Origin of the sequence: Nocardia sp. NPDC050630 (assembly GCF_044457245.1) — a bacterium.
In the GTDB taxonomy this organism is placed as follows: domain Bacteria; phylum Actinomycetota; class Actinomycetes; order Mycobacteriales; family Mycobacteriaceae; genus Nocardia.
On the sequence record NZ_JBITGN010000002.1, the window covers coordinates 433865 to 515229 of the forward strand.

The window sequence follows — 81365 nt, forward strand, 5'->3', positions numbered from 1 at the left end:
ACGGCACAGTTATCGGGCACGCACCACCGCGGATCGCGTGATACGGCACGACGCAGATCAACACTCAGCACCAACGCAAGTCAGCGCTGCGGCACCAGCCAGGTCGGCGTCAGCGGTGCAGCACCAACCGGGTCGTTTGTGCGGCACCAGCGCAGGTCAGCGCTGCGGCACCAGAACGGCACAGTTATCGGGCACGCACCACCGCGGATCGCGTGATACGGCACGACGCAGATCAACACTCAGCACCAACGCAAGTCAGCGCTGCGGCACCAGCTAGGTCGGCGTCAGCGGTGCAGCACTAACCGGATCGTCGGTGCGGCACCAGCGCAAGTCAACGCTGCGGCGCCAGCCGGGTCGGTGTCAGCGCGGCACCAGCAGGGGGCGTCAGCGTCGGCACTAACCGGATCGTCGGTACGGCACCAGCACAGGTCAGCGCTGCGGCACCAGCCAGGTCGTCGTCAGCGCTGCGGCACCAACGCAAGTCAGCGCTACGGCACCAGCAGGGGGGCATCAGCGGTGCGGCACTAACCGGATCGTCGGTACGGCACCAGCGCAGGTCAGCGGTGCGTCACCAGGCAGGGCGTCGTCAGCGGTGCGGCACCAACCGGATCGTTTGTGCGCACCAGCGCAAGTCAGCGTCTCAGCACCAACGCAGATCAGCGCTGCACACAACGTAAGTCGGCGCTACAGCACCAGCACGTGGCTACGCTACGGGCTGATCGACCGGCCCCAACGCTCGGGTGACCTCCGCACAATCACTTCGCTGATCGGGCACGTACGTAGTCGGGGTTGAGCCTGACCCCGAGTTCTTCCAAGTCGATCTCGCGCCCCTTTGCACTGCGGACCTGAACTCGAACCGGCGCACCACTCGACTCCTCGACCAGCAGCAGCGGCGCGGGCCCCGACTGCAGGTAAGTATCGCCCCACTGCATGAGCGCGAGCACCGCGGGCAGCAGACCACGGCCCATATCCGTCAGTACGTACTCGTGACGGGTCCGCTTGCCCTCATCCTGATACGGCCGTTTGACGAGCAGCCCCGCCGCGGTGAGCTTGCGGAGCTGGCCGGATGCCGCGGCGTCGGTGATGCCGACCCGGGCGGCGAAACCGTCGAAGCGCGTGGTGCCGTAGTAGGCCTCACGCAGGATCAGGATCGCCGAGCGGGTACCGATGAGGTCCATCGCCTTCGCAATCGAGCATTCCGTGGGTTTCCACGCGCTCAGATCTGCCAACGGTCCTTCCATTACGGCTGCCATGACGAACATCATAGCGATATCTGGCTTGAGCTAGCTATACCCAGGCGTTACTCTGACTATAAGCCAATAGAGTCAGGCACAGGAGCTCGGCTCACGGTTCGAAAGGGACCACCATGAGAGACGCGGTCATTGTCGAAGCGGTACGCACGCCGATCGGCAAGGGAAAGCCGAACGGGGCACTGCACAACGTCAACGCGGTAGACCTGCTGGCCCACAGCCTGCGCGCGGTAGTCGACCGCAGCGGCATCGACCCGGCGCTCATCGACGATGTGATCGGCGGCATCGTCACCCAGATCGGCGAGCAAGGCGCCAATATGACCCGGCGTGCCGCGCTGGCCGCGGGCTATCCGGAATCGGTACCGGCGACCACGGTCGATCGCCAGTGCGGCAGCAGCCAGCAGGCCATTCATTTCGCCGCACAGGGCGTAATCGCCGGTGCGTACGACATCGTGGTCGCGGCGGGTGTCGAGTCGATGGGACGAATTCCCATGGGCGCGAACATGATCGGATCCGAAGACTTCTCCGGTGTCGGCTTCACCGAGCGTTATCCGGAGGGTCTGGTGTCCCAGGGCATCAGCGCCGAACTGATCGCCGCCCGCTGGGGACTCACCCGAAACCAGCTCGACGAATTCGCCCTCGGCAGCCACGAAAAGGCCGCGCTGGCAACGAAGAACGGCGCGTTCGCCGGTCAACTCGCACCCATAGCCGGACTGGAAACCGATGAGGGCATCCGGGTCGGCGGTTCCCTGGAAACCCTCGGCAAACTGCGTCCCGCCTACTACGACGAGGCCATGGCCGCGCGCTTCCCGGAAATCGGCTGGCAGATCACCGCCGCGACCGCGAGCCAGGTCAGCGACGGCAGTGCCGCGGTACTGATCATGACCAGCGAACGCGCCGAGCAACTCGGACTGAAGCCGCTGGCCCGGTTGCACAGCTTCGCGGTGGCCGGCGACGATCCGCTGCTCATGCTGACCGCCGTCATCCCGGCGACGCGAAAGGTGCTGCAGCGCGCTGGACTTCAGCTGTCCGATATCGATCTGGTCGAGATCAACGAGGCATTTTCGCCGGTGGTGCTTGCCTGGGCACACGACACCGGTGCGGATATGTCGAAGGTGAATGTCAACGGCGGCGCCATCGCCATCGGTCATCCGCTCGGCGCTTCCGGCGCACGTCTGATGACCACGCTGGTGCATGCCATGCAGGAGCGCGGCGCGCGCTACGGTCTGCAGACCATGTGTGAGGCAGGCGGTTTGGCCAACGCGACCATTATCGAACGGCTCTGAGCCAGCGATGTCGCGGCACCGGTCCCGGATCGGTGCCGCGATGTCGCAGGTCGACAGATCATTCGATCGGACGGCTCAGGCGGGCTCAGATCGAAACCAGCACTACCGCAGTCAAAAAGCCGACCAACCACGACTCGGCGATCAATGGCACCGCCACCAATGGCGTCCAAGCGATACGCCGTCGATGGCGAATCTTCTCCACCAACCTGATACCCACCGCAACCACGGAAAGCGCAATCCCCACCCACGCAACGCAATACGCGACCGGCAGATAGCGCACACCACCATCGGGATCGGCATCGCGCCCGAGAAATTCATACAGCGGCACGGCAGCGGCCGCCACCGAGCCGAAACCGACCGCGAGCACAGATCCGAGCACCGCCCGAACCGCACTCGCCAGCCGCAGCTCCCATCGACCCGACCCCATACCCCCAGCATGACGGGTATCTCCTGGCTCCGCGCCGCACGTGCCAGCCCGCCAGATCGCATTTGTGGCGGACCTTCTCGATATTCACCCGCGCCTGTACATGGCGATCTTCTCTCCAGCATCAAGGCACCGTGCCCGGGAGACGGCTGGCCACACGGTCGACCTCGGGCCGACGCCGAAAGCGGTCGACACGAAGTTGGCCGTGGGGGCGGCCCAACTCCGTGTGCCGACGATCCCGCTGACGCACATCTAGTGAGTGCCGCGCAGAGGGCACAGCCTTTGCGCAATGGTGAATGAGTATGCGGGAGTGCGCCGTTTCGCCGCCGAGGGGGTTTGTTGCCCTGCCAGGTGCCGGGGGTGCCTGACCAGCGATGGCGGCGCGGCAGCCGATCGCCTCGGCCTTGTGGCGGCGCGCAGCACGGGCGTGGGCACCGGCCTCGCTAGGCTGCATGTGATGACCGAAACCTTCGTCTACGCCATTCCGATGCGGACCCGGTTCCGTGGCATAACGGTGCGCGAGGGGATGTTGATCAGTGGACCGCTCGGCTGGGGGGAGTTCTGCCCGTTTCCCGAGTACGACGATCGCGAGGCCGCCGGATGGTTGGCGACCGCGGTGGAGCAGGTGACGGTGGGCTGGCCGGAGCCGGTGCGGGACAGGATTCCGATCAATTGCACGGTGCCCGCGGTGGGTCCGGAGCGGGCGCATGCGATCGTCGCCGGATCCGGATGCCGTACCGCGAAGGTGAAGATCGCCGATCACCCCGATTCGCTGGCCGAGGATCTGGCACGGGTCGAGGCGGTCCGGGATGCGCTGGGGCCGAACGGATCGGTGCGCGTCGATGCCAATGCGGTCTGGGATGTCGAGACCGCGGTCACGCATATCAAGCAGATCGACCGTGCCGCAGGCGGTTTGGAATACGTCGAGCAACCGTGCCGCACCATTGAGGAACTGGCCGCGGTGCGCCGCCGTGTCGATGTCCGAATCGCCGCCGACGAATCCATTCGCCGCGCCGAGGATCCCCTGCGCGTCGCGGTAGCGGGAGCCGCGGATATCGTGGTACTCAAATGCACCCCATTGGGTGGTGTCCGCCGCGCACTACAGGTCGCCGAGGCCGCCGGCCTACCGTGCGTGGTCTCCTCCGCCCTGGAAACCAGCGTCGGCCTGGCCGCCCAACTCGCCCTCGCAGGTGCCCTCCCTGATCTCGAATTCGCCTGCGGCCTGGGCACTTTGTCACTCCTCGACGGCGACCTGGTATCCGAATCACTGCGCCCGGTCGACGGCTTCATGCCGGTCCCGAAGACCCCGCCCACACCCGACCCTGCACTACTGAAGCAGTACCGCCACCCCGACCCTGCACGAACCCGCTGGTGGGAAGGCCGCCTGACCCGGGTCCGCGCACTGCCCCCGCCCCGGTGACCGAGTCGCGAAAGTAGTACGCAACCAGTACGAACTCCGCATGTCGGCCCGACGGGTCGGCGTAGCGCAGCCGCGGACACGACGCACGAACTCGGCCAGACACCAGACATCAGCCGGACACCGCGGGCTGCCCAACGGTCAACTACCCGCAAACACGACGCGGTCGAGCGAAGCAGCGGCCTCAGCTCGAGCGGACACCACAGCCGAACACGCGCGACCACAGGACAAGGTGCCGTCAGACAGATACCGCGAGCTCGCTGCCCAACGATCAACTACCAGCGGGCACAACCGCAAACACGACGAGCGAAGCAGCGGCCTCAGCTCGAGCGGACACAGCAGCCGAACACGCGCGACCACAGGACGAGGCGTGCCGTCAGACAGATACCGCGAGCTCGCTGCCCAACGATCAACTACCAGCGGGCACAACCGCAAACACGACGAGCGACGCAGTGGCCTCAGCTCAAGCGGACACCACAGCCGAGCATGCTCGACCGCAGGACCAGCCCGGCTTCCGGCCCGACAATGCCGTCGACGAGTTCCACGTAGCGACTACAGAATTCGGGACCGTGTGGAGCCACGGATGCGGCGGCGGGCTCGAGGTGGTGTGCTAGTTCGTGCAGGATCACCAATTCGCGCAGGGCCCATGCGGTCGCGCCGGTGTGCAAGGGGACGGCCAGCACCGCGTCCGCGGACTCGTAGTGGGCGGCGGCGGTTCCGGCGCGGGAGCGGACCCGGACGGGTGTCGCGGCGCGGTCCCCTAGCGCCCGGACCCAATTGAGGCTCAGCACCTTATCGGTGTAGGTCTGCACCGATTCGACCGAGGCGAAGCGGCGCTCGATCGGCAGCGTGAGGTGCGAACCGTAGAGCTCTACGGTCCGATTACCACTTTCGTCAGCTCGATCGAATACCCTCCGCACCAGTTGCTCGGCGTCATATACCTTGGCGCGCTGGCTATCTCGCGCACTCACCGGACCGAGCTCTCGCTCGTATCCGCGGGCTCGGATGATCCGATACCACCCGAGAGCACCGAAACTTCGATCGACTCAGCTCGCGAATACACGCGCGACGAAACCCCCGCCAACTCACCCGACTCGCTCACGTCGCTCCGCCTCCGGGCAATTGCCCACGCGCGGCGCCGAGTTCGGGCGAGGCACCCAACCGCGCGGCTCGCCCTGCCCGATCACCCGCGCGCCGGGCGGCTGCGGAATGTCCGGCAGACGCCTGTGGACCGCGCCAGGTACCGCGAGCATCGGAGGTCTTCTTATAGAAGTCGGTGAGCTCGATTTCCTTATTGCGCAGGGCCAATGCCGTACTCGTCGCGACGGTTTCGGGCACCACCTCGGCCTCGACCTCCGCCTTCACCTCAGCCAGGCGGCGGCCGATCCGCGCGGCGAATGCCATCTGAAAGTTCAGCCGCGCGGTAACCGCCGCCACCGGCGCTTGCACACGCCGCTGCACCTTTCGGCCCCAACGTTGCTCCGTGACGATCTTCTCGATGGTGGCCGAGCGATACTGCCCCGATTTGATGTACTGATCCGACGCACGCACCATCTGCACCAGCAGACTGGTGTAAAGGGCTTCACAGGTATCGATATCGGAGTCGAAGCCATACGCGTAGACCTGCGTGGACGTGCGCGCAACATCGCAGCGCACATCATTGGCCGCGGCGATCGCCACGAACAGCTGCACGTAGGTGCGCAACCCCTTCTTGCCCGGTTCGCCGATCGGAATCATTCGCTGCACCGGCGTCGGCCTGCGCTCACGTCCGGCGATATGTGCGCGGGCGACCGCCAGGTCGATCGAGGACCTGGTCGCCAACCGTTGAGCCGCGGCCAGAAACGCCTCGGCCTCGTGCTCGTTATCGGTCGATTCGGCTTGGCGCAGCAACCCACCGATCCGGGTGAGCATCCGGTCCGGGACCGCATTCGGCGAAGTCATCGAAAACAGCCTAACGAGCGACAGCATTCGCGGAACTGTGACACCTGACCCGACCCACACGGAGCGAGTCTTACCAGCGAGGAGTTCGCGGCCCGTCTCGCGTCCGAGACATCGAAGCGCAGACGACGCAGTCGCAAGTCTCGACGGCACCGCTATCGACTGCTTGCAGGTCGCTCGAAAGGGGCGGCCGCGAGACAGAAGGGGGCCGCGAACACGCAACGCCGCGGGCGCTGCCAGGCAACTGCTGCGTCACATATAACAACCATGTATCTTGCCTTGTGCACCTGCAGGGTGTGCTGCTGCTCACGTCTCGACCTTGGAGTGTTCGCGATGGCTTTGAAAAAGGTGACGTCCCTACGTTCGTCGCTCGTACCGCGAGCGGCGTTGGCAGCCGCCTCTGTTGCGCTGCTGACGGCGACGTTCACCAGTGCCTGCTCCAGCGATAACGGCGGCAATCCATCCAGCCAGAACCTCACCGGTCGCGGCCCGATCACCTATGTCGAGGGCAAGGACACCACCGAGACCGGCGCGGTCAAGCAGCTGATCGAGCGCTGGAACGCCTCGCACCCGGATGAGCAGGTCACCTTCAAAGAGCAATCGAACGACGCCTCGCAGCAGTACGACGATCTGGTCGAGCACATGCGCTCCAAGCAGTCCAGCTACGACGTGGTCGCCCTGGACGTGCCGTGGACCGCGGAATTCGCCGCGAAGGGCTGGATCCAGCCGCTGAAGGACACCTTCTCCATCGACACCTCGGCACTGCTGTCCCCGACGGTCGCCAGCGCCACCTACAACAACACCCTCTACGCCGCGCCGCGAAACACCAACGGCGGCTTGCTGTTCTATCGCAAGGATCTGGTGCCGAATCCGCCCAAAACCTGGAGCGAGATGTTGGCGCAGTGCCCGATCGCCAAGCAGAACAATATGGGTTGCTACGCGGGTCAGCTGGCACCGTACGAGGGCCTGACGGTGAACGCGGCCGAGGCCATCAACGCCTACGGCGGCACCTTCGTCGGCGCGGACGGCAAGACCCCGACCGTGAATACGCCGCAGGCGCGCGCCGGACTCAAGGAACTCGTCGACGCCTACCGCAACGGTGATATCCCGAAGGAAGCCATCACCTTCAAGGAGCCGGAGAGCGCCAACGCGTTCAACACCGGCAAACTGCTGTTCATGCGCAACTGGCCGTCCACCTTCGGTGACGCGGGTGCGGAATCCTCCGCGGTCAAGGACAAGTTCGCCGTCGCGCCGCTGCCCGGTGAGAACGGCGTCGGCGCCTCGACCCTCGGTGGCTACAACGCGGCAATCAGCGCGTTCTCCAAGAACAAGGCCACCGCGCTCGACTTCCTGCGCTACCTGATCAGCGAGGATGCCCAGCACATCGTCGCGGCCGGTGCGCTGCCCTCGGTGCGCGCGTCGATGTACGACGATCCGGCGCTGATCGCGAAGATGCCGTACCTGCCCGCGCTGAAGGATTCGATCGCCAACGCGGTACCGCGTCCGGTTACCCCGTTCTACCCGGCGGTGTCGAAGGCCATCCAGGACAACGCTTATGCTGCGCTGAACGGAACCAAGTCCGTCGACGACGCGATCAACGGTATGCAAAAGGGCATCGAGACAGCCGGATCGTAGCGAGTACAAGAGCGGACCCGACCACCCCGTAGGAGAGAGAAACGGTGTCGGATCCTTCGGGAACGGCCACTCGCGTGTCGAGCGACGGCGATTTGCCGACCAAGCGCGGATTCGGTGGCACCTTGGCGTTGGAGTTGCGGCGTTCCGGTAAGGCGTGGTTATTCGTCACGCCGGTGCTGATCACCCTGGCGGTTGTCGTCGGCTATCCGGTCTTCCGTGCGTTGTACATGTCGTTCCAGAAGGATCCTGGACTCGACCCGTCGACCGGCATGTTCGTCGAGGGCGGTAGCGCGGGCTTCTCGAACTACACGCACTGGCTGCTGCAGCAGTGTCAGACGGCGGGCGAGACGGTGGCCTGCCCGACCGGAAACCTCGGCTCGCAGTTCTGGCTGGCCGTCGGCGTGACGCTGTTCTTCACGGTGATCACGGTGACCCTGGAGGCCAGCCTCGGGCTCGGCATGGCCATGGTCATGGGCAAGACCTTCAAGGGCCGGGCCTTGCTGCGCGCGGCGGTGCTGGTGCCGTGGGCGATTCCGACCGCCGTGACCGCCCGGCTGTGGGAGTTCATGTTCCAGTACGACGGCGTGGTGAATCGGGTCTTCGACACTCACATCCTGTGGACCTCGCAAGCTTGGCCCGCGCGGTTCGCGGTCATCGCCGCCGATGTCTGGAAGACCACGCCGTTCATGGCATTGCTGCTGCTGGCCGGTCTGCAGGTGATTCCGGCCGATGTGTACGAGGCCGCGAAGGTCGACGGCGCCTCGGCCTGGCAACGCTTCACCCAGATCACGTTGCCGCTGCTCAAGCCCGCGCTGCTGGTCGCGGTGCTGTTCCGCACCATGGACGGGCTGCGCCTCTACGACCTGCCCGCGATCATGACGCTCGGCAACCCATCCACACGCCCGATTTCGGCACTGGTGGTCGAACAGGTCCGCCAAGGTCCCAATAGCGCGGCGGCACTGTCGACGATCACCTTCCTGCTGATCTTCGCGGTGGCTTTCCTGCTGGTAAAGGTTCTCGGCGCCAATGCCGTTCGGACCCAGGAAGAACAGCGGGAGGCGCACTGATGACCACCGTGACCACCAAAAAGTCTGCGGCACAGGCTCCTTGGACTAAGCGGCTGGGTTCGGTTCGGCTGTATCTGGGTGCGCTGATCGTGCTGGTGTGGGGTCTGGCTCCGTTCTACTGGATGGCCGTCACCGCATTCCGCGATCCGGTCTACACCTTCGACAACACGCCGTGGCCCACCCACGTCACCCTGGAGAACTTCCGCAACGCCTTCGACACCAGCCGTGGCAACGACTTCGGCAAGGCGCTGCTCAACAGCGTCATCATCGGCGCGGTGACCACGGCCGTCGCGCTGGTGCTCGGCGTGCTCGCCGCCTACGCGCTGGCACGGCTTACGTTCAAGGGCAAGTATCTGGTCTCGGGGCTGATCCTGTCCGCATCGATGTTCCCGGTGGTCGTGCTGGTCACCCCGCTGTTCCAGCTGTTCACCAACCTCGGCTGGATCGGCGAATACCAGGCGATGATCATTCCGAACATCTCGTTCGTGCTGCCGATGACCGTCTACATCCTGGCCTCGTTCTTCGCCGAACTGCCATGGGAACTCGAAGAAGCCGCCCGCATCGACGGCGCGACCAAGACGCAGGCCTTCCGGCTGGTCATGCTGCCGCTGGCCGCCCCCGCGGTATTCACCACCGCGATCCTGGCGTTCATCGCATCGGTCAACGAATATCTGCTGGCCCGGCTGCTCTCCAGCGATAAGACCGAACCGGTGACCGTCGCGATCGCGCGCTTCTCCGGCAACAATCCGCTGGTGCAGCCCTACGCCGCGATCATGGCCGCGGGCACGATGGTGACGATTCCGCTGGTCATCATGGTGTTGCTGTTCCAGCGCCGCATCATCTCCGGCCTCACCGCGGGTGGCGTGAAGAGCTAATACGGCTGTCGCATGGCTCGAAACCCGTTGCGGCGGTAATACTCGGTGTACGATCTCGGGTCATTTCCGATCGTGTCCGTGCAGGTGAGTTTTACCGACGCTCCGGGAGGAGATGATCGTGAGCTCGTTCGGCAAGCGGCGACGCGGGGGCGTTCGTCGGGGCAAACCGATCCCGGCACCCTATGCCTCCGTGGCAGGGTTCAGCGAGCACAACGGGGCGTCACGACGCAAGGACAAGCCGAGGCTGCCCGGCACTACGAAATCGCCTCGGCCGCAACCGACACCCTCCAGTCGACCGCAACGCACACGAGGCGAACGCTTCCGCCGGTTATTGCTCGCCCTGTTCATCATCTTCGTCGCGGTGCCGTCGCTGCTGTTCGTGCTGGTCTACTGGAGCGCCGAAATCCCGGATCCCGATTCGGTGCAGACCAATCAGATCGCCACCATCCTCGCCTCCGACGAAACTTCGGTGATCGCGAAGGTCGTTCCGCCGGATGGCAATCGGATTCCGGTACCGCTGTCGGATGTGCCGAAGCCGGTGCGCGATGCGGTGCTTTCGGCCGAGGACCGCAACTTCTATACCAATCCCGGCTACTCGATCAGCGGATTCCTGCGCGCCGCGCGCAACAATGTCCTCGGCAAAGAGGATGCGGGCGGCGGCTCCACCATCACTCAGCAGTATGTCAAGAACGCCTTCCTCGGCTCCGAACGCACCCTGACGAGGAAGATGCGCGAGCTGATCATCGCATCCAAAATGGCGCGGCAGTGGAGTAAGGAAGACATCCTTGCCGCCTACCTCAACACCATCTATTACGGGCGCGGCGCGTACGGGATCTCGGCGGCCGCGAAAGCCTATTTCAACAAACCGGTGCCGGAACTGACGCTAGCCGAAGGCACGGTCCTGGCCTCGGTCATCCGCATGCCGTCGATCCTGGATCCGGAGACCCATCTCCCCGAGCTGACGACGCGCTGGAAATACGTGCTCGACGGCATGGTCGAAATGGGTGCGCTCGCGCCCGGCACGCGCGATGCGACGGTATTCCCGCAGATCGTCCCGATCACCGAAATCCCGGACGTCAATGCGGCACGCGGTCCGGAGGGCCTGATCCGCAGCCAGGTGCTGCGAGAACTACGCGATTCCGGTATCAGCGAGCACGAACTCAATACCGGGGCATTGCGGATCACCACCACCATCGACGCCAAGGCCCAGCAGGCCGCTCTCGATGCGATCCACGATCGACTCGACCCCCAGCCGCCGGAACTGCGTGGTGCGGTCGTTTCGATCGATCCGCGTTCCGGCGCGGTGCGCGCCTACTACGGCGGCGCCGACGGTATCGGCTTCGATTTCGCGCAGGCGCCATTGCAGACCGGCTCGGCTTTCAAGGTCTTCGCGGTGATCGCGGCACTGCAGCAGAGCATTCCGCTCAACCGCATGCTCGACAGTTCACCGGTGACCGATCACGGCACCAAGATCACCAATGTGGAGGGCGAATCGTGCGGTAAATGCACTATGGCCGAGGCGCTGAAGCGCTCACTGAACACCAGCTTCTATCGACTGACGATGTCGATGTCCAACGGCCCCGAGGCAATTGCCGAAGCCGCCCATCAGGCTGGAATCCCCGAAGAGATTCCGGGTGTGGCCGGTAAAACGCTCACCGAGGACGGTGGGCGGCCGCTCAACGGAATCGTGTTGGGCCAGTATCTGGTTCGCCCCATCGATATGGCATCGGCCTATGCGACGATCGCCAATTCCGGTGTCTACCACCAGCCGTACTTCGTGCAGCGAGTGGTTGCCGGCGATGGCCGCGTCCTGCTGGATCGCGGCGAACCCGGCCACCAGGTCGGTAAGCAACCCCCGCGCGGACAGCAGCGCATCCCGCGCGGCATCGCCGACAGCACCGCTGCGGCGATGATCCCGATCGCCGCATATTCCAACGGGCACAGCCTGTCCGGCGGTCGGCCCTCGGCCGCCAAGACCGGAACCACCCAACTCGGTGAGTCCGAAGAGAATAAAGACGCATGGATGATCGGCTTCACCCCCTCGCTGTCCACGGCGGTGTGGGTCGGTACCGAACAGTCGCAGCCGATCGAGACCGCCCGCGGCAGCGACATCTACGGCTCCGGCCTGCCCGCCGATATCTGGAAGCAGGTGATGGACGGCGCACTCGACGGCACGCCGATCGAGCAGTTTCCGGCGGAAGCGGCACAAGGCAGCCAGCCGAGTACGAGCAAACCCTCCGGTGGCGGCTACGACATCCTGAACCCGCCGTCCAGCACCTCCACGGCACCGGTGATCATCATCCCGCCCGCCCCGGAGCCCACAAAGGAAGTCGAAATCTTCCCAGGATTCAGCATTCCGGTGCCCTGAGTCTTTGGCCGCGCCTTCGGCGCGGCGTGTTCGCGGCCCCCTGGTGTCTCGCGTCCGAGCCGTCGAGACTCGCGACTTCGTCGCATGCGCTTCGACGGCTCGGACGCGAGACGGGCCGCGAACTCCTCGCTCGTAAGACTCGCTCCGTTGGGGTCAGTAGTGGCGGGACGTTCGGCACCCGATGCACGCATGTGGCGACGGCGAGCCCCACGCCCGCAGCACACCCACGTCAACGACTCGAACACCAGACGCGCCACGAACTCCTCGCTCGTAAAACTCGCTCCGTCGAGGCTGGGTCGAGCTGACAACATGCTGTGCTCGGTTCGCTACGAATGTGTGCCGACCGGGGCCATGGGAACGGATGACGTGGCAGCATCGTTTGCCAGAGTGAAGTGAGCACGGCGCGCCGGAACCAAACCAGGCCGACGCCGACGTCGTGAGATGGATGAGGAAGGATATGCGCTCGAGCGACGACACGCGGCGCGAGCGTCAGGCCCGGAAGTAGCTTCCGCGGCCACGGGGGCCCGGGAGCGCCGCCAATTGGAGACAGACTAGACATATAGGGGCACGCCGGTGGATTTCAATGTCGTTGACCGTCCCGAGACGCTCGTGGCGGGCACAGTGCTGCGCAGCCCGGCGCTCGCGGTCGAGGGACCGCGCCGCGCCAAGGTCGAGGAGGCGTGGAAACGCAATCTGGCCCGCAAGCTGCCCGGCCCGCCGACGACCGCGTACGTGGACCACGCGCCGGAGATCAACTCCTACCTCACCCATATCGTCGGATACCGCTGCCACACCATCGGGGATCTGCTGCCTGGCGATGTTTTGGCGCGAGTACCCGCGGGACGGTTCGCCCGATTCACGCTCAGCGGCGACAATCTCGGCGACACCATCGTGACCATCTGGCGCGCGGTATGGGATGCCGAGGCCGCCGGAAGATTGCTGCGCGCCTATACCGGTGACGTGGAACATTATCCGGACGCACGCACGGCCGAGGTATTCGTGGCGCTGGCAGACGAACCGGTCGACGGTTAGGAACAGCTGTGGACTTCGAAATTGTCACATTGGACTCGAGCCTGGTCGCCGGACTCACCGTCCCGCTGGCCGGACGCGAGGTAACCGCCCGGGACCTGGACCTGGTGAACTTCACCTGGGACCGGTATTTGGCGCGGGAGAAGAATGTGCCCCGGGTCGCGGCCTATATCGGCCAGAACGATCACGCCGTCGCGATTCTGGGCTACGAGATCGCCGACATGGACGATATGGATGCCGGTGATGTGCTGACCCGTGTCCCGTCCGGGCGCTACGCGAAATTCGTCGTCTCCGACAAGCCCTACGACCTGCTGCGCACCGCATGGGCGCAGGTCCGCAAGGCCGAAAGCGCAGGCACCATCACCCGCTCACACACCGCGGAAATCGAGCGCTACACAGGACCAACCTCGGTCGAGGTCTACGTCTCGCTGGACTGAGTTTCAAGGTGTAGTGGACGACGTGACGGTCCAGCTCCACGAAGCGGCTCTCGAAGGCAAACAAGCTATCGTCCACCCAAGATGGGCGTAGACCTTTCGGGCTGCTGGGTCGTCACGTCCGGACCGCCTCGGATCCTGCTCGATCGAGGCGGCGGTATCGGTTAGAGGAATGCGGGTACAAAACGGTCGGCGGTGCGTATCGCGAAGGCGAGAGGCCGGGCGAGGGTCGCTGCGAGCGTGCCCTTCAGGCGTCCGCGGCGCCTCGCCGACACCCGCGGCGGGAGCGCCGCGAAGAGCGTCGCCAGTGCTGGCAGCGGACGGACGAAGACCGTGTAATCAACGATCTGTCCATGCTCGTTGCACCGCACCAGATTCATGGCTTCGAGTTCCACCCCGCGAACGCGTGCGTGAAACGAGAACGATCCCGTATCGCCGAGCGCGAGCGGTTCGGTGGTAGTGAGGCCATCGAGGACGGCGAAGATGTCCCGGTGCAGTGCCGTGACCTCCTGCTTGCCCTCGAACCGCAGTCGGGATGTGAGCGGGGAGTGAAAGACGACGTCGGGCGCCAACAGTTCGGCGACCGCATCGCCGTCGCCGGTTTCCCCGGCGGCGCGCAGAGCGGCGAGGGCCGCTGAAACCAGCGAGGTAGCAGGGGCCGGCGGACCGGAGGCAGCCATGGGAACCTCTCTGGGAGAGAATACGGGGCATTGGCTTGATAAAATCAAGTGTTATGGAGAAAGTCAAGCAGACGCCATCTCGTTCCTACGGGCAGTACTGCGGTCTAGCGCGGACGCTCGATGTAGTGGGTGATCGCTGGAGTCTGCTGATCGTCCGCGAGCTGCTACTCGGCCCGATGCGCTACGGCGAACTCGTGGCCGCGCTGGGCGGGATAGCCACCAATCTGCTCGCCGACCGTCTGCGGAGCTTGGAATCCTGCGGAGTGGTCGAGCGGCGACCGGGCCAGACCAGCGGCGTCGTATATGCCCTGACGTCCTGGGGTAGCGATCTCCGCGAAACGATCGAGTCGCTCATCCGCTGGAGCTTCCCGTTGATGGTGAGCGGCCGCGGCGGCGACGCCTTTCAACCTCGCTGGCTGGCGGTAGCACTCCCAGCGCTGCTCCGCGGCAGGACGGCAGCGCCTCCGACCGAGCTGGGCATCGACGTCGCCGACTTATTCATGACCCTGCGAATCGACGAACACGGTCCCCACGTGACCATCCAACCCGACCGGCGCCCCGACACGATCCTCGAAGCAGAGCCGGAGGTGATCCTGGGGCTCGCCGCTGATGCGATCAGCATCGACGAAGCACTAGGCCAGGCGAACGTCCACGGCGATCCGCGCGTCGTCAGCGCGGTACTGACCGGGCACCGAAGTGAGTGAGCTGCTCGATGAGGTCCTCACCGCCCATGGCGGCCTCGAGCGATGGCGGCTGCGACCGCGCTGACCGCCCACGGGAGATTCGGCGGCCTCCTGCGCTCGCGCTTTCCCGGAAACCGGATGGTCAACCTGACCGTGCGGATGCAGTTGGCGCAACAGCACGCCGTCTTTCACGACTTTCCACAGCAGGACCAGCAAGCAGTGTTCGATCGAGGCGACGTACGGATCGAGACCGCGATGGCGAACCGATCAGCGCCCGACGTAAAGCCCGCGCCGCCTTCGCCGGGCTCAACGGACTCCCACGCAACCTTCGCGATCTTCCTGGCGACCTCGATACTCCACCGCGCCCGGATACCGCAAAGCCGGGCCGAAGAGTTCTCCGGCCCGGCTTACCTCGGATGAGGCGGGTGACTACTCAGCGCCGATGATGAACGCTTCCAGCTGCTGACGTGCGATGTCGTCGGCCAGCTGCTTCGGCGGGGACTTCATCAGGTAGGCCGAGGCGGGGAGGACGGGGCCGCCGATGCCGCGGTCCTTGGCGATTTTCGCCGCGCGCACCGCGTCGATGATGATGCCCGCCGAGTTCGGCGAATCCCACACTTCGAGCTTGTACTCCAGGTTCAGTGGCACATCACCGAAGGCGCGACCCTCGAGGCGCACGTAGGCCCACTTGCGATCGTCGAGCCAGCCGACGTGATCGGACGGGCCGATGTGCACATCGTTGGCGCCCAGCTCCTTCTTCAGGTTACTGGTGACGGCCTGGGTCTTGGAGATCTTCTTCGACTCCAGGCGCTCGCGCTCGAGCATGTTCTTGAAGTCCATATTGCCGCCGACGTTCAGCTGCATGGTGCGGTCGAGCTGCACGCCGCGGTCCTCGAACAGCTTGGCCATCACGCGGTGGGTGATGGTCGCGCCGACCTGGCTCTTGATGTCGTCACCGACGATGGGAACGCCTGCCTTGGTGAACTTTTCGGCCCACACCGGATCGGAGGCGATGAACACCGGCAGCGCGTTGACGAAGGCGACATCGGCATCGATAGCGCACTGGGCGTAGAACTTGTCCGCCTCTTCCGAGCCGACGGGCAGGTAGGAAACCAGGACGTCGACCTTGTTGTCCTTCAGCACCTTCACCACGTCGACCGGCTCGGCCTCGGACAGCTCGATGGTCTCGGCGTAGTACTTGCCGATACCGTCCAGTGTCGGACCGCGCTGCACGACAACGTCGCTCGGCGGCACATCGGAGATCTTGATGGTGTTGTTCTCGCTGGCGAAGATCGCCTCTGCCAGGTCGAAGCCGACCTTCTTGGCGTCGACGTCGAACGCGGCGACGAATTTGACATCGCGCACGTGGTAGCGGCCGAACTTGACGTGCATAAGGCCGGGGACGGTGGCCGTCTCGTCCGCGTCCTTGTAGTACTGCACGCCCTGGACCAGCGAGGAAGCGCAGTTACCGACGCCTACGATGGCGACGCGGACTTCGGTGGCGTTTTCCGCCTTGTTGACTTCACTCATGGCCGATATTTCCCTCTTTCTGTGGTGCCGCCTTCGTCGATTGCTCCGCCGCAATCAACTCGTTGAGCCAGCGCACTTCGCGCTCGCTTGATTCCAGACCGAGCTGGTGGAGCTGGCGGGTGTAGCGATCCAGCGAGCCACTGGCCTTCTTGATCGCCTCCCGCAGTCCCTCTCGGCGCTCCTCGACCTGCCGTCGCCTGCCCTCCAGAATCCGCATCCGCGCTTCCGCGGGGGTGCGGCTGAAAAACGCCAGGTGGACGCCGAAGCCGTCGTCGGTGTAGTTCTGCGGTCCGGTATCGGCGAGCAGTTCGGTGAACCGCTCCCGCCCGGCCGAAGTCAGTTGATAGACCCGTCGCGCACGACGGGTGACGCCCGCGAAGTTCTCCTCGGCGATCAGCCCATCGGCCTGCATGCGACGCAGCGTCGGATAGAGCGATCCGTAGGAGAAGGCCCGAAACGGCCCGAGCAATCCGGTCAGCCGCTTGCGCAGCTCGTATCCGTGCATGGGCGCTTCGAGGAGCAGCCCGAGGATTGCCAGCTCGAGCATCGGGCTTCACCCCCTGACTGTGTGTTCAGACCTAACCGATGGATGCGACTCCCCACTATATCGGACCGATATAAACGTGCATAGTCATCGACGATACATAGATCTATCTACGCAGCTAGAGAGCGATTTCCCCACCGCCGCCAGCCATAACAGAAGCCCCGTCACCTCGGTACACGAACGAGGTGACAGGCCTTCGCCGCGACCGTTCGCACCACGCCCGACAACGTTGCGTCACCAACCACCGCTGGACCACCCGCCCACCAACGGCGCTCACCTCGGGATGGTCCCAGCGCACCGATTTGCGCGCCACGCATGGTTTCGCCGGCGATTTCGTGCGCGGCGCAACAAACGATGCGCGGGACCGCATTCCGTTGGCGAGGCGCCCAGTGTGCGAGCGCGCCGATGGTGCGGTCTGCGAAATCGATACCCACGGCTGGCCCACCGAGCACGACGCCCCCCGAGCCACCGCGCCTATGAAAAAGGACCGCCACTACCAGTGGCTCGCACACCTTTGTCCCACCTCGCACACCGACTCACCGCGCGAAACACCGTGCGCCGAACACGAAAGTATGCGAGATCGGATCACGGGCTGGGTGGGGAGACTCTCAGGGGTTCGCCGGTGAAGGTCGCCGTCATGTTGCCTGAGGCTCCCGCTGGGTTTTTCGCGTAGATCTCGACGGCGGGGCCCGAGTCGGCGGGGCCGTTGGTGGCGTGGTGGAATGCGCAGTGGGTCACTGTGCCGTTGGGCACTTTGATCGACTGCGGTGCGCCCGCAAGCAGTCCGGCGATTGCGCGCAGGTCTATGGCGGCGAGATCGACGGTCGGCGCAGCGGGCTTTCGGCCGGTGCGAATATCGGGCTCTCGGAAGGTTCCGTTGTAGTAGTAGCGCGCAGTCGCAGCCGGATTGCCGACCGCCGCGCGTTCGAAGAGCACATACCCCGGATACAACGTGACCTCATCGGCCTTGGTGTCGCCGAATTCGGCACGGTACTCGGCGAGGAAATATGCGAGCCCGGCACCCGTGGTGAGCGTCGGCACTTGTTCGGACGGGCCGAAGGATCCGCCCGCGCAGCTCGCTATACCGCCCACCGCGGCGCCGAGCACGGCGGCCGCGCCGATGATCGCCACCGGTGCGAGCCAGCGGCGTGGCCGCCTGCGATCCACCCGTACCACCGGCGCGTCCACCAGGTTGTCCGGGATCTGCAAATCGCCGACGACGGCATCGAGTTCGCCGAAGGATTTGGCGGACATGGCCTTTGCGGTGCGCGCGGCGTGTTCGTCCCCGGTGAGCTGACCATCGGTCAGTGCCGCGTCGAGCAGGCCGCACACGTCGGCACGGTCGGTGTCGCGGGCCCGGATACCGCCATAGCGCGTCGTCGCCATCAACGCCTCACTTCTCGAAAGGCACCGCGCGCGCGACCGCGCCCGCTGGAGTCAGCAGTAGATATCCGGACTCGTTGAACTTGTTGCCCGCGTAAATGGTTACGTACGGGCCGTTCTTCGGTATGCCGAAAGTGCTGTACGCACCGGCGTCGTTGATCTCGACCTCCATATGCGTGACAACGCCGTTGGCCACGCGCAGAGCGCTCGGCGCGCTCGCGAGCGCATCACTGATCGCGGCGACATCCAGCTGCGCGAGATCAACGGCGGTTTTATCGGCCTTGCGACTGGTCACGCTGCTCGACTGCTGGAAGCCGCCGCGGTAGTCGTAGCCGATCAACCGATTCGGCTCGCCCGGCACCGCACGCGACACGGTGGCGTATTCCGGATACAACGTCAGGTCATCGATCTGTAGATCGCCGAATTTGTCGCGGTATTTGCCCAGGAACAGCGTGAGCCCTTCTCGGGTAAGCAGATTCGGCGTCGCGATCACGATCGGTTGCACCGATCCCAGATCCACGACAACCGGTGCTGCGGCAGGGGCGGGTTCGGTATCCGATACACCGCTGGTCAGTACGAAGGCGGCGACCGCGGCGCAGACAGCGCCGGCCCCGACCGCAATCCGATACCAGCGCCGACGATTCGAGCGCGGCGGCTGCGGTGGCAGCGCGGCACCGCTCGGCCGTTGCAGATCGTCGACCAATTGCGCCAGTTCGCCAAGGGTTTTAGCCTCGCCGGCCAGTTCGGTGAGGGTCTGATGCTCATCCTCGCTCAGCTGACCGTCGCCGCGCGCATTGTCGATCAGTTGGCGCGTGGTGTCGCGATCGACATCGCGTGCCCGGGTGTGATCGGAATAACGTCCACCGGTTCCGGCTCGACGCAACGGGTTTCGGGGCGGCGTCGATTCGCTCGACACCAGATCAGCTACGGCGGACGGTACTTGCAGATCACCGACGAGGCGTTCGAGCTCACCGACCGTCCTCGCGGTCTCGGCCTGGGCCGTACGGTCGCGATACTCATCGGCGCCGAGCTGCCCTTCCGCATAGGCCGCATCCAGCACATTGGACGCATTGGCACGGTCGAGGTCGCGCGCGCATACGCCCGGATGCTGCCGTCGACCGCCCGGATGTAGCGGGGGACACGGGAGAATCGTAATCCGTCGACGTCGGTAACACCCCAGTTCAACAATGAATACCGGTCGGTCGATCCCGCACAGCCCAGCGCGGCCCGCGCCCGGCCCCGCTACTCTGGTTCTCGTGCGAATTCAGCGACAGGTGGTCGACTACGCTCTCAAGCGTCGGTCGCTGCTCGCTGACGTCTATGCGGGCCGTGTCGATGTCGCCGAGGTTTGTGATGCCAATCCCTACCTTTTACGTGCGGCGAAGTTCCACGGTCGGGGGAGCGAGGTCACATGCCCTATCTGCCGGAAAGAGCAGTTGACGCTCGTATCCTGGGTCTACGGCGACGGCCTCGGCCCGATGGCGGGATCGGCTCGCACACCAGAGGAATTGATACGCCTGGCCGAGACTCGCGAGGAGTTCTCGGTCCATGTCGTCGAGGTATGCCGGAGCTGCAGCTGGAATCATCTGGTGCAGTCCTATGTGCTCGGTACCGCTCCGTCGCCGACGCGGCGGCGCACGGGCGCCAGGGCCAACCGGCGCACCGCAGCCGAATGATGTGCCAGGTCATCTGCCCGTCGGGTGACATGCGGAGCCTCGACGCGTCCGCCGCGGCGATAATCGCCGCACCGCACCCCGCAGACCGTTACGAGTTATGGAGATCTTGTCAGTGAATTCGCCCTACGAGACTTCCCCCTACGGCGATGAACCGCACGGCGGCCGGACTCAGCGAAGTTCACCACAGCCTCCGAACCCGTATCCCGGGCAGCGACCGGCTGCTCCCCCACCCGGTCGGCCCGGTCCCGGTGGTCCGCGGCCGCCGCAAGGGGGCTATCCCGGTGAGCCACGCGGTCCGCAGCCACCACCGCGTCGACCGGTTCCCCCGCCGCAGGGACGTCCGCCGCAAGGCAGGCCACTACCCGATAACGCCCCGCCCGGCGCGCAGTCCACGCAGAAGATCGAACGTCCGAATCGGCAGCCCGGATCGCCGACCGACGCCGAACGCAACCGCCGCACGGCCCCGCCCACCGGTCCCCGTCCGGCCAGTCCGCGGCCCAGCCAGGATCGTCCCGGCCAAGATCGGCCCGGGGCCCGTCGCCCCAATGGCACCGGCCCCACCACCGGAGAGCGCCGGGCGACCGCGGGCGCGCCGCCCTCGGGACCGCCGCCGCGCCGCAACGGCAGTAATGGTGGTCCGGGCGGGCCGGGCGGTCGTCGTCCCAGTGCGAAGAAGAAGTCGCCGTGGCGGATCGTGCGCCGGGTTATCTACGTCCTGCTAGCCCTTTCCATCGTGTTGCCGAGCGTGATCTTCCTGGTCGCCTACACCACGGTTTCGGTACCCCAGCCGGGCGACCTCAAAACCAACCAGGTCGCGAATATTCTCGCCAGCGACGGCACCACGGTGATCAGCAAGGTCGTGCCGCCGGAAGGCAACCGCACCGATGTCACCATCGACCAGATTCCGCCGCATGTGCGCAATGCCGTGATCGCCGCCGAGGACCGGGACTTCTACACCAACCCGGGCTTCTCGGTTTCCGGCTTCATGCGCGCCGCCCGGGATCAAGCCCTCAACAAGGAGAGCGCGGGCGGTGGCTCGACCATTACCCAGCAGTACGTGAAGAACGCGCTCGTCGGTGACGAACACTCGTTGTCGCGCAAGCTGCACGAGCTGGTCATCTCGGCGAAGATGGCACGCCAGTGGAGCAAGGAGGAAATCCTCGCCGCCTATCTCAACACCATCTACTTCGGTCGCGGTGCGTACGGTATCGACGCCGCCGCCAAGGCCTACTTCGCCAAGCCGGTCTCGGAGCTCACCGTGGCCGAGGGCGCGGTGCTCGCCGCCACCATTCAGCAGCCTTCCGGCCTGGATCCGGAGAAGAACCCCGAGGGTGCGAAGTTCCGTTGGAACTACGTGCTCGACGGCATGGTCGACGGCGGCAATCTGAAGCCCGACGAGCGCAAGGCCCAGCAGTACCCGCAGGTGGTCCCGGTGTCCACCACCAAGGACAAGGGCCTGGACAGCGGACCCGAGGGGCTGATCAAGACCCAGGTGCTCAAGGAGTTGGCGGCCGCGGGCATCAGCGAACAGCAGCTCAATACCGATGGACTGTCGATCACCACCACGATCGATCCGAAGGCGCAGCAGGCAGCCGTCGACGCCGCGCAGAAGAAGATGCAGGGCGAACCGGAAAAGCTGCGTGCCGCGGTCGTTTCGGTGGATCCGAAGACCGGTGCGGTGCGCGCCTACTACGGCGGTGACGACGGTCAGGGCTACGACTTCGCCAATGCCGGTCTGCAGCCAGGATCCTCGTTCAAGGTCTTCGGTCTCGCGGAGAACCTGGAATTGGGCAAACCGCTGTCGGAGATGTACGACAGTTCGCCGATCACCGTGAACGGTATCAAGATCACGAACGTCGAAGGCGAACAGTGCGGCACCTGCACCATCGCCGAGGCGCTCAAGCGCTCGCTGAACACCAGCTTCTACCGCATGGAGCTGGATATGCAGAACGGTCCGCAGAAGATCGCCGATATGGCGCACAAGCTCGGCATTCCGGAGACCATCCCGGGCGTCGGCAAGAGCCTGGTCGAGCCGGACGGTTCCCCGCCGAACAACGGCATCGTGCTCGGTCAGTACCAGGCCCGGGTGCTGGATATGGCCTCGGCCTACGCGACGCTGGCCGCCTCCGGCGTCTACCACGCACCGCACTTCGTCACCAAGGTGACGACCGCCGAAGGACAGGTGCTGCTCGACCGCGGTGATGTGGCCGGTGAGCAGCGGGTCTCGGCGGCGGTCGCCGACAATGTCACCGACGCGATGAAGCCGATCGCCGCATGGTCGCGCAATCACAACCTCGCCAACGGCCGCGAGTCGGCGACCAAGACCGGTACCGCTCAGCTCGGCGACACCGGCGAGAACAAGGACGCCTGGATGGTCGGCTACACCCCGTCGCTGTCCACCGCGGTGTGGGTCGGCTCCATCGATAACTCAGCGCTGCGCAACTACAGCGGCGGCATGGTCTACGGCTCAGGTCTGCCCTCCGATATCTGGAAGGCCACCATGGACGGCGCCCTCGACGGCACCCCCAAGGAAACCTTCCCGAAGCCGGCGCCGATCAAGGGCCAGGCCGGTGTGCCCGCGTGGTCCGCGCCGTTCACCCCGCCCTCGACCACAGAGTCGCCGCTGATTCCGCCGATCCAGATCGTCCCGAATACCATCGACACCCCCTTCGGACCGATCCAGATCCCCGGCGTGCAACCGCAGACCCAGCAGCGCCAGCCGCAACAACAACAGCAACAGCCGGAATCGACACCGCTACCGGGGCAGCCGACAGCCAACCCCGACGGATCGATGCCATCGGCCACTGGATCACCGCAATCCGGTGGTACCGCGAACGGCAACGGCAGCCAGCCGACACGCACCCGGTAGCCTCGGGTGCCGTGACCGAACCGCAACTCGTGGACAAGCGGACGAACGCAAGCGCGCCGCAGGCCGACGGGATGCCGTCCGGTGCAACGCAGTCCGGCGCCGCGCCGCACTATGTCGCGCCCGCGCCGCTGGCACCGGATCTGCGCTCGGCCGACGGCCGGGATCGGCCCAGCCGCAATGATTCGCTGACCGCGCAGCTGAGCACGGTCGTCGGCGGCCCGGTCGGTGACCACGCGCTCATCGGCCGGGTCCGGTTCTGGACACCGATGCGGGTGCTGCTCGCGTTCGCGTTGGTGTTCCTCGCGCTCGGCTGGACCAGTAAGGCACCCTGCATCCAGCAGACGAAGGCGTCCGATGGTTCGCTCACCCTCGACTGGAACAACGGCCGCCAGTACATCGCCATGTGCTACTCCGACACCGTGCCGCTCTACGGCGCGGAACGTCTGAACGAGGGCGCCTTCCCGTACAAGAAGGAATGGACCGAGCAGACACCGGACGGCGGCCGGGAGACCAGGTACATGGAGTACCCGGTGCTGTCCGGGCTCTATCAGTACGCGGCGATGCAGGTCGCCAAGACCTGGGATGCCGCACCGCTGCCCGGTGCGCTGCAGGTGGTCATTTATTTCAATGTGGTCGTGGTGGGTCTGGCCCTCGCCTGGCTGGTCACGGTGTGGGCCTCGGCGCAACTGGCGGGGCGGCGGGTCTGGGATGCCGCACTGGTCGCCTGTTCACCACTGGTGATCGTGCACGCGTTCACCAATTTCGACGCGCTCGCAACGGCTTTCGCCGCCACCGGCCTGCTCGCCTGGGCTCGTCGACGACCGTTGCTCGCGGGTCTGCTGCTCGGACTCGGCGGTGCGGCCAAGCTCTATCCGCTGCTGCTGCTGGGGCCGATCGTGGTGTTGGGCCTGCGCGCCGACCCATTACAGCGGGTGCCGAGCGCACGGCTCGGACTCCGGTTGAGCGATATCGACAGCTGGCGCACCGGACTGACCTGGCTGCGCGAAACCCCGTATCGCACCCAGTTTCTCAGCGCCCGACCGCTCGGTGCGGCCGCGTTGACCGTCGCGGCCGCGGCGGGCACCTGGCTGGTGGTGAATCTGCCGATCGCACTGCTCTATCCCAATGGCTGGCGGGAGTTCTTCCGGCTCAACACCACTCGGCACGCCGATCCGGATTCCATCTACAACGTCATCACGTCATTCACCGGCTGGGCCGGATTCGACGGCGAGATCGGGCATGCCGAACAGCCGACCATCCTGAACCTGGTGTCGCTGCTGGTATTCGTCGCCGCCTGTGCGACGATCGCCTATATCGCGCTCACCGCCCCACGCCGGCCGCGCCTGGCCCAGCTGTGCTTCCTGGTCGTCGCCGCCTTCCTGATCACCAATAAGGTGTGGAGTCCGCAATATTCGCTGTGGCTGGTGCCGCTGGCCGTGCTCGCGCTGCCGCATCGCCGAATTCTGTTGGCCTGGATGACCATCGATGCGCTGGTCTGGGTGCCGCGGATGTTCTACTACCTCGGCCTGGACCGCAAGGGTCTGCCAGAGCAGTGGTTCACCGGCACGGTGGCGCTGCGCGATATCGCCGTGCTCGTGCTGTGCGCCTTGATCATTCGACAGATCTATCGACCGGAGGAGGATCTGGTTCGGCGCGATTTCGTCGACGATCCGGCCGGCGGCGTCCTCGACCGCGCACCGGACCCGCTACTGCCGTGGCTGCCGGAGGCGCTGCGGCCGAGGGCTGCGCTCGGCCGCTAGCGTCTCTCGAAAGGGTCAGCTGGTGCGCAGAAAGCGCGCCTGCCTTGCCGGTTCCCGCGGCAGCAGATCCAGATCCAGCTGCCACGCGCTGCCGGTCCACGGATCGAACAGCGGAGTGCCGTCCACCGTCGGCAGATGACGGCAGGACTGGGACAGCATCGCGACCGTGCCGTCGCTGGACTCGGATTCGTCGGTGCCGACGATCACTGTGGACAGCCCGATCAGATCGCCGCGCACCAATAGCGTCGCGATGCGGTGGGCGTCCGCGCTCTGGTATCCGTGCGGGAAGTCCGCGGCGAGCAATACCCTATGCTCGGTCGGTGGAGTGAAATTCCCACTGGAATAGGCCAATTCGGCCAGATCAGCAGCCTCGACCAGGGTCTGCAGCCGCGCCGAGATATCGGCGAAATCGGTGATCGGCGGACCGTTGAGCACCGGGGTCAGCGGACCGACGAGTTGGCTGAACGCGCCGGTCAGATCGATCATGTCGACCAGGGTGCGCCGACCGGGATCGGCCGCGAGCAGCCGCGCGAGCACCGCACCGACGACCGGGGTCGCCGCGGCCGAAGATTCGGTATCGATCCACAGCGGGCGGGTCAGCGGCACCGGCACGCAGTATGGAATGCGCAGCGGTCCACGCTCATCCGCGTAGAGCTCACCGAGTCGGATGCCGTCGCTCGGCGTCGGCGCTGCGTCCCAGGCCGGCGAATCCCAGGACGCGAGTGACGGCGGCAGTTGCCGATCGGCGTCGGCGAGTTCGCGCATGAGTGCCTCGCTATCGCGAAGGTGGTTCCCCTCCGCGGTGGCGATCAGGTCATCGCAGCGACGCTGTGCGGCCTGCCTGGCCTCCTCGGCGGCCGGGGTGTTCCTGGTCGCCGGATCCGAAACCGCCGCGGACAGTTCCTGATCCAGCCGCTGCATGGCGTAGTCGCGCGCGGAGATGAGCGCGGCGGCCGAGCGCGCGGCATCCTCGAAGATCATCCACAGGCGTTCGAGTCCGTGCGCGACCTCGAGCGGTGCCGGCCCGACGGCCCGGGACTCACCGGGACCGCTGATGGTGTCCTGGCCGCTGGCCCGGCCCGGATTTCCGACCGGTTCGGCGCCCCGCAGATCGGCGGGGCTGTGTTGCCCGGACTGCGGTGTCGCCGGTTCGTCGATCTCGACGCCGTGCGCGGTGAGCAGCACGGCGAGCCCGCCGGCATAGCCCTGTCCAACCGCACGCAACTTCCACTCCGAGCCGCGCCGATATACCTCGAGGCAGATCAGCGCGGTCTCGCCCGCGGACGGATTGATCGCGAATTCGGCTGTGGCGATATCGTTTACGGCGAGTTCCGCGGTGACCTCGCCGAGTCCACCGGGTTGTCCGGGCGCGGCCGGATCCACGCTGACCACCAGCAGTACCGCTTTGGCATCGGAACGCACCTCGGCGAGCCGGATGGTGACGCCGTCCTCGGCCAGCGTCACCCCCGCGGTCTCGGTCTGGTTGTAGAACACGAAATCGCCGGTCTCGAAGACCCTTAAATTCTCCGCCACCACCAGCGCCGAAACATCCAGGGCAGCCCTGGCCTTCGCGCTGAATCGAACGACATCGCCGGTCAGCACCATATTCTGACCGGCCTTCAGCTGAATCACGTTGTCCGCCCCGTTATTTCGTGCAGTTATCGCTCAATTACCCAGGAATCGGCCCAGCTGTGGCACCGCCTCACCGGGATGCTTGGCCTGGAAGCCCTCGCCGAGCGCCTGCAACTTCCAATCGTTGCCGACCCGGAACAGCTTCGCCATCGCCATCGCGGTGAACGGCATACCGCCTGCCATGGTGTACCTGGCCAGCTCGCCGTTGTTTGCGCCATCGACCAAGCGGCAGAACGCATTCTGGACTTGTTCGAAGGTGTGACCCTTATAGGAGGTCACGATGAACACCAGGGTGCTGACATGCGCCGGGATGCGGGTCAGGTCGACCAGGATCACCTCGTCGTCACCCTCGCCCTCACCGGTGAGGTTGTCCCCCTGGTGCCGAACCGAGCCGTCCTTGGAGGTCAGCTGGCCGTAGTAGGCGACATCCACCACGTTCATATCGGCGAACATCACCACCGACGCGTCGAGATCGATATCGACGGTCCGGTTACCGAACATGCCGCGGCTGCGCACCGGATCCCAGCCCAGACCCATCTTCACGAAGGTCAGTGCGGTGCCGCCCTCCTTGCGCAGGGTGACCCGCTGGCCCTTGACCAGGCTGACCGGACGATCCTTGCTCAGGCTGACCTCGCTGGGCGGCTGCTGCTGCGCGGCGGGCTGGGCAGGCGGCGGATAGCCCTGGCCCGGTCCGGGCTGAGCTGGCGGCGGGTAACCACCGGGTCCGGGCGGCGGCGGATAACCTTGACCGGGCGGCGGATAGCCGGGCCCGCCCTGCGGATAGCCCTGCTGTGTCGGCGGGTACTGCGGTTGCTGCTGCGTCGGATACGCGGGCTGGGGCGGGTAGCCCGGTCCCGGCTGGGCGGGCTGGTAGGACGGAGGCGGCGGGACCTGCGTCGCGGCCGGAGACTCGTCGACGGTGACACCGTGATCTGTGACCAGCGCCGCGAAACCACCCGCGTAGCCCTGGCCGACCGCGCGCACTTTCCACTCACTCTGCCGCCGGTACAGCTCGAGCGCGATCACGATCGACTCGGTGTTCAAACCGTCGATGCGGTACTCGTACAGCTGATTACCCGCCGAATCCGACACGATCGCGGTCGGCGCGGGAAACCGGCCGAAATTGCTGGTCGCATCGTCCAGGGTGATCACCGCGCGGATCTGCGCGATATCCGCGGGCACCGCATTCAGCGAGACCGCCAGTGACGCAGGCTGCCCGGCCGGCGCGGGCTGTAGGTTCACCCCGGGGCCATTGGGCTGATTGAAGAAGACGAAGTCCGCATCGGAGCGGACCTTCCCCGACTCGGTGACCAATAGCGCGGAAAGATCCGCGGGTGCGGTCAGCTGGACGGAGATCACCACGTCATTGGTGGCCAGCGGGCCATTCTGACCCTTGGCGAGTGTTGCGGACAAGTTCGACCCTTCGCTTGTCGGTGCGTACGGTGCCACTCTACGAGAAACGTGCCGCACACGATCCGAAGTAACTCCTCGCCGTGGCCCGTACGGGTACTCCAAGATCGGTTAGGGTGGCGAAACGCGGTCGGAATGGCGGGCGATATACCCGTGTTCCCCTACCAGACAGCAGGCAAACTCCCTATGGCGCAACTGTTCGAGCAATCGAAAAAGGTGATCGAGGCACACCTCGCCGGATCGAGTATCCGGGCGATTTCCGGTTCGATGGTCGCCTACGAAGGAAATGTGCAGTTCAAATCGGCCGGTTTCGGCGGCGGCGACGGCGTACTCGCCGGGCTCAAGCGCCGCGCCACCGGCGAGAAACTGTCACTGATGGAATGCAGCGGCAACGGCCGGGTCTTCTTCGCGGTCAACGGTCAGCACGTGACCGTGGTGAATCTGAATAACGAGACCCTGCAGGTCGAATCGCAGCAGTTGCTGTGCTTCGCCGGAAACCTGCGCACCGACGTGCGTTTCGCCGGTCTGCGCGGTGCGTCCTCGGGTGCTGGTCTGTTCACCACCACGGTGACCGGACAGGGACAGGTGGCACTGCTCTCGGCGGGCGGTCCGCTGATCCATCTGGAGGTTTCGCCGCAGTATCCGCTGATCGTGGATCCGGATGCCTTCGTGGCCTGCCGCGGCAATCTCAATCAGTCGTTCGTGACCGATGTTTCGTGGCGCACCTTCGTCGGCCAGGACGCGGGTGAGGCGTTCTCGCTGCGCTTCGACGGTCAGGGCCTGGTGTTGATCCAACCGGCGGAACGGTAAGGGGCCAGCGATGTTCGAGAAGGTCAACGGCAAGGTCGTCAAGGTCAACGTCGGGATGGCGGGCGGTGTGGTCGCGCGCAACGGCGCGATGCTGTTCTACACCGGCGATATTTCCTTTGCGCCGCATCAGATTCCAGGAGCCGCACCCGGCATGGGCGGTGGCGGCATTATGCGGATGGCGGGTCGGATGATGGCCGGTGAGCACGAGCGCACCATGTTGGCCACCGGTAATGGCGAGGTGCACTACGGGTTCGCCGGGCTGGAAGTACATGTGGTGCAGATGCAGCCGGGCGCGGTGCTGCGCGTGGAGGCCTCGCGGCTGCTGGCCAATACCGCCGCGCTGCAGAGTTCGATTGTGTCGGTGATGAGTTCGGGCGGCGGTGGTGGCGGCGGCGGGCTGATGGGTGCGTTGCGCGGCGCGGCCAGTGGTGCGCTGACCGGTCAGGGCATGTTCACCACGCAGCTGTCCGGACAGGGCGCGGCGGTGCTGCTGGCACATGGCGGATTCCTGGAGTTGCCGGTGGGCGGGCCGAATCCGATCGTGGTGGACCCGCAGGCCTTCGTAGCCGCTTACGGCAATGTGCAGACCGAGTTGAAGACGGCGTTGAGCTGGCGCGATGCGGTGGGTCGCGGTTCCGGTGAGGCGATGCAATTGCATTGCGTCGGACAGGGTGTCGTTTACGTGCAGGCCTCGGAAGAGAAGTTGTGAACCATGACCGATATCTTGAATCCGCTGAATCTCGGTGAGAGCGACAATCTTCCGGGCAACAGCTACGCCTACTGCATCGACCTCAACAAGCCGTGGTTCATGCGCAAGGGCGCGATGATCGCCTACTACGGCGATATGCGGTTCCAGATGCTCACCCACGGATTGCAGGGCGGGCTGCTCCAGATGGTCTCGCAGCAGTTCTCCGCACCGCTGTTCACCGGCGACTATGTGATCGCGGAGGGCCACGGCAAGCTGATCATCGGCGACCGCGGTTACGACATCAATTCCTATGACCTCGAAGACAACGGCAACCTGACCATCCGCGCCGCGAATCTGCTCGCCTTCGAGCCCGGACTGTCACTTAATCAGTCCATCGTCCCGGGATTTCTGACCCTCATCGGCACCGGCAAATTCCTTGCCTCCTCCAATGGCCCGGTCATGTTCGCCGAACCGCCGCTGCGCGTCGATCCGGAGGCCCTTGTCGGCTGGGCGGATTGCCCTTCCCCCAGCCACCACTACGACCAGCGCTGGGTCTCCAGCTTCCTGGCCGCCGGTGCGGCGCGGTTCGGGGTGAACTCCGGTGAGGAGCGCCAGTTCGACTTCACCGGTGCCGGAACGGTTCTCATCCAGTCCAGTGAGAAGATCCTCAGCGATTCCGCGCTGGTCCGCACCATCGAGGGGCAATTGCAGAGCGGTGTGACCGTCGGCGGCCTACAGCGATTGCAGGGTATCATCGCCCAGCAATTGAGTGCTCAACAGCAAACTTACTGATCCCATGGAATCTGATAATCTGATTCTATGAAGGTGATGACCGCGACCGAGGTTGCACGCAACTTGTCTGCGGTGCTGGATCAAGCCGAACATGGCGAGACCATCTCGATTACCCGGGGCGGCCGCCGTATCGCCATGCTCGCGCCCGCGTCACGGACCAACGGCGCCGACCTGATCGCGTTCTTCGCTGAACACGAGCCCCTCGAAGGCTTTGGCGATGATGTAGAGAGCGCCCGTGGCACCCTTACCGATGGAGTGAGCGCCGAGTGGGACGACGACTGATCCTCGACACGGGCGTGGTAATCGCGGCTGAACGGAAGAGACTCGATCTGTCACAAGTGCTACAAGCCGACGATGACGTCGCGATCGCCATGATCACGGCTTCAGAGCTATACCTGGGAGTCGAGCTGGCGAACGCCCCGCGTCAAGGCGCCCGCAAGTCGTTCGTCGATGCTTTCCTCGCCGCCACGCCGATCGAGGACCACACCCTAGATGTGGCTCGGGAGCACGCCCGGCTGATGGCGCACGTACGGCGCACAGGCAGGCCACGGGGAGCTCACGATCTCATAATCGCCGCCACGGCGGCAACGACGACCCGCACCGTCGTCACCACAGACGCGAAGGCAGACCTCGGCACCCTGCCAGGCGTGAACTGCCTTGTGTACATGCCGACACGCTGACGACCGCCGACCGCGAGCGACAACCGGCCGATAATCCATGCTTCGACCGCCCCGTGCTGGTTTCACCATCAGGAGGTCGCGGCCAGCCCGAAACGCTCCGCGAACGCCGACATTTCGTCGAACTGCACGGCCTGGTCAGTGGCGGTAGCGCCGACAATGATCCGGGTCACGCCTTGCGCGGCGAATCCGTCGACCCGATCCTGCGGCATATCGATCGATCCCCATCGGGTGTATTCCAGTGTGGCCGGATCTCGGCCCGCCGCAACGGCGGTGGACTTCGCCAGATCCCACTGGTGCGCACGTTCGGCGGGCATCAGCATCCCGCCCGGGAAGTAGCCATCGCCGCGTCGTCCCACCCGCCGCGCCGCCGCCCGACTCGATCCGCCGATATGGATCGGCAATTGGTCCCCACCATGGGGTTTCGGGTATACGCACAGCTTGTCGAACGAAAAGAATTCGCCGTGGAAGTCGACACCATCCGCACCGCCGCCCCACAGCAGGCGCAGCACATCGATCGCCTCTTCGGTTCGACGACCACGGGATGCGAAGTCCACCCCCACCGCAGCGGCCTCCCCCGGCAAGGTGCCGAGTCCGACTGTCAGCAAACGCATTCGTCCCTTGGACAGCACATCGATGGTCGCCAGCCGCTTGGCGAGTACCACCGGATGCCGATAGGGCAGCAGCAGCACACCGGTGCCCAACAGGATCCGGTCCGTTGCCGCGGCGACGAAACTCAGACAATCGAGCGGATCGGGAAACGGCAGTGTCGGTGGCATTTCGTACTCGCCGACCACCGCACCTGGATACAGCGCGATATGATCCGGCAGGTAGATCGACTCGAACCCGCATGCCTCGGCGTGTTGCGCGAACGCCGTCAGCCGGTCCGGATCGCTACCGTAATACGGTGTGCTGTAATTGATTCCGAATTTCATCGGGACACCGCCGCCGCGTCGAGCTGGTCGCGCAGTTGCGCTCGCACCGCATGCAACCGATCGATGGCGGCCTCGACTTCGTCGAGTTTGCGCCGCAATGTCGCCACCGAATCCGGGCAGACATCCCCTGAGGTATTTCCGGCACGAATGCACGCGACGAACGGGCGGATATCGTCGAGATCGAAGCCCACGTCGAGCAGTCTCCGGATCTTGTGGACGACCTGCAGTTCCGACTCGTCATAGACGCGATACCCATTGGTGCAGCGCCGCGCCCGCACCAAGCCGTGCTCCTCGTAGTAGCGCAGCGTCCTGGTACTCGTCCCGACCCGCTCGGCCAGCTCACCGATCAGCATTCGACCTCCTTCACAACCCGTCGGGACAACGCTAAACCTTGTCGCCGGTGTCAAGGCAAGGATCGGCTAGGCGGCTTCCGGTGCGGCCTTGATGAACCAGTTGATGATTTCCTCGCCCGCGAGAATTCCGGAGGCGCGGGTGATGGTCAGGTTGGGGTGGGTCCAGTTGAGTTGTTCGAGTTCGCCGTGGCGCGGACGGATGGCCGAATCCGCGGTGCGCAGCATTTCGGCGTCCAGGGCGCCGTCACCTGCGGCGAGAGTCATGGCCGCATCGGTGAGTTCACCGTTTTCGACCAGGCGACGGCGGACTTCCCGCACCGCATGACTCTTACAGACGGCCAGGGGCATCGTGTAGATCTTGCGTCCCTGCTGGGAAACGGACCAGCCGCGCGGACGGCACCACGCATCCCATTCGGCGAGGAAGCCATTGGGTACTTCCTTGGGCTTCACCACCAGGTAGGTGAACAGATGATCGGCGACCCGGAATTTGGTGACCCAGGAATCGTCGATCCGCGCACGCAGTTCGGTATTCACCTCCGACAATGTCGCGCCACTCGCCCGCACCTGCGCGTCGATATCGATGCGCCAGCGCATATCCGGCACACCGTCGACCAAGATGTTCCCGCCATTGCTCGTGATCGCATATCGCCAGGGTGCGCCGGGCAATTGGATACGTTCGAACTGCTTGATGGTCCGAGTGGTGGTGGGTATGACGGCGGCGGGTTCGGTCAGGGTCTGCATACGCAGGGCGGCAGTGGTGGTCATGAACGACAGCGGCGCGCCCTCGAGGTGTTCCACACACACCATCGGCACGTCGGACGTGGCGTGGAAAGCGTTGCGCGAGTAGATCATCGTTCGGTCCAGATCGGTGGCGATCAGAGCGCGTCTTCGTAGTTTTCGCAAATGCATTATTGCTGTACGTCCTTGATCAATCCCATGCACGAATAGGCCAAGTCCGCTACGACCTCGACCGGAACACCGCGGGCCGCGGCGAGCAGACGGATATGCGCGTGCTCCGGTGCGTCCGCCGCACGAACCAGCACCCGCCACGGCAGCCGCCGCAGCAACACCCGAGTCGTCTCGCCGACACCGGGTTTCACGAAATTCACGCTGGCTACGCCGTATTCCTCCCGCACCTTGTCGACCGAGGCCCAGCCGACCCAGGTCGGTGTCCGGTCCTCGGCGAGCACGGCGGCCAGTTCGGCGGGCACGCGATCCCGGATCGTGTCGAAGGCGGCGCTCACGGTGTCGAGCAGGCGACCGGAAACATCGTCGGCCGCCAGTTCGCGGTAGAACTTCGCACCGTGGAAATCGCCGGGACCGATCAGCGTGTCATTGAGCACCGTGCGCGAAATCAGCCCCGACACTGTCGAATTCAGGCAGGCAGAGGCAATCAGGAAATCGTCTCTAGTGCCGTAGGTGCGCACGCAATGTCCCGGGTCGGCGAGCACGGCGAGCTCGTCATTGAAGCGGGCGCCGCCCATGGCGTGGTAGGCGTCCAGCGCTTCGGTGAGTTCCCGAGTAATGGCACCTTTACCGGTCCAGCCGTCGACGAACACCACCGAGGCCGGATCATGGTGGCGGGCAAGATAGTCCAGTGCGACCGCGTCGATACCGCGATCGCGCACGATGGACACCGCATAGTGCGGCACCTCGAGACTGCGAGACCGCAGCCAGCGGCGCATGAGAATTCCGATCGGCGTACCCGCTCGCGCCAGTGAAACCAGCACGATATCGGTACCGCGTTCGGCGACAACGAGTTCAGATACCGTCGCAACGGCGAGCGCGAGCCGCTCGGCACTTTCGGCCAATACCTCGTCGAACAGCGAACGATATGTGGCATCGGGCTGATATTCGATCGGCAGCGATTCCGCATAATGCGCGGCACCGGACTGGATCCGACGTTCCCGCTCGGCCACATCGGCCTCGAGGTCGACCTCGGACAGATCCTTCAGCAGCCAGGAAACCTCCTCGGCCGCATACGATCCGAAGGCCGGTCCGTGCAATGGAACGGGCAGGTCCAAGGCGGATTGCGGTGAGACATTCGGTTCCGGCACAGCGTTCGACCTCATAACACCCTCTGTTCGGGATCGGTTCGTTCCGCGCGCAAAACCCGCGGATCCGCACCTGGAAGCACCGCAAGTACGACATCGTCACCGGATGCCGTCAGCACATCGATCAGCCCGCCTTCGGCACGCAGTTCATCGGTGTCGGCAGGTGCATCTATGACGACAACCAGCACCGGCTCGACGCGGACCGACCGCACACCAACGGCCCCGGCCAGCCCGGGACTATCCACAGCGCCCTCACTCAGCGCAGAGCCCGTACCCAGCGCAACACCCTCACCCAGCGCAACACCCTCACCTAGCGCCACCCCATAGCCCAGCTCCACCCCATCGCCCAGCTCCACGCCATCGTTCAGCCCCACGCCCTGATCCAGCGCAATGCCCTCACCTAGCGCCACCCCATCGCCCAGCTCAACGCCATCGTTCAGCCCCACGCCCTGATCCAGCGCAACGCCGTCGCCCAGCACAGCGCCGCCACCCAGCGCAACGCCCTCACCCAGCGCCACCCCATCGCCCAGCTCCACGCCATCGTTCAGCCCCACGCCCTGATCCAGCGCAACGCCGCCACCCAGTGCCACGCCCTCACTCCGCGCAACGCCCTCACTCCGCGCAACGCCCTCACTCCGCGCCACGGTCTCGCCCAGCGCCGCAAGTTCGGAAAGCGCATCCTCGATCCAGTGCGCGTTGTACAGATAACGCGGTTCCGCCTCACCGGCTTCGGGCGCGGTGAACCGAAACCCGCGCCGCAGCGGATACCCGGGCTCATCCAGCACATACGCGGGCGAGCGAGTCGTCGTCTGAAACCGCGTCGGAATGCCGGAATCGGCAAGTTCGGCCGCCAACCGCAACGGCAGATACATCAGCTCTTCGTGCCCGAGCACAATCGCGGGGCGACCGGCGAAATCATCGGCGAGCCGAACCCGCAACGCCTCGGCGGCACGCAGCAGCGCCGCCTCGAACGCATCGGTATCGGAACGCAAAATGCCGTGCCGACCACCTTCGGGAACCGAAGCAGGCCAAGGTAACTCGATACGGTCGAATGAACCGCGTTGCGCTGCGGTGGGATTCAACGCCGGATCCGGCATGGATGACACCGTCTCGACCAGATCCTGCGGCAGCAACGTACGTCCGGAAGCCAGACACACCGTGTCGATCCGCGCACCCAACTTCTCGGCCGCCGCCTCGAACCGCGCCCGGTCGCCCTCGGTCCGCATATCCACCAGCGACGCAAGCACATAGTGCGCGCGCGGGGAAAACGCGTGCAATGCCCGAACCGCATCGATCGCCGTATCACCGGTGGAGATCTCGTCGTCGACGAGTACCAGCGGCAGATCGTTGACGAAGATATCGGCGGGTGCGGGCTGCAGCAGATGCGAGGTGGCGTGCGAATGGCCCTCCTCGAAGCCGGTCAGAGTGGTCGCATCGGGCACCTCGCGACGGGTCGAATGCAAATAGCATCCGGCGCCGATCCGCGCGGCCACACAATGTCCCAAACCCGTTGCGGTCTCGGCGAAACCGAGCACCACCGCCTCGCGATCAGCCAGCACGTCACGCACCAGATCGCCCAGTCGATTGCCCGCACCGAGCACAACCCGCGGATCCGTCGGCAGATGTTTCCCCAGAACCGTCGAAACCAGCAGGTGCGCGCGCCGTGGATTACGCCGCAACCCCGGCTGAATCAAGGTGGCGATGGGCAATTCGGCGGGCAGCACGTCAACCGAGCCGCCCCCATGCGAGCGCTCGTGCCGCAACTCGATACCCAAATTCGTTGTCGCCCAGGGGTCGATATTCATTCAGTTACCAACGCTGTCAATAAATCCACGAACGAAACACCCTTATTCGCGACACCGAAAACCCGCGCCCGCAGCAGCGTCTGACGTGCCCAACTGCGATGCGGCCGCATCTCGTTCATCTTGTTCCGATATCCGGACGCCGCCACCCCGCCGACATCGACCTGCAGAATGTCGAGCGCATCCGAATACTCCTCATGGGTCACCACCGATAGCGCGTGCACGGCCGCGACATGCGACGGATGAATGACCGTCTTGCCCTGGATCCCATTGGCCCGGTCGAGCGTGATCTCCCGTAGTAGCCCGTCCAGATCGCGACTGACCAGATAGCGCCGGAACGGCACCGCATCGGACTCCTCGAACGGCGCGGTACGCAGCAGCGGCCGGAACATCCGCTCGTGGTCGGCGAAGTATTCCCAGACCGGCCCGGTGATCACGAAACCCGTACCGTCGGAACGCCCCAGGTAATTCACGATATCGGCGATGACATCCGCGACCACCCGCACGTCGTAGATGGTCAGATCCCGGTCACGCCGAATACCGAAGGTCGAGCACATATCCGTCGCACCGATGCGTACCGCGAGTATCCGCTCCCGATACTCGCCCAACAGCGCCGCGATCTGGGTCAGCTCCTGATCCCGGGTCTGGCGATGCACCAGCGCGGGCGATTCGAGCACGGGCATGCCGTACACCGGCCTGTTCAACCGTTCGGCGGCCGCCTCGAGCGCGGCGAGATACTTCGGACCGCTCGCACTGTCGAATTTCGGAAAGACGAAGCCAGTCAGTGCCATCGCACCGGTACCGAGCTGTTCGACGATTTCGGTCACGGTGTCGGCATCGCGGACCCGGACGAACAGCAGCGGATTCGGATCCTGGCTGTCGGCAAGTAGATTCAGCGTCTCGACGGTCTGTCGTTTGGCGAATTCCACCTCGTGGTCGGCGACGGCGTCCTCTAGGTCGATGACCATCGAGCACACACCGCGGGCGGCTCGCTTGCTTATCGTCGGCGCGAGGTCGGCGCGGGTCGCCGGCGCATACAGCGTGGCGCCGAGCGCGAACGCCAGAATTTCCCGATCGGCATCTTCGCCGAACGGTTCCGGTTGTCTATGGAACAGGCGCCGCGCCTCCGGGCCGTGCAGCTGGCGAAAATGGCGCAGCGGCAATTGCTTTCGCAGGGAAACCCGTTGCTGGACGACGATGCTCGCGGTCATCGCTTCGCTGTCCTCATCCCTGATGGCGGTGGCCGCATAAACTCTGGCCTCATTCTCGTCGTGGTCCTGCTTGCTTTCTCATTCGATCCACTACCCCGGCTACGAACTCCGCGACGGTATCCAATTCGGCCACATAGGCCCAGTAGTCGGGATGACGCCCCGACAGGTTTTCGGTGATTCGATCGATCCGCTCCACCTGTGCGTCGAGCACAGATCCCCATTCGCCGACGAGCCCGCGGCTCACCGCGAGCATTTGTGCGTCCCGCAGCCGAAATCGTACGGCCTTGGCCTTCTCTTGCGGATTCTCACGGACCTCGCGCAGCAATGTCAGCCGTTTGATGACGGCGTCGATCAGATGTTCGGCCTCGGTGAGGTATCCCCGTGCGGATGTGGTCAGATCAAGTGCAGACTCCGGATTGTTTTCGGCCGCCGCCGCACGCGCCCGCACCAGGGCGGCATCCGCGGCATCGATGGCCTTCATGCTTTCCGGCCCATTGTTAGCCAGATCCGCCGAACTCGCAGCATTGAATTCGCGCAGCATCTCCGAGTAGGCCGGAGCCACCCGCTCGCCGCGGGTGCGCACCGCGGACAATCTGGTGGCCACCGAGGTAATCGCATTGGCCGCCGCCGCGGCCCGAGATGGCGCCTGCGCCAATGCTTCTGCCAGCACTTTCGTCTCCGATTCCAGGCGGCTGGCGGCTTCCCGGATACGCACGGCGGGCACCTCGGAACCGAGCGCCTCTAGTGTGAGCAGCGCCTCATCAACCGCCGCCGCATGCTGGCGCACCGAGGGGTAGCCAGCGTATTCGGATTCGGCGGCCTGCCTGCGCACACCCGCCGCCGCGATCTTCACCTGCCGCGCGAATTGCGGCACCGTGCCGAGCACCGCGACGGCATTTTCGAGCTGAGGCTGATTACCGCGATAGAACTCGTCGACCGCCCGGGCCGCGTCGGTCAACTGCCGCACCAGGGTGTCCACCCGCGGCTGGCCCTGCGGCATCGGCGTGTCGTCGCGCTCTGCGTTATCCAGTTCCTCGGTGAACGTCAGATATGCGTCCGCGGCGTCATAGCATCTGCTGCGCACGGATTCCCATTTCGCGCTCATCCGTCGCTCCGGGAAGACCTGTTCGCAGGCGTACACCGCAGTCTCGGCCGCACTCTGGCGCTGATCCATATCCAGGAACGCGGCCGCCAGTGCGGACCGCGCCTGTGCAATCCATTCATTGTTCCCGGACGAACGGAACCATCCGCGCCTACGGCCTGCCACGCCCCGATGTTAGGCGGTGGACCGGTTCGCCGGGGATGCAGCAGTTCCTACGCAAGATTGCCGAAACCTACTACTGTCGTAAGGCGTACCCGGCGATTCGGACAATGCTGGGAACCACAGACGTCTATTGAAAGGGAACCCCGCATGGGTGTCAGTTTGTCCAAGGGCGGCAATGTCTCGTTGACGAAGGCGGCGCCGAACCTTACCGCTGTCTCCGTCGGGCTCGGGTGGGATATTCGTACGACCACCGGCACCGACTTCGATCTGGATGCCAGTGCGATCGCGACCGGTGGGGACAAGAAGGTCGTGTCCGACAAGCACTTCATCTTCTTCAACAACCTCAAGTCGCCCGAGGGCTCCATCGAGCACCTCGGCGACAACCTGACCGGTGAGGGCGAAGGCGATGACGAGGTGATCAAGGTCGACCTGGCCAACACTCCGCCGAACATCGAGAGCATCTTCTTCCCGGTCTCGATCTACGACGCGGACACCCGTCAGCAGTCCTTCGGCCAGGTGCGCAACGCCTACATCCGCGTTGTCGACCAGGCCAACGGCACCGAGCTGGCCCGCTACGACCTGTCCGAGGACGCCTCGACCGAGACGGCCATGGTCTTCGGCGAGCTGTACCGCAACGGCGCCGAGTGGAAGTTCCGCGCCATCGGCCAGGGCTACGCCTCGGGCCTGGCGGGTATCGCCCGTGACTACGGCGTGAACGTCTAAGACGTACTTATCTGTACAGGGGGCTCGGCGACGGGCCCCCTGTACGCATGTCCGCGGAACGATTCGCCTCGCCGCTCCGTTGGACAATCGACGGTTCCGCGGCCACGCTGGAACCATCATCGCGACCGCGGGTTGGTTCGGCCCTCGGGTTACATCGGCAAAGGCGCGCTCGGACAGACATTCGACCGCCGCACGGAAAGGGTCTCCGCGTGGTCTTGCGCATATTCGGCATGTCCATCGTTGTCACGGTGATATCACTGCTCGTGGCATTCCTCTATGGCGGGCCGACCGCGCTGGCCTTGGCCGCCATCCTCGGCGTCCTCGAGGTCTCGCTGTCGTTCGACAATGCGGTTATCAACGCCACCGTGCTCGAGCGGATGAACGAGTTCTGGCAGCGGATCTTCCTCACCGTCGGCGTGATCATCGCCGTATTCGGCATGCGGCTGGTCTTCCCGTTGGCGATCGTCTGGATCACCGCGGGCCTGAACCCGGTGAAGGCGTTCGACCTGGCACTGAACCCGCCCGCTGATGACGCGCTGGTCTTCGCGGACGGCAGCCCCAGCTACGAGAAGCTGCTCACCGACGCACATCCGCAGATCGCCGCATTCGGCGGCATGTTCCTGCTGCTGCTGTTCCTGAACTTCATCTTCGAGGAACGCGAGACCACCTGGCTGTCCTGGTTGGAGAAGCCGCTGGCCCAGCTCGGCAAGCTGGACATGCTCTCGGTCGTCGTCGCGAGCGTCGGCCTGGTGCTCACCGCGGAATTGATCGCTGGTGACGAAGAGCGCGCCACCGTCCTGGTCGCCGGTCTGCTCGGCATGATCACTTACATCGTGGTCGACGGTCTCGGTTCGCTGTTCCACACCGAGGAGTTCGAGGAATCCGCGGACGGCGGACCGTCGCAGCTGGTCAAGGCCGCGGGCAAGGCGGCGTTCTTCCTGTTCCTGTACCTCGAGGTGCTCGACGCGTCGTTCTCCTTCGACGGTGTCATCGGCGCCTTCGCCATCACCTCCGACCCGATCATCATCGCGCTCGGCCTCGGTCTGATCGGCGCCATGTTCGTCCGTTCGATCACCGTGTACCTGGTGCGCAAGGGCACGCTGTCGGAGTACGTGTACCTGGAGCACGGCGCGCACTGGGCGATCGGCGCGCTGGCGGTCATCCTGTTCTTCTCGATCGGCGTGCACATCAATGAGATCGTCACCGGCCTCGTCGGCGTGGCGTTCATCGGCGCGGCGTTCATTACCAGCATCATCCGGAATCGGCGCGAGGACACCGACGAAGTGGAAAGTGCGCGAGAGGCCACCCCGGTGGCCTGACTTCCGGCGGAGAACTCGAGCGGCAGCGGCATCCGGCCGCTGCCGCTTCTCTTTTTTGACAACTGGGGCGACTCAACGTACGAGCACGGGCTGTCGCTGCTCGATAAGCGTCGGGCGACGCGCGGCAAACACCATACCGATCAGTCCGACACCGAGTCCGGCGGCGGCCAGCGGCCGCAGCGGCTGATCGATGAACAGCCAGGCCAGCACGGCCGTGACCGCGGGCGTTGCGAAGAATAAACGCCCGACTCGGGTTGCCGCCCAACGCTTCAGCATCGCATTCAACAATAGGAATGCGACCATCGAATTGACCAGCACCATCCAGGTGAGCGATTGCGCGAACCGCGCCGCATCCCAGATATGCAATTGGCCGGTGCCCCAAGCCAATATGCCAGCGACGGGTGCGCTCACGGCCATGTGAATGGCGGTGCTGGCGCGCGAATCGACCTGCGGCACAAACCGTTTCTGATAAATTGTGCCGACACTGAGGCCGAGCAAGCCGACCACGCACAGCAGCAGACCGACCAGTGACATGCTCGACTGGTCGAGTACGGCCAAGCCGACGCCGACACCACCGATGCCGAAACCGAACCACTGTCGCGCGGTGACGGTTTCGCCGATGAACCCGGCCAGCAAAGCGATGACGACCGGATTGAGTCCCTGCACCAGTGCAATGATGGCGGCCGAGACGTGCAGGCTCATCGCGGTGTAGAACGCACCGAACTGCACGATCTGCATCAGCAGACCCGCGATAATGACATGCTTGAGTTGGGCCGCGCTCGGCCAACTCGCGCCAATCACGCTGGCGTACACCGCGAGCAGTACCGCGGCGATGCCGAAGCGCGCGAACAGCACCATCATCGGCGGTGCCGCGCCGACGCCGATGACTCCGGCGATGAAGGCACTGCTCCACAGTACGACGAACAGTGGTTGCATGCCCGCCGCCAGGGATGGTTTGCCGGTCGCTCGAAACAGCGGGTCCAAGTTCACGTGCTCTCCTCGATCACCGAATAACCACTCAAGGCGGTTACTACCGTCGCATTGAATTAAGTAACCTGTCAAGGCGGTTACTATGAAAGGGTGTTCACCTTCGTGAGCGGCAACCTCGCCCTGGACTTCGCAGGCACGGTCAAGGCCCGTGCCACGACATTCGACGACTTGCTCACCACCGCGGCGGATCTGGACGAGTGGCTACTCGCCGCCGACCTCCTCGACACCGCCCCGCACTGCGATGCCGCGACACTCGACCTCGCCGTGCGCCTGCGCGAGGCCGCCTACCGACTGGCCTCGGCGACGGTCCACCGCGAACCGTTCGCGGATGTGGACCGCGAGATCGTCAACGAGCTGGCGAGCCGAGACTTGCCCCGGCTGACATTGCGATCCGACGCTACGATCACGCGCCACGGCGGTCCGGATGCGGCACTGGCCGCGATCGCCCGGTCCGCGATCGAAATGCTCGGCGGGCCGGAGCGGGGGTTGATCAAGGAATGCGGGCGCGACGAGTGCACTCGGCTGTATCTCGATACCTCACGTGGGAAGTCGCGACGCTGGTGCGATATGACCATCTGCGGCAACCGCGCCAAGAGCGCGGCATTCCGTGCCAGACGTACCGATTGATCCGGCTGATCGCCGATCGTCACTTCGACCGCGACCATCGACTCTGCATCCGCACAGGCGGTCAGCACCAGTGCAGCGGTGATGTACTAGGCGACCGGGACGAGGCTGCCGGGGGCGAACCGCGGTATCGGCGGGGGCACGAGTCGGGTTCCGCGCGGTCGCGCACGCACGAACAGGAAGAAGAACACCAGCAACAGCGCGGCTCGTCCCCATACGCCGAATTGCACGACGTTCTCCATCGAATCCACCGAGTTGCCGGATCCGATCGAATAGAAATACCGGAATACGCCGATCCCGATCGCCGCATCAGCGATCAGATAGGCACCGATCGCCGCCCATGGCACCTCGAGTAAGACCATGAACGGCACCAACCACAGCGTGTATTGCGGCGAATGCACCTTGTGGAACAGCAGGAATCCGCACAGCATCGCGCCGCTGACCCCGATCCACGGAAAGGTGCCGGTCATCGTGAATCGCTTCCAGCCCAACCACATCGCCAGTACGAAGGAGGTCAGCACCAACGTCGGCGACGCGATGGACACCGCGTGCTGAAATGCGCTCTCGCCATCGGCGTCCTGACCGAACAGCTGCCGAAGCCCCCAGTACCAAATGGAATTGGTGGTGATATCGGCCTGGCGCAATTGCTGAAAGGTGATCGATGCGCGCCAGCCGTCGTAACCGGCGAGCGCGAACGGCAGATTCACCACAACCACTGTGCCGACGGCCGCGGTCGCGGTCAGCAGCGCACCACGCACATCGAACCGGGTCGGCGTCGGATCATCCATCTCGCGTTGACCACCGGTGAGCACATAAGCGAGCAGCGGCAGCACGAAAATGCCCGGGTACAGCTTGAGACAGAACCCGATACCGAGCAGCACAGCGGCCAGAATTCCCCTGGTACGCAATGAATATCGGGTCAGGGCGGTCACCACGTACACCGCGGCGACCGCCATGCAGACCACCGGTAGCTCCCAGTTGTGGAATGCGTAGAGCACCAGCGGCGGCCCGGCCGCCCACAGCAGCGCCGCCCGCCCCGCCAGCCGGACCAGCAGCCAGGCGGTCAACAAAGCGAACGGCGCCAACAGCAATGCCGAATGCAGCAGGAATTCCGCGTCGTTATCGGCGCCGACCGCGCCGAGCCACATCAGCACACCGCTGAGCACCGGATATTCGACCGCGCCACCGGTCAGCGTGCCGTCATCGGTAATGCCGCCATCGAGATACGGAAATACGTGCTGATCGATATCGCGACCTAGCCAGAGGAATTGGATATCGGAATAACAGACATCCGAATCCTTGATCACATCGAAGATCGCACTGCGACCGTTCTCGGCGAACGGCGCACCCGCGCACCGCGCCTTGTTCGCATAGGCGAGCGCCAGCGTGAGCCCGCACAGCAACACCACCGCCGCGGCCAGCGCTGTGCTGCGCTGCACGCGGCCCGCGATCGAGTCGCTGGCGGCCAGTCCGGTCGGCATGACGACCAGCCTAGGTGGCCGACGCAGACAACGCCCGCGCTCCCCCGCCTCCGGTAATCGAGGGGGAGATTTCGCTGCTCAGCAGGCGTTCATGTAGCCTTGTCGGGTTGCTGACGCAACGACCCTCCTGCCACGGACCGTCCGTGGCCGTTTCCTAGTCCACAGGAGGTGATTGGTCCGTGCGTCATTACGAAGTGATGGTTATCCTCGATCCGAGCCTGGACGAGCGCACTGTTGGTCCATCGCTGGACAACATGCTGAGCGTCGTCAAGACCGATGGCGGCAAGGTCGACAAGGTCGACATCTGGGGCCGCCGCCGGCTCGCCTACGAGATCGCCAAGCAGGCCGAAGGCATTTACGCCGTGGTCGATCTGACCGCCGAGCCCGCCACGGTGAGCGAGCTCGACCGCCAGCTGGGTCTCAACGAGTCGGTGCTGCGCACCAAGGTTCTGCGCCACGGCAAGTGACTCTCGATTGCGTCGGTGCCTGTCTCTAGGCTCTAGCGCAAAAGCGAGTGCACTGCGGACTGCATACCGAGCAGGAGGAACCACATGGCAGGCGACACGGTCATCACCGTCATCGGAAACTTGACGGCCGATCCCGAACTTCGATTCACGCCCGCGGGCGCTGCGGTGGCGAATTTCACCGTCGCATCGACTCCCCGCGTGTTCGACCGTAATTCGAACGAATGGAAAGACGGCGAAGCGCTTTTCCTGCGCTGCAACATCTGGCGTGAAGCTGCGGAGAATGTCGCCGAAAGCCTGACCCGAGGCGCCCGTGTGATCGTGAGCGGACGACTGAAGCAGCGCTCCTACGAAACCCGCGAGGGTGAGAAGCGCACAGTCGTGGAGCTCGAGGTCGACGAGGTCGGTCCCTCGCTGCGCTACGCCACCGCGAAGGTCGCCAAGGCCAGCCGCGGCGGCGGGGGCGGCGGCGGCTTCGGATCCGGTTCCAGTGGTGGCGGGGGCAACTTCGCTCCGGCCGGTGGTGGTGGCGGCAGCCGTTCCGGCGCCGACGACGACCCGTGGGGCAGCGCACCCGCGGCAGGCTCCTTCGGGGGCGGCCGCGTAGACGACGAACCGCCGTTCTGAGAACGGCTCACATCGGCCTGAATGTTGCCGTAGCGACTGCTTGCATGTCGCTCGAAACAATCAGCCCATCATTGATTACGGAGTAACCATGCCTAAAGCGCCCGCGCGCGAAAAGGTGCTGAAGAAGAAGGCTTGCACCTTCTGCAAGGAAGCCAAGTCCGGCACCGTCAATATCGATTACAAGGACACCGCCCTGCTGCGGAAGTACGTCAGTGATCGCGGCAAGATCCGCGCTCGCCGGGTCACCGGCAACTGCGTGCAGCACCAGCGCGACGTCGCCGTTGCCGTGAAGAACTCGCGCGAGGTGGCCCTGCTGCCCTACGTGTCGACGGCTCGCTGAGAAGGGAGACATCGCAATGAAGTTGATTCTTACTGCTGATGTGGACAACCTCGGTGCCCCCGGTGACACCGTGGAGGTCAAGGACGGCTACGGCCGCAACTACCTGCTGCCGCGCGGTATGGCGATCGTTGCCACCCGGGGCGCACAGAAGCAGGTCGAGGGCATCCGTCGGGCTCAGGACGCGCGCAAGGTGCGCGACCTGGATCACGCCAACGAGCTGAAGCAGGCCATCGAGGGCTTGGCGGCGGTTTCGCTGTCGGTCAAGACCGCTGGCACCGGCAAACTCTTCGGTTCGGTCACCCAGTCCGACGTCGCCGCCGCGATCAAGTCGGCCGGTGGTCCGATCGTCGACAAGCGCAGCATCGAGCTGCCGAAGTCGCACATCAAGACGGTCGGCAAGCACAACGTCGTGGTGCACCTGCACCCCGATGTGGTCGCGAAGTTCGACCTGCAGGTCGCCGCGAACTGAGTTCATTCGAAGGCCACTCTTGTGCTTCGGCATAAGGGTGGCCTTCGGCTGCGCGGCATCGATCCGATGTGCGGGTGAGCAGCGCCGTTCGGGAAATAGCCAAATATTTGCGAGATACCCGAGCGGTGATCTGGACCATTCTCGGCAACCGACTGCTATCGGCTCTACCACCGGTTATTCGACTTGTGGATCGCCGAGAAAACCAACCGGACTCGATGTGATCTACGCCATATCTATCGCACGTGCTGTTTACCCCCAACACGCCCGGCTGTTCATCTAGACCGACACGCCGACACTTCATTCATCCACACGTGGAAAGCTTGAGAAATCGATATCTATCAGCGTGTTTGAACGAGGTGACCTGGGTTTTCCCCAAGTTGTACACAGGGGGTGCACAACACCAGGTAAACAGTCCCCAACTTATCCACAGGTGTGTGCACATTGCGGTTTGGTGACTGCCCATCGCGTCGCCTAGGTTCGTCGCAACATCATGCGCGCACCACCCGGAACGGCATGATTCGGCACCTGCCGCGGCGGTTTGCTGGAACCGCAGGTGAGGCACCTGTAGTGAGGTCGCTAAACCGCGGTGCGCTGCCGAATGTGTCGTAGCCCGGGAGTACAACGAGTGATCAATAGGGTCGGCGGATAGGCGTTTTCGAGCGGCCTGCGAGTGGCGAGAGAGGACGGTCGAGTCTGGTGACCACCACCGATGACCGCGGGCATACGGACTATCCGCCCGAACCGCCCGGTGAGGACTTCGGCAGACAGCCCCCGCACGATATGGCGGCCGAACAGTCCGTGCTCGGCGGCATGCTCCTGAGCAAGGATGCGATCGCCGACGTCGTCGAAGTGCTGCGCCCCGGCGATTTCTACCGCCCGGCCCACCAAGCGGTCTACGACACCATCCTCGATCTCTACGGCCGCGGCGAACCCGCCGACCCGGTCACCGTCGCCGCGGGTCTGGACCGACGTGGCGAACTCAAGCGCATCGGCGGCCCGCCTTATCTGGTCACCCTCACCCAGACCGTCCCCACCGCCGCCAATGCGGGCTACTACGCCGAAATCGTTGCCGAGAAGGCGATTCTGCGCCGCCTTGTCGAAGCGGGCACCCGCATCGTCCAATACGGCTACGCGGGTGCCGACGGCCAGGACATCGCCGAGGTCGTCGACCGCGCCCAGGCCGAGGTCTACGAGGTCACCGAACGCCGCACCACCGAAGACTTCCTTCCGCTCGAGGAACTCCTGCAGCCGACGATGGACGAAATCGACTCCATCGCATCGCGCGGCGGCATCTCCCTCGGCGTCCCCACCGGCTTCACCGAACTCGACGAACTCACCAACGGCCTGCACCCCGGCCAAATGATCATCGTCGCCGCCCGCCCCGGCGTCGGCAAGGCTCTGGCCCTCGACACCCCCCTGCCCACGCCATCTGGGTGGACCACCATGGGCGAGGTCCGCGCAGGCGACTATCTCCTCGACGCCCAAGGCCGCCCCACTTGCGTCCTGGCCGCCACCGAAGTCATGACCGACCGGCCCTGCTACGAGGTCGAATTCTCCGACGGGACCGTGATCGTCGCGGACGAACAACACCAATGGCTCACCGAATCCGACCTACACGAGGGCAATCGCGTGGCCGTCCGCACGACCGGCGAGATCGTCCATACCCTGTACGGTCTCGACGGCAGCCTGAACCATGCGGTGCCGGGCACCGCCCGATCGGGCCCCCGACACATCGTGGACGCGCGCAAGATCGATAGCGTGGCGGTGCGCTGCGTCGAGGTCGACAACGCGGAACACCTGTACTTGGCTGGCCCGACCATGCTGCCGACACACAATTCGACGCTCGGCATGGACTTCATGCGCAGCTGCTCGATCAAGCACGGCCTCGCGAGCGTTATCTTCTCGCTGGAGATGAGCCGCACGGAGATCGTGATGCGCCTGCTCTCCGCCGAGGCGAAGATCAAGCTCGGCGATATGCGATCCGGTCGGATGAGTGATGACGACTGGACAAAGCTGGCGCGGCGAATGAGTGAGATCAGCGAAGCGCCACTGTTCGTCGACGACTCACCGAACCTCACCATGATGGAGATTCGCGCCAAGGCGCGGCGGTTGAAGCAACGCCATGATCTGAAACTCGTTGTGGTGGACTACCTCCAGCTGATGACCTCGGGTAAAAAAGTCGAATCACGACAGCAGGAAGTCTCGGATTTCTCGCGAAACCTGAAACTCCTCGCCAAGGAACTCGAGGTCCCGGTAATCGCGATCAGTCAGCTCAACCGTGGTCCCGAACAGCGAACCGATAAGCGCCCCATGGTCTCCGACCTGCGTGAATCTGGTTCGCTTGAACAAGATGCGGACATGGTGATTCTTTTGCACCGCCCCGACGCATTCGAGCGCGATGATCCGCGCGGTGGTGAGGCCGATTTGATAGTCGGTAAGCATCGTAATGGTCCGACTGCCACGATTACCGTTGCGCACCAACTGCATTTGAGTCGGTTCGTGGATATGGCCCGCGGCTAGGTGGGACAGCTTTCTCGGTTGGGTGAGCTTGATTAGGCGCTGATGTGGCGGATCGGTGACCGGCCGATCCCTCAATACGCCGACATCTCCCGGGCCCGCAGGTTGCGCTTCTTGGCGCGATTGCCGCAGGTATCCATCGAGCACCAACGTCGGCTACCTGGGCGGGACAGGTCGACGAAATAGGCGTGGCAGCTTTCGCCTTCGCATCGGCGTATTCGGGCGGCGGTCGGTGAGGTGACCAGTTCGAGCGCGTCTCGGGCCACTGTCGCCAGGACTGCCGCGATCGGGTCGGGGGCGGTCCACTGTACTTCGCCGCGCTTGTCGAGACTCGGGATCGGCACTTCCCTGCCCGCGGCCTTGTTGATGACGATGCGGTCCCGGTCGGACGGGTGCACCGGCCCCTTGGTCGTGCGGGCCAGGTCGACCACCCGAAAGATGGCCTCCCGCAACGTTCGCGCGGACTCGACGGCGCGTACATCAGATGTGGCGGTAACCCGGTCCCAGGGGCCGAATTGGGTAACCCACGCCGCCAGCGCCACTGGATCGGCCAACTCCTCGACCTCGGCGGGAGAGTCGCGGTGGCGCAACGTCCGGATGTAGTCGAGGCAGATTCGACCGGATCCTTCACGAAATCGACGCACGACACCATTCTATGGAACTACTTCGACCGGTTCGCAATGAACTGGTTAAAGTGGTTCACATGATCGATCTCGTCACGGATGCGCAACTGGCACAGTCACTCTCGGGCGACTTTCGCAGCCACTACGCCCACGTCAACGGCATTCGCTTGCACTATGTCGCGGGAGGGGCTGGCTCGCCGGTGGTACTCCTGCCGGGATGGCCGCAAACCTGGTGGCAGGCCCGCAAGATCATGCCGTTGCTCGCACGCCAGCACCGGGTCATCGCCGTCGACCTGCGCGGTATGGGCTCCTCGGACACTCCCACCGACGGTTACGACAAGAAGACGATGGCCGAGGACATCCACCAACTGGTACGACATCTCGGCTACTCGACGGTCGACGTGGCCGGACACGATATCGGCTCGATGGTGGCCTTCAGCCTGGCGGCCAACCATCCGGAGACCGTGCGCAGGCTGGCACTGCTGGAGGAGCCGCATCCGGATGATCGACTCTACGATTTCCGCTTGCTGCCCGGTCCCGACGAACGGGCCCGGCAACGGTGGTGGTTCGCATTCAATCAGGTCGCCGAACTACCCGAACAGCTCCTGGCCGGTCGCGGCAGGCACCTCGTCGACTACCTGTGCAAACGAAATCTACGTAATCCCGATGCCATCGACGAACAATCCCGCGCGGTGTACGCACGCGCCTATTCCCGCCTCGAGTCGATCCGCGCCGCCAACGGCTGGTATCAGAGCTTCGCCCAGGACATCGAGGACGGCCGAAAGTATGCCGGACTGACGATACCCATTGCCGCACTGTACTTTTCGGGCCATACCGACATACTCGACGGCCTCGCCGAGCGCGCAACCGACGTGCTCGCCATCGAGATCCCCGACAGCGGCCACTATCTCGCCGAGGAACAGCCCGAGCTCGTCGCTGCTCACCTGCGCGACTTCTTCGGATAGGGCGCCCAGTCCGGGGTCCACATGTCGTCGCTGGATATCGCGTTATATCTGGTGTGCAGGTACTCGAGGAAGTTCGCGAGGACGGGATGTGGATTGTCTGCTCGCCAGATCACGGAGAGCGGGTAGACCGGGGTCGGGTCGACGACGGGGATTCGGCGCAGCTCGTAGCTTTCCGGCCAGAGGTATCGGGAGCCCGCACCGACGAAGGTGGCGAGTCGGGTGGAATCCGCGAGTTCGGCGAGGAGCGCTTCGATGCCGAAGCTCGGGCCGATCGTGTCGATGGTGAGTCCGAACGCCGTCGCCAGATCGTTGTAGTAGCCGATCGGTTCAGCGTCGGACATGCCCGGCATCCAGATGGGGTGATCGGTGAGTTCGGCTGGCGTCACCGACTTGGCGTTCGCCAGTGGATGCCGCGGGCCGATGAGCAGTTCGTGTCGGTCATCGATGACGCGCGATGCCCGCAGTCCGCTCGGGACCTCGCGGTGTCGTAGGGATCTGAAGGTGGCGTCGATGGTGCCCGCACTGATCTCGGCCAGCGCCGACTCCGCGTCGAAGTTGGTCAGGGTGACGACATCGAGCTCGATCTCTGGATTTTGCTGGTAGAAGGCATGAAGGATGGTGGAGGGCGCAATCCTGCGGGCCACCACGTCGATCCGAAGGGCCCGACGCCCCGGTGTCACGGCCGCGGTGGCGCGTTCGGCGGCACGGATGAGTTCACGTGCATGCGGTAGTAGCGCTTGCCCGTCGACGGTCAGCCGAACCCCTCTGGCGATCCGCGCGAACAGCTGAACTCCGAGTTCTCGCTCGAGCGTGGCTACTCGTTTCGACGCGGCCTGCTGGGTAATGCGCAGATCGTCGGCAGCGGCTTGGAATTGGCCGGTCTCGGCAACCGCGACGAAGGTACGAACCGCATCCAAATCCACGAGCAAAAGCTACTCTCACAACGAAAAGTTGTGACACTCCGCTCGATTCGTTGTTGGTGTCAGCATCCGTCGACCGGCTTCAATCTCCCTGACAACAGAGGGAGTGCCGAATATGTGGCGGAGAGCGAAACTGGGTCGAGCGTTCGGGTGGTTGTGGGCCGCCTACGCGGTCAGCGCCTATGGGACCGGGCTCGGGTTCGGGGCCTTTTCGGTTGTCGCGATCACCGTTCTGAACGCTAGTTCGGCGCAAGTGGCGACCTTATCGGCATCCGGGCTCGCGATCGGGGCACTGCTTGCGATTCCGCTCGGGCCGTGGATGGAGTTTCGCGCCAAGCGGCCGGTCATGATCGCCACGGACCTGATCCGCTTCGTGGCGCTGGCATCCATACCGCTCGCCTACTGCCTCAGGGGGTTGTCCTTCGCGCAACTCTTGGCGGTCTGCGTAGTCACCGCCGCGGCGAAAATCGCGTTCACCGCTGCCAGTGGCGCCTACTTGAAGACCATCGTCCCCGCCAACGGGCTGTTGGCGGCAACCAGTCGTTTCGAGTCCACCACCTGGTCGGCCACGGTTATCGGACCGCCCCTCGGTGGCGCCGCGATCGGGCTATTGGGGCCGGTGGCCACCGTTGTTGTCGATGCGGTGAGCTACCTGCTCTCCGCGCTCGGCATCCTCGCGATCAGGGAACCCGAACAGCCCGCACCCCTGCGGAAGGCCCGAGCCCGCCGTTGGAGCGACATCGTCGAGGGGTGGCGCTACATCCTCGCCCACCCCACGCTGCGTTGGTTCTTCGCCAACACCATGCTGGTCAACGGGCTGATCATGGCCGGGGAGCCGCTGTTGTCGGTGCTGATGCTCGCCCATTTGCGGTTCCCGGTCTGGGAGTACGGGCTGGCATTCGCTGTTCCGTGTATCGGCGGTCTGATCGGGTCACGACTTGCCCGCCGCGTCGTTTCCCGTTTCGGCGAACAGTCGGTGTTGCGGGTGTTCGGCACATTGCGTGCGTGCTGGCCCCTCGGACTGGCATTTATTCGCCCGGGCCTGGCCGGGCTTGCGATCGTGATGGTCACCGAGTTCGGGCTGATCATCTGCATAAGCATCTTCAACGCCGTCTTCGCCGCTTATCGGTTGAACAACACCGATGCCGATCGCCACGCCCGGGTCCTCGCGGCGTGGTCGATCACCAGCAGCATCAGCATCGCCGCAATTACCGTCACATGGGGGTTGCTGGCACAACTCACCAGCCCGCGTGTGGCTATCGGCTTGGCCGGGGTTCTCCTGCTCGCCACGCCATTGCTGCTGCCGCGACAATCCGAGCGGGAGCAGGTCCGGTCGGATGAAGAGCCGGTTCTCTCCAACGACAGCGCGCGAGCGTGACCCGACGGCGTCTACGTCCGAGGTAGCTAGTTCGGCCGCCGCGGCTGGAGTGACTTGTGCACGGTTGCAAAATCTATAGACCGGTCTATTCTGAGGCCATGGTTACATCCAAGGGCGCTCAAACGAGTGGGCAGTTGGTGGAGTCGATGCTGGAGTTGATCCAGGCGCGGGGATACGCCGGTACCGGGTTGAACACGGTCGTTGAGCACGCGGGTGCACCGAAAGGGTCGCTGTACTTTCACTTTCCGGAAGGGAAGGAACAGCTCGGGGAGAAGGCGATCGAGTTGGCGGCCGAGCGGTTTCGGACCTTGCTGGCTGAGATGGCGGGGTCCGGGGCGTCACCCGGGGAGGTGATTCGGCGGATTGTGGAGGTGCTGGCCGGGTTGGTCGCGGACAGCGATTTTCAGCTCGGGTGCCCGGTTTCGGTGGTCACGTTGGAGATGGGTGCGCACAGCGAACGCCTGCGTGGCGCGTGTGCGGCGGCGTTCGAGTCGTGGATCGAGCCGGTGCGTGAATATCTGGTCGCGGCAGGACATTCGGAGTCGGCGGCGCGCACACTGGCGACGGCGACGGTCAGTGCGGTCGAAGGAGCGGTGATCGTGGCACGCGCCAAACGTGACGTGGAACCGTTGCGCAGTACGGCCCAGATGCTGGCGGGTCTGCTCGACCAGCCCGGGACGGTGGTCTGATGACTTCGCGGCATGCGCTCGTCTTCGGAGCGACCGGTTTTATCGGCCGCAATCTGATCCTCACCTTGGACCAAGCCGGAATCCGCGTCACCGCCGCGGTCCGCAGCCGCGAATCATTCGCGCGGCTGGCCGCATGGTTGACGGATCACGGGTGCCGGACGGCTCCGGCGGAGTTGATTGTCGATTTCGACGCCGATCCCCTTGCTCAGGGCGAAGATGCGGCGTGGACCGATGTCACCGAGGTGTACAACTGCGCCGGGGCGTACCGATTCGGTATGACGAAGGACCAGGCACGGCACGGCAATGTCGACAGCGTCCGCTCGGTGGTTTCCTTTGCCGCGCAGCTGCCTCAGCTGTCCCGGCTTGTCTACGTCTCCGGCTACCGGGTCGGCGGTCAGGACCCGAGCACAGTTCCGTGGAGCCAGGAACGGGTGGAACGAACTCATCGCCGTCTGGGCGCTTATGAGGCGTCGAAGGTGGAGAGCGATGCGGTATTCCAGGCCGTCGCCGATGAACTCGGCGTGCCGTGGTCGATCGTCAACCCGCCCACCGTCATCGGGCTCAGCAGTACCGGTGAATCCGATCAGCAACTGGGCCTCGCGGCGAGCTTGAAAGAGATCTGGCAAGGTACGGTGGCGGCGTTGCCGGGCGACTCCCGCACCTTCGTGCCCGTGATCGCGGTCGACTATCTGACCCGCTTCATGACTCTGCTTCCGATGGATCCCAGCACAGCCGGTGCGGCGTACTGGGTGCTCGACGACGCAACGCCCGCACTGCCGACTCTGCTTTCGCAGGTCGGTCGGCATTATCGAGTGCCGGTGCCACGCACACTGATCCCGGTCGCACTGGTTCAGCGGCTACCGCAGTGGCTGACGAAGGCCGATCCGGAGACCATGACCTTCCTGTCCACCGACCGCTATCCCACCGAGTCCGCACACCAATTCGCCCGCAAGCATGGCCTCGACCTGCCCGACACCACACGCACGATCCTGCGATGGGCCGATTACCTCGCCGCGCACCGCTTCGGAAATGCGCAAACTAGCAGTGTCGCAAGGGCTTTCGACGACCACGCCGGTGTCCGAACATTCCGGATCGGCGAGCCCGACGCGTCCACTGTGATATTGCCCGGCCTGCCGGTCAATGCCGACACCTGGGCTCCGGTCGCGGCAGCCATCGGTCACGCCCAGATTGTGGACCTGCCCGGCCTCGGGATGTCCCCGGGCGGTCGAGGTGACTGGCAGGCCTGGCTCGAGGCGCTGCTCGAACGAATACCAGGCGCGCACTTGGTGGGTCACTCCATCGGCGCCGCCGCAGTGGTCGAGGCCGCGGCCGCGCGGCCGGACAAGATCGGATCGATCACTCTGGTCGCGCCGTTCTTTCTCCAGCCGAGCGCCGGGCTTTCGGCACGTGCCATACCCCTGATGCGGTGGTATCTGCGTCGACTGAGCCCGAATGCCTTGTCCGACAAGCTAACCGGCTCCCCCGAGTACGCACTGGCGCTGGAATCGAGCGTGCAGGATCTGCGTCGCGCGAATGTCGCGGGCAATATCGCCACGCTGTTCGCCGCGACGACGAACGCAAGTTGGCGCCGTGAACTCACTGCCGAGCTCGCGCAATATCCCGGCCCGGTCCACGTGATCACCGGAAGCGAAGACCCGCTCAGCCCAACGTTGCTCGAATCACTATCGCCCCGAACAGAATTCAGCACAATCAGCGGAGCTGCTCATCATCCGCAACTGACACATCCCGACGAATTGGCGCGTGCAATTGCCGGAATGGTCACGCCATGGGCAAGGAGCACTGGTGCGCCACCGCGGTTCCCGAAAAGCGCGGATCCATGGCCGGAGTCAGCTCGTCGATTCAAGGGCAGTCGATGTCCAGCGCGCAAATAGCGGAACCACACCGACCGGATGCCTTGCTGTCCAGCCCAGCCGTGCAGGGCCTGCACGCCGGGCCGAGACGGCCCGGGCGGCGGCGCCCGGCCCGGCGGACACGCAGGTGTAGCCGGGCAGTACGAAGAGCAGGCAGGGTACGGAAAGCGGAACCCAGCCGCGGCTCGAACGCCGGGATTTCACCGCGCAGTACAGCGCCGATGTCGTAGCGGGCAAAGAATAGGCGCCCCACATCGGCCAGGCTTCGGGCTTGCAGCCGTCAGCGGCGTCCATTCCGGCGGACGATTCTCGGGCACCTGTGTCCTACGCGCATCGCTCACTGCAGCTTCCCGATGAGTGAACCGATCGGCGCTGACACCTGCGGGGCCAACACATCGATCATGCCGTTAGCTAGCGGAACTATATCTAGTGCGCCGTTGCACAACGATAACTCCACTCGAGCGTAACCATTTCTCGGCCCGCGGTAACGATTCAGCCGTCGAACCCGACGTCCTTCAAGACACACGGCCTGTCGGGGGGCCTGTCCGTCCACTTGTCGGTTATGAAATTGGGGAACGGGACATGGCTCTTCGGGAGTTCTTCGCGCGCCATCGAATGGCTTCGGCAATCGTGGCGCCCGCGTCGCTGGGAGTGGCGGCGATCGTCGCCGCTTCGGTGGCGCTGACATCAACGCACGAAACCGTCGATACCCGCCTGCGGGCATCGGTTACGGAGTGCCACGACATGGTGACGATTTCGGTTGCCGGGCGTCGGGACACACCGGATACCGCCACCACGAAGTTGCTGGTCGGGGCCAATGGCGAAGAGTTGCCCGCCGCGCTGTCCGGTGATTACAACAGCCAATGGGTGGATCCGGTGGTCAACGCACCGGCCGATGATGTCGATCCCGGCTCGTATGCCGCTGTTTACATCGCCTACCCGGCGAATATGGACAGCTACGAGGATGCCGTCAACGCGGGTGTCGCGAATACCGAACAGGTGATGCGAGAAATCGCACAGGCCTGCCCCGACACCAAGTTCTCGATCGTGGGCTACAGCGAGGGCGCCGATGTGGTGCGCCGCGTCGCCATGACCATCGGACATCAGAGCGCCGATCAAGATGGCGGCTACGGCATTGTCGATCCGGCCGATGTCGTCGGAGTCGTGATCCTCGCCGATGCCGGACGCTCGGCAGGCGACGGCCCGTTCCCCGGTGCGAAGGATCCGTACAGCAATCCAGATGGCTTCGACCAGAAGTATCAGAACGGCACGAAAACCGCGTCCGGCCAGGGCGCACTACCCGGTACCAGCGGTGACTTCGGTGCGCTGAACGGCAAGATCGCGTCGTTCTGCTCCGATGGCGACCTCACGTGCTCGGCGCCGCAGAACATTTCACTGCTGCAACTGGCGGTGAATGTGGGGCGGCAGTTGAATGTCGACGCGCTCGAACGCGACGGGCTGACCCCCGCGACCGGACAGGACGTCGCCGTTGTCCTCGGCCGGATCGCATTGGCGGCATTCGCGGACATCCAGTCGCAGCCGAACTGGATGCAGAGCGATGAGACCTTTCTCCAGGTACTGCTGAGGGTTTCGGATCCGGAATACAAGCCGGGGCAGACGCCGAAGACTCCGGCCAAGGCCGAGTCGATCTCGGCCAATGAGATGTCACCATTGGCCTACCTGCCGCAGAAGGTGTTCAACGAGATCATCGGTCTCATCGTGACCAATCAGAACACCATCCCGGTGATTCTGAGCGACCCCTACCAGCAGACGCTCGGCCCCAATGCGAGTGGTCATCACTTCGACTACTGGCGCGATGCCGACCCGAACAACGGCAAGCCGCTGACATCGGCCGAGTACGCGGCCGCCTGGCTCACCCATCTGGCGAAGCAGGCACAGGCGGGTCAGCCGGTCGATACGACCGCCAAGCCGGAGTCGGCCGATCTCGCCGCCGCCTACCAGGCAGCGACCTCGACGACCAAGGCGCCCGAACCGACCAAGACCACGACCGCGGCACCGACGACCACCGCCGCCGCCCCGGCGAAGACGGAAGTCAGCGGCCAGCCGACGACCAGTGCGGCGCCCACGACCACCGCGCCGCCGATGAGCACACCGGCGATCACGACACCACCGGCTTCGACCACCACGACCACTCAGCCCCCGAAGCCGACCACCACCGAACCAACGACCACGACAACGCAACCCGCGACACCGACCACCACCAAGTCGACTCAGCCCTGACCCGGCGCCATCGCGGCTAGCGCACGCAGGCCCGCACGGCTGGCGCCGTCGCGGGCCTGCGGCCATCCATCCCGTGATGGGATGTATTCGTATAGGCTCCGATTCGATCGGAAGCGAGCAGGGCGAGATGGTGAAGCGATGACGCAGCGCGGGTGGGTGCTCTTCTTGGCGATGGGTGTCATCTGGGGTGTGCCCTACGCGATGATCCGGATAGCGGTCGAGGATTTCGACCCGATCGTGGTGGCATTCGGCCGAACCTTCCTCGGCGCACTGATCCTGCTGCCGATCGCGCTCTACACCAAAGCCCTCGCACCGGTGTTCCGGCGTTGGCGTCCGCTGCTGCTGTACACCTTGGTCGAGATCACCGGACCATGGTTTCTGATCGGCTACGCGGAGACCACCCTGAACAGTTCGACGGTCGGGCTGCTGATCGCCGCCGTTCCGCTGATCGCCGTGGTCATCGTGACCAAACTCGGCCACGATCGCTTCGACGCCCGCCGGACCATCGGCCTGATCATCGGATTCGCGGGTGTGGCGGCACTGGTCGGCTTCGATATCGACCTGACCGAGCCCGCCGCGATCGGTGCCATCGGGCTGACCACAATCGGCTACGCCGTCGGCCCGATCATCATCAATCGCGCGCTCGCCGATCTGCCACCACTCGGCGTGGTCACCGGATCGTTGATTCTCGCGGCGGTGATCTACATACCGTTCGCCGCATTCCGTCGGCCAACCCATTTCACCGCCGACGCGTCGTGGTCGGTGCTGGGACTGGCGGTAATCTGCACGGCCGCGGCATTCCTAGTGTTCTTCGCGCTGATCAGCGAGGTCGGCCCGGCCCGTGCCACGGTCATCACCTACATCAATCCAGCGGTGGCCATCCTGCTCGGCGTCACCATGCTGGACGAGCCGCTGACTATCGGGATGGGCATCGGCTTCCCGCTGGTCATTCTCGGTTCGATTCTCGGCACCGCCCGTGCCCGCGCCGCCGAGGAACCCGCGGCGGCACCCGTCACCCAGTCCTGAGCGCCCTCAGTCGGCCGCACTGAAGGTCAGACCGGCGCCGCTGATGATCTTCAGCAACATCGCACGCAGCCGATCCACCTCGGCCGCACCGATGATCGCGTCGAGATGTGCATCGAATCGCTCGACCACTTCGAGCCCCGCCTCGACGACGGACCAGCCTTGCGGTGTGAGGCGAACCAGCCGCGCCCGTCGATCGCTCGGATCGGGCGTCACCTCGACATAGCCGCGCGCATCCAGATGTCGCACGAGCTCACCCATCGCTTGTTTGGTCATGCCCGCGCGCGCGGCGAGATCGATCAGCCGCGTGCCTTCTGGATCGATCACCTGGAATACCGGCGCATGCGCGGCCCGCAGATCGGTGAATCCGGCGGCCGCCAGACCCGCATCCAGTTCGGCCGCAAGCGTTCGAGCCGCGGCGCCGAGCAGATTCCCGAGCGGCGGCGGCCGATCGGCCAACGGATTAGTCAGGCTCTTGACCATTTCGGAACTCCTTCGTAACTTTAGTCAGGAACCTTACTACTTTTGGATGGTGCACATGATTGCCGTAGGCCTCGCACTGCTGGCCCTGCTGATCGAACTCGGCTGGCTGGCCTTCGCCGACGGATCGGTCGGGTCGATCACCGCGGTGGTGCTCGCGAGCATCGGAGTGCTCGCGGTGACCGCTGGCCGATTCGTGGTCGTCGATACGACAGTTCGAATCCTGTTGGGCGCATTGTTCGCCGGTTCGGTCGCGGACCGGTTCGGACTGCTCGGCGCGCCGGGTGCGGACGATGTCTCCTGGGGCGACTACTCCGCGTTCACCGAATACACCCGCACACTCACACCACAGATCTTGGATTGGTCGGTGCCTGCCCTCGCCGCCATCGCGACCGGAACGGAAACCCTGCTGGCCATCGGCTTGATCTTCGGCGTCGCCGCGAAACTCACCGCACGCGCCGCCACCGCGGTGTTGATCGTCTTCGCGGCGGCCATGTGGACCTCGGTGGGATTCGATGAAATGTGTTCGTACGGTGTCCTTGTCGTGGCAAGCGGTGCTGCGATTCTCAGCACCCGCGATACCGCCCTGCACCTCGACACTCTGTTGCGCCGCATCCCTGTCGCCGGGCTCGGCAAGGAAACTCGACGTCGCGGCGCCACTAGATGAGGGGCGCGGGAGGGCATGATGTCCGGGTGACAGCGAACAGTCGAACCGATCCAGCGGATGTGGCGCACACTCGTGCCGCCTACGACGATGTCGCCCTCCGCTATGCCGAATTAGTCAAGGATCACCTCGCGACCCAGCCATACGATCGCGCCATGCTCGCCACATTCGCGGAACTGGTGCGGGCCGGCGGTCGGGTGGCCGATCTCGGTTGCGGTGAGGGCCGACTGACCGCACACCTGGCCGGGCTCGGACTCGATACCTTCGGGATCGACCTGTCACCCCAATTGCTCGGATTGGCCCGAGCACAGTATCCGACACTCGAATTCGACGAGGGCTCCCTCGAACACCTCGATATCGATGACGCCACTCTCGCGGGAATTCTCGTGTGGTACTCGTTCATCCATCTGCCGCCCGAACGAATGCCCGCTGTGTTGGCGGAGTTTCATCGGGTACTCGAGTCAGGAGGGCGCGCACTGCTCGCGTTCTTCCAGGCACCCGATGTCCAGGATGTAGAACCATTCGACCACAAGGTGATAACCGCCTATCGATGGTCAGCGGATCGGCTCGCCACACTGGCCGAAGAGGCCGGATTCACGCCGACCGCCCGGTTGATCCGCGAACCGGATCCCGGCGAGCGAGGCCGCCAGGCCTATCTGCTCCTGGTCAAGGATCGCTGATTCGGCGAACGCGAATCCGTACTCTTCAGTAAGGTTGGGGACAGCACAGGGGAGATGGCTGTGCGAACCCTTATCGACATCGTGGTCGTTTCCTATCACCAAGACCTCAGCACCACACCGTCGTCAGGGGGCGACAGACCATGGAGCTCATTTCTCCGATCGATGCCGTATTCCTGCTCGCCGAATCACGCGAGCATCCGATGCATGTCGGTTCACTACAACTGTTCGAGGCACCGGAGGATGCCGGGCCTGATTTCGCTCGGCTGACTCATGAGAAGTTGTTGGCCGACAACGCATTCCACCCCACCTTCCGCAAGCGCCCGGCGACCTGGCTCGGCGCGCCGCAGCTGGCGTGGACCCAGGCCGAGGAGGTAGAACTCGCCTATCACCTGCGCCGATCGGCGCTGCCGAGTCCGGGTAGCTTCGATCAACTGCTAGCACTGGCCTCCCACCTGCACGGCGCTCTACTCGATCGACACCGCCCGCTGTGGGAGATCCACGTGGTGGAGGGGCTGAACGACGGCCGCTTCGCGTTGTACTCCAAGATGCATCACGCGCTGATCGATGGCGTCACCGCGCAGCGAGTGCTGCAGCGAACGCTCACCAACGATCCAACCGCGACCGAAACGCGCGTGCCGTGGAACCTGCCCCGTTCGCCTCGCAAGAGCGAACCATCTGGCTCGCTGCTCGGCGGGCTCGCGCGAAATCTCCGGTCGGCGGTCAATTCCGGGCCCGCCGCGCTGCGGGTGGCACGGGCGGCACTGGTGCAGCAGCAGTTGACGATGCCGTTCGAGGCGCCGCGCTCGATGTTCAATGTGCCGATCGGCGGCGCTCGGAGGTGCGCGGTCCGGTCCTGGCCGCTGGAGCGCGTCAAACAGGTCAAGAAGGCCACCGGCACGACCGTCAACGACGTGGTGCTGGCGATGTCGGCCGGTGCGTTGCGCGCATATCTGATCGAACAGCATGCCCTGCCCGACAAGCCGTTGATCGCCATGGTTCCGGTGTCGCTGCGGGGCGATGAGGACGAGGTCGGTGGCGTCAAGGTCGGCGCGATCCTGTGCAATCTCGGCACCGATATCGCCGATCCGATCGAACGGTTGCGTGTGGTGAGCGAATCGATGCGCCGCAGCAAAGAGGTCTACAACTCGCTTTCCCCCATCCAGACCATGGCGCTATCCGGGTTGATGCTCAGCCCGCTCGCCCTGACTCTGCTGCCCGGCATGCTGTCGTTCACGAATCCGCCGTTCAATATCGTCATCTCGAATGTCCCGGGCCCGAAGGAACCGCAGTACTGGAACGGGGCCCGTCTGGACGCCTCGTACCCGATGTCGATTCCGTTCGACGGCCAAGCCGTCAACATCACCCTCACCACCAATGTGGACAGTCTGGACTTCGGGCTCGTCGGCTGCCGCCGCAGTGTGCCGCGACTGCACAGCCTGCTCGACCACCTGGAGAATTCGCTGGCCGAACTCGAGCAAGCTGCCTCCTGAACCGGCGAATCGTCTACGTCGCCAGTAGCCAAGGCTGAAGCTGACGACCATGACTCTTTACGACCACACCGGACGGACGTATACGCGGACCCGGCAACCGGATCCGCGTTTCGCCGCAGTTGTCGATGACGCGGTGCGCGGCATGGCATCGATCGCCGATGTCGGCGCCGGCAGCGGATCCTACGAACCGACGGGCACCGTGATCGCGGTCGAGCCGAGCCAGGTAATGATCGCCCAACGCCCACCGACTGCCGCACCGGCGGTCAAGGCGGTCGCCGAGCAGTTGCCGATCCGCACAGACGCGGTCGATGCCGCCTTGGCCGTCCTGACCGTGCACCACTGGACCGAGCTCGATCGCGGCATCGCCGAACTGAAGCGGATCGCCCGCCGCCGGATCATCATCCTCACCTGGGACCACACCGTCTTCCGCGAATTCTGGCTGGTCCGTGGCTATCTGCCCGCCGCGGCCGAAACCGATGCGCGCCTGGCCGTCGCACTCCCGCGCCTCACCGCTCTCCTCGGCGACGTATCAATCATCCCGATCCCGGTCCCGCACGATTGCGTAGACGGGTTCCGCGGCGCGTACTGGCGGCGACCCGAGGCGTACCTGGACGAAACCGTGCGCGCGGGCATGTCGATGCTGGCGATGACCCCGGCCGCGCTACTGGAGGACGGACTGAACCGACTCCGCGACGATCTCGCCACCGATGCGTGGGCTGCCCGGCATGCGGAGCTACTCGATAAATCCGACCTCGACCTGGGCTACCGGCTCCTCACCGCGGAACTGTGATTTCAGTCGACAGGAACGGCTACCGCGGGAAAACTAGAACGTGTTACATTCGAGGTCAGGCGTCCGCGCCTGTCGACGAAGCTACCGCCGCGTCATGGCGATATCTGCGGCAGTCGGCCGAATCGGCAGCGCGGGCCGGTGACCAAATATGCAACCCGTTCCAGCACTCGTCAGCCGCTGTGATCCGGCTGCTGAGCAAGTAGGGAGACCAGCACGCCATGCGTACCGAAATCTGTGACCGGCTGGGGATCGAATTCCCCATCTTCGCCTTCACCCATTGCCGCGATGTGGCGGCCGCGGTCAGCAATGCCGGCGGACTCGGCGTGCTCGGTGCGGTGGGCTTCACCGCCGAGGAATTGGAGGTCGAGCTGGCCTGGCTCGACGACCATGTGCACGGTGTGTACGGCGTCGACCTCGTCATCCCGTCGAAGTACGAGGGCAAGGGGATCGATGACCTGACCCCCGAACAGCTGGAGGCCAAACTGGCGGAACTGGTTCCACAGGGCCACCGAGACTTCGCGGAGAAGCTGCTCAACGACCACAATGTCCCGCATCTGCCCGACGGCGAGCGCCACAACCAGTTGCTCGGCTGGACCGCGACCACGGTCGCGCCGCAGATCGAGGTGATCCTGCGCCATCCCAAGGCCAAGCTGGTCGCCAATGCCCTCGGCACGCCGCCGCCGGATGTGGTCGAGCAGATTCAGAGCTCGGGACGGCTCATCGGTGCGCTGTGCGGTTCGGTGAAGCATGCGCTCAACCACAAGCGCGCGGGCCTGGATTTCGTGGTCTGCCAGGGCACCGAGGGCGGCGGGCACTGCGGTGAGATCTCCTCGATGGTGCTGTGGCCGCAGGTGGTCGACGCCATCGGCGATATGCCGCTGCTGGCCGCCGGCGGTATCGGCAATGGTCGCCAGGTCGCCGCGGCCATGGCGATGGGTGCGGCCGGTGCGTGGACCGGCTCGCTGTGGCTGACCGTCGAGGAGGCGAATGTGCCGCCCGCGCAGATGCAGACCTATATCGAAGCCTCCAGCCAGGACACCGTGCGCTCGCGGTCCTGGACCGGTAAGCCGTGCCGCATGTTGAAGAACGACTGGACCGAGGCATGGGAGGCGCCGGAGAATCCCGATCCGCTGCCCATGCCGCTGCAGATGATGGTGGCCCTGGACGGCGTCAAGCGCGGGCATCGGTATCCGGAGGCGGCCAAGGATGTGAACTTCAATCCGGTCGGTCAGGTCGTCGGCATGATGAACAAGGTGGAGCGTTCCGCCGATGTGATCGCCCGGCTGATCAATGAATACGTGGAGGCGTGCGATCGTCTGAACAAGCTCAATAGCGCTCTCTAGCAAACTCTTCGACGCCGCCTCGACCGACCGCTCGGGGCGGCGTCGTACTCCCGTGGCTGGGTAGCCGTCCGTCGGCGTAGGCGGTATACAAGTGATTCGCACTGCTTACAGTGCGAGCGCTCGCGTCAGTTTCGGGAGGTAGGCATGTATCCCTGCACCAACCCTCGGTGCGGAAGTCGCGGACATAATGAGCCGGAGTGTCCGAATCTGATGCATGCCGATCTGCCGCAACGGCGAAATCTGGTGGTGCTGGCCGTACTTGCCGTCACGATCGTCAGCTCGCTCGTGCTCGCCGCCTTCGCCGCGGCGCCGCATTGATATCGATCTAGATCACCGAGAAGTCGTAGCGAACGCCGGTCAGCCGCTCGCTCAGCTCCCACAGTTTGCGCGCGGTCGAGCGACGGTAGGCAAGCGGATTGCGCAATGTCCGCCGCGGATATCCGGCCAGCTCGAAACCCGGTCCCACATAGGAGTTTCCGCGTATCTCCGGCACCGTGGCGGCATACAACTGCGGCAATGCGCCCATCCGGTCGGACTGGGCCAGCGCGAACAGGATCGCCTGCGGGATCGCCGCCAAGATGGCATTCACACCCTGCTCACCGTTGCGGTCGTAAAGATGGGTCGCCGACACTCCGGGATGCGCGGCCACCGCACGCAATTCGGATCCGGCCACGCGGGCCCGGCGTTCGAGTTCGGCGGTGAACAGCAAATTCGCCAATTTGGACTGACTGTAGGCGGGCCACCGCAGATACATCCGCTGCCAATTCGGATCGAGCCAGTTGATCACGCCGACCCATGCGGCCACCGAAGATACGGTCACCACTCGAGGCTGGTCGGCGCGCAGGAGAGCGGGCAGGACACCGCCGGTGAATGCGAAGTGCCCGAGGTGATTCGTGCCGAATTGGGCATCGAAGCCGTCGGCCGTACGTGAGCGCGGCACCGCCATCACACCCGCATTATTGATCAGCAGATCGATCCGCCCGACGGTGTCGTTGAGCTGCGCGGCCGCCCGTCGGACCGACGCGAGCTCGGCCAGATCCAGCTGCAGCACTTCGGGTTTCGGGCCGGTCGCCACCGCGGTGACCGCATCGAGTGCCGTCGCGGCCTTCTGTGGATTACGGCAGGCCAGCAGCACGTGCGCACCCTTACTCGCCAATGCCTCGGCCGTGCGCAGGCCGAGACCGCTATTGGCGCCGGTGACCACGGCGGCCTTGCCGGACTGGTCCGCGATATCCGCAATGGTCCAGCGGCGCGGCAGAATTGGGGCCGATTTCACAGAGAACTCCTGGTTGATCCAAACCGCTTCGTCGTCGCGCGCGAAGCCGACCGACTCGATACCTTCCGCCTCGAGCTGCGCAGACCTCGAGGATGCCATCGAAGAACCGGCCGAGCATGACCAATTCTGGGAGTTCGGCCGATATGCGGACTTCCTCACGCATCTGCGGGACCAGTGCCGCCCGAAAACATCTGCGTCATCGGCAGATCCGACATCAGTGCCGCATGCGTGTACCCCGCACATCGAGCCACGCCAGTCATTGAGCTCATACCGGTTACCCACAGAGTCCCAGACAGCTAATCACCAGTTTCGGAGTCGCTCGATTGCAGCAAACGTGCATCGTTCGGTTGGCACTGAGTAGCACTGAGCCAGTGCGACCCAGACAGTGAATCCGGGTGGGGTCGAGGAGTGATCAGGCAGTCGCCGCGTGCTCAACATCCTCATGGTCCCCGACATCGAGCAACTCCTCGAACCGGGCGATCACCTTGTCGTGATACAGCCCGAACAGATCCTCGAACAGCGCGAGCTGCGCGTCGGACGGGCCGGATCCGGAATCCCAGACCGCGACCAGTGCACGCCATACCAATACATGCAGATCGGCAGCGCCCGCGAAGAAGGCCTCCACGGCCTCGGGTACCTCGAGCACCATCTCACCGATGGAGTTCATGATCGCGCGCTGCATGCTCAGTCCGAGTGCGGTGAGCAGTCGGCGGACCAGGCCGACCTCGATGGCGAGGATCTGCTGGAAGTCGGGAACCGCCTGTCGGGCAAGCCTTTCCAGTTCATCGATCGCCGCCTTGAGTTCGGCCGGATCGATCTCCTGTTCGCTGCTGGTGTAGGCGAGCAGCGCCTCCATGACGATGCCGCGCTCCACCTCGACGATGTCGTGGAACATCTCGACGGCGACATCCGGCATCGGAACCGAGAACCGGAACAGGTGCCGATACACATCGATGCCGCCCGCCTCACGGACATCGCGGATCGTGAACCCCTTGCCGCGTCGCGCCTCGACGAATCCGTACGATTCCAGCCGACCGAGAGTCAACTGCGCGGTCGCGCGGTTCATATTGAACTCTTCCGCGACCTGACGGACCGACGGCATCAAATCCCCCGGCTGATATTCCCCCGCGGCAACCCGGCGTGCCAGCTCATCGGCAACGTCGGCGACTACCGTTTGGGATCCCATCGAGATGCCACCTTTCGACTCGGTTCCGAATACGTCCCAGACAGTCTATGCCCTGCTGTGCGAGACTGCACCTGTGTAACAGTGGTCAGCGTGCAGTGTGAGGTGAGTCATGACAATTCAGCGTGGCCATGGTCGATCGGCCGAGAGTTCGACCACTGGACGTGCACGCATTTTCGCGATGACGTCGAACGGTAAACCTCCAGTTCGCACGGCGGTTCGCAATGCGAAATTGGCTGCGCTGCCGATCGCGTACGCGGGCCGCCATGCCGCGGGTGTGGGTAAGCGCGCGCTGGGCCGACCGGCCGCCGAGGTCGATCGCGAAATCCAGATGCGCACCGCACAGCATATCTTCGAGGTGCTCGGCGAACTGAAGGGCTGTGTCGCCAAACTCGGTCAGCTGCTTGCCATTTACGAACTCGCACTGCCGCCGGAACTCGCCGAGCCGTACAAAATCGCGTTGACCCGGTTGCAGGATTCCGCGCCGACGATGCTGCCGCATTCGGTGCACGCGGCGATGGCCGCCAGCATGGGGGAGAACTGGCGTTGGTATTTCCGGGAATTCGACGATCGGCGCGCGGCCGCGGCCTCACTCGGCCAGGTGCACCGCGCGGTATGGCGTGACGGTACGCCCGTCGCGGTGAAGATCATGTATCCCGGTGGTAAGCAGGCGGTCGCGAACGATCTGGATCAGCTACGCCGGATATCCATACTGGCAACGGTTTTCCTGCCCGGTGCCGATGTCAAGAGCGTGACCGAGGCGGTCTGTGCCTGCATGCTCGACGAACTCGACTATGCGGCCGAGGCGCAATCTCAACGTGTCTTCGCGGCGGCCTATGCCGACGATCCGGATTTCTATATTCCGCGGGTGATCGAACAGCGCGGCGACGTGCTCGTCACCGAATGGCTGGACGGCATCCCGCTGCCGCGCGTCATCGCGGCCGGTACGCGCGCCGAGCGGGATCGGGTCGGCATGCAGTTGGTTCGGTTCATGGCATCGAGTTGGATCCGCAGTGGTCTGCTCTACGGTGATCCGCATCCGGGCAATTTCCGGGTGCTGCCGGATGGGCGACTCGGCGTCGTCGACTTCGGGGCTTGCACACCCTGGCCGACCGAGGGTTTCGAGGAATTCGCCTTCGACTACTGCGATGCGCTGTTCAACGGCGGGCCCGCCGAATTGGAGGCGGCGGCACGGCGGCACGGCTTCTGCGCACCGGGCCGGGTGCTCGATGCCGAGGATCTGTTCCATGTGGTCGCGCCGTGCGTCGAACCCTTCCGGCACGCGAATTACCGGTTCACCATGCGCTGGTTGCGCAAACAGGTACTGCGGGTGACGAATCCGCGGCTGACGAATGCCCTGCGACAGGGCACCATGCCCGCGCGCTTCACGCCGTTCGCGCGATCGATGCTGACGCTGGTCGGTGCGATCGGTCAGTTGGAGACCGAGGGCCCGTTCCGCGACGAAGTCGGACGCTGGCATCCGACGTTGCACGAGTTGGTGACTCGACCCGAGGAGGGCGCGGTGCCGGTCGATCTCGCGACGGCCCGACGCGAACGGGCCGAAGCGGATGCGCGCCGCATGTCCTTCGGCTGAGCACAACCGCGCTGAGCTGCCCGGACGATGCACGCAATATTCTGTCTCAGACATGAAAACCGCGCAGGCCGGGCCATTCTGGCGTCGAAGAACTTCCAGTCATTCGCGGCCCGCCTGTGCACCACCGCCGATTCCGACTTTTCGGCGATGGGTGGATGCCGACCATCGCGGACCTCGATCGGCTGATCGTCGCCAGACTGAGCGACACGCCCCCGAATTGGTCAGCGCGCCAACCACTCTCGCCAGTGCGGCCAAACTAGCGCGGACAATTCGTCGTATCCGGCCGCGCCGGGATGCGCGCCGTCACCCGCGCGCACCTCACGCATCCAGACCGCGCTGTCACGCAGCGGTTGATGGACGCGCACGTAGGGGACGGTTGCGGCAGCGCAGACCTCGGCGAAATGTTCGTCCAGTGTGGCGGTCCTGGCATTCTGCTCAGCGTCATCGATGGGCGGCGGCGCGACGACCAGGACCGGAAGCTCGGCGGCCTGTGTGAGCAGCTCGGACAGGTTGACCGCCGATTGCTCCGGTGCCACCCGGGGTCGTCCGTCGATCGACGTGGTGTCGTTGACGCCGAACGAGATGACCAGTCGGGCATCGGAGCCGTCGGGAAATCGAGGTGCGCATTCGGATTGCCAGCGGCCGAGGATCTCGGTCGAGGTCTGCATCCGCACACCCAGGTTGTACGTGGTCAGCGGCTGGCCGCTCGCGTAGGTCTGGGCGGCCAGCCGACCGGCCCACCCGAGGCACCGCGGGTCGCCGACACCCCCGACGAAGGAATCACCGATGAAGCACACGCGAAGGTCGTTCCACACCCGGCGATCTTCGCAACTGGTCGCCGCGCACCGGGGCCCGGCTACCGGTGAGGCACGGATTCCGGTGGTGCCCGTTAGGATCGCTGTGGTCATTCGGGAGGGATTGAAGTTGACAGGGGTAGCCGAATCCACAGTGACCGCGGCACCGCCGTGGTTCACGGATTTGTTCGCGCATCGGCGCTGGATTCGCCGGGTCGAGCCGTTTCCGCATATCTATGCCAGGGATGTATTCGTGCCCGAGTTCTATGGGCGGTTGGCCGATGAGTTGGCGCGGGTGCGCCGCGAGCGGCCGGAGGCGTTCGGGGCGGTGGCGTCGGATTACGGTACGGTCGGTGCCTCGCTGGCCGAGCTGCGGGATGGGCCGTTGGCGCTGTTTCTCTCACGGGAATGGCATGACCTGATCGCGCGCGTCATGGGGGTGACTACCACCGGTGATGTCGAAGGAGCGGTGCATCATCATCGGCCGCGGAGTCCGTCGGGGTCACCGCACAATGATCTGAATCCGGCCTGGTTCGAGGGGGCGGCCCCCGGACCGAGCGAGATCAGGACCGTGGATCCGCAGGTGGATCTGAAGACCGGTCCGCCGATCCCGGAGATCTTCGCGCGGGAGACGGTGCGCGCCGTCGCGGTGCTGTTCTATTTCGGAAATCCGGATTGGCGGCCCGGCGATGGCGGCGAGACCGCCCTGTATGCCCATGTCGGCGCGAATCCCGTTCCCGCGCTGCCGGTTCCGCCGCTGGACAACTCGCTGCTGCTGTTCGAGTGCACACCGCGCTCCTGGCATACGTTCCTCGGCAATAACGCCGCCGCGCGCAATAGCGTGGTGATGTGGCTGCACCGGCCGAAGGACGATGTGCTGCGGCGCTGGGGAGGGGACAGCATTGCGCAGTGGTAATGAACGCCGGGTATGTCTGCTGACCGGTGCGGGTGGCGTTCTGGGTGACACCTTCTGCCGCGGTCTGTACACCGACTACGACATTATCGCGGTCTGCCGGAATCGCACTCCGGCGGCACCGTCACAGCTCGAATGGTTCGTCGATCCCTTCGAGCCGGAAATGCCGGTGCCGGAGAATGATTCGCGGATCTTCGTGATCAAGGCCGAGCTGGCCGAAGCGGGGGAAGTCGAGCGCGTCGTCGATATCGCACTCGCCCGCTTCGGGCATATCGACCTGCTGGTCAACAATGCAGCGCACAGCCGATTCCAGCCACGCGGCATCGTCGACGGCGACGCCGCACTCGACGAATTCGAACCGCATTTCGCGGTCAATGTCGGTGTGCCGCTGCGTTTGTCGGTGCGTTTGGCGCAGCGGAGCTGGATACACGCCGGAGACGAGAACCGGGCCCGCAATCGCAATATCGTGAATGTCTCCAGCATTGCGGGTTCGCGGGTGTACGCCGGCGGGCAGGCCCTCTACGCCTCGTCCAAGGCGGCGCTCAACCACCTGACCCGGCATATCGCGGCCGAATTCGAGGAGTTCGGGGTGCGGGCGAATGCCATCGCGCCCAATGATTTTCCCGCGACGGTATCGACCGAACAGGTGGTGCGCGCCATTGTCGAACTCGATCGAGGCGAGATGAGCGGCGAAGTATTCACCGTCGGTGTGGCGGCCGAGGGTGGGCGTCACGCGGTCGGTGCGGACGCCCATTGACCTATGCCATTCCGGTGATCTCCTCGGACATCGTCCAAAGCCGTTGCGCGAGTTCCGCATCCACGGCCTGCCTGTTCCTCGGCTGCTCCTCCTCGAGCCGGTGGAAGTACTTGCCGTTGATCTCCTCCGACGTAGTCGCCAAGTGCACCAGCGGATCCGCGCCCTTATCCGCCCGGATGAAGAAGGGCCGTGATAGTGGTGAGCGGATGAACGCGCCGAGCCCGAGCGGGGCATTGTCGTAAACGTGGGTGGCGACCGCGCCCGGATGGAATGCGGCGGTGACCAGCCCGGTGCCCTCGGTGCGGCGGGCCAACTCCCTGGTGAAGATGATGTTGGCGAGCTTGGAGGTGCCGTAGACGCCGAGCTGACTGAACGAGCCGGTCGATGCGTTGACGGTGTCGAGGTCCAACTTCGCCATCCGGTAGGTCATGCTCGCGGTATTGACGACCCTGGCCTGCGACTGCACCAGCCGATCCAGCAGCAGGGCGGTCAGCAGGAACGGCGAGAGGTGATTGACCTGGAAGGTCAGCTCATTGCCGTCATCGGTGACAGTACGTTCGGCCCACGCGCCGCCGGCGTTATTGGCGAGCACATCGATGCGCGGATAGCGATCGAGCAGCTGATCGGCGAGTTTGCGCACCTCGTCGAAGCGGGCGAAATCGGCGATGAAGGACTCGGCGCCGATCCGCGCCGCCACCTCGGCGGTACGCTCCGGCGAGCGCCCGACCACCGCGACGGTCGCGCCGCATGCGACCAGCTTTGCCGCCGCCTCTGCGCCGATGCCGGAGCTGGCGCCGGTAACCACCACCGTCTTCCCGGATAGATCCTGTGCTGCCATGTCCTGCCTTCCTTCGGCTGATCAGTCCTGATCCTCATCGCCTCAGAGGGATTCGGCAAGACCGTCTACTGACCGGCCGGTCGGCTGCTGTGTATCGTGCGAACGCGACAGTTGATCTAGTACGAACATGGGTAACTCGCCGAACCCAGCCCAGAACTCAGCCATCTCCGGAACCGCCTGCCCACAACGGTAGGTTAGGGCCCACCCACGATCGGCAAAAGGCCCGGAGAGGCGGAGGAGGGCCACAAGATGCGAGTTGACGGGCGGGATATCCCGGTCACGGGGAGCCTGCTGCAACCGCTGATCCGGCGCACCAGTGACATCATCCGTGTCGTACTCGCGGCACTGTGGGTCGGTGTGATCGTCGCCGCCTCACTGATCACCCGACCGGAGTGGCTGGCGCTGGAGCGTTCGGTGTCGAATATCGTCGGATTCCTCAATCCGGACCAGTCCAATCTGGTGTACCTGGTCTACGGCATGGCGATTATCGCGCTGCCGTTCGCGATCCTCATCGAATTGATCATCGGCAGGCAGTGGAAACTGCTCGCGGGCTACGCGGCCGCGGGATTGGTCGCTGGCCTGCTGCTCTCGATCACCGGAACGGGCTTGTCCGCGCCGCAATGGCATCTGCAGGTGCCCGATCGGCTCGACACCTTCCTATCGCAGTTCCTCGACGATCCGCGCTGGATCGCCATGCTCGCCGCGGTGCTGACCGTATCCAGTCCATGGCTGCCGACCCGACCGCGGCGCTGGTTGTGGATCCTGCTGCTGGCATTCGCACCGATCCACCTGGTGGTCAGCACGGTGGTACCCGCGCGGGCCATGTTCGGACTCGCGGTCGGCTGGTTGGTCGGCGCGGTGATCGTGCTGGTGGTCGGCACACCGGCGCTGGAGGTGCCGCTGGATGCGGCGGTGCGGGTGCTGGCCAGGCGCGGACATACCGTCACCGCATTCACCGTGCTGCATCCCGCCGGGCGTGGTCCGCTGGTGCTCGCCGCGGCCATCGATGGTCCCGAGCGCGAGTTGACCGTCGAGCTGTTCGGTAAGAATCAGCGCAGCTTCGGTGCGCTGCGCCAATTGTGGCGCTGGCTCACCTTCCGCAGCAGCGAAACCGCCGCGCTGCACGGCTCGATGCACCGCGCTGTCGAGCACCGTGCGCTGCTGGCCATCGCCGCCGGTGAAATGGGTCTGGCCGCCGTGCAGCAGGTTGCCGTCGCGGCACTCGAGCGCGGCTGGATGCTGTACGCGCACACCATGCCGCGAGGTAAGCCGCTCGACGAAACCTCCGATGACGAACTCGCTGGGGTATGGCGATCGCTCGATGCACTGCACTGCGGCCAGATTTCGCACGGCGACCTGCGGCCCGCCGAGATCCGAATCGATAACGGCGCCACGCTGTTCAGCGGATTCATCAACGCGGAGTTCGGCGCGTCCGATAAGCAGCGGCAGTCCGATGTCGCGCAGTTGCTGGTCTCGACCACGGCGGTCTTCGGCAAGGAAGCCGCGGTGCGTACCGCCATCGAAACGCTCGGCGAGCAGACGGTGCTGACCGCGGCGAGCCGACTCACCAAGTCCGCCATGCCCGCCGGTATCAAGAAGTCGATTCCAAACTGGGGCGAGGTGGTCTCCTCGGCCCGCGACGAGGTGCGCAAGCAGACCGGCCAGGACAAAATCGAGGCCGAGCAGATCACCCGGTTCAGCCGCAATCAGATCATCCAGTTGGTATTGCTGATCGGATTGGTCTATGTCGCGTATCCGTTCATCAGTGCGGTGCCGACCTTCTTCTCGCAGTTGTGGACCGCCAACTGGTGGTGGGCGCTGCTCGGGCTGGCGGTCTCGGGGCTGACGTATATCGGTGCGGCGGCGGCATTGTGGGCCTGCGCAACGCGCCTGGTCAGCTTTCGCAATCTGGTGATCATGCAGGTCGCAAATACCTTTGCCGCTACGACAACCCCGGCGGGTGTCGGTGGACTGGCCTTGAGCGTGCGCTTCCTGCAGCATGCCGGACTCGGTGCGGTGCGGGCTACCGCCGCCGTCGCATTGCAGCAGGCCGTCCAGGTGATCACCCACATCGGTCTGTTGATCCTGTTCAGCGTGGCGGCGGGCACCTCGGCGAATCTGTCGCATTTCGTGCCCGACGCGACTGTGCTCTATCTGGCGGCCGGTGTGGGCGTCGGCATTATCGGCGCCTTCATGTTCGTGCCGAAACTGCGGCGCTGGCTGAGCAATTCGGTGCGCCCGCAGTTGCAGGAGGTGCTCGGCGAACTCGGTGATCTGGCCCGGGATCCGAAGCGGTTCTCGGTGATCGTGCTCGGCTGTGGCGCGATCACACTCGGCCTTGCGCTCGCGCTGTGGGCCAGCGTCGAGGCGTTCGGTGGCGGCGCGTCGTTCATCACTCTCACCATCGTCACCATGGTCGGCGGCACCCTGGCCGCGGCCGCGCCGACACCCGGTGGCGTCGGCGCGGTCGAGGCCGCACTGATCGGTGGTCTGGCCGCCTTCGGCCTGCCCGCGACCATCGCCGTGCCGTCGGTGCTGCTCTACCGCGTGCTCACGTGCTGGCTGCCAGTGTTCTGCGGCTGGTTCTGCATGCGCTGGATGACATCGAAGGACCTGATCTGATCAGGCGTCCTTGGTTGCCACCAGTACGCCGGTCGTCGGTGGGATCGCGGTGAAGTCCACGGTCCCGAATCCGACTTCCCGCAACGCTTCTCGGTAGCGGCGAATATCGATGGCCGCCAGCGGGTCCGGCTGGTGTCCTGGCGCGTGCGGATCGTCGGTGCGGCTCGCGGCGAAACGCGACATGATGCGAACCGCCGCGGGCAGGACTTTCCCGGTCGGGTGGGTATCGGCGAGCAGCAATCGGCCGCCGGGGCGCAGCACGCGGAACATCTGTCCCAGCGCCGCTGTGCGCTGTGCCTGCGGAATGTGATGCATGACAAAGGTCGAGGTGACCACATCGACCGACGCATCGGGCAGGGTCAGCGACTGGGCGGCGCCCACTTCGAAACGACAGTTGGGGGCGGCGCGGCCGCTCGCGTAGTCGATCATCTCCTGGGACGGGTCGATACCGATCACTCGACCGGCGGATCCGACTCGATCGGCCATGGCTCGAACGAGTTGGCCTGGACCGCAACCGATATCGACAACGTGATCGCCCGCGGCCGCACCGGTCAGCTCGACGAGTCGAGCGTTCAAGCTGCCGACTCGGCCGAGCAAGAAGGCCGATTTCATGGCCAGGTAGCCGCGCGGTTTGGTGATGAGAATGCCGATCTCGGAGTTCCGGTCAGTATGTGTGTTAGTGGACTGTTGTGTGTTTCCGGTCATGAGTTCATAATCGGACCGAGTGACCGGATCGACCAGAAGCAAAAGTGCGGATATCGTGCCGTTGCGAACGGATTCGCACTATTTGTACGGAAACGCCGTATTCGCGTTCGGAGGATGCCGATGACCAGGACCGATCGCCGGGTGCGGCGCACCAAAAGCCTGCTGCATCGGGCGCTGATCGAGCTGATGATCGAATGCGGCTATGACCGGATCACATTGCAGGACATCCTGAATCGCGCCGACGTCGGACGCTCCACCTTCTATGCGCACTTCCGGGACAAGGACGACCTGCTGCTGGTCAGCAGCACCGAGTACCTGCGCGCGGCGGTGGCCGATGTCGAATCGGCCGTGAATGACCCTGATGCACCGCAACATTCGGAACCACTCGCACCGCTGTACACGCTGTTCCGGCTGGCGTCGGCGAATCCCGAGGTCTATCGAGCGCTACTGGGTCGCAGGGCGACCGGAGTGCTGTTGCGCTCTACGCGGCGCATGGTGGAAGAGATTCTCACCGAACAACTCTCGGGCCGACTCGACATGGACGACGACGAATTCGCGGTGACGATGACATTCCTGTCCTGGGGTGTGGTCGGCCTACTCGGCTCGATCGCGGACGCGGAGCCGCCGCTGCCCGCAGCCGAAACCTACCGTCGCCTCGAAGTTCTGGTAGGCCCCGGCCTGACGAGCCGGGTATCGCACACCAGGCAGGTCAGCCGCGCAGGCCACTGATCGGGTACCTCTCGAGACAGGTCCCTGTCACACCGATCAGCTCGAGCGCCCGCCCTGCGGTGGTCAATTCGAGATTCGCCAGCGATGTGGCGCGCTTGCGGGTCGACGTTGGTGACGCGATCCGCGATCGAATGCTCAGAGCGAATAGTCCTTGCGCAGTTGCACTTTCACCACTTTGCCGCTGGCATTGCGCGGCAGTTCGGCCACGAGCACCAGATCCTTGGGATGCTTGTAGCGGGCCAGATTCTCGCTGAGGAACGGTGCCAGTTCTTCGAGGGTGAGTTCGGCATCCGGATCTACCAGGGCGACAACGGCAACCGGCACCTCACCCCATTTCTCGTGCGCCCGTCCGATCACCGCGGCCTCGCGGATCTTCGGATGCGCGAAGAGCACATTCTCCACCTCGGCGCAGTAAATGTTCTCGCCGCCGGAGATGATCATGTCCTTTTTGCGGTCGACCACCCAGAGGAAGCCCTCCTCGTCCGCGCGGACCAGATCACCGGAGTGGAACCAGCCACCGGCGAAGGCGTCCGCGGTCGCCTCCGGCTTATTCCAGTAGCCCTGCATGAGAGTCGGTCCGCGATAGACGATTTCGCCGATCTCACCGGGCGCGACATCGTTCATCTCGTCGTCGACGACGCGGGCCTGGATGGTCGGAATGGGCTTGCCGACCGAACCGAGCTTGCGGATCGCGTCCTTACCCTCGAGCACGCAGGTGATCGGCGACATCTCGGTCTGACCGAAGACCGCGACATTGACCGCGTCCGGGAAGCAGTCGGCCATGGCCCGCAGCACGGTATCGGAGGCCGGAGCCGCACCCCAGCTGAGCACCTTCAGTGCGAGCTTGCGTTGTTTGACAGTCGGCTCCTCGCAGATCATCTGCCACTGCGCGGGCACGCAGAATGCGGTGGTGGCCTGCTCGCGCTCGACGGCGTCGAGGAATTCGGTGGGATCGAAGGCACCGAGCGGGTGCAGCACGACTTTGGCGCCGAGCAGGAAATACGGTGCGAGACTGCCGAGTCCGGCGATATGGAACAGCGGTGAGGTGCAGAAGCCGATCGAGTCGGGTCCGATATCCGTGGCCCGAATGCTGGTCAGCGCTTGGCCATTCATATTCGCGTGCGAGAGCACCGCGCCCTTCGGGCTGCCGGTGGTACCCGAGGTGTACATGATCAGCGAGGGGGTGTCCTCGGGAATGTCGAGGGGCGTATGGGCTCGGCCGCCCTCGGCCAGCACATCGTCGTAGCCGAGCACCCCGTCGGCGCTCTGGCCGCCGATCACGATGCAGGTCGCGAGCTCGGGCGCCTGGCCCTGCACCGCGGTGGCCAACGGCTGCAGCATGGTGTCGGTGACAATTGCCTTCGCGCCGGAATCGCTGACGATATAGGCGACCTCGGGCGGGGTGAGCCGGAAGTTCACCGGGACCGCGATGGCGCCCAGCGCGTTGATGCCGAAGACGGCCTCGAGGTATTCGGGATAGTTCAGCGCCAAAATCAGCACCCGGTCACCGAAGCCGATGCCGCGACGGGCGAGCGCATCGGCGAACTTCAGCGAACGCTCGTGCAACTGCCGCCAGGTGGTGTCCACACCACGGAACCGCACGGCGACCGCGTCCGGGCGCATCTGCGCATGCGATGCGATCTGGTTGTTCCAGTGGTTGCGCCGCGACCTGATCGGCTCGTCGAGCGCCTGTGCACCGGTGGTCATGCCACTCCTCTCGGACCGCCGAACGGGCGTCGGTGTGTCCGATGGCGTCGACGGGCTGAACTGGGAGCAGAATAGCAACTAACTTATTCGAGCGGCAAGGCGCTTGGTTACGAACCGCTGTTAATCGTCTCGAGCAGCGGCTTGGGTCGCAAATATCGCTCCTAGCTGCATATTCACCGACTATCTCGCTAGACACTGCCCACCTCCACGCGCGTTCAGAGGGTAAAACAATGCGAATCCTGGCTCACTTATGAGTTGTACACCGGACGATTGCCGTGTCACCATCACTGCGTAAGGGCGCCACTGGCACGCCCCGCAACGCAGAGGAGAAGCGCAATGCTGCGTACCAGGTTCACCGAGACATTCGGCGTCGAACACCCGATCGTGCAGGGCGGCATGATGCATGTCGGCCGCGCGGGCCTCGTCGCGGCCGTCGCCAACGCGGGCGGGCTCGGGTTCATCACCGCCCTGACCCAGCCCACCCCCGACGACTTGCGCAAGGAGATCGCACGGACCAGGGAGTTGACCGATAAGCCGTTCGGTGTGAACGTCACGATCCTGCCGTCGATCAACCCGCCGCCGTACCCCGAATACGTGCAGGCGATCATCGAAAGCGGGATCAAGATCGTCGAGACCGCGGGCAGCAACCCGGAACCCTTCCTGCCGTACTACCGCGAGGCCGGTATCAAGGTGCTGCACAAGTGCACCAGCGTGCGGCATGCGTTGAAGGCACAGAAGATCGGCGTCGACGGCGTCAGCATCGATGGTTTCGAATGTGCCGGACATCCGGGCGAGGACGATATTCCCGGGCTGATTTTGATCCCGGCCGCCGCACGGGTGCTCGATATTCCGATGATCGCCTCCGGCGGTATCGCCGATGCCCGCGGTCTGGTTGCCGCACTCGCGCTCGGTGCCGACGGCGTCAACATGGGCACGCGCTTCCTGTGCACCCAGGAGTCGGCGATCGACCAGAAGGTCAAGGAACAGATCGTCGCCAACTCCGAACTCGACACCCAGCTGATCTTCCGCACCATGCGCAATACCGCGCGCGTCGCGGATAACGAAATCAGCCGCAAGGTCGTCGAAATCGAGAAGGCCGGTGGCACTTTCGACGATGTCCGCGATCTGGTCGCGGGTGCACGCGGACGCCGCGTCTTCGACGAGGGCGATCTCGATGCGGGCATCTGGTCGGCAGGCCTGGCCCAGGGCCTGATCCACGACATCCCGTCCTGCGCGGAACTGATCAGCCGGATGGTCGCCGAAGCGGAGGAACTGATCACCGCGCGACTCGCGGAAAAGGTCGTCGCCTAAGGACTCGTTGCGCGCCCTGGGCCGAGCGCCCAGGGCGCAGTCGAGCCAGGTCGGTCGCAGTCCATCGAGGGGTGACCGCGGCCCGGTCAGTCGAGACGCTGACCTACGATGACGTCGACTACCAATCAAAGGACGGTCATCCGTGTCGGAAGCGTTCGACTGGTCTCTGCCGAAGACCTACATCCTGCCGGTGGACATAGACGGTTACCTGTCCATGCCCGAGGACATGGCGCGCAATGTCGAGATCAGAGACGGGATGATCATCCACTGCGAATCCGCCTCGCCGAATCACAATGCGATAGCGCGAAATATCGAACGGGCACTGCTGGACGGCCACGCCAAACGCGGTTCGGCCGAAACGTGCTTGCGAGTCAACCGGGATGTGGACATGTTGGTCTCGGAAGTCCCATTCCACTACAAGCGGCCGGATGTCATCGTCTACCGGTGCATCGATGAGCCTCGGCCGAAGTGGCGAATGAAGCCGACAGCCGCGGACGCCGTGCTGGTGGTCGAGGTTGTCTCGCCGACCACGATCACCGCTGACCTGGTCGACAAGCGAGCCGAGTATGCCCGGTTCGGGATCCAGCACTACTGGATCGTCCGGATGGCCAATGAGGACGGCCCCGCTGTTTCGATCGAGATGCTGACGCTCAACTCCGCCGGGGAGTACGTCTCGGCAGGGCATCACACCCGATCGGACCGCTCTGCGAGTGCGATCGATTCGCTGGTGCCGTTCGAGGTGCACGCCACTTGGCAGCAGCTCGACGAGGGCATCGACTGAATCCCGATAAGGCGGTTACCTCTTGCGTGCTGCCAGCGCCTCGACCGCGGCGTAGTCATGAGCGGCGATGACTTCGATGCCGTCGGGTAGGGCGTGTAGGCGGTGGATGGTGGCGAAGGTGGCCTCGCGATCGGCATCGAAGAGTTGGCCGGGCATCGGCGCCTTTTCGCGGATCAGCTCGACCTGGAGTTTGTTCCACACCGCGTCGCCCGCAAGCAGTACCCGGGTGCCGTCGTCGACCGCCAGCAGGACGCCGATACTGCCTGGGGTGTGTCCGGCAAGGTCGACGAGCAGCACCGAGCCGTCGCCGAATAGGTCCAGACTGCGCGAGAAGGTGAGCACCGGCGGGCCGTCGAGTTCGAAGGTGTCGAAGGTGCGCCCACGCAGGGGACCTCGAGCAACGCCGATGGGGGCATGCGGGCCGTCGAGTGCCCAGGCGCGTTCGACGGCGGGTAGTCGCAGGGTCACGGAATCGGGTAGTTCCAGCAGGCCGGAGATGTGATCCCAGTGCAGGTGGGTCGGCAGGACGAAATCGATCGCATCGGCGGCGATATCGCGGGCGGCCAGTGCGTCCGCGAGGCCGAGCACCGGTTTATCGGGTGCGACCAGCAGTGGAATCGGGAATGGCAGCTCGGGCAGCACCCGATCGTGCACCCCTGCGCATAGGGCCGGATCGACCAGGAATCGCGCCTTCGGATGTTCGATCAGATAGGCCGACATGGTCATCGGCAGTTCGCGCAGGCTGCGCACGCCCTCCGCGACAATCATGGTGGGGGCGGCCATACGGGCCTGCATCAGGACGGTGAGCCCGACGCTCGCCTTGGTCTGCGGCAGCGGGACCGGCTCCAGACCGGCCAGCAGTGCGGTGTCGGGGCGACGCGGGCGCAGCAGTCGACCAGGTGTGGCCGCCAATGCGGTGCAACAGCGCAGCACGGTCGGCAGGGTGGGCGTCCGCTCGGTTCCGGATTCGGGCACGGTGCCACCGTATGCGATCACAGTAGACGGCGAAAGAGCTGGGTAGACAGGACAATTCCGGACAATCGACCCGCCTGAAGGACGCCTTGATCGCGCCGATATCTGCGGCATAATCGCAGGGGTACCGGCGTGGGGGCAGGGGCCCTCCGGCGACGGGAGGAGGACGGATGGGGCCTGATCTTCCGGACGGGCAGGGTTTCGTCTCGAGCGACCTGCGAACAGTCGCCGACGGTGTTTCGTACAGGTTCGGTTCACGACGTGCCGCGCTACTGAGCGCTGCCACCGCCGCCATAGCCGACCTGCTGAATGTCGATGCCGCGACGGTCTCGACCGATGCGCCGTTCAGCGACCTCGGCCTCAGCTCGCTGCAATTGGCGCGGCTGACGGCGCATCTGGAAGATGCCACGGGAGTCGAGGTTTCGCTCACCGCGCTATATGACAATCCGGACATCGAGCAGCTTGTCGAGTATCTCGCGATGCGATGAGCACCTCGCCCACAAATCGGAAAGGCCAGCCTGCCTCCGTCCGGCCGTATCCGCCGGTATCCATCGTGGGCATCGGCTGCCGGGTACCGGGCGCGTCGAGCGTGCCCGAGTTCTGGCGGATGCTGTGCGATGGCCGCGATGCCACCGGAGCACCGCCGCCCGGTCGACCCGGCACACGGCACGCCGGATATCTCGCCGATGCCGACGCATTCGACAACGACTGGTTCGCCATCTCCGCTCGCGAGGCCGCGCTGATGGATCCGCAGCAGCGGCTGGCACTCGAGGTCGCGATCGAGGCGCTCGACGATGCCGGAATCGGCTATCGCACCAGAGGTTGCGGGGCCGCGGTGGTATTCGGCGCATGCGCCTACGATCACGGCATCGCGGTGCTCGGCCGCGCGGGACACGATGCGCCGTACGCGGTCACCGGATCGGCGCTCAGCATCATCGCCAACCGGCTGTCCTATGTCCTCGACCTGCACGGACCGAGTCTGGTGGTGGACAGCGCGTGCTCGTCCTCGCTGGCTGCCGTGGATTTCGCCGTGCGCCTGCTGGCCGATGACGCCGTGCCGTTCGCAATCGTCGGCGGGGTGAATCTGACAGTGCTGCCGCATACTTCGGAGTACCTGGCCGAGGCCGGGTTTCTCGCGCCCGATGGACAGTGCAAACCGTTCGATGCCGCGGCCGACGGATATACCCGCAGTGATGGGTGCGCGGTGGTGGTACTGCGGCGCACCGACGATGCGCTGCGAGACGGACACCGGGTGTATGCCGAAATCCTCGGCACCGCAGTCGGTTCGGACGGGCGGTCCAATGGGCTGTACGCGCCGAACGGTCGAGCCCAGCAGGAGGTCATTCGTACCGCCTGGGCAGGTCTCGATCCACGTGCGGTGGGGTACGTCGAATGTCACGGCACTGGAACACCATTGGGTGACGCGGTCGAGGTGGGCGCGCTCGCCGCGGTGCTCGGCAGCGAGACCGAACCGACCTGGATCGGCTCGGTCAAATCCAATATCGGACATCTGGAGGCGGCCGCCGGAATCACCGGAATGGTCAAGGCCGCGCTGTCCATCAGGCACGGCGTAATCCCGCCGACCATCAATTTCCACACCGAGAACCCGCTGCTGAAGCTCGCCGAACATGGACTGCGCGTGCCGACCGAATCTGTCGACTGGACCGACACATCGGTGGATGCGCGGTTTGCCGGAGTCAGCTCATTCGGATTCGGCGGGACGAATGCGCACGTGGTGCTGCGCGGTCTGGAAGCTGCACGTCACCGGAGTTATGAACCGCCCGTCCTGCTTCCGGTCACCGGTCGCAACATCGCGGAGTTGCGTTCGCACGCGTTGCGGTGGGCCGAGCTGCTCGAGAACGTCGGCACGTCGTCGAGCGGCGATTCGCGAAACAGCATGAGCACCGTCCCGAGCAACAGGCCCAGCAGCGCCGCACGCGGAGACATGAGCACCGCGTCGCACACCAAGCTCAACAGCGCCGGACACCAAGGCATA

The 81365-nt window shown here is 64.9% G+C and carries 75 protein-coding genes and 2 pseudogenes; 46 read left to right on the top strand and 31 right to left on the bottom strand.

The features are described 5' to 3' along the window. Positions 1 to 755: 755 nt before the first annotated feature. The gene (locus tag ACIBG0_RS09420) at positions 756 to 1265 is read right to left on the bottom strand and encodes a winged helix-turn-helix transcriptional regulator (protein WP_397030863.1); all 510 of its coding nucleotides are present in this window, start codon (positions 1263 to 1265) and stop codon (positions 756 to 758) included. A 101-nt stretch (positions 1266 to 1366) separates the two neighbouring features. On the opposite strand from ACIBG0_RS09420, the gene ACIBG0_RS09425 reads away from it, so the two are divergent. Then, a complete protein-coding gene (locus tag ACIBG0_RS09425; RefSeq protein ID WP_397030865.1) occupies positions 1367 to 2536 on the top strand; it encodes a thiolase family protein in 1170 nt (389 codons plus the stop codon). A gap of 85 nt (positions 2537 to 2621) precedes the next feature. On the opposite strand, the gene ACIBG0_RS09430 is transcribed toward ACIBG0_RS09425, so the two are convergent. Continuing rightward, the gene (locus ACIBG0_RS09430; RefSeq protein ID WP_397030867.1) at positions 2622 to 2963 is read right to left on the bottom strand and encodes a hypothetical protein; all 342 of its coding nucleotides are present in this window, start codon (positions 2961 to 2963) and stop codon (positions 2622 to 2624) included. Between the two features lie 454 nt (positions 2964 to 3417). Here ACIBG0_RS09430 and ACIBG0_RS09435 point away from each other — a divergent pair, with 454 nt between their 5' ends. Next, a complete protein-coding gene (locus tag ACIBG0_RS09435) occupies positions 3418 to 4380 on the top strand; it encodes an o-succinylbenzoate synthase (RefSeq protein ID WP_397030869.1) in 963 nt (320 codons plus the stop codon). Between the two features lie 455 nt (positions 4381 to 4835). On the opposite strand, the gene ACIBG0_RS09440 is transcribed toward ACIBG0_RS09435, so the two are convergent. Both ACIBG0_RS09440 and ACIBG0_RS09445 read right to left on the bottom strand, forming a co-directional pair. Further along, positions 4836 to 5348 carry a TIGR04338 family metallohydrolase gene (locus tag ACIBG0_RS09440; RefSeq protein ID WP_397030871.1) on the bottom strand — a complete coding sequence of 171 codons (513 nt, stop codon included), beginning with the start codon at positions 5346 to 5348 and terminating at the stop codon, positions 4836 to 4838. Positions 5349 to 5475: 127 nt separating this feature from the next. After that, positions 5476 to 6318 carry a DUF2786 domain-containing protein gene (locus tag ACIBG0_RS09445; RefSeq protein WP_397030873.1) on the bottom strand — a complete coding sequence of 281 codons (843 nt, stop codon included), beginning with the start codon at positions 6316 to 6318 and terminating at the stop codon, positions 5476 to 5478. Positions 6319 to 6648: 330 nt separating this feature from the next. Between ACIBG0_RS09445 and ACIBG0_RS09450 the strand changes: the two genes are divergently transcribed. The 6 genes from ACIBG0_RS09450 to ACIBG0_RS09475 all read left to right on the top strand — a co-directional run bounded on the left by ACIBG0_RS09450 (position 6649) and on the right by ACIBG0_RS09475 (position 13726). Next, complete coding sequence (locus ACIBG0_RS09450) at positions 6649 to 7950, top strand: ABC transporter substrate-binding protein (protein ID WP_397030875.1); 1302 nt, start codon at positions 6649 to 6651, stop codon at positions 7948 to 7950. Positions 7951 to 8042: 92 nt separating this feature from the next. Beyond that, positions 8043 to 9017 carry a carbohydrate ABC transporter permease gene (locus ACIBG0_RS09455; protein WP_397031221.1) on the top strand — a complete coding sequence of 325 codons (975 nt, stop codon included), beginning with the start codon at positions 8043 to 8045 and terminating at the stop codon, positions 9015 to 9017. Further along, a complete protein-coding gene (locus ACIBG0_RS09460; protein WP_397030877.1) occupies positions 9017 to 9892 on the top strand; it encodes a carbohydrate ABC transporter permease in 876 nt (291 codons plus the stop codon). Before ACIBG0_RS09455 ends, ACIBG0_RS09460 begins: the two co-directional genes overlap by 1 nt. Positions 9893 to 10004: 112 nt before the next feature. Further along, a complete protein-coding gene (locus ACIBG0_RS09465) occupies positions 10005 to 12260 on the top strand; it encodes a transglycosylase domain-containing protein (protein ID WP_397030879.1) in 2256 nt (751 codons plus the stop codon). Positions 12261 to 12833: 573 nt separating this feature from the next. Next, positions 12834 to 13292, top strand: coding sequence for a GyrI-like domain-containing protein (locus ACIBG0_RS09470; RefSeq protein WP_397030881.1), 459 nt, complete (start codon positions 12834 to 12836; stop codon positions 13290 to 13292). Positions 13293 to 13300: 8 nt separating this feature from the next. Continuing rightward, complete coding sequence (locus ACIBG0_RS09475) at positions 13301 to 13726, top strand: GyrI-like domain-containing protein (RefSeq protein ID WP_397030883.1); 426 nt, start codon at positions 13301 to 13303, stop codon at positions 13724 to 13726. 161 nt (positions 13727 to 13887) lie between these two features. Here the strand turns inward: ACIBG0_RS09475 and ACIBG0_RS09480 are convergent, their stop codons facing one another. After that, positions 13888 to 14403 (bottom strand): nuclear transport factor 2 family protein, encoded by a 516-nt coding sequence (locus tag ACIBG0_RS09480; protein WP_397030885.1) that lies wholly within the window; start codon positions 14401 to 14403, stop codon positions 13888 to 13890. Between the two features lie 53 nt (positions 14404 to 14456). Between ACIBG0_RS09480 and ACIBG0_RS09485 the strand changes: the two genes are divergently transcribed. Then, a complete protein-coding gene (locus ACIBG0_RS09485) occupies positions 14457 to 15107 on the top strand; it encodes a winged helix-turn-helix transcriptional regulator (protein WP_397030887.1) in 651 nt (216 codons plus the stop codon). Continuing rightward, positions 15100 to 15228 (top strand): annotated as a pseudogene (locus tag ACIBG0_RS09490) (hypothetical protein); the annotation flags it as partial. The gene ACIBG0_RS09485 and the pseudogene ACIBG0_RS09490, both read left to right, overlap by 8 nt. A gap of 287 nt (positions 15229 to 15515) precedes the next feature. Here the strand turns inward: ACIBG0_RS09490 and ACIBG0_RS09495 are convergent. From ACIBG0_RS09495 to ACIBG0_RS09515, 5 genes and pseudogenes are all read right to left on the bottom strand, one after another. After that, on the bottom strand, positions 15516 to 16616 hold the full coding sequence (locus ACIBG0_RS09495) for an inositol-3-phosphate synthase (RefSeq protein WP_397030889.1): 1101 nt from the start codon (positions 16614 to 16616) through the stop codon (positions 15516 to 15518). Next, the gene (locus ACIBG0_RS09500; protein WP_397030891.1) at positions 16609 to 17163 is read right to left on the bottom strand and encodes a PadR family transcriptional regulator; all 555 of its coding nucleotides are present in this window, start codon (positions 17161 to 17163) and stop codon (positions 16609 to 16611) included. Before ACIBG0_RS09500 ends, ACIBG0_RS09495 begins: the two co-directional genes overlap by 8 nt. Before the next feature lie 582 nt (positions 17164 to 17745). Further along, positions 17746 to 18546: a DUF1707 domain-containing protein gene (locus tag ACIBG0_RS09505; RefSeq protein ID WP_397030893.1), complete on the bottom strand. Its 801-nt coding sequence runs from the start codon at positions 18544 to 18546 to the stop codon at positions 17746 to 17748. Between the two features lie 7 nt (positions 18547 to 18553). Next, positions 18554 to 19459 carry a DUF1707 domain-containing protein gene (locus tag ACIBG0_RS09510; protein ID WP_397031223.1) on the bottom strand — a complete coding sequence of 302 codons (906 nt, stop codon included), beginning with the start codon at positions 19457 to 19459 and terminating at the stop codon, positions 18554 to 18556. Between the two features lie 84 nt (positions 19460 to 19543). Beyond that, positions 19544 to 19603: pseudogene (locus tag ACIBG0_RS09515) on the bottom strand (hypothetical protein); the annotation flags it as partial. Positions 19604 to 19799: 196 nt separating this feature from the next. Between ACIBG0_RS09515 and ACIBG0_RS09520 the strand changes: the two are divergent. From ACIBG0_RS09520 to ACIBG0_RS09530, 3 genes are all read left to right on the top strand, one after another. Next, positions 19800 to 20219, top strand: a complete 420-nt coding sequence (locus tag ACIBG0_RS09520; protein WP_397030895.1) for a DUF5318 domain-containing protein — start codon at positions 19800 to 19802, stop codon at positions 20217 to 20219. Between the two features lie 730 nt (positions 20220 to 20949). Continuing rightward, positions 20950 to 23088: a transglycosylase domain-containing protein gene (locus tag ACIBG0_RS09525; RefSeq protein WP_397031225.1), complete on the top strand. Its 2139-nt coding sequence runs from the start codon at positions 20950 to 20952 to the stop codon at positions 23086 to 23088. Positions 23089 to 23159: 71 nt separating this feature from the next. Beyond that, positions 23160 to 24848, top strand: coding sequence for a glycosyltransferase family 87 protein (locus tag ACIBG0_RS09530; protein WP_397031226.1), 1689 nt, complete (start codon positions 23160 to 23162; stop codon positions 24846 to 24848). A 15-nt stretch (positions 24849 to 24863) separates the two neighbouring features. Here the strand turns inward: ACIBG0_RS09530 and ACIBG0_RS09535 are convergent, their stop codons facing one another. Further along, positions 24864 to 26480: a TerD family protein gene (locus ACIBG0_RS09535; RefSeq protein ID WP_397030896.1), complete on the bottom strand. Its 1617-nt coding sequence runs from the start codon at positions 26478 to 26480 to the stop codon at positions 24864 to 24866. A gap of 33 nt (positions 26481 to 26513) precedes the next feature. Then, positions 26514 to 27893, bottom strand: a complete 1380-nt coding sequence (locus ACIBG0_RS09540; RefSeq protein ID WP_397030898.1) for a TerD family protein — start codon at positions 27891 to 27893, stop codon at positions 26514 to 26516. Positions 27894 to 28076: 183 nt separating this feature from the next. Between ACIBG0_RS09540 and ACIBG0_RS09545 the strand changes: the two genes are divergently transcribed. Genes ACIBG0_RS09545 through ACIBG0_RS09565 form a run of 5 tightly spaced genes read left to right on the top strand, consistent with a single transcriptional unit; the run spans position 28077 to position 30860 of the window. Continuing rightward, positions 28077 to 28700, top strand: coding sequence for an AIM24 family protein (locus tag ACIBG0_RS09545; protein WP_062981783.1), 624 nt, complete (start codon positions 28077 to 28079; stop codon positions 28698 to 28700). 10 nt (positions 28701 to 28710) lie between these two features. Further along, the gene (locus ACIBG0_RS09550; protein WP_397030899.1) at positions 28711 to 29409 is read left to right on the top strand and encodes an AIM24 family protein; all 699 of its coding nucleotides are present in this window, start codon (positions 28711 to 28713) and stop codon (positions 29407 to 29409) included. 3 nt (positions 29410 to 29412) lie between these two features. Beyond that, positions 29413 to 30180: an AIM24 family protein gene (locus ACIBG0_RS09555; RefSeq protein WP_397030901.1), complete on the top strand. Its 768-nt coding sequence runs from the start codon at positions 29413 to 29415 to the stop codon at positions 30178 to 30180. A gap of 27 nt (positions 30181 to 30207) precedes the next feature. Next, positions 30208 to 30462: a type II toxin-antitoxin system Phd/YefM family antitoxin gene (locus ACIBG0_RS09560; RefSeq protein WP_397030903.1), complete on the top strand. Its 255-nt coding sequence runs from the start codon at positions 30208 to 30210 to the stop codon at positions 30460 to 30462. Further along, a complete protein-coding gene (locus ACIBG0_RS09565) occupies positions 30447 to 30860 on the top strand; it encodes a PIN domain-containing protein (RefSeq protein ID WP_397030905.1) in 414 nt (137 codons plus the stop codon). The genes ACIBG0_RS09560 and ACIBG0_RS09565 overlap by 16 nt, the downstream gene beginning before the upstream one ends. Positions 30861 to 30928: 68 nt before the next feature. On the opposite strand, the gene ACIBG0_RS09570 is transcribed toward ACIBG0_RS09565, so the two are convergent. The 7 genes from ACIBG0_RS09570 to ACIBG0_RS09600 all read right to left on the bottom strand — a co-directional run bounded on the left by ACIBG0_RS09570 (position 30929) and on the right by ACIBG0_RS09600 (position 38479). Then, the gene (locus ACIBG0_RS09570; RefSeq protein WP_397030907.1) at positions 30929 to 31792 is read right to left on the bottom strand and encodes an LLM class F420-dependent oxidoreductase; all 864 of its coding nucleotides are present in this window, start codon (positions 31790 to 31792) and stop codon (positions 30929 to 30931) included. Further along, a complete protein-coding gene (locus tag ACIBG0_RS09575; RefSeq protein ID WP_397030909.1) occupies positions 31789 to 32145 on the bottom strand; it encodes a MerR family transcriptional regulator in 357 nt (118 codons plus the stop codon). The genes ACIBG0_RS09570 and ACIBG0_RS09575 overlap by 4 nt, the downstream gene beginning before the upstream one ends. Positions 32146 to 32211: 66 nt before the next feature. Continuing rightward, entirely contained in the window at positions 32212 to 33054 is an 843-nt protein-coding gene (locus ACIBG0_RS09580) for an HAD family hydrolase (protein WP_397030911.1), read from the bottom strand. Further along, the gene (locus tag ACIBG0_RS09585) at positions 33054 to 34163 is read right to left on the bottom strand and encodes a cysteine protease StiP family protein (protein ID WP_397031228.1); all 1110 of its coding nucleotides are present in this window, start codon (positions 34161 to 34163) and stop codon (positions 33054 to 33056) included. Before ACIBG0_RS09585 ends, ACIBG0_RS09580 begins: the two co-directional genes overlap by 1 nt. A gap of 50 nt (positions 34164 to 34213) precedes the next feature. Beyond that, complete coding sequence (locus tag ACIBG0_RS09590; protein WP_397030912.1) at positions 34214 to 36004, bottom strand: phosphoribosyltransferase domain-containing protein; 1791 nt, start codon at positions 36002 to 36004, stop codon at positions 34214 to 34216. After that, complete coding sequence (locus ACIBG0_RS09595; protein ID WP_397030913.1) at positions 36001 to 37212, bottom strand: HpcH/HpaI aldolase/citrate lyase family protein; 1212 nt, start codon at positions 37210 to 37212, stop codon at positions 36001 to 36003. Before ACIBG0_RS09595 ends, ACIBG0_RS09590 begins: the two co-directional genes overlap by 4 nt. Positions 37213 to 37261: 49 nt before the next feature. Then, positions 37262 to 38479 (bottom strand): hypothetical protein, encoded by a 1218-nt coding sequence (locus tag ACIBG0_RS09600; protein ID WP_397030915.1) that lies wholly within the window; start codon positions 38477 to 38479, stop codon positions 37262 to 37264. A gap of 144 nt (positions 38480 to 38623) precedes the next feature. Here ACIBG0_RS09600 and ACIBG0_RS09605 point away from each other — a divergent pair, with 144 nt between their 5' ends. Both ACIBG0_RS09605 and ACIBG0_RS09610 read left to right on the top strand, forming a co-directional pair. Then, on the top strand, positions 38624 to 39199 hold the full coding sequence (locus tag ACIBG0_RS09605; protein WP_397030917.1) for a TerD family protein: 576 nt from the start codon (positions 38624 to 38626) through the stop codon (positions 39197 to 39199). 209 nt (positions 39200 to 39408) lie between these two features. Further along, positions 39409 to 40518, top strand: a complete 1110-nt coding sequence (locus ACIBG0_RS09610) for a DUF475 domain-containing protein (RefSeq protein WP_397030918.1) — start codon at positions 39409 to 39411, stop codon at positions 40516 to 40518. Positions 40519 to 40590: 72 nt separating this feature from the next. Here the strand turns inward: ACIBG0_RS09610 and ACIBG0_RS09615 are convergent, their stop codons facing one another. Beyond that, positions 40591 to 41508: a DMT family transporter gene (locus ACIBG0_RS09615; protein WP_397030920.1), complete on the bottom strand. Its 918-nt coding sequence runs from the start codon at positions 41506 to 41508 to the stop codon at positions 40591 to 40593. A gap of 90 nt (positions 41509 to 41598) precedes the next feature. On the opposite strand from ACIBG0_RS09615, the gene ACIBG0_RS09620 reads away from it, so the two are divergent. After that, complete coding sequence (locus ACIBG0_RS09620) at positions 41599 to 42135, top strand: CGNR zinc finger domain-containing protein (protein WP_397030922.1); 537 nt, start codon at positions 41599 to 41601, stop codon at positions 42133 to 42135. Between the two features lie 86 nt (positions 42136 to 42221). Here the strand turns inward: ACIBG0_RS09620 and ACIBG0_RS09625 are convergent, their stop codons facing one another. Beyond that, the gene (locus tag ACIBG0_RS09625; protein WP_397030924.1) at positions 42222 to 43613 is read right to left on the bottom strand and encodes a hypothetical protein; all 1392 of its coding nucleotides are present in this window, start codon (positions 43611 to 43613) and stop codon (positions 42222 to 42224) included. Positions 43614 to 43792: 179 nt separating this feature from the next. Between ACIBG0_RS09625 and rpsF the strand changes: the two genes are divergently transcribed. The 5 genes from rpsF to dnaB all read left to right on the top strand — a co-directional run bounded on the left by rpsF (position 43793) and on the right by dnaB (position 48033). Then, a complete protein-coding gene (rpsF, locus tag ACIBG0_RS09630) occupies positions 43793 to 44080 on the top strand; it encodes a 30S ribosomal protein S6 (RefSeq protein WP_040697500.1) in 288 nt (95 codons plus the stop codon). 84 nt (positions 44081 to 44164) lie between these two features. Then, the gene (locus ACIBG0_RS09635; RefSeq protein WP_397030926.1) at positions 44165 to 44704 is read left to right on the top strand and encodes a single-stranded DNA-binding protein; all 540 of its coding nucleotides are present in this window, start codon (positions 44165 to 44167) and stop codon (positions 44702 to 44704) included. Positions 44705 to 44792: 88 nt separating this feature from the next. Next, on the top strand, positions 44793 to 45044 hold the full coding sequence (gene rpsR, locus ACIBG0_RS09640; RefSeq protein ID WP_040697505.1) for a 30S ribosomal protein S18: 252 nt from the start codon (positions 44793 to 44795) through the stop codon (positions 45042 to 45044). Between the two features lie 16 nt (positions 45045 to 45060). Next, entirely contained in the window at positions 45061 to 45513 is a 453-nt protein-coding gene (gene rplI, locus ACIBG0_RS09645) for a 50S ribosomal protein L9 (RefSeq protein ID WP_397030928.1), read from the top strand. A 780-nt stretch (positions 45514 to 46293) separates the two neighbouring features. Then, on the top strand, positions 46294 to 48033 hold the full coding sequence (gene dnaB, locus ACIBG0_RS09650; protein WP_397031230.1) for a replicative DNA helicase: 1740 nt from the start codon (positions 46294 to 46296) through the stop codon (positions 48031 to 48033). Positions 48034 to 48104: 71 nt separating this feature from the next. Here the strand turns inward: dnaB and ACIBG0_RS09655 are convergent, their stop codons facing one another. Then, positions 48105 to 48674: a CGNR zinc finger domain-containing protein gene (locus ACIBG0_RS09655; RefSeq protein WP_397030930.1), complete on the bottom strand. Its 570-nt coding sequence runs from the start codon at positions 48672 to 48674 to the stop codon at positions 48105 to 48107. Positions 48675 to 48733: 59 nt separating this feature from the next. Between ACIBG0_RS09655 and ACIBG0_RS09660 the strand changes: the two genes are divergently transcribed. After that, positions 48734 to 49618 carry an alpha/beta fold hydrolase gene (locus ACIBG0_RS09660; protein WP_397030932.1) on the top strand — a complete coding sequence of 295 codons (885 nt, stop codon included), beginning with the start codon at positions 48734 to 48736 and terminating at the stop codon, positions 49616 to 49618. Here ACIBG0_RS09660 and ACIBG0_RS09665 read toward each other — a convergent pair. Beyond that, complete coding sequence (locus ACIBG0_RS09665) at positions 49594 to 50541, bottom strand: LysR family transcriptional regulator (RefSeq protein WP_397030934.1); 948 nt, start codon at positions 50539 to 50541, stop codon at positions 49594 to 49596. The genes ACIBG0_RS09660 and ACIBG0_RS09665 overlap by 25 nt on opposite strands. Positions 50542 to 50653: 112 nt before the next feature. On the opposite strand from ACIBG0_RS09665, the gene ACIBG0_RS09670 reads away from it, so the two are divergent. The 5 genes from ACIBG0_RS09670 to ACIBG0_RS09690 all read left to right on the top strand — a co-directional run bounded on the left by ACIBG0_RS09670 (position 50654) and on the right by ACIBG0_RS09690 (position 57743). Continuing rightward, the gene (locus tag ACIBG0_RS09670) at positions 50654 to 51916 is read left to right on the top strand and encodes an MFS transporter (protein ID WP_397030936.1); all 1263 of its coding nucleotides are present in this window, start codon (positions 50654 to 50656) and stop codon (positions 51914 to 51916) included. Positions 51917 to 52014: 98 nt separating this feature from the next. Beyond that, entirely contained in the window at positions 52015 to 52605 is a 591-nt protein-coding gene (locus tag ACIBG0_RS09675) for a TetR/AcrR family transcriptional regulator (RefSeq protein ID WP_397030938.1), read from the top strand. Then, complete coding sequence (locus tag ACIBG0_RS09680; RefSeq protein ID WP_397030940.1) at positions 52605 to 54497, top strand: alpha/beta fold hydrolase; 1893 nt, start codon at positions 52605 to 52607, stop codon at positions 54495 to 54497. The genes ACIBG0_RS09675 and ACIBG0_RS09680 overlap by 1 nt, the downstream gene beginning before the upstream one ends. Positions 54498 to 55058: 561 nt before the next feature. Next, entirely contained in the window at positions 55059 to 56717 is a 1659-nt protein-coding gene (locus tag ACIBG0_RS09685) for a cutinase family protein (protein ID WP_397030942.1), read from the top strand. A gap of 138 nt (positions 56718 to 56855) precedes the next feature. Next, positions 56856 to 57743, top strand: coding sequence for a DMT family transporter (locus tag ACIBG0_RS09690; protein ID WP_397030944.1), 888 nt, complete (start codon positions 56856 to 56858; stop codon positions 57741 to 57743). Positions 57744 to 57749: 6 nt separating this feature from the next. On the opposite strand, the gene ACIBG0_RS09695 is transcribed toward ACIBG0_RS09690, so the two are convergent. Then, a complete protein-coding gene (locus tag ACIBG0_RS09695) occupies positions 57750 to 58223 on the bottom strand; it encodes a MarR family winged helix-turn-helix transcriptional regulator (protein ID WP_397030946.1) in 474 nt (157 codons plus the stop codon). 55 nt (positions 58224 to 58278) lie between these two features. Between ACIBG0_RS09695 and ACIBG0_RS09700 the strand changes: the two genes are divergently transcribed. From ACIBG0_RS09700 to ACIBG0_RS09720, 5 genes are all read left to right on the top strand, one after another. Then, the gene (locus tag ACIBG0_RS09700) at positions 58279 to 58887 is read left to right on the top strand and encodes a hypothetical protein (protein ID WP_397030948.1); all 609 of its coding nucleotides are present in this window, start codon (positions 58279 to 58281) and stop codon (positions 58885 to 58887) included. Between the two features lie 26 nt (positions 58888 to 58913). Then, entirely contained in the window at positions 58914 to 59564 is a 651-nt protein-coding gene (locus ACIBG0_RS09705; RefSeq protein ID WP_397030950.1) for a methyltransferase domain-containing protein, read from the top strand. Between the two features lie 140 nt (positions 59565 to 59704). Further along, positions 59705 to 61054: a wax ester/triacylglycerol synthase family O-acyltransferase gene (locus tag ACIBG0_RS09710; protein WP_397030953.1), complete on the top strand. Its 1350-nt coding sequence runs from the start codon at positions 59705 to 59707 to the stop codon at positions 61052 to 61054. 49 nt (positions 61055 to 61103) lie between these two features. Then, the gene (locus ACIBG0_RS09715) at positions 61104 to 61844 is read left to right on the top strand and encodes a class I SAM-dependent methyltransferase (protein ID WP_397030955.1); all 741 of its coding nucleotides are present in this window, start codon (positions 61104 to 61106) and stop codon (positions 61842 to 61844) included. Positions 61845 to 62062: 218 nt separating this feature from the next. Continuing rightward, positions 62063 to 63187 (top strand): NAD(P)H-dependent flavin oxidoreductase, encoded by a 1125-nt coding sequence (locus ACIBG0_RS09720; RefSeq protein WP_397030956.1) that lies wholly within the window; start codon positions 62063 to 62065, stop codon positions 63185 to 63187. Positions 63188 to 63512: 325 nt separating this feature from the next. Here ACIBG0_RS09720 and ACIBG0_RS09725 read toward each other — a convergent pair whose 3' ends face one another. Both ACIBG0_RS09725 and ACIBG0_RS09730 read right to left on the bottom strand, forming a co-directional pair. Continuing rightward, on the bottom strand, positions 63513 to 64463 hold the full coding sequence (locus ACIBG0_RS09725; protein WP_397030958.1) for an oxidoreductase: 951 nt from the start codon (positions 64461 to 64463) through the stop codon (positions 63513 to 63515). A gap of 412 nt (positions 64464 to 64875) precedes the next feature. Further along, a complete protein-coding gene (locus ACIBG0_RS09730; protein ID WP_397030961.1) occupies positions 64876 to 65649 on the bottom strand; it encodes a GntR family transcriptional regulator in 774 nt (257 codons plus the stop codon). 109 nt (positions 65650 to 65758) lie between these two features. Here ACIBG0_RS09730 and ACIBG0_RS09735 point away from each other — a divergent pair, with 109 nt between their 5' ends. Then, positions 65759 to 67240, top strand: coding sequence for an ABC1 kinase family protein (locus ACIBG0_RS09735; protein ID WP_397030963.1), 1482 nt, complete (start codon positions 65759 to 65761; stop codon positions 67238 to 67240). A gap of 221 nt (positions 67241 to 67461) precedes the next feature. On the opposite strand, the gene ACIBG0_RS09740 is transcribed toward ACIBG0_RS09735, so the two are convergent. Continuing rightward, complete coding sequence (locus ACIBG0_RS09740; RefSeq protein ID WP_397030965.1) at positions 67462 to 68055, bottom strand: GDSL-type esterase/lipase family protein; 594 nt, start codon at positions 68053 to 68055, stop codon at positions 67462 to 67464. Between the two features lie 109 nt (positions 68056 to 68164). Here ACIBG0_RS09740 and ACIBG0_RS09745 point away from each other — a divergent pair, with 109 nt between their 5' ends. Continuing rightward, on the top strand, positions 68165 to 68950 hold the full coding sequence (locus ACIBG0_RS09745) for a 2OG-Fe(II) oxygenase (protein WP_397030967.1): 786 nt from the start codon (positions 68165 to 68167) through the stop codon (positions 68948 to 68950). Beyond that, entirely contained in the window at positions 68937 to 69704 is a 768-nt protein-coding gene (locus tag ACIBG0_RS09750) for an SDR family oxidoreductase (RefSeq protein WP_397030969.1), read from the top strand. The genes ACIBG0_RS09745 and ACIBG0_RS09750 overlap by 14 nt, the downstream gene beginning before the upstream one ends. Position 69705: 1 nt before the next feature. Here the strand turns inward: ACIBG0_RS09750 and ACIBG0_RS09755 are convergent, their stop codons facing one another. Then, on the bottom strand, positions 69706 to 70542 hold the full coding sequence (locus tag ACIBG0_RS09755; protein ID WP_397030970.1) for an SDR family NAD(P)-dependent oxidoreductase: 837 nt from the start codon (positions 70540 to 70542) through the stop codon (positions 69706 to 69708). A 249-nt stretch (positions 70543 to 70791) separates the two neighbouring features. Between ACIBG0_RS09755 and ACIBG0_RS09760 the strand changes: the two genes are divergently transcribed. Further along, complete coding sequence (locus ACIBG0_RS09760; RefSeq protein ID WP_397030972.1) at positions 70792 to 73164, top strand: YbhN family protein; 2373 nt, start codon at positions 70792 to 70794, stop codon at positions 73162 to 73164. Here ACIBG0_RS09760 and ACIBG0_RS09765 read toward each other — a convergent pair whose 3' ends face one another. Further along, on the bottom strand, positions 73165 to 73869 hold the full coding sequence (locus ACIBG0_RS09765) for a methyltransferase domain-containing protein (RefSeq protein ID WP_397030974.1): 705 nt from the start codon (positions 73867 to 73869) through the stop codon (positions 73165 to 73167). A 120-nt stretch (positions 73870 to 73989) separates the two neighbouring features. Between ACIBG0_RS09765 and ACIBG0_RS09770 the strand changes: the two genes are divergently transcribed. Beyond that, positions 73990 to 74598, top strand: coding sequence for a TetR/AcrR family transcriptional regulator (locus ACIBG0_RS09770; protein WP_397030975.1), 609 nt, complete (start codon positions 73990 to 73992; stop codon positions 74596 to 74598). 135 nt (positions 74599 to 74733) lie between these two features. On the opposite strand, the gene fadD5 is transcribed toward ACIBG0_RS09770, so the two are convergent. Further along, positions 74734 to 76305, bottom strand: a complete 1572-nt coding sequence (gene fadD5 / locus ACIBG0_RS09775; RefSeq protein ID WP_397030977.1) for a fatty-acid--CoA ligase FadD5 — start codon at positions 76303 to 76305, stop codon at positions 74734 to 74736. Between the two features lie 336 nt (positions 76306 to 76641). Here fadD5 and ACIBG0_RS09780 point away from each other — a divergent pair, with 336 nt between their 5' ends. Next, the gene (locus ACIBG0_RS09780; protein ID WP_397030978.1) at positions 76642 to 77616 is read left to right on the top strand and encodes an NAD(P)H-dependent flavin oxidoreductase; all 975 of its coding nucleotides are present in this window, start codon (positions 76642 to 76644) and stop codon (positions 77614 to 77616) included. Positions 77617 to 77758: 142 nt separating this feature from the next. After that, positions 77759 to 78397, top strand: a complete 639-nt coding sequence (locus ACIBG0_RS09785) for a Uma2 family endonuclease (protein WP_397030980.1) — start codon at positions 77759 to 77761, stop codon at positions 78395 to 78397. 15 nt (positions 78398 to 78412) lie between these two features. Here the strand turns inward: ACIBG0_RS09785 and ACIBG0_RS09790 are convergent, their stop codons facing one another. After that, the gene (locus ACIBG0_RS09790) at positions 78413 to 79372 is read right to left on the bottom strand and encodes an MBL fold metallo-hydrolase (protein ID WP_397030982.1); all 960 of its coding nucleotides are present in this window, start codon (positions 79370 to 79372) and stop codon (positions 78413 to 78415) included. A 167-nt stretch (positions 79373 to 79539) separates the two neighbouring features. On the opposite strand from ACIBG0_RS09790, the gene ACIBG0_RS09795 reads away from it, so the two are divergent. Both ACIBG0_RS09795 and ACIBG0_RS09800 read left to right on the top strand, forming a co-directional pair. Next, the gene (locus ACIBG0_RS09795; RefSeq protein ID WP_397030983.1) at positions 79540 to 79857 is read left to right on the top strand and encodes an acyl carrier protein; all 318 of its coding nucleotides are present in this window, start codon (positions 79540 to 79542) and stop codon (positions 79855 to 79857) included. After that, positions 79854 to 81365: beta-ketoacyl synthase N-terminal-like domain-containing protein (locus ACIBG0_RS09800; protein ID WP_397030984.1), on the top strand; the 1512-nt coding region annotated here is incomplete at its 3' end. The genes ACIBG0_RS09795 and ACIBG0_RS09800, both read left to right, overlap by 4 nt.

Bases quoted from the DNA above. Each gene is read 5' to 3' on its own strand.
- ACIBG0_RS09695 (WP_397030946.1), bottom strand. From the start codon at position 58,223: ATGGTCAAGAGCCTGACTAATCCGTTGGCCGATCGGCCGCCGCCGCTC.
- ACIBG0_RS09450 (WP_397030875.1), top strand. From the start codon at position 6,649: ATGGCTTTGAAAAAGGTGACGTCCCTACGTTCGTCGCTCGTACCGCGA.
- ACIBG0_RS09760 (WP_397030972.1), top strand. From the start codon at position 70,792: ATGCGAGTTGACGGGCGGGATATCCCGGTCACGGGGAGCCTGCTGCAA.
- ACIBG0_RS09550 (WP_397030899.1), top strand. From the start codon at position 28,711: ATGTTCGAGAAGGTCAACGGCAAGGTCGTCAAGGTCAACGTCGGGATG.
- ACIBG0_RS09500 (WP_397030891.1), bottom strand. From the start codon at position 17,163: ATGCTCGAGCTGGCAATCCTCGGGCTGCTCCTCGAAGCGCCCATGCAC.
- ACIBG0_RS09780 (WP_397030978.1), top strand. From the start codon at position 76,642: ATGCTGCGTACCAGGTTCACCGAGACATTCGGCGTCGAACACCCGATC.
- ACIBG0_RS09480 (WP_397030885.1), bottom strand. From the start codon at position 14,403: ATGGCTGCCTCCGGTCCGCCGGCCCCTGCTACCTCGCTGGTTTCAGCG.
- rplI (WP_397030928.1), top strand. From the start codon at position 45,061: ATGAAGTTGATTCTTACTGCTGATGTGGACAACCTCGGTGCCCCCGGT.
- ACIBG0_RS09685 (WP_397030942.1), top strand. From the start codon at position 55,059: ATGGCTCTTCGGGAGTTCTTCGCGCGCCATCGAATGGCTTCGGCAATC.
- ACIBG0_RS09545 (WP_062981783.1), top strand. From the start codon at position 28,077: ATGGCGCAACTGTTCGAGCAATCGAAAAAGGTGATCGAGGCACACCTC.
- dnaB (WP_397031230.1), top strand. From the start codon at position 46,294: ATGGCGGCCGAACAGTCCGTGCTCGGCGGCATGCTCCTGAGCAAGGAT.
- ACIBG0_RS09715 (WP_397030955.1), top strand. From the start codon at position 61,104: ATGACTCTTTACGACCACACCGGACGGACGTATACGCGGACCCGGCAA.
- ACIBG0_RS09555 (WP_397030901.1), top strand. From the start codon at position 29,413: ATGACCGATATCTTGAATCCGCTGAATCTCGGTGAGAGCGACAATCTT.
- ACIBG0_RS09495 (WP_397030889.1), bottom strand. From the start codon at position 16,616: ATGAGTGAAGTCAACAAGGCGGAAAACGCCACCGAAGTCCGCGTCGCC.
- ACIBG0_RS09670 (WP_397030936.1), top strand. From the start codon at position 50,654: ATGTGGCGGAGAGCGAAACTGGGTCGAGCGTTCGGGTGGTTGTGGGCC.
- ACIBG0_RS09570 (WP_397030907.1), bottom strand. From the start codon at position 31,792: ATGAAATTCGGAATCAATTACAGCACACCGTATTACGGTAGCGATCCG.
- ACIBG0_RS09435 (WP_397030869.1), top strand. From the start codon at position 3,418: ATGACCGAAACCTTCGTCTACGCCATTCCGATGCGGACCCGGTTCCGT.
- ACIBG0_RS09560 (WP_397030903.1), top strand. From the start codon at position 30,208: ATGAAGGTGATGACCGCGACCGAGGTTGCACGCAACTTGTCTGCGGTG.
- ACIBG0_RS09590 (WP_397030912.1), bottom strand. From the start codon at position 36,004: ATGAATATCGACCCCTGGGCGACAACGAATTTGGGTATCGAGTTGCGG.
- ACIBG0_RS09755 (WP_397030970.1), bottom strand. From the start codon at position 70,542: ATGGCAGCACAGGATCTATCCGGGAAGACGGTGGTGGTTACCGGCGCC.
- ACIBG0_RS09680 (WP_397030940.1), top strand. From the start codon at position 52,605: ATGACTTCGCGGCATGCGCTCGTCTTCGGAGCGACCGGTTTTATCGGC.
- ACIBG0_RS09505 (WP_397030893.1), bottom strand. From the start codon at position 18,546: ATGGCGACGACGCGCTATGGCGGTATCCGGGCCCGCGACACCGACCGT.
- ACIBG0_RS09720 (WP_397030956.1), top strand. From the start codon at position 62,063: ATGCGTACCGAAATCTGTGACCGGCTGGGGATCGAATTCCCCATCTTC.
- ACIBG0_RS09635 (WP_397030926.1), top strand. From the start codon at position 44,165: ATGGCAGGCGACACGGTCATCACCGTCATCGGAAACTTGACGGCCGAT.
- ACIBG0_RS09625 (WP_397030924.1), bottom strand. From the start codon at position 43,613: ATGCCGACCGGACTGGCCGCCAGCGACTCGATCGCGGGCCGCGTGCAG.
- ACIBG0_RS09465 (WP_397030879.1), top strand. From the start codon at position 10,005: ATGATCGTGAGCTCGTTCGGCAAGCGGCGACGCGGGGGCGTTCGTCGG.
- ACIBG0_RS09770 (WP_397030975.1), top strand. From the start codon at position 73,990: ATGACCAGGACCGATCGCCGGGTGCGGCGCACCAAAAGCCTGCTGCAT.
- ACIBG0_RS09575 (WP_397030909.1), bottom strand. From the start codon at position 32,145: ATGCTGATCGGTGAGCTGGCCGAGCGGGTCGGGACGAGTACCAGGACG.
- ACIBG0_RS09595 (WP_397030913.1), bottom strand. From the start codon at position 37,212: ATGACCGCGAGCATCGTCGTCCAGCAACGGGTTTCCCTGCGAAAGCAA.
- ACIBG0_RS09445 (WP_397030873.1), bottom strand. From the start codon at position 6,318: ATGACTTCGCCGAATGCGGTCCCGGACCGGATGCTCACCCGGATCGGT.
- ACIBG0_RS09735 (WP_397030963.1), top strand. From the start codon at position 65,759: ATGACAATTCAGCGTGGCCATGGTCGATCGGCCGAGAGTTCGACCACT.
- ACIBG0_RS09425 (WP_397030865.1), top strand. From the start codon at position 1,367: ATGAGAGACGCGGTCATTGTCGAAGCGGTACGCACGCCGATCGGCAAG.
- fadD5 (WP_397030977.1), bottom strand. From the start codon at position 76,305: ATGACCACCGGTGCACAGGCGCTCGACGAGCCGATCAGGTCGCGGCGC.
- ACIBG0_RS09700 (WP_397030948.1), top strand. From the start codon at position 58,279: ATGATTGCCGTAGGCCTCGCACTGCTGGCCCTGCTGATCGAACTCGGC.
- ACIBG0_RS09765 (WP_397030974.1), bottom strand. From the start codon at position 73,869: ATGACCGGAAACACACAACAGTCCACTAACACACATACTGACCGGAAC.
- ACIBG0_RS09730 (WP_397030961.1), bottom strand. From the start codon at position 65,649: ATGGGATCCCAAACGGTAGTCGCCGACGTTGCCGATGAGCTGGCACGC.
- ACIBG0_RS09580 (WP_397030911.1), bottom strand. From the start codon at position 33,054: ATGCATTTGCGAAAACTACGAAGACGCGCTCTGATCGCCACCGATCTG.
- ACIBG0_RS09795 (WP_397030983.1), top strand. From the start codon at position 79,540: ATGGGGCCTGATCTTCCGGACGGGCAGGGTTTCGTCTCGAGCGACCTG.
- ACIBG0_RS09605 (WP_397030917.1), top strand. From the start codon at position 38,624: ATGGGTGTCAGTTTGTCCAAGGGCGGCAATGTCTCGTTGACGAAGGCG.
- ACIBG0_RS09710 (WP_397030953.1), top strand. From the start codon at position 59,705: ATGGAGCTCATTTCTCCGATCGATGCCGTATTCCTGCTCGCCGAATCA.
- ACIBG0_RS09530 (WP_397031226.1), top strand. From the start codon at position 23,160: ATGCCGTCCGGTGCAACGCAGTCCGGCGCCGCGCCGCACTATGTCGCG.
- ACIBG0_RS09690 (WP_397030944.1), top strand. From the start codon at position 56,856: ATGACGCAGCGCGGGTGGGTGCTCTTCTTGGCGATGGGTGTCATCTGG.
- ACIBG0_RS09420 (WP_397030863.1), bottom strand. From the start codon at position 1,265: ATGATGTTCGTCATGGCAGCCGTAATGGAAGGACCGTTGGCAGATCTG.
- rpsR (WP_040697505.1), top strand. From the start codon at position 44,793: ATGCCTAAAGCGCCCGCGCGCGAAAAGGTGCTGAAGAAGAAGGCTTGC.
- ACIBG0_RS09675 (WP_397030938.1), top strand. From the start codon at position 52,015: ATGGTTACATCCAAGGGCGCTCAAACGAGTGGGCAGTTGGTGGAGTCG.
- ACIBG0_RS09485 (WP_397030887.1), top strand. From the start codon at position 14,457: ATGGAGAAAGTCAAGCAGACGCCATCTCGTTCCTACGGGCAGTACTGC.
- ACIBG0_RS09460 (WP_397030877.1), top strand. From the start codon at position 9,017: ATGACCACCGTGACCACCAAAAAGTCTGCGGCACAGGCTCCTTGGACT.
- ACIBG0_RS09660 (WP_397030932.1), top strand. From the start codon at position 48,734: ATGATCGATCTCGTCACGGATGCGCAACTGGCACAGTCACTCTCGGGC.
- ACIBG0_RS09430 (WP_397030867.1), bottom strand. From the start codon at position 2,963: ATGGGGTCGGGTCGATGGGAGCTGCGGCTGGCGAGTGCGGTTCGGGCG.